Below are 115343 nucleotides of genomic sequence, written 5' to 3' on the forward strand. Positions count from 1 at the left end.
AGCTCTGGACGCCGTTTGCAACCTGATCACCCGCGAAGTTTCGGGTGGCGGCGCGGTAACCCTGCCGGGTGTTGGTAAGATCTACTGCCGTGAGCGCCCCGAGCGCATGGTGCGCAACCCCGCCACCGGCGAGCAGATCAAGAAAGAAGCCGACAAAGTGGTCAAGATGACCATCGCGAAGGCCCTGAAGGACAGCGTTAACGGCTAATTCTTCGGATATTCGAATTGGGAAAAGGGTCGTCCTGGGGCGGCCCTTTTTCTTTTCGGCAACCCGCCCTAGGCGGCGTTGTCTTCGACAAAGGCCCGCAGGACGCGCAGGTCATCAACGCTGACATGCCGTACTTCACTGCGCACACCGACCGGCTTGAGGCGTGCAAACGCCCGCGACAGGCTCTCGGGTTTCATTCCCAGTTTGCCCGCCAGAACAACCTTGCCATAGGGAAGCTCGACACGCGTCGCGCCGCCCGCCTTGTCGCACAACTCAAGGATGAATTCCGAAAGTCGCTCGATCCCGCTTTTTACCTTCAGGTTTTCGATCTGGGTCATCATAGCATCAAAGTGGCCCGAGGCCGCCGACAGAACCGCGTTGCTGATTTCGCGCTCGGCGCCGGGGCAACCGCAAGTGCAATTTACGTCGATGAGCAACATCGAGCAGTTGGTCACGGCCTCAGCCGAAACCGGGCTGCGCCCGCGTTGCAGCGCTGCGATTTCGTCAAAACTGTCGCCCGCCCCGACGGTCGCAAGAATCGCTTCATGCCCGCTTGGGGAAACTCGAAACAGTTTGACCCAACCGGATTGCACGATCTTGATGGCATCCGCCGGCTCATCCTGAAGGCTGATCGTGCTTCCTCGCGAAAAGGTTTTCACCCGCGCTTTCGACAATAGACAAGTTCGGATTGGCTCGGACAATTGTTCGAGCAACGGTAACCCCTGTCCGAAATCCGCCATGCGAATCTTCATGCTTCCCCCTAAATGCGCGTGGAGGCTTATTAGACAGGTTCGCGCTATCGGAAATTGAGGCAGATCAATGCACAAAAAACCGTCACATAGTCCTAAGTTCAGTGCGAAATGAAATCCAATAGACGCATTTTGCAGACAACGCGCCTTAAACATGTGGATTGGCACATATTTACTTTGCGCTCAGCACAATAAGAAAACGCCACGTATGGGGACGCCATGACAACAACAACGATTCGCGCCATTCTTGGAAATCGCCAAGTTTTTTCCGTCTCTCCCGAAACAAGCCTGCGGGACGCGTCCATGTTGATGGCCGACAACGCCATTGGGGCTGTCGCGGTGATGACAAACCAAACCCTAGTCGGGATCCTGACCGAGCGCGATATCGTTTTCCGTGGCGTTGCTCAGGGCCTTCGAACGGATGAGGGCACTGCTGGGAAATGTATGACAGCCGACCCCGTCACCGTTGAAATCGACGATGCCATCTCCGACGCGCTGGCAGCCAAGCTGGGCGACGCCTTCCGTCATCTTCCGGTGATGGACAACGGAAAGTTGTGCGGCATTCTTTCGTTCCGCGATATTCCTGCCGAATACATCATGATGTTCGAACGTTTCCGCGAGATGTCAGCCGCACACGCGGATGACTAGATCCGGGATTGCGAAATCGTGAGCGCGAAACCTGAACGCGGGCCATTGCGACATTACTGCGAATGAGCTTACATCGCAGCGATGGTTAACAGGTGAGGCAAAGCCATGGATCTTCGCGCAATCGGCATGGGCCTCTTGTTTGCCCTGATCTGGTCATCTGCTTTTACGTCGGCGCGCATCATCGTTGCCGATGCTCCGCCCTTCGCGATTTCTGCCATCCGGTTTACCATCGCAGGCATCATCGGTGTCGCGATCGCGCGCGCCCTTGGTCAATCCTGGCACCTGACACGCGATCAATGGCGTGCGACTCTGGTTTTTGGCCTCTGTCAGAACGCGATCTATCTCGGGCTCAATTTCCTCGCCATGACAACCGTCGAAGCCTCTCTGGCCTCGATCATCGCCTCTTCGATGCCGCTCATGGTCGCCCTGGCGGGATGGGTGGTTCTAAAGGAGAAACTCTCGCGCCTCGCGACCTTTGGGCTGGTTCTCGGCTTTGGGGGTGTGATCCTGATCATGGGCACGCGCATCGGCGCAGGTGTCGATATGTTCGGCGTGATCCTCTGCCTGATTGCCGCCGCTGCGCTCACCATCGCCACCCTTGTCATGCGCGGTGCGTCTTCTGGGGGCAACATGATGATGGTCGTCGGTTTGCAGATGTTCGTCGGCGCGGGGGTTCTATTTGTCGCCTCGCTGATTTTCGAAACCTGGGAGTTCAACTGGAACCCCCGGATGCTGACGGCCTTTACCTACACGATCTTTGCACCGGGCCTGCTGGCCACCTGGATCTGGTTTGCCCTTGTCGCCCGTATCGGAGCGGTCCGCGCCGCCACCTTTCACTTTCTGAACCCGTTCTTCGGGGTCGCGATTGCCGCCGCCCTTTTGGGCGAAGCCCTCGGTCTGATGGACATCATCGGGGTTGTGATCATCTCGGCCGGCATCCTTGCCGTGCAGCTTTCGAAACAATCCCACACGCCCAAGTGATCTCCTGTCAGCAGGGTTTGTGCTGACAGTCGGCCGCTGTGCGGCACATAAAGGGCCATGGAACTCCTGTTTGCATATGGTGCGGGTCTCTTGACCCTGATCAACCCCTGCGTCCTGCCGGTCCTCCCGATCGTGCTGGCAACGGCCCTCCAGGCCAGCCGCCTCGGCCCCCTCGTCCTGGCTGCTGGCATGAGCCTCAGTTTCGTTGCGCTTGGGCTTGGTGTCACGACATTCGGTTATGCAGTGGGCCTGAACGAACAGGACATCGCCAAGGCCGGGGCCGTGCTGATGATGGGTTTCGGCCTGATTCTTCTCGTGCCCCGGTTCTCGGCTGCCTTCTCGACCGCCACTGCCGGCGTCGCCGCGTCTGCGGATGCCGGTCTCGATCATGTCGATCGCTCAACCCTGCGCGGTCAGTTCCTTGGCGGTATGCTGCTCGGCGCTGTCTGGAGCCCCTGTGTCGGCCCGACCCTCGGCGGTGCGATTTCCCTGGCCAGCCAAGGAGAAAGCATCGGCTGGGCCGCCGCCATCATGGTCTTCTTTGCCTTGGGCGTCTCGAGCATCATCCTCGGCCTTGGCTACGGTGCGCGTTCGGCCCTGATGCGCAGACAGGCCCTCATGCGCCGTATCGCAACTTCGGCCCGCCCTGCCATGGGGGTCATCTTTGTGGCCGTCGGGGCGATGCTCTTCTTCGAAATCCACCACATCCTCGAAGCCTGGCTGGTGATGAACCTGCCGGCCTGGCTCATCGATCTTTCCGTCTCCCTCTGATCCAGAAAGGACATTTTCATGAAACGTCGTGACTTCCTCCTGATTGCCGCCGCATCCGCCACCCTGCCCCGCGTTGCCTTTGCTGCGATGGATTACACGCCCGGCGTGGTGCAAAAACACCTCGATGCAGGTGACACCGTTTTCCTCGACTTCAAGACAAGCTGGTGCACGACTTGCGCCGCGCAGGAACGGGTGATCAATGCCCTCAAGAGCGAAAATCCCGCCTACGAAAAGAACATCGTCTTCGTGAATGTCGACTGGGATCAATATGCCAAGGCCGAGCTGAGCACGCGCCTGAACATCCCCCGCCGTTCCACCCTCGTGGCCCTGAAAGGCGACAAGGAATTGGGTCGCATTGTCGCCGGAACCTCCAAGGCGCAGATCAAAGGTCTGATGGACACCGCCCTGTCAGCCGCGACCGCCTGACCACTTCGGGTCCGGCGAAAACCGGACCCAACCTAGGCCTCGGCCTGCGCAATCAGCCAGTCGCGCACCCGTTCCGCCTGCGGAATAAGGCGATTGCGCTTGGACCAGACCAGATAAAACCCCGCCCCGGTTTCCCAGGCCCATTCCTTGCGTGCTGCCAGCAGCCCCTGATCGATCAACCGTTCGGTCACATGCCGCCAGCCAAAGGCGAACCCCTCTCCGGCCATGGCTGCCTGCAAGACCAAGGCATAATCGTTCAGCCGCAGACCTGCCTTGGGGGTGCGGTCAGACAGGTCGTGATGCGCAAACCAATCCGACCACGTCGGCCTTTCGCGCACGGGTTCTTCCAGATGGATCAACCGCTCATATAACAGATTCGGAACCGTCTTGAGGTTCACGGCCGCCGCCATCACCTGCGGGCTGGCAATCGGATAGATCACCTCGCGGGCAATCAGAGCGGCATGACAATCCGCCCAATCTCCATACCCTCGCCTTATGCCAAGACTGATGTCTTCAGCATCCAGATCCGGATCACGATCACTGGTCTGAAGCCGCAGGTCGATCCCCGGATGTGCATCGTGGAAGGCCTCGAGACGCGGCACCATCCAGTAGTAGGCAAACGCGGTTGAGGCCGACATGGTCACGTGGTCGTTCTGCCCCCGCTGATGCACCGCGCGTGCAGACGCCAGAATGCGCTCCAAGGCCACGGAAACATCAGCAAACAAACGCTCTCCCGCGGGTGTGAGCGTGACCGACCGATGCGCCCGAAGGAAGAGCTTCACCCCAAGACTCTCTTCCATCTGGCGGATCGCGGCGCTGACGGCGGGTTGCTGAACATTCAGCTCGGTCGCGGCCCTGGTGAATGAACCAAGCCGCGCGGCCGCCTCGAAAAAGATGAGGTGGCGGGGGGATGTCAGAAGTTTCCACAGCTCTTGCATAACTGTGGTTTATTCATTCGATCAGATTTTTCAAGGATCACAAACGCTCTGCCCCGCCGTACCCTGCTCCAATCCAACCTTTCAGGAGCATCTACCCACATGGCACGCCGCGCCCGTTCTTCCCGTTCCCGCGATACTGCGCCCAGCGTCTCTCCGGCATCGCCGCATATCCGGCGCACCCTGCCATTCTTCGATCCGCTGGACGAGGAACAACTCGCGCGCCTCGAAGGCCAGGTCGACTGGATCATGCAGGAGGTCGGCATTGCCTTCCGGGATGATCCCGAAGCCCTGCGCATCTGGAAAGAGGCCGGCGCAAAGGTCGATGGCGATATTGTCCGCGCGCCATCCGACTGGATTCGCAACCTCTGTGCAAAGGCACCTCGTGAATTCACCCAACTCGCCCGCAATCCCGCGCGGTCGGTCAGCATTGGCGGCCAGAACCAGGTGTTCGCCCCGATTTACGGTGCCCCGTTCGTACGCGATCTGGAAGGTGGCCGCCGCTATGGCGACATGGAGAGTTTCGAGAAGCTGGTCAAGCTGACCTACATGCACCCGAACCTGCACCACGGCGGCTTTGTGATCTGCGAGCCCTGTGACGTGCCGGTGAGCAAGCGTCACTTTGACATGCTGTATGCGCATATGACCCTGTCGGACAAACCGCACCTTGGTGCCATCACCGAGATGAGCCGCGCCCAGGACAGTGTCGACATGGCCGAGATCATCTTTGGCGAAGACGTGATGGACGAAAACTGTGTCATCATGGGCAACGTCAACACCAACTCGCCGCTGCTGGTCGACAAGGTCGTGACCGAGGCCATCCGCGTCTACTCGTCCCGTGGGCAGGGCATTATCGTGGTCCCCTTCATCCTGTCCGGCGCGATGGGCCCGGTCTCAACGGCCGCTTCGGTGGCGCAGGCGATGGCCGAAGCCATGATGGTCTGTGCCTTTAGCCAAATCGTCCGCCCCGGCGCGCCCTTTGTTCTTGGCAACTTCCTGTCGTCGATGTCGCTGAAATCTGGCGCCCCCACCTTCGGGATGCCCGAGCCGGTGATGTCGAACTATGCAATTGGCCAATTGGCCCGCCGCGCCGGCCTGCCGCTTCGTTGTGGTGGATCGCTGACCGCCTCGAAGATCGAAGATGCCCAGGCCGCTTACGAAAGCGCCGACTCGATGCACTCGACCATGCTGGCGGGCGCAAACTATGTGCTGCATTCCGCCGGATGGCTTGAGGGCGGCCTGTGCACCGGTTTTGAAAAGCTGATCATGGATGCCGACCGCCTTGGCGGCTACCAGAAGGTGCTCGATCAGGGGCTGGATGTCAGCGACGAAGCCCTTGCCCGCGATGCCTATGGCGAAGTGGACCCCGGCGGTCACTTCCTTGGCTCGGCACACACCATGCGCAACTACCAGATCGCCTTTTATGAACCGAAACTCAGTGACTCCGAAAACGTGGAAAGCTGGGAAGAGGGTGGCTCCAAGGACATGCGCCGCCGCGCCTATGAGCGCTGGAACGAAATGCTTAACCACTACGAGGCCCCGGCCATCGACGAGGCCAAGAAGGAAGAGCTTGCCGCCTATGTCGCCAAGCGCAAGGAGGAGATTCCGGATGCCTGGTATTAAGATCACCGGCCTGCGCGCCACGCCGATCAATATCCCGCTGGAAAAACCCATGTGGTGGACCGGCGGGCACTATCCCGGCACCTCGAAAACCATCATCGAGGTGGAAACCGATCAGGGTCTCGTCGGACTGGGCGAGGCCCCTTCGGTGGATGTGGTCGAAACCATCCGCGCCATGGGCGAACGTCTGATCGGGGCCGATCCCCTCGATATTGCAGGATGTGAATCCCTGTGTGTCCCGCCCTGGCAGATCGTTCAGAACACGGATGACTCCAGCGTTGTGAAAGCCTTTGGGGCCATTGAGATCGCTCTGTGGGATTTGCGCGGCAAGGTCTCGAACGAGCCGCTCTATCGCCTGCTGGGCGGCGCGGTGCGCAAGGACATTCCCTTTACCGAGTATTTCGGCTTTCGCGAAGGCGGCGAGATGGACCCGCAGGCCATTGCCGATTACTGCCTGCGCATGCACGAAGAACACGGCTCGACCATGTTCGAAGGCAAGCTGATCCTCGGCGACCCGGAGCTTGAGATCGACACGGTCAAGGCCATCCGGGAAACGCTCGGACGCAAGGCGATGATCCGCCTCGACAGCAACATGCAATGGTCCCTGCCGACTGCAATCCGCGTCTTCCGCGAAATCGAACCCTACGACATTCGCAACTACGAAGACCCAGTGGCCACCTTCGAAGAGATGGCAGAACTGCGCAAACATTCGTCGATCCAGATCTCGACCCACGTGCCCGATATCCGCCGCGCCGTTGCGCTTGGCGCGCCTGACTATATCGTCACCAATTTCGCGGTTCTCGGTGGCATCGCCCGCGCCGTGCGCTTCATTGGGGCCTGCGAGGCCATGGGCGTCGGCTTTTGGTGCTACTCGGGTGATGCCGGTATCGCGACGGCCGGCTACCTGCACATGAAGGCCGCTATGCCGTGGATCACCGAACCCAGCCAATCGCTGTTCCGCTGGCAGATTGGCGACGTGATCGAGGGTGGACCGTTCCGCCAGACCAACAACACGATCCGCGTACCGGAAGGCCCCGGCCTTGGGGTCACGCTGGATCGCGATGCCCTTGCCCATTGGCACAACCATCTCGTCGAGAACGGACCTCTCGACCATTTCCATGACCCCGCAATGCCCGGCCGTTTCCGCCGGTTGCCCCTGAACTGAGGACGCACACATGTCAGACAACTTTGCGCAATCCACGCTGAACATTCACAAGGAAGAAGGCAGCACCGACAAGAAACTCCCGTCCCACGCCAAGGTCGTGGTGATCGGCGGCGGCGTCGTGGGCTGTTCGATCCTATTCCACCTTGCCAAGTTCGGCTGGAAAGATGCCGTGCTGCTTGAACGTGACGAGCTGACCTCCGGGTCCTCGTGGCACGCAGCGGGCCAGATTCACACGATCTCGTCCGACCCCAACATCTCGCGCCTGCAATCCTACACCATCGACCTCTACAAAGAGATCGAGGAAACCTCGGGCCACAGCGTTGGCCTGCATATCACCGGCGGTTTCTACCTCGCGTCGAACAAGACATGGTACGACTACCTCAAGCGCGAACGGTCGAAGGCGCGCTATATGGGTCTGAACCAAGAATTCATCAGCCCCGAGGAAGTCGCGGAACGTCACCCGCTGATCGACCCCAAACACTACTATGCCGCGCTGTGGGACGATCAGGACGGCGATCTCGATCCGTCGGGCGCAACCTATGCCTTTGCCAAGTCGGCCAAGGTGCATGGCGCACAGTATTTCACCCATTGCGGCGTCACCGCGATGAGCCAGCGCCCTGACGGCAGCTGGGACCTGACCACGCCCAAGGGTGTGATCAACGCCGAGCACGTGGTGAACTGCGGTGGCCTGTGGGCACGTGAAGTGGGCCATATGTCGGGCATCAACCTGCCGGTGCAGCCGATGGAGCACCACTACCTGATCACCGACAAGATCGACGCCGTCGTGAACCACGGCTCGCGCCTCCCGGCCGGTATCGACTACGAGGCCAACATCTACTTCCGCCAGGAACGTCAGGGCATGCTTCTGGGCACCTACGAGCCCAAGGGCACGCCATGGAAAGTAGACGGCACACCTTGGGACTTCGGCCACGAACTCCTGCAACCTGATCTCGACCGCATTGCCGACCGTCTGGAAATGTCCTTTGAACGTATCCCCGCCATTGGCGAGGCCGGGATCAAGGACATGATCAATGGCCCCTTCACCTTTGGCCCCGACGGCAACCCGATGATCGGTCCGGTTCCGGGCATGAAGAACTATTGGGTCGCCGTGGGTGTCATGGCGGGCTTCTGCCAGGGTGGCGGCGTCGGCCTGACCATGGCGGAATGGATGATCGACGGCGAACCCTCCATCGACGTCTGGGCAATGGATGTGGCCCGCTTCGGCGAGTTCGCGACACCCGACTGGGGCACCATCAAGTCGACCGAAAACTACGAACGTCGTTTCGTGATGACCTTCCCGAACGAAACCCTGCCCAAAGGCCGGATGCAAAAGACCACCGCTCTCTATGACCGACTGGTTTCCAAGGGGGCCCGCATGGGCCAGGGCTTTGGCCTCGAAAATGCCCTGTGGTTCGCTGACAGCCCCGAAGACGCCCATGAAGAGCCGACCTTCGAGCGCAACCGCTCTCACGACTATGTCGCGCGCGAAGTCAAAGCGGTGCGCGAAGCCGTTGGTGGTATCGAGATCGCCAACTTCGCCAAGCACGAGTTCAAGGGCGCCGGTGCGCGCGCCTACCTCGACCGTGTGCTGGCTGGCTATGTTCCGAAACCGGGCCGCCTGACGCTGACGCCGATGCTGACCCCCAAGGGCAAACTCTATGGCGATCTCACTGTGGCTTGCCTTGCCGAGGATCACTTCATGCTCTTCGGGTCCGGCGCAATGCAGGAGGCACACCGCCGTTGGTTCGAAAAAGACCTGCCCAACGATGTGACCTATGCCAACGTCTCTGACGACTGGCATGGTATTGCCCTGTCCGGCCCCAAGTCGCGAGAGCTTCTACAACGCATCACCCGCGATGACGTCTCGGGCGAGGCCTTCAAGTTCCGCGACCTTCGCCAGACCTTTGTCGGCGGCGTGCCGGTCATCCTCAACCGGATCAGCTTTTCCGGTGAACTTGGCTACGAGATTTACTGCAAACCGCAGTACCTTCTGCGCCTTGCCGAAGCCATTGAAGAGGCTGGCAGCGACCTTGGCTATCGCTGGTATGGTGCCCGCGCGCTGATGTCGATGCGCCTTGAAAAGGGCTGGGGTGTCTGGACCCTCGACTTCCGCCCCGACTTTGACGCCGTGGAATCCGGAATGGACGTTTTCATCAACTGGAAGAAGGATTTTGTCGGAAAAGAAGCGACTCTGGCCGCGAAAGAGGCAGGCGCCAAGCGCAAACTCGTGACAATGACCATCGACGTGGACGGCATTGACGTGTCGAACGACGAGGCGATCCTCAAGGATGGCGAAGCCGTAGGCTACATCTCGTCGGGCGGATATGCCCACCACGCGAAGAAGTCGATGGCAATGGGCTATGTCACGGCAGAACACGCTGCGGCAGGCACCAAACTACAGGTGGAGATCCTGGGTGAATTCTACGACGCGGAAGTCCTGGGCGCACCCATCTACGACGCCAACGGCGCAAACATGCGCGCCTGAGTCCAGTGCGGAGGATAGTGACATGACCAAACCCATGAACCTGTCCACTGCGGCGGCGCAACCGGTCCATACGGTTGCGCCCAAGAAATACGTGTTCCTGATCCAGGAAGAGTTTTCGCATCTCTCCTTTACCTGTGCCGTCGAAGCCCTTCGCATGGCCAACGGCTATCGCGGCAAGCACTACTACGACTGGCACATCGTCAGCGAATCCGGCGAACCGGTCCGCGCATCCAACGGCATTGCGGTCAGCGTGGACGGCGGCCTGCGAGAGTTGGATCGACGTGAGAACCTGTTGGTCGTCGGCGGTGACAACGTCGAGATTCACAGCACAACCCGCATCCTGAACTGGCTGCGCCGCGAAGCCCGTCGCGGCGTTACCGTCGGAGGAATCGGCAGTGGGGCCTATACCATGGCCCGTGCAGGATTGCTCATTGACCGCCCTGTCACGACACACTGGGAATACCACAAGACCTTTACCGAGGTTTTCCCGGCGGTAGACCTTCAGGAAACCCTCTATTCGATCGATACCGACCGCATGACATGTGCTGGCGGTGCTTCCTCGATGGACTTCATGCTCGCCCTGATCGAACGTGATTTCGATCGTGAACTGGCAAACGTCGTCTCCGAAAAGATGGTCTACACCAACCCCCGTAGCCATTTTCACACCCAACGCCTGTCGTTGCAAATCCGTGCGGGTGCGCGTCACACCAAGTTCGCGGACGCGATCGAGATCATGGCGCAAAACATCGAAGAGCCGCTTTCACCTGTCGAAGTGGCCGAACGTGTTGGGCTGTCGGGCCGCCAGCTTGAGCGCCTGTTCAAGAAACATCTGAACACCACTCCCAAGACCTACTACACCGGTCTGCGTCTCCAGAAGGCGCGGGAACTCTTGTTCCATACAAACATGAGCCTCGCTGAGATTTGCTTTGCCTGTGGCTTCAACTCACAGACGCATTTTTCCAAGAGCTACCGCGCTAAATTTGGCGTCTCTCCCAGCCGCGACAACGGGCGCCTCTAGTTCAGAAGCGCTTCCACTTCGCGGGTGATCGCACCAGAGAGAGGCTTGGTTCTCGACCCATAGGTTTTCACCACGGTCCCGTCGGGGCCAATCAGAACCTTGTTGAAATTCCAGCGGGGTACAAAGCCGACCTCGGTCCTGAGAGACCGGAAAAACGGATGCGCATCCTTGCCTTTGACATGGGTGATCCCGGTCATCGGCAAATCAAGGCCGAACTGCGTCTCGCAGAATTCCTTGACCTTACCTTCGTCCGCCAGTTCCTGCTTGAAGTCGTTTGACGGCACCGCCAGCACCACAAGCCCCTTGTCGCGATAACGATCGTACAGATCCTGAAGCTGGCTATATTGCTTGGTATAGCCACAGCGTGACGCGGTATTCACAACCAGAACCGGCTGACCTGACCATTGTGACAAGGTCAGTTCACCGCCATCTATGTTGTCAAACGGCGCATCCAGCTCAAGGGACCATGCAGGCATGGCCGAAAGGAGGATCGCGAAAACGGCGGCTGTAAAACGGGACATGTCTTTTTCTCCTGTTGAAAACTCTACGTTCAAAACGGGTCTTTGGATCAACATGCTTTGAAGCCATTGAAATATTTCTTGGACTTCCCCATTCGGACGCCATCTAATGCCCAGCGGAAACAAAAAGGGGGAGACGCGCATGACCACCTACCATCGCAATCCTGACGCCATCGCGGCGCTTACGGACGAACAGTTCTGGGTCACGCAGGAAAACGGCACCGAGCGGCCCGGCTCGGGTAAACTGCTCTACAACAAGGACCCGGGCATCTATGTCGATGTCGTCTCTGGCGAGCCTCTGTTTGCCTCGTCCGACAAGTACGAATCTGGCTGCGGCTGGCCCAGCTTCACCAAACCGATCGAGACGGCGCACGTGACCGAACATCGCGACACCACGCACGGAATGGTGCGGACCGAGGTGCGCAGCAAACACGGTGACAGCCACCTAGGCCATGTCTTTCCGGACGGTCCGATGGATCGAGGCGGCCTGCGCTATTGCATCAATTCGGCAAGCTTGCGGTTCGTGCACCGCGATGACATGGAGGCCGAAGGATATGGGGCTTATCTGGACCAGGTTGAGGAGATCTAGAATGACGGAACGTGCAGTTTTGGCCGGCGGATGTTTCTGGGGCATGCAGGATCTGATCCGCAAGATGGATGGCGTTATCTCGACCCGCGTGGGCTATACCGGTGGCGACGTGGCGAATGCCACCTACCGCGACCACGGCACCCACGCCGAAGGGATCGAGATCAACTTCGATCCCGCGCGGATCAGCTATCGCAAGATTCTTGAGTTTTTCTTCCAGATTCACGATCCGACCACCCCGAACCGTCAGGGTAATGACCTTGGGATGTCCTACCGATCAGCCATCTACTTCACCAGCGAAGACCAGAAGGCCATCGCTCTGGATACCATTGCCGACGTCGATGCCTCGGGTCTCTGGCCCGGCAAGGTGGTGACCGAGGTCGAACCGGTGGGCGATTTCTGGGAGGCCGAAGACTACCATCAGGATTATCTCGAGAAGAACCCCAACGGCTATACCTGCCACTTCGCACGCCCTGACTGGGTGCTGCCGAAGCGGGAAACCGCGTAGTTGATCCAAAGGTCATGCCCGGCCGTAATCCGGGCATGGCCTATCAAACTCTGCGCCTCATTCTGGGCGATCAGCTTACCCACACCCTCCCCATTCTTGAACAGGGCGATCCATCAACGGATATCGTTCTGATGGCAGAGGTTCATTCCGAAGCCACCTATGTGCGCCACCACAAGAAGAAGATCGCGCTGATCTTCTCTGCGATGCGCCACTTTGCAGAGGAACTCCGCGAAGCTGGCTGGACGGTTCTCTACTTTGCCTATGATGGTGCGCAAGCGGTTCCCGATCTTTTCAAGGCCGTTGAAACCGCACTATCCATTCACGATTTCGCCTCCGTATCAATCACTGAACCAGCGGAATTCAGGCTTCTAGAAGAAATCAAACAGTGGTCCGACAGGCTTGAATGCCCTGTCGACATTCTCCCCGATCCCCGCTTTCTGTGCGACCACGCGACCTTTCAAAACTGGGCCAAGGGCCGCAAACAGCTTCGGATGGAGTACTTCTACCGCGAGATGCGGCGTGCCCATGAGGTCCTGATGTCGGATGGATCACCCATTGGCGGAAAGTGGAACTATGACGCCGAGAATCGCCGCCCTCCTTCAGACGGACTAGATGTTCCGCCGCCCTTCAGGGCGTCCCCCGACCAGATCACGCAAGAAGTTTTAGCCCTCGTCGAAGATCACTTTCCCGAACACTTCGGCGATCTGCATCCGTTCCACTTTGCAGTAACCCGCACAGATGCTTTGGCCGTTCTCGACCATTTCATAACGACCCGCCTGCCCCTGTTCGGAACCTATCAGGACGCGATGGTTCAGGACGAGCCATGGATGTTTCATAGCCACCTGAGCTTTTACCTGAACTGCGGCCTTCTGGTGCCGATGGAGTGCATCCGTGCAGCCGAGGCGGCCTACCATCGCGGCACAGCGCCCTTGAACGCCGTCGAAGGGTTCATCCGTCAGATCCTCGGATGGCGGGAATACGTGCGTGGCCTCTACTGGCTCCGGATGCCCGGCTACGCGTCCGAAAATGCCCTGAACGCCCAGCGCCCATTGCCTGCAATGTACTGGGGAAAGCCAACGCAAATGAACTGTGTACAACAGAGCATCGACCAAACCTGGAAGTGGGCCTACGCCCACCATATTCAACGGCTCATGGTTCTTGGCAACTTTGCCCTGCTTGCCGGCCTCTCCCCAAAAGAGGTCAATGAATGGTACCTCATCGTCTATGCCGATGCCTTCGAATGGGTGGAATTGCCCAACGTGTCGGGCATGGTTCTGTTTGCCGATGGCGGCCTGCTGGCGTCCAAGCCATATGCTGCCAGCGGCGCATACATCAACCGCATGTCAAACTATTGCACATCCTGCCGCTATAGCCCGACGCGCAAGAACGGCCCTTCGGCCTGTCCCTTCAACTATCTCTATTGGGATTTCCTTGATCGCAACGCAGAGGGCCTGTCAGGCAACCCGCGCCTCGCGATGCCATACCGAACCCTCGCGCGCATGAGCGAAGACAAACGTCAGGCCATCCGCGATGACGCCGCACGTTTCTTCAAGTCTCTGGACAACGGCGAGGTGGTCTAGCGACCAGTACCGATCATGAGAGGCAGATGGCCGTTCTTGCGCATCCGGCGCACCAGCTGACGTTGTGCCTTGCGCGTCGGAATGGGCGCGGCAGGTACTCGCGGCTTTCCCGCGGCCAGCTCGGGGAAGATCAGCCGGATTTCCTCGCGGGCCGCTTCAGACAGGGCACCCCATGCCTGAGCCCCCGTATAAAGGCTCTCACTCGGAGCGCCTTCGGCAAAAACAATTTCATGCCCGTCAAACAGCAGATGCACATAGTCCACCTCAAGGGCCTCTTCATCCAGGGCAATCCCGGGCATCCCCACAAGGCAGATGGCAGGCACCAGAACCTCGGCCTCACCAAACATGCGGCGGGCAATCGGCGTGGACACCAGCATCCGATGCTGCCGTGACACCCGCAGGTCGCGCAGCGGAAGCCCCTGACCCAGCGCACCCGCGCGGATCAGCACGGGGCGATATCGCGGTTCCGCTGCCATCTGCGCCTCTGTCACCTCGCGCCGCCCAATCCATCGCACAGGTTTCAGGCCCTCCGACGTCTTCACCAGATCCCCAATCCGGATATCACGCGCCCGACGTATCCCCATGTCGGTTTCGATCCCGGTATCCCCGGCAAAACAAACCATCAGTTCAATATTGTCGACGATTGCCCCAAGGCTGTTGTCCGGCCCCAGCTCGGTCATGCGCAGGGTATAGTCCCCCGCCGCCGGGAAGGTGACGGGCAGTTGGTAGCCGGTAAAGCTGTTGGCAGTGGGCAAAATGGTGGTCGAGGCGATCACGGCACCGGTGTCGTCAAGGATCTCGACGGTAAACCCCTCGGAACCTGCTTGCCCTAGGGACGCGTTCCGCAAAGCGACATCAAGCGTCAGCGTCGTTGTCGTGGCATAGTCAACCGTGAAGGTCTGCTCCATGACGGTTGTCTGACCAGAGCGCCCGTCCATCTCGGCAACGCGGTTCGACGACCCGTTTCCAAGATAGGCAGATTCGCTATAGCTGGTCTCGAGATCATTTCCCGACCAGCCAGTGCTGCCACCGTCAAAAGTGCCGTTGATGATAAGGTTCTTGGGAGGCATGAAAATCCTGCGCGCGCAATTGCTCGGAACCAATCATCGCGCAGGACTGTGCAATCAGGCGGGCCGTCTCGTGGCAATTCCAAGACCACGAGACCCCCTGTTACTCGGCCGCAATCCTTGGGCGCCCCGATGCCTCAACGGTGATCGTGCCCTCGATGAACACTTCACGCCCTTCGGCCTCTGCGGTCTTCAGATCCCGCAAAACCGTCACCCGAATTCCCTCGGCTCCCGCTTGCACCGCTTCCTTCTGGGCCAGTGCCGACAGATGTGTTTCAAGCAGGCTCAGCGCCTCTTCCGCTTCGGCAAAGTCCTTTGGTCCATCTTCCAGATGCACCCGGAATCGCCCTTCGGCAGGGGCCGAAACCTCGCCACTCCGACGGATGGTGACGCGCCCGACAACCGCACCCACGGCGTTTGCAACGCCGGCATGGGTGGGCAGCTCCATCTGACACCCAAGCCTTTTTCCGACCGCCGGATAATAGCTAGGCGCAGAGGCCCCAAGTCCGATAACCGGCTGGTTCAGACCCGCATCCAGACGCACCAAGCCACGGTGCCCGTCAAGACCGCGCTGCATCAGGACATGTCGCGCCAACTGTTCGGGCGGCAATCCGAAATCGGCTTCTTCTTCTGCAAAAGCAGTCTCTAACAAGGCCAAAACCGTTTGTTCGGTCAGCTGGTCCACGATGATCCGCGCCATGTCTTTCGGATCAGGCGCCAGCATGTTGCCGCTGCCGGTACGACGACGTCCGAACAACGACAGCGCCTTTTCGGCCGCCTCCCTGTCCCATGCGTCCACATTGCCCAAAGCGTGACTTGCATCCGAGGGTGTCACCCCCGCCACCTGAACAAGACCACGCTCAACCAACCGGCGCAGGGCCTTGATCTCCATCCGGGTGCGCAGCACATCACCAAGGGGATGTACCTTGTCACCGATCCGCTCCAGCAGTGTCGCCTCTCGTGGCGCGAGCCCGTCAGCCCGAAGCCCGGGAACCGCGCGCACGAACCGCGCATCATATTCCCCCGGCGTCGCATTGCGCACTTGCTGATCCAACGCCTTGTGAACAACCTCCGGTGCATCCATCGCCACAAGAGAAACCGGCAACACGCGGCGCGGTCCAAGCGTCACACCGCCCTTGAGGCCTTCGCTGATAAAATGCACCTCGCTGTCACCCCCAAGACCCGTGGTACGCATCGCCACGGCCTCGACCATCGTACGATAGGGGCCAACCCGAGCGCCGTCCGGATCAATCGCTGGCCGGCCATCTCGCAGCACCGCGACGTCTGTCGTCGTACCGCCGATGTCCGACACCAGCGCATCCTGCGCCCCGGTCATCCAGCGCGCCCCGACGATGGACGCCGCCGGACCGCTCAGGATCGTTTCAATCGGCCGTTCGCGCGCAAATCCTGCCGAGATCAAGGCCCCATCACCCCGCACCACCATCAGCGGCGCAGTCACCCCCAACTCACCCAGCCGGGCCTCGGCACGTGAAATCAGACGATCAATCATCCCGATCAACCGCGCATTCAAAACCGCCGTCATCGCCCGCTTGGGGCCGTTCAACTTCGAAGACAGGTGATGCGAACAACTGACAGGGCGCTCCGCGATCTGCTGCACCATTTCCATCGCGCGCTGCTCATGCGCCGGGTTGCGCGTGGCAAATTGCGCGGCCACCGCATAGCCGGAAACCTCGCGCCCATGCGCCTCAAGCCACTGGCGCAACGTCTCTTCATCCAGGGCGGTTTTCTGGTCACCCGCATGATTGTGCCCGCCCGCCAAAACAATCGCCGGATCACCGGCCAACGCATCCAACAGCCCGTGCTTGGCCAGGTCGTCTTCCTTGAAACCGATCAGGATCAGCGCAACCCGCCCCCCCTGGCCTTCGACCAGAGCATTGGTTGCAAGCGTTGTCGACAGCGAGGCCAGAACAATCTCGCCCGGGTCCACCTCGGCCTGCGCCAAAACGGCTTCAACGGCCTTGCCAATCCCCTCGGCAAGATCGTGGCGCGTGGTCAGGGACTTCGCCGAGGCAATGACCTCTCGCTCGTCACGGATCAACACCGCATCCGTATAGGTTCCGCCGGTATCGACGCCCAAAGACAATGCCATCGCCTGTTTCCTTCCTGTTCGCCCCCTCCCGATGCCACGGAGGGATGCTTCATGCCTGCCTGTTTGCGACCCCTGCAAGACGTTCTTCTGCCCATGCCGCGGCCTCGGCAACGGTCTCATCAGGATCGCCCTTAAGGCTCTGCACCTGCGCCAGAAATCCGCGATCCCCACTGTTGCCAATGGCATATAGAACATTGCGCACAAAACGGTTCCGGCCGATCCGCTTGATCGGTGACCCGGAAAACTTGGCACGGAAGGTCGCATCGTCAAGCGCGGCCAGCTCGGCCAATGGGGGCGCGATCAGATCATCGCGGGCATGGTACTTCACCTCGCGCGCCTCAATCGCGAACTTGTTCCAGGGGCAGGCCGCAAGACAGTCATCACACCCGTAAATCCGGTTCCCGAGCTTCGGCCGCAATTCGGGATCAACCGGACCGTGATGCTCGATCGTCAGATAGGAAATGCACCGACGCGCATCGATCTTGCCCGGGGCCGGAAACGCCTTGGTCGGGCAGGCATCCAGACAAGAACGGCACGACCCACAATGATCGATTTCCGCTGGATCAGTCTCTAATTCCACCGTTGTGAAGACCGAGCCGATAAAGAACCACGACCCAAGATCCCGACTCACAAGATTGGTATGCTTGCCCTGCCAACCGAGACCCGCCGCCTGCCCCAGCGGTTTCTCCGGCACCGGCGCGGTATCCACGAAAACCTTCACTTGCGTCGCGTCGCCCGTCTCGGCGATCAACCAACGCGCCAGCCGCTTCAGGCGTTTCTTGACCGTGTCGTGGTAATCCTTGTTCTGCGCATAGACCGAGATCGCGCCACGATCCTTCAACCCGTGCACATGGGTCGGATCATGATCTGGGGTATAGCTTTCCCCCAACATGATGATCGACCGCGCCTCAGGCCAGAGCACCGCCGGATTGCCGCGCCAGTGCGTCCGCTCGGCAAGCCACCCCATCTGCCCGTGATAGTCTTGCGCCAGGAATCCCGCCAATCCCGCAGGCACATGCCCAACCGCGTCCGGCCGGCAGATGCGACACAGGTCAAACCCGATCGCCTGCGCCTCGCTCACAAGTTGCGCTTTTAATTCAGCCGTCACTCACCCGGTCCTTCTTCTTGGACGAAATACCACGGGGGAAAGGGTGGCCTTGCCCGGCAAGGGCAACCTTGGGGGCAGCGCCCCCTGCTCCCGGTTCAGAAATCAAGATCCGCATAATGTGCGGGCGGCGGAAACCCCGGAATCTGATCCGCCAGAATCGACCGGAACGCCGGACGCGACTTGATCTTGGCATACCAGTCCTTGACCACGGCCGAGCGATTCCAGTCCACATCCGAGATATAATCAAGCGACGACAGGTGCGCAGCGGCGGCGAAATCCGCCATCGACATACTGTCCCCTGCCAGCCAGCGTCGGTGATCCAGCAGCCAGGTCATGTAGTCGAGGTGATACTTGATCTTCTGGGCCCCCGCCTTGACGTTGCGGCTATCGGGATACCCCTGCCCCATCAGCTTCTTGTTCACCCGTTCATACAAGAGCTTCGAGGTCACCTCGTGATGGAACTTGTCATCGAACCACGCCACGAGGCGCCGCACCTCGTAACGCGCATCCACGTCCCGCGGCATCAGCGTCGGCTCGGGGTATTTTTCCTCAAGGTATTCACAGATGGCGCCGCTGTCGGCCATCATCTTGCCGTCCATCTTGAGGACAGGCACTTTCGCTGCCGGATTGCGGCGCAGGAAATCCGGGTCCTGCTCCCAGTACCGCTCTTCAACCAGCTCAACTTCGATCCGCTTTTCCGCAAGTGTCAGACGCACCTTACGGCAGAAAGGGGACAGAGGAACGTGGAACAGGCGATTCATGTGGGCATCACGGTAACTATTGGAGGTTGTTCCTCAATATCCCGTTCTCCCGCGTTTGTTCAATCCTCGAAACACCGCGAGCGGCCATCCCGGCGGATCGTCTCCGCCCCGTCCCGAATACGGGCAGCGCGCGCACGTAACGTCTTGCCGGGTCTCGAGGCGGAATACGTCTTGGGAGATGGCAGCACAGCAGCCAGTTGCGCAGCCTGTGCCGGGGTGAGTTTTTCCGGTCCAACCTTGAAATAATGCCGCGAGGCGGCTTCGACACCGAACACGCCTTCGTCAAATTCGGCAACGTTCACATAGACCTCAAGTATCCGTCGCTTGCTCCAGGCAATTTCAACCAAGGGGGTCAGCAGGGCCTCAAGCGCCTTTCGCCCCCAGCTGCGCCCCTGCCACAGGTAGACGTTCTTGACCGTTTGCTGGCTCAGGGTCGATGCCCCGCGGCCACTGCCGTCTGCCAACGCCGCGCGGATTGCCTTGATGTCAAACCCCCAATGCTCGCAGAAATTCGCATCTTCCGCAGCCACGACCGCGCGCAACATCACCGGTGCGACCTCCTCGATCGGCACCCATTCCTTGTCCAGCCGCCCAAGGCGCTGTTTCTCGGAATACATCGTCCAGGTCATTGGCGGATTGATCACGATATAGATCAGGACGGCAAAAATTGTCAGCGACACCCCCCAAACCGTGCCACGGCGCAGCGCACGTCGAACACGTCTCCAGACCTGCTGGCGCAGGGTCAACTCCGGTGCCGATTTGCCCTTTTTTTTCGCCATGAATCCCTGCTGCTCAAAATCTGCACCGGGGATAAGCTGCCGCAAGCGTCAAGGCAACAGGTTGCATTGCCTCACGGCGAACAAGCCCAGACAATGACGCGGCAGTTATAGCCATAGTCCATACAATAGCTCATCGCCGCACTCTCGGCGAGCTCGCGGGTCCTGTCCCAGGCCCAGCCCCACCCGCCGTTGTCAGCCTCTGCCATTGCCCCGCAACTATTGTAGAACGTGCGCACATTCGTGCAGTTCCAGCCGCATCCAGACTGGGCCGCATTATAAGCCGCTTCTTCGGAAACATGGCTATGTGCCCAGCCATAGGCTCCGTTGGGTCCTATTCCGACAGCGCCCCAGCAATATTCATAGCCGCATTGTCCGGCGGCAGCCCCTTGTGCCAGCCCCGAAGCCAACAGGCCCACAAGGGCCAGGCGTTTCACTTTTCGCATGACATCCTCCCCTTTTGTGTCCCAAGCATACGCGAGGTTCGCATATCCACAAAACGACAAGCTATTTCTGCTTGGCCCGACTCTGCTTTTGTTCCCACTGCACACGCCGTATCAGGCCGGAATGGAACATTGCCGGAGTTTCCGCACATTTTTCGATCAGGAGCTGCCCTGGAATCAGGCTGTAGCCGAAGAACTCCATGAGAGACTCGTGTTTCGAAAGCACGGCGTTTACCTGCTCCCACTCCGAAAAGGACAGAAACGCATGGTGGCGCGGCGACAAATCCATGATTTCGGAGAGCGGATCATTGCCTTTACCGGCAATGGTTTCCCGCGCCTTGACCTCAAGTCCGAGCGCCCGATTCACAATGGTCGGATCTTCGCAAAAGTCCTCGTAGCGCATACGTGGAAACTCGGGGTGTGCCTCGCTTCCCTCTTTCAGAGCTTGCGCTCTCAGTACCCAGGACTCTGCCGCCCTTGCCAACATGGGCGGTCGAAGCGGCGGAGTGTTGTAGTTGAAAAGAATCGACGCGATGAAGCTGTAGGGGCTGGCGATTGAAAACAGGCAACGCGCCTCTTCGCCAAAAGAGTTCAAAATCGACGTCACCCGCAAGATGTTTGGCGGCGAGCACTCGATAAACAGGTCTTTCCCGGCCTGCCGCGCCAAGTCGCTCCACGCGTCCCTGATTTCCGGCCAGGGCATGTCGTGGTCGGCCTTCCACTGATCTTTGCGCATGATCTTACGAACGCCGGGTGCCATCTGACCTTCGTTATTTCCAAAGGGAGGCAGATAGCCGTTTGTTTGGGTTTCAAGATATTGGCCAATGATAGTCGAGCCGGAATTGTTGGGACTAAACAGAAAAAGGAATTTTATCGACATGCGAACGTGCCTCGAAAATGGAAAACGGGGCCCGAAGGCCCCGCCAAAATTCCTTTATTCTGCCGGAACAGCTTCCGGCTCTTCCGAAAGCGGCGCCGGCAGGTGCGCCAGCATTTCCTTCGGACAGACCTGAAGGAAGTTGGCCTTTTCGATATCCCAGTGTTGAAGGATATCCGCACCCTTGCGGCTACCGGTTTCCGCGACATGGCGTTCGATCAGGCCCTTGAGCTGATCTTCCCAGTGCTGCACCGCGACCGGACAGGTCACCAGCGTCTCGAGGTTCATCATGTCGGTTGCCTTGCCTTCCGGATCGTAGAGATAGGCCATGCCACCGGTCATACCCGCGCCAAAGTTGGCACCGATCGAACCGAGGATCACGGCAACGCCACCGGTCATGTATTCGCAACCACACGCGCCGCAGCCTTCGATGACCACCTTGGCGCCCGAGTTCCGCACCGCGAAACGTTCGCCTGCACGGCCTGCCGCAAAGAGGAAACCATCGGTGGCACCGTAAAGCACCGTGTTGCCAATGATGGTATTGTCTGACGCGGTCAACGGGCTGGCCATCGGCGGGCGCACAACAACCGTACCACCCGACAGACCCTTGCCGACATAGTCGTTTGCATCGCCCGAAACCTCGATCTTGAGGCCCGGAGCCGCGAAGGCACCAAGAGACTGACCGGCAGACCCGGTGAGTTTCACCGTCAGGTGATCCTCTTGCAGCGCGTTGCGCATGCCGAAGTTGCGGACGATATGCGAGGACGTGCGCGTGCCCACGGTGCGGTGCGTGTTCTGCACCGCATAGGACAGCTGCATCTTTTCACCGTCTTCAAGGAAGCGGTGCGCATCACGTACGATTTCCGCGTCCAGCGTATCCGGAACCGCGTTACGGTCCTTGTTGCGATCATAAACGATGTCCTTGGCACCATCGACGGTGATCAGGAGCGGGTTGAGATCGAGATCATCAAGATGCGCCGAACCACGCGACACCTGCGCCAGAAGGTCGGCACGGCCAATCACTTCGTCCAGCGAGCGGGCACCGATCGAGGCGAGGATTTCACGAACTTCCTGAGCGTAGAAGGTGATGAGGTTCACAACCTTGTCCGCCGAACCGGTGTATTTCGCACGCAGCTCAGGGTCTTGCGTACAGACGCCAACCGGACAGGTATTCGACTGGCACTGACGCACCATGATACAGCCCATCGCGATCAGAGCGGCAGTACCAATGCCGTATTCCTCGGCACCCATCATCGCAGCCATGACAATGTCACGACCGGTCCGCAGGCCACCATCGGTCCGCAGGGTGACGCGGTCGCGCAGGTTGTTCATCGCCAGAACCTGATGCGCTTCGGTCAGACCCATCTCCCACGGCAGACCCGCGTATTTGATCGAGGTCGCCGGCGACGCACCGGTACCACCGTTGTGGCCCGAGATCAGGATGATGTCGGCTTTTGCCTTGGCCACACCGGCCGCAATCGTGCCAACGCCCGAAGACGCCACCAGCTTCACCGTCACTTTGCAACGCGGGTTGATCTGCTTCAGGTCATAGATCAGCTGCGCCAGGTCTTCGATCGAATAGATATCGTGGTGCGGAGGCGGCGAGATAAGGGTCACACCCTTGGTCGAGTGACGCAGGCGCGCAATCAGGTCGGTCACTTTCATGCCCGGCAGCTGACCACCCTCACCCGGTTTCGCACCCTGGGCGACCTTGATCTCAAGTTCTTCACACTGGTTCAGGTATTCGGCAGTCACACCGAAACGGCCCGAAGCCACCTGCTTGATCTTGGCCGACGGGTTGTCGCCGTTCGGCTCGGGAACGAAGTGTGCCGGATCTTCCCCGCCTTCACCCGAGTCAGACTTGGCACCGATCCGGTTCATCGCCACGTTCAGCGTCTTGTGTGCCTCTGGGCTAAGCGCGCCCAGCGACATGCCCGGCGTCACGAAACGCTTACGGATCGCGGTGATCGACTCGACTTCTTCGATCGGCACCGGCTTGCCCAGCGCCTTGATGTCGAGAAGATCACGCAGATGGATCGGCGGGTTGGCCTGCATCGCCTTGGAGTAGTTCTTCCAAAGCTCGTAGGATGCACGGTTACAGGCCGCCTGCATCATGTGCATGGTCTGCGCGCCCCAGGCATGGGTCTCGCCCGATTTCCGCGCCTTGTAGAAACCACCAATCGGCAGCACGCTTGTGCCTTCACCAAAGGCCTGGGCATGGATTTCCGCCACCTTGGTCTGGATACCGCTGACACCGATACCCGAGATACGCGAGGTCATGCCGGGGAAGTATTCAGCGCACATCGCACGCGACAGGCCGACGGCTTCAAAGTTCAGGCCACCGCGGTAGGAAGACACAACCGAGATACCCATCTTCGCCATGATCTTGAGAAGACCCTGGTCGATGGCATCGCGATAACGGGCAACAGCCGTCGTTAGATCAACATCCAACAGACCGCGCTCGATGCGTTCAGCCAGCGAATCCTCGGCAAGGTAGGCGTTCACGACGGTCGCACCGGCACCGATCAGCACGGCAAAATAGTGCGGGTCGATACACTCGGCGGACCGCACGTTCAGCGAACAGAACGTCCGCAGGCCCTTGCGGGTCAGGTGGCTGTGCACGGCGCTGGTAGCGAGGATCATCGGCATCGCAACGCGCTCGGCATTCTGGCCTTCGTCGCTCAGGACAATGTGTCCGGCGCCCGAACGAACGGCGTCTTCTGCTTCCGAACGGATACGGGCCAGACCGGCTTGAAGCGCACCGCTGCCTTCATCGGCGCCAAAAGTACAGTCGATACGCACAACGGTATCGTCAAAAGCTTCCAGAAGACGCTCGAACTGGGCCGTGCCCACGAACGGGCTTTCCAGCATCACGATTTCGGTCTGCGATCCGTCTTCGTCCAGCACGTTCTTGAGGTTCCCGAACCGGGTTTTCAGCGACATCACGCGATATTCACGCAGGCTGTCGATCGGCGGGTTGGTTACCTGGCTGAAGTTCTGGCGGAAGAAGTGGCTGAGCGGGCGGTATTTCTTGGACAGAACCGCGCTCGGGGTATCGTCACCCATCGAGGCAATCGCCTCTTTGCCATCCTCGGCCATCGGCGCGAGGATCTGCTCAAGCTCTTCCATGGTGTAACCGGCCGCGATCTGGCGCTGACGCAGTTCTTCACCTTCGAACATGGCCTTCTCGGTCACGCCCTTCAGCACGGTTTCAAGATCTTTAATCTTGCCGACCCAGTCACCATAGGGGCGCGATTCAGCCAGCGAATCCTTGAGTTCGGTGTCGTGGTACAGCTTGCCCTCGGCCATATCGACCGCGATCATCTGACCCGGGCCAAGCGCGCCTTTTTCGACAACAGTGGCCTCGTCGGTCGGCACCATGCCGGCTTCGGAGCCCGAAATCAGAAGGCCGTCGCCGGTCACCACATAGCGCATCGGGCGCAGGCCGTTGCGGTCAAGACCGGCACAGACCCAGCGGCCATCGGTCATCGCCAGAGCGGCCGGACCATCCCAGGGTTCCATGACCGAGTTGCAATAGGAATACATGTCACGCCAGCTTTGCGGCAGTTCCACCGCCTGCTTCGACCAGCTTTCCGGAACCAGCATGGTTTTCGCCATCGGCGCCGAACGCCCGGCACGCACCATGACTTCGAACACACCATCAAGCGCGGCCGAATCCGATGCCCCACCCGGAACAATCGGCTTGATGTCGTCTGCAAGCTCACCAAAGAACGACGAGGCCATGCGAATTTCGTGGCTCTTCATCCAGTTCAGGTTGCCCTTCAGGGTGTTGATCTCACCGTTGTGCGCCAACATGCGGAACGGTTGAGCCAGCCACCACTGCGGGAAGGTGTTGGTCGAGTAACGCTGGTGATACAGCGCGAAAGCCGATTCAAAACGCTCGTCCTGAAGATCCGGGTAGAACACGGCGACTTGTTCGGCCAGCATCATGCCCTTGTAAATGATAGAACGACAGGACAGCGACGCAATGTAGAGGCCGGCAATCGACGCGGCGATAGCGGCTTTCTCGATACGGCGACGGATCACATAGAGTTCGCGCTCGAAGGTCTCCTCATCAACACCCTTGGAGTTCGAGATCAGGATCTGCTCGATCTCGGGGCGGGTAGCGTTGGCCTTTTCACCCAGACAGGTCACATCGACCGGCACATGACGCCAGCCATAGATGCGGTAGCCCATCTTCAGAACTTCGGTTTCCACGATGGTCCGGCACGCTTCCTGCGCTCCGTGGTCGGTGCGGGGAAGGAACACCTGTCCAACTGCAATCAGCTCGTCCATCTGCGGCTCGTGGCCGGTACGACGCACCTGATCATAGAAGAACGGTACCGGAATTTGCACGTGGATACCCGCGCCATCACCGGTCTTGCCGTCGGCATCAACGGCACCGCGGTGCCAGATCGCTTTCAGCGCAGTGATGCCTGCCTCGACAACCTTGCGGCTGGGTTTGCCATCGATCGACACCACAAGGCCGACACCGCAGGAAGAATGCTCTTCCTCTTCACTGTAGAGACCATTCTCGGCCATCCAAGCGCGCTTGGCTTCTTCCTCGCGAACCCAGTTCTCGTCATATTTGGTCATTGGCGTTCTCCTGTCCCCGGTCTGGGGTATTCTCGCTGCGCTGTCCGTCGGCATTCCGGGGAGGCCCCGATCGCCTGCATCAAACTGCGCGGTATATTTCTTGCGCCCAAGGCGCGGTTATGTGTTGTCGTGGTGTCCGGATCGTAATGAATTAAGATCCGCTACACCCCGCGGGGCGTTGTGTGCTCATGAAACCCGGCGCACCGGGGCGAATGATCTGGGTGGGTGTCCAAGCCAGCTTCTGGGTCTTGCCGAACTGTTCGATCTCGACTTCGCCCTCGATGAAGAAAGACGCATCCGGAGCAGCAAAAACTTCGAATGACCACTGCGACGACACGCCGTTTTTCTTAACCGTCATCGTGCGCACTAAGGTCCCCTTGCGGAAAGTCTCGCCGCTGATCTGCACTTCCTCGTCGCCGATGGTCAGTGCCGATTCCAGCAGAACCGCATTGCCCTGAAGGACCCCCGACGAGAAGCTCATGTCGCGTGTCCCAAGGCTCTCACCAGTGGCAAGCGCCGTTGTCAAAGAGGCTTCCGGAGCGCTGCCTTCGGCCACGGTTACATCGGTGCGACCACCATCAGCCTGATACTCGACCAAGTCCCAATCGGGGCCAAAGTAGTGCGAGTCACTCAGCTTGCCGTTTTCAAAACTGTGAACTTCAACGCGATTACCGCATTGCAGATAATTCGACACCATGCAGCTCTCGCGATGCACGGTGGCAACCGCAACGCAGCCTTCAGGAACAGCTTGTTCTTGCGCGAACGCGGTGGTCCCCACACAGGCGGCAAGAACGGTGACAAACAGTGCTGTTTTCGTCATGTCCCTTTTCCTTTTCTGCTTGGTGCGGATTGCAAATCCGCCCTGGCCAAAATGGCTGTTTACCCCTGCAAACAGGATTTACTCTGCTGCAACCGACGATGCGTTTTCAAAGCGCTCGATGATGGCATCGGCGCAATCGCGGCCATCCTTGATCGCCCAAACGACAAGCGAAGCGCCGCGCACGATATCACCAACAGCATAGACGCCGTCCATCGCGGTCGCACCGGTGGTAAATGCCGCTTTCACGGTGCCCCAGCGGGTCACTTCCAGCGCCTCTTCGCCCCACAGCGTCGGCAGGTCTTCCGGCTCGAAGCCCAGCGCCTTAATCACAAGGTCTGCTTCTTCGACATAGTCGGCACCTTCGATTACTTCCGGCGATTGGCGGCCGGACGCGTCCGGTTGGCCAAGGCGCATACGCTGAACCATCACGCCATTGACCGGATCACCGGTAAAGCCCTTGGGCGCGGCGAGCCATTCAAAGACAACACCTTCTTCCTCGGCATTGTTGGTTTCACGCTGCGAGCCCGGCATGTTGGCGCGGTCACGACGATACAGGCATTTCACGCTTTCCGCGCCCTGGCGGATCGCGGTCCGGACACAGTCCATCGCGGTATCACCACCACCGATCACGACAACCTTCTTACCTTCCGCATTCAACTCGCCGCTTTCGTATTCGGCAACCGTGTCGCCAAAGTTCAGGCGGTTCGAACAGGTCAGGTAATCGATCGCGCGGACAATGCCTTTTGCACCGGCGCCCGGCCCACCCAGATCACGCGACTTGTAAACACCCGTAGCGATAATCACGGCGTCATGGGCAGCCCGCAGGTCTGCAAACGAGATATCTTCACCAACATTGCAGTTCTGCTTGAACACAACGCCACCCTGCTCGAGCAGGTCAACGCGGCGCATTACGACGTCTTTCTCGAGCTTGAAGCCTGGAATGCCATAAGTCAGCAGGCCGCCAGCGCGGTCATGACGGTCATAAACGGTTACCTTGAAACCTGCGCGACGCAGACGTTCCGCAGCCGCGAGACCGCCAGGTCCGGCACCGATGATGCCAACGCTTTCCGCACGCTCTACCGACGGCGTTATTGGCTTGACCCAGCCTTCTTCCCACGCTGTGTCGGTGATGTACTTCTCAACCGAACCGATGGTCACGGTGCCGTGGCCCGACTGTTCGATCACACAGTTGCCTTCGCACAGACGGTCCTGCGGGCAGATGCGACCACAGATTTCCGGGAAGGTGTTGGTAGCCTGCGACGTGGCATAGGCCTCTTCCAGACGGCCGGTCGCAGTCAGGCGCAGCCAGTCGGGAATGTTGTTGTGCAGCGGGCAGTGCGCCTGGCAATAAGGCACGCCACATTGCGAGCAGCGGCTCGATTGCTCGGCAGCTTTCGCATGCGCATACTCGGCATAGATTTCATGGAAATCCTTGTTCCGTTCACCCGCGTCACGCTTCTCCGGCATGTCACGATCAACGGTCACAAATTTCAGCATGGGTTGCTTGGCCACGGCAGCTGCCTCCTGATTTGTCTGGTGACGCGTGTTTAAGCAATGTTGAAACCGAGTAAAAGTCAATTGTACTGACCTATTTGAAGAAAATTTCCAATCTCAGCTGGCGAAAAGGTGCTGAAAACCACATTTTTAAATCCGATTCGGACCTAAATTCAGAGTTTCTTCTTTATTACAATATCTTATACCATGCCCCAAATACAACGCGCGGACAGGGGTCAGATGAGCTTCTTTCACATCCTTCTGGTGGCCATCATCCAGGGCATCACCGAATTCCTGCCGGTGAGCTCGTCGGGACACCTGATTCTCCTTCCGAATCTCACGGGATTCGCCGATCAGGGGCAGGCAATTGACGTGGCTGTACACATCGGTACGCTTGGCGCTGTGGTCCTGTTCTTCTGGTCGGATGTGCGCAGCGCGCTGGCAGGACTGCCCCGCCTGCTGACCGGCAAGATCGATACGCCCGGCAGCAAACTCGCCTTCCTCCTTATCATGGCAACCATCCCGGTCATCCTGTTCGGCATCACCCTGAAACTCACCGGATTGGACGACGCCATGCGCTCGATGGCCGTGATTGGATGGACCATGCTCGGCTTTGGTATTCTCCTGTGGTGGATGGACCAGCGCGGCCCCTCCGAGAAGACCGCCGCAGGATGGAACCTGCGCGATGCCCTGATCATGGGGGTCTGGCAGGCAATCGCCCTGATTCCCGGCACCTCCCGATCCGGCATCACGATCACCGGCGCACGTCATCTTGGCTATGAACGCTCCGATGCCGCCCGCCTTTCAATGCTGATGTCGATCCCGACGATCATCGCAAGCGGCGTCTTGCTGGGTGCAGAAGTCGCCGGTAACGCCGACATGCAAACCGCCCGCGATGGCGCCATCGCGGCAGTCTTCGCCTTCTTCGCCGCCCTCCTGGCGTTGAAGTTCATGATGCAACTTCTCCGCTCGGTCAGCTTCACGCCCTACGTGATCTACCGCGTCGCTCTTGGCATCATCCTTCTGGCCATCGCCTACAGCTAAAGAAAAAGGCGGGCCACATTGGACCCGCCTTGCGATTTCCAAACCCGAAAGCAATCAGGCGTTCAGGTTCTTTGCCGAATCCTTGATGGCGTCATACTGGCCCGACGGGCGGAAACGCCACAGATAGTCGGCCAGAACCGCATCGGTGCTTGTCGGCTCGATGCCCAGATCGGCAAAGCCCTTGGCGTCCTCCGAAACCACATTGTCGTTCCGCAGCAGCTTGATCTGGTCGCGGGTGATGATCTTATTTTCGATCAGCCCCATCAGAACCGCCTGCACCATGTCACAGCCCCAGGCCATGAGACGGGCCACAAAGAACGGCATATTCACGATCAGGCGGCGACGGTGCGCAACGTCAATAGACTTTTGCGCCCACTCCCGAAGCGTGCCCACATCAGGACCACCCAGTTCATAAACGCCCTGCGCCTCGCCCAGAATGCCCTTCACGGCCGCCTTGGCAACATCGTCAACGTAAACCGGCTGGAACTTGGTATCGCCGCCGATCACGGGCAGGATCGGGCCAAGGCGCGACATGGACGCAAAGCGGTTGAAGAACCCGTCATCGGGCCCGAAGATCACAGAGGGGCGCAGGATCATCGCGTTCGGCATGTGCGCGAGAACCGCTTCCTCGCCCTCTACCTTGGCCTTGGCATAGCCGCTGTCCGAGGCGGTGTCCGCGATGGCCGAGATCTGCACCATCGTGTCAATGCCTGCCTCTGCGGCCAGACGCGCAACACGTCCGGCGCCTTCCGCCATAACCGCATCAAAGGTGTTCTTGCGGTGCTCCCCCAGAACGCCAACGCAGTTCACAACCGCATCGGCACCATCCATCGCAAGTGCAACCGAGGCATCATCGCGAATATTGCAGAGAACCGGCTCAACCTGCCCGACCGCGCCATAAGGCTTAACGAACATCGCCTCGTTGGGACGGCGCACGGCCACGCGCACGCGCCAGCCTTCTTTCGCCATACGTTGCGCAATGTGGCGCCCTACAAAGCCCGAGCCGCCATAGATGGTCACAAGTTTCGGCATGGGAACCCTCCGCTTCTTGAATTCCTGTTTTCGGAATACGCCCGTTGCGCCGCGGGAACAAGGCGCAAACCCCGTACCGCGACAAGAATCCCCTTTAATTCCGGAAGAATTGGAAAGGCGCGCAACAGCCACCCCGAAAGTTCATGATAGAAAATTTAAAATTCTTTCAGAATCGCGTTGACACCCCCCGCCACGAGGCTTAAACGCCTGCCTCACCAACCCGTGCCCAGATGGCGGAATTGGTAGACGCGCTAGCTTCAGGTGCTAGTGTCCGTATGGACGTGGAGGTTCGAGTCCTCTTCTGGGCACCAAAATCCCCCGGTATGATATATTCTTCAACGCGTTGTGCGGGGATAGCTCGTGTAGTCCACCTTTCGGTACTCCTTTTGTCGTGCATTGATTTCTGCACATAGGGGAAATCGATCACTGGACTCTTTTCCTAGGCTCACACAAGGTGCGCCCGTGAAACAGAAGCGTCTCTCTCTTAGCCAGCTGCGGGCCATCGAAGCCGTTGCGTCGCGCCGAAACTTTTCGGATGCGGCAGGGCTTCTGGGAGTGTCGCAGCCGTCTATCTCGAACCATGTGACGGCGGTTGAAAGCCGGTTCGGTGTTCAGCTGTTCGAACGCCGCGGGCATCAGGCGGTCCAGTCGCAGGAGCTTGAGCGCCTGTTGCCGAAGCTGCGCACCATTCTAACCCTTGTTGACGAACTCGAAGGCGAGATGGAGGGGCGTCGTGCGCTTGAAACCGGGCATCTGCGGGTGGGGTATTCGACCTATCAGATTGCTGTCCCGATCCTGACGCGTTTCATGCGCCGGTTTCCCAACGTTCAGGTCGAAGCGCGGTCTATGGCGAGTTCCGATCTGGCAAGCAGGCTCGAGAGCGGGGATCTGGATGTGGCCTGTATCACCGCGCGTGAAATCCCGGCGCATCTGTCGGGCATCTGGCTTCGGGATATGAAAATCGTTCTGGCGGTGCCCGTTTCCCATCCGTTTGCGGAAAAGGGGCGCGTGTCGTTCAAGGATCTGGTTGGCCAGCCGCTGATCCAGCGCGAGGTGACATCGAACACACGGAAACTTCTCGAAGCGCGGGCGGCGTTGGCGCGTGCGCCCCTGACAACGATCCTTGCGGTGGGGTCCTGGGGGTCGATCGTCGAGATGATCCGCGCGGGCGTGGGGCTTGGCGTTGGTCTGGATGTCGAGGTCGAGAACGTGCCGGGGATCACGCGTGTCGAGGTGGATGACAAGGCGCTGAAGGCCTCGCAGTTTCTGGTGCATCTGCCAGAGCGGCGCGTTGTTTCGGCGGTGCAGGCCTTTCTTTCGACCGCGACGGAGCTGGCACCGAAGTAACGATTTCGTATCAGTGGGCAATTTATAACAAAAAGCTATAGATACTTGCTCGATTAAAGGGCGGCAAATAATTGCGGGTTAGTTTCCTGTTCGTGCCAAGGATGTTTCCCATGCCCGACCTGCCGCCCCCGTTTCTTGGGGAACCCTATCTTCTGACGCCTGGTCCGTTGACCACGTCCCGCACTGTCAAAGAGGCCATGCTGCGCGATTGGGGCAGCTGGGATGGTGATTTCCGTGCCATGACCTCTGAGCTTCGGGCGCGGCTTTTGGCCATGCTTGGGGAAGGGGTCGAGGCCTTTGATTGTGTTCCGATGCAGGGCTCCGGCACCTTTGCCGTGGAAGCCATGCTTGCAAGCTTTGTTCCCCGTGACGGGAAGGTTCTGGTTCTGGCCAACGGTGCTTATGGCAAGCGGGCTGCGGAAACGCTGGCCTATCTTGGGCGCGCCCACACGGTTCTGGACAAGGGGGATTACCTGCCGCCGCGCGGAAGCGAAGTGACGGCTGCGCTTGCTGCTGATCCGGCGATTACCCATGTTGTTGCGATCCACTGTGAAACCTCTTCGGGGATTCTCAACCATCTGAAGGAGATCGCCGAGGCGACGGCCGCGGCTGGCCGCAGGTTGCTGATCGACAGCATGTCAGCATTTGGTGCGGTGCGGCTTGAGGCAGGGGATTTTCCGTTCGATGCCGTGGTCTCATCCGCCAACAAGTGTATCGAGGGTGTTCCGGGGTTCGGCTTTGTGCTGGCCCGCAAAGATGTGCTGGAAGGGGCCAAGGGCAACAGCCATTCGATCAGCCTTGATCTGAATGCGCAGTGGTCGGCCATGGAGAAAACCGGACAATGGCGTTTTACGCCGCCGACTCATGTGGTTGCGGCTTTCCTGCAAGCCCTGAGGGAACATGAAATGGAAGGCGGCGTTGTTGCGCGGGGTGCGCGGTATGCGCAGAACCGTGACGTGCTGGTTGCCGGTATGAGGTCGCTTGGTTTTGAAACCCTGCTTGATGATGCGTGGCTTTCGCCGATTATCGTGACCTTCTTCTGCCCGGCCGATCCGGCGTTTGATTTTGACGCATTCTATGCGTCGATGAAGGCGAAGGGGTTTATCATCTACCCGGGCAAGCTGACCCTTGTAGACAGTTTTCGCATTGGATGTATTGGCCGGATGGATGCGGCCGTCATGAGGCGCGTTGTCGAGGCTGCGCGCGACGCTCTGGCCGAGATGGGGCTTGCTGATGCCACCCCGCCGGCCGTTGCTCTTGAAGAACGTAAACGCCTGTCCGCCCCGGAAGCGGCGGCCTGAAGTAAAGGAAAAACCATGACCAAGTTCAAAGCAGCCGTATTCGATTGGGCAGGGACCACTGTTGATTTCGGGTCGTTTGCGCCGATGGGCGTTTTCGTGAAGGCCTTTGCCGAGTTCGGCATCACCGCCACCATCGACGAAGCGCGCGGCCCGATGGGCAGTGCCAAGTGGGACCACATCCGCGCGATGATGGACATGCCGTCGATTGCCCGCCAGTGGGAAGAGACTTTCGGCAACGCGCCTTCGGATGCGGATGTCGACAAGGTCTATGAGGTCTTTGTGCCGATGAACGAGAAGGTTGCCGCCGACTATGCCGATCTGATCCCCGGGACCCTCGACACCATGGCCTATCTGCGGGGCAAGGGTATGAAGATCGGCTCGACCACCGGCTATACCCGTTCGATCATGGAAAACGTACTGCCGGTTGCCGCCGCGCAGGGCTATGAGCCTGACAACCTCGTGTGTTCCGATGACCTGCCCGAGGGGCGTCCGGGGCCGCTTGGCATGTACAAGTGCATGGTTGATCTTGTGGCCTACCCGCCCGAAGCCATCATCAAGGTGGATGACACGGCGCCGGGGATCGGCGAAGGTGTGGCGGCGGGTTGCGTGACCGTGGGTCTTGCCCTGTCGGGCAATGCGGTCGGCAAAACCCTGGAAGAGCTTGAGGCAATGACCCCTGAAGACATCGACGTGCTGCGCCAGAAGGCGGCTCAGATCCTGAAAGATGCCGGTGCAGACCACGTGATCGACACGATCGCCGACCTGCCTGCGCTGATCGAGCAACTGGACGCCCGGTAACCATGACACAGCGCCCCAACATCCTGCTGATTACAGCCGATCAATGGCGCGGCGAGTGTCTTGGGGCGCTGGGCCATATCGTGAAGACGCCGCATCTGGATGCGCTTGCCGAGGAGGCGACAATCTTCACACGGCACCATGCGGCCTGTGCGCCCTGTTCGCCGGCGCGGGCCAGCCTTTATACCGGGCAATACCAGATGAACACGCGGGTGGTGCGAAACGGCACGCCGCTGGATGTGCGGTTCGACAATATCGCCAAGGCGGCGCGACGCGGGGGATACGTGCCGACCCTGTTCGGATATACGGATACTTCTCCCGACCCCCGTGGCATGGAGCCGACCGATCCCGCGTTGCAGAGTTATGAAGGTGTTTTGCCCGGCATGGAGGTGGGGCAGATCCTGCCGGAAGATGACGGGCCATGGCTCGACTGGATTGCAGAGCAGGGGGTGGATGCACCGCATCTGATGCAGGCGGGGGCGCCGGAGGAGGGCGAGATCGTCTCGATGGCGCCAACGGCCTTTGCCGCCGAGCAGAGCCAGACGGCGTTTCTGACCGGCAAGTTTCTTGATTGGGCAGAGGGGCAGGGCGCGCCGTGGTTCGCGCATCTTTCTTTCCTGCGCCCGCATCCGCCGTTTTCGGTGCCTGCGCCTTATAACGAGATGTACGCCCCCGGCGACGGGCCGGCCTATTTGCGGGCTGAGACGCCCGCGCTTGAGCCCGACCACCACCCCGTGCCCAAGACCAAGCGCGCCCAGTCAGAGCTTGGCCATTATATCGCGGGGGGCACAGGGGGGCTCGAACAGTTGGATGCGCGCGATTTCGACCGTATCCGGGCCATCTATTTTGGCATGATGAGCGAAGTGGACGCCCAGATCGGCCGCCTGATCGCGGGGCTGCGTGCCATGGGGAGCTGGGAAGATACCCTGCTGGTCTTTACATCGGATCATGGCGAGATGATGGCGGATCACTGGATGCTGGGGAAAGGCGGATACCATGCGCAAAGCTATCATATTCCGCTGATCCTGCGGGTGCCGGGGGATGGGAAGCGGCGGATCGAGGCCTTTACCTCGGCTGTCGATATTTTTCCAACGCTTTGCGACGCGATGCAGGTGGTGCCGGAAATCGTGCCGAACGGTGCATCGCTTTTGCCCTTTGCGCGCGGCGAGATGCCAAAGTGGCGCGACGGGGTGATGTGGGAATTCGATTATCGCGAGCTGGACGAGCGCGGCCATGATCCCGACGATTGTGCCATGGCCTGCTGGCGCACCGAAGATCACCTTTATGTCCATACACCCGCGGATGGTTCGCTTCTGTTCGATCTGGCAGACGATCCCGGATGTTTCGACAATATCGCGGCGCAGGAACCGGAGGTGCGGGCGGCGATGGCAGAAGGGCTGCTTTCCACACGCATGCGTGCGGCCGAACAGACACTGGCCCGTCACATGGTTTGGGAGTGGTCCAAACCCACCTTTTAGGACCTGCCGGGACGAAACGGACCGTCCTGGCGCATACGGCCTGCTCCATCTCCCCGGGGCAGGCCGTTTTTTTTGTGCCGCAGCGAGACGGATCTTTGTGACACTTTGGTGATGATCGGGAAAGCATAATAAAAAGCTATAGTGTCGGGCATTTTACAATTTCGTCACGGAAAACAGGTTCATGGCGGGTGTCGATAATCCGTCAAACCTGCCTGGGAGCTTTTCATGACGATCAAGACCACCCTTCTGTCGGGCGTTGCCCTGCTGAGCTTTGCCGCAGCGGCAAACGCAGCCACCTGCCCTGCCGTTACCGTGGCGGACATGCAAGGCATGACCGCTGATTTTCCGCAGCAGTTCGAACTGGCCGAATTCGAAGGCAAAGCGTCCTGTGACCTTGTCTTCAACCAGAACCCTGCCATTGGCGAACTGAACGCGCGTATCTTCGGGAACGGTGATCTGGCCGGTGTTGCCGACCGACTGCCTGCCGAGCCTCTGGTTGTCGCGCCCTATGCCAAGATCGGTTCCTACGGCGGCGTCATCACCGGCCTTTCGAAAGGTACGGAATCGGGGACTTCGGACCTCCTGTCGGTGCGTCACGTGAACTTTGTGCGTTATGCCGACGATCTTCAGACCGTTGTGCCGAACGTTGCAAGGGCATGGGCCTGGAACGATGACTACACCGTTCTGACCTTCACCCTGCGCGAGGGGCACAAGTGGTCGGATGGCGCAGCCTTTACCGCAGAAGACGTGGCCTTCTGGTACAATGACCTGATCCTGAACCCCGACGTGTATGAAAGCACCCCGGGCCGCTGGCTGTTTGCTGGCGAGGCCGTCAAGGTCGAGGCCGTTGACGCCGTCACCGTGCGCATGACCTTCCCCGTGCCGACCCCCGGCATTCTGAACCGCTTTGCCGTTGACTATGGCCAGCCGTTCCAGCCCAAGCACTTCCTTTCGCAGTTCATGCCGAAGTACAACGAGAACGCCGAGGCGCTGGCCAAGGAGCATGGCTTTGAAAACGCCGCCGCTGCGGTTGATTTCTACTATGGCGGTTCGGACTGGAAAGACGTGCCTTCGCCGCTTCTGAAAGACGCTGATCGTGCGATGGCGCTTGGCCGTGCGGTTGTTCCGACCCTCGAAAGCCACATCGTTGTCGAAGAGAATGCGGAAGGCCGCAAACTTGTTGCCAACCCCTACTTCCACCAGGTGGATACCGCGGGCAACCAGCTGCCTTATATTCCGGAGATCGTTGAAACCTATGTCAGCGACAAGGAAGTCCAGAACCTCAAGATCATGAACGGTGAAGTGGTCTGGAAGCAGCAGGCGATCTTCCTCGAGGATTTCCCGCTTCTGAAAGAGAACGAAGGCCGCGGCAACTATAACATCAACTTCGCGCCGACCTTTGGCGAGAACGTCTTCTTCTCGTTCAACCGCACCCACAAAGATCCGGTTCTGGCCGAAATCTTTGGCGACGTGCGTTTCAACCGCGCCATGTCGATCGCGATGAACCGTGGCGAGATCAACGAGATTGTCTATCTTGGTCAGGGCACGCCGATGCAGGGTGTTCCGGCAGAACCCAAGACGGTATCGTTTGTTTCGGAAGAGACCCTTTCCAAAGACATCAACTATGATGTTGATGGCGCCAAGGCACTGCTGGCGGAGATGGGTCTGAAGGACATGGACGGCGACGGTGTTGTCGAGCGTCCGGACGGCAAGCCGCTGGTCATTCGTCTGGTCTACTCGTCGCAGGGTGTGCCGGTGAAAATGATGGAACTGGTGCGTGACTACTGGACCGCAGTTGGTGTGCGGGTTGACCTGAAAGAGGTGACCTCGGACGAATACCGCGCGTCGGGTAACAACAACGATCTGGACCTGACCACCTGGAAATACGACGGCAATGCCGGCCCGACCATTTCGCAGGACGTGACCGTCTTTATCCCGCCGTTTGGTGACTTTTTCAATCCGGGCACCGGTTTCGGCTGGGCGGAATGGAAAGCCACGTCTGGCGCGGCTGGCACCGAACCGCCGGCTGACATCAAGGAACTGTGGAGCCTGTCCGAGAAGTTCATCCAGCAGGAAATGGGCAGCGACGAAAGCAACCGTCTGGGCGCGGAAATCACCCGCATCCACGCCGACAACATGCTGAAGATCGGCACCGTCGGTGACATCGTTGCGCCGTTCCTGCACCGCAACGACCTGATGAACGTGAAGCCGATCAAGGCCAAGACCTACGACTTCTACTGGACCTATCCTTATCGCCCCAGCCAGTGGTTCCTGGAGCAGTAAGTCTTTGATCCAATGAAAATGTTCGGGGCGGCCTGTTTGCCGCCTCGAACCGTTACGGGGGAAACGGAATGCTTCGCTTCACGCTGGAAAGACTTGTCGGAATGGTGATCACGATGGCCCTTGTGTCGGTCATGGTGTTCATCATCATGGAAATCCCGCCCGGGGACTATGCCGACCGCTATGCCTTTCGGAAATATTCGGGCACCGGGGTGAATGTGACCCAGGCCGATATCGAGGCGATCCGTGCCGATCTGGGTTTGGACAAGCCGATGGTCCTTCGGTATCTCGACTGGATTGGTGGCATCGTTCTGCGGGGCGATTTCGGACAGGCGTTTGCCTTTGAAACCTCGGTTGTGAAGGTGATCGGGGACAAGGGGTTCCTTACCCTTGGTATCCTGTTTGCCACGCTTCTCGTGACCTACATGATCTCGATTCCGGTGGGCATTTTTGCCGCCGTGAAACGGGCATCTGCCATGGACTACGGGCTGACGATCTTTTCCTATATGGGCCTTGCGCTGCCCAACTTTCTGCTGGCGCTCTTGATGCTATATTTCGCGAGCCGCTGGTTCGGCGCAGACATCGGGGGGCTGTTCTCGGAGGCCTATGCGGATGCGCCGTGGTCTTTGGCCAAGGTCTGGGATCTTGTGAAACACCTCTGGCTGCCTGCCTTCGTGCTGGCCTGGTCGGCGGTCGCCTACCAGATCCAGACCATGCGCGCGACCATGTCGGACGAGTTGAACAAGCTTTCGGTCACGGCGGCCCGTGCGCGTGGTGTGCCCGAAATGAAGCTTTTGGTGAAATACCCTGCGCGGCTTGCCATCAACCCCGTGGTCTCGACCATCGGCTTTGACGTGAACCGCATCTTTTCGGAATTGCCGATTGTTGCTGTTGTGCTTGGCCTGACCGAACTGGGTGAACTGCTGCTCAAGGCCTACCTCGACCTCGACATGTATGTCGCGGGGGCGATCCTGCTCCTGCTGACCTTCATCATCGTTTTCATGAACTTCGTGTCCGACCTGCTGCTTGCCTGGCTGGACCCGCGTATCAAGCTGGGAGCCTGACCATGACCGATGTGAGCCCCGAACAGCTCTCGGCCGAGGAAAAGAAGCGGCTTAAGTATTACTCGGCGTCGCAGTGGACCCTGATCTGGTGGCGGTTTCGCCGTCACAAGGCGGCCATGGTAGCGGTGATGATCCTGGGGCTCATGGCCCTGTCGGGGATCTTTGCCGAATTCGTGGCCCCCTATGGCACCACGACGCGCGACACCAGCTATCTGGATGGTGCGCCGCAGATCCCCAAGTTCTGCGATCAGAACGGGTGTTCGATCCAGCCGTTCATTCACGGCGTTTCCACCAAGCGTGACCCGATCACCCTGCGCGCGATTTCGGTTCCGGACCCTGAAAAGCGCGTTTATGTGACCTTCTTCGCAAAGGGGGAGCCTGTGAAGGTTCTCGGCCTGATTGCAACGGATCGCCATCTTTTTGGTCTGTCGGACCCCAAGGCCAAGCTGCACCTCTGGGGCACGGATGATCTTGGCCGCGACGTGTTCTCGCGGACGATCTATGCGACGCGGGTGTCGCTCTCGATTGGTGTGATCGGGGTCATGATCTCATTTGTTCTGGCGCTGATCATCGGTGGGGTTGCCGGGTATGCCGGGGGCGTGATCGACAATGTGATCCAGCGCGTTACCGAGGTCATCCGCGTGGTGCCGATCATCCCGCTGTATATGGGGCTGGCCGCGGCGATGCCGAAGGAATGGTCAACCACGCAGGTGTATTTTGCGATGACCCTGATCCTCGGGCTGTTTGGCTGGCCCACGCTTGCGCGGCGCATCCGGTCACAGCTCTTGTCGATCCGCAACGAGGATTACGTGGTTGCAGCTCGCCTTGCCGGAGCGCGGCCTACACGGATCATTTCGCGGCATATGCTGCCCTCGTTCACCAGCTTTATCATCGTCGATCTGGTGATCTCGTTTCCCTACATGATCCTGTCGGAAACCGCGCTGAGCTTTGTTGGTCTGGGTCTGCGGCCGCCAACCGTGTCCTGGGGTGTTCTGTTGCAGCAGGCGCAGTCGGTGCGGGTCATCGAACAGACCCCGTGGCTTTTCATTCCCGCCGTTTTTGTAGTGGTGGCTGTGCTGGCCTTCACCGTGATCGGCGATGGGCTGCGCGATGCTGCCGACCCTTATTCCGACAGCCACTAGCAAGGAGATGGACATATGTTGAAAGTCGATAACCTGACCATTTCCTTCCGCACCGACGAGGGCCTGATCACCCCGGTTCAGGACGTGAGTTTCGAGGTCAAGGCGGGGCGAACGCTTGGCATCGTCGGGGAAAGCGGGTCGGGGAAATCCGTGTCGACCAAGGCGTTGATGCGGCTTTTGCCGGGCAATGCGCTGGTCTCGCCTGATGCGCGTATGGCCTATGTCAACAAGGCTGGCGAGACGGTGAATGTCGAAAGCCTGAAGCCCAATTCCCGCGCCCTGCGTCAACTGCGTGGCGGCGAGATCGGGATGATCTTTCAGGAGCCGATGGCCAGCTTTTCGCCGGTCTATACCATTGGCAACCAGATGATCGAGGCCATCCGCCTGCACCGGAAGGCCTCGAAGAAAGAGGCCCGCGAGATTGCCATCGACATGCTTGATCGTGTCGGCATCTCGAACGCGTCGGCACGTGTCGATCAATATCCGCACGAGTTGTCAGGCGGGATGCGGCAGCGGGCGATGATCGCGCTGGCGCTTTCGGCGGGCCCTGCTCTTCTTATTGCGGACGAGCCGACGACGGCGCTTGACGTGACCATTCAGGCGCAGGTTCTGGAACTGATGGGCGATCTGCAACGCGATCTTGGTATGGGGATGATCTTTATCACCCACGACCTTGGCGTGATTGCGCAGGTCGCCGACGATGTGGTGGTGATGTATCTCGGCAAGATCGTCGAGCGCGGCGCCACGGCGGAGGTGATCCGCAATCCGCGCCACCCCTATACGCAAGGGCTTTTGAAGGCGATCCCGAGCCTTGATACCCTGCATGACCGCCTGTCGCCCGTGCCGGGAGATATCCCAAGCCCGACCGAACGCCCCTCGGGATGCCCTTTCCACACCCGCTGTGGGCAGATGCGCGCCGGGCAGTGTGACGTGGTTGAGCCGCCGGAAGTTCAACTGGGGGAAGGGCGTGCCGTGCGGTGCTGGCTTGATGCCGAGGTGTCGCAATCCGCCAAACTGGAGATACCCGCATGAAGGATGACGTGCTGATCGAGGTGAAGGACCTTGAGGTTCGATTCCCCATCAAGAAAAAGAAGCTGTTCTCGACCGAAACCCAGGAGTTGCGGGCGGTTGATGGCGTTACCTTTGACATTCGTCGCGGCGAGACCGTGGGCCTTGTCGGGGAAAGCGGATCGGGCAAGACGACTGTGGGGCGCGCCATCCTGCGCGCGATTGATCCTTCGGATGGGGATGTGATCTTTCACACCAAGAAACGCGACGTCGATCTTGGCCATCTGGAAGGCGAAGACCTGCGCCGGTTCCGCAAGAAGATGAACATGGTGTTCTCGGAAGGATCACACAGTCTTTCGGACATGGCATCGGACCTGCTGCGCGCTTTCCGTCCGCGCATGAGCCTGGTGTTTCAAGACCCCTATAGTTCCCTGAACCCCCGCATGACCGTGCGTGACATCATCGCCGAACCGCTGGTGGCGGGCGGCCTGATGACGGATCGCGACAAGATCGACAAGCGGGTGCGCAAGATCGCCAAGCGGTGCAAGCTTAACCTTGAGCACCTGCGCCGCTTTCCGCACGCCTTTTCGGGAGGTCAGCGGCAGCGGATCTGCATCGCCCGAGCATTGGTGACCAAGCCTGATTTCGTGGTGTGTGATGAAAGCGTTTCCGCGCTGGATGTTTCGATCCAGGCGGAAATCGTGAACCTTCTGAAAGACCTTCAGGAAGAAATGGGCGTTGCCTTTCTGTTCATTGCCCATGACCTTTCTGTCGTGGCCCAGATGAGCCATCGGGTTGCGGTGATGTATGTGGGCAAGTTTGTCGAATATGCGCCGACCGAAAGCCTGTTCTTCGAGCCGCGCCATCCCTACACCAAGGCGCTGTTGTCCGCGATTCCGCAGGCTGATCCCGATGCGCGGTTTGATCCCGTGCGTCTCAAGGGCGAGATTCCGAACCCGTTGGCGGCCCCGTCGGGATGCCGGTTCCATACGCGATGTCCCATTGCGACCGAGGAATGCGCCCGATCCGAGCCTGAATGGCGCGAGGTTGCCCCCGAACACTTTGTGGCATGCCACAAGGTTTAGACGCGCGATCCGTCACAATTGGTTCATGTGAGTGCGCTAGCAGGTTCACATGAACCAAGAAGCACCACCCACCAAGCAGATATCTGCCACCGGAAGCACCGAACGTCAGGCGCAGATCGCCGAGATCGTGCGCGACCGGGGGCAGGCCAAAGTTGAAGAGCTTGCAGCGCAATTCGGCGTCGCGACGCAAACGATCCGAAAAGATGTCAATACGATGTGCCGCAAGGGGCTGCTGAGGCGCGTCCATGGCGGGGTCGAGCTGGCGACCGTGGGTGCGAGACACTATGAACTGCGCCGCATCCTGAACCTGTCGGCCAAAAAGATGGTCGGACGGGCCGCGGCCAAGATTATTCCCGATGGCGCGACGGTGGCGGTTTCGATTGGCACGACGCCCGAACTTGTCGTGGCCAATCTGGATCGACACCAGGGTCTGCAGCTTTTTTCGAACAACCTGCATGTCGCGATGACGGCCCACCAGTTCGACGGCACCCAAGTGACCATTCCCGGCGGGCGTCTGCGCCGGTCCGAGGCCGATATCGTCGGTCCGGCGGCTGTGGATTTCTTCGACGGCTACCGGTTTGACATCGGCCTGTTTGGCGTGGCGGCCATCAGCCCTGATGGCGCGTTGCTGGATCTGTCCGAAGAGGATGTTTTTGCCCGCGAGGCGATCTTTCGCAATGCCCAGACACGCATTCTGGTTCTTGACGCGACCAAATTCGCACGCACGGCCCATGCCTGTAGCGGGCACGTTACAGAGGTCGATCATGTTGTTTGCGACACCCGTCCCCCCCAAGCGATATGCGACATGCTTGCCGGGGCCGGTGTCAATCTTGTGATCTGCGACGAGGTGGACGGATGAGTGTTCAGAACGGCAAAGCGATACGATTGTCCGCCGTGCGCAAGGCCTGGGGCGAGACGGAGTCGCTCAAGGGGATTGATCTCGAGATTCCCGCGGGCAAGTTCACGGCGATCCTTGGCCCGTCGGGCTGTGGTAAATCCACCACCTTGCGGGCGATTGCCGGGCTGGAAACGGTCACTGCGGGGACGGTTCATATTGGCGAAGACGACGTGACGATGCTGCCGCCGGCGCAGCGTCAGCTGTCGATGGTGTTCCAGAACTATGCGCTTTTCCCGCATTTGTCGGTGGCGGAAAACATCGTTTTCGGCCTGCGGGTCGAGCGGCTGAACAAGGCGGAACGTGACCGGCGATTGGCCGAAGTTGCCGAGCTTCTTGAGCTGACGCCATATCTTGATCGCAAACCGGCGGCCCTGTCGGGCGGACAACAACAGCGTGTTGCGCTGGGGCGGGCGGTGATTTCTCGGCGGCCTGTCTGTCTGATGGACGAGCCCTTGTCGAACCTTGATGCGCGCCTGCGCGACGAGATGCGGCGTGAAATCCGGCAATTGCAGCGCAAGCTTGGCTTTACCATGGTTTACGTCACCCATGACCAGATCGAGGCGATCACCATGGCCGATCAGGTTGTTCTGATGAATGCGGGGCGCATCGAACAGGTTGCATCGCCACAAGAGCTTTACTCTGCGCCCGCCACGCCCTTTGCGGCACGTTTTATCGGAACACCTCCGATGAACCTTTTGCCGGCCGGGGTTTTTGGCGCAGGACAGGGCGCGGAGCACCTGCAGATCGGTATCCGGCCCGAGCAGCTCAGGATCGCAGCGGAGGGTCCGCTCAAGGCGATGGTCAGGAACGCCGAGTTTCTGGGGGCCGACACCCTTGTCGAGCTTGAAGCAGACGGCACCCGCCTTCTGGCCAAGCTTCAGGGCAACCACAGCTTTGCGCATGGTGCGCCGCTGTCTTTCAGCTTTGAGGCAGAAGACGTGCACCTTTTCGATACCTCATCCCAGACGCGCGTTGATGATGCCGCGCGTGCGGCCAGTTTTGCACGAGGGGCATCATGACCCGCGTGCTCCCCCATGCCTCCGATCTGTTTCGGGCGCTGCCTGCCGGCCTGGCCGGCCTTTTCATCCATGGAGAAATGACATGATCTCGAAGCTCAAAGCGGCCGCGGCCGCAATGGCTCTTGCTGCCTCGCCAGCAATGGCCGTGGACCTGGAGTTCTACTTCCCGGTTGCTGTTGGTGGGGCTGCTGCCAACACCATCGAAGACCTGACGGCCGAATACGTGGCGGCCAACCCCGATGTGAACATCGAGGCAATTTATGCCGGGTCCTATCAGGATACGGTTGCCAAGGCGTTGACAGCTGCGCGCGGTGGTAACGCGCCGCAGCTGTCGGTGATCCTGTCGGTAGATATGTACACCCTCTACGACGAAGATCTGATCCACGCCTTTGATGATTTCGCCACGACAGACGAAGACAAAGCATGGCTCAAGTCGTTCTATCCGGCTTTCATGGAAAACTCCATGATCGACGGTAAGACCTATGGCATTCCGTTTCAGCGTTCGACGCCTGTGCTTTACTATAACAAGGAAGCACTGGCCGAGGCCGGCCTGAACCGCGCGCCCGAAACTTGGGACGAGATGAAGGAATGGGCGGCAAAGCTGACCAAGAAGGACGACAGCGGGAACGTCACCCAATGGGGCGTGCGCATTCCCTCGTCCGGCTTCCCGTACTGGCTGTTCCAGGGCCTGACGACGTCGAACGGCGCGACGCTGGTTTCCGAAGGCGGCACCAAGACGAACTTTGACGATCCCAAGGTTGTCGAAGCTCTGGAGTATCTGGTGTCCTTGTCCAAGGACGGCGTCATGGCGCCGGGCATCATCGAATGGGGCGCCACGCCCAAGGCCTTTTTCGAAGGCCAGACCGCGATGATGTGGACCTCGACCGGTAACCTGACCAACGTGCGCAAAAACGCTCCGTTCGAGTTCGGCGTTGCCATGCTGCCCGCCAAGGTAAGCCGCGGTGCACCGACCGGTGGCGGCAACTTCTATCTGTTCAAGGGTGGCTCGGACGAAGAGACCAAGGCCGCGTTTGACTTTATCAAGTGGATTTCCCAGCCCACGCAAGCGGCCAAGTGGTCGATCGCGACCGGCTATGTTGCCCCGTCTCCGGCGACCTGGGACTCGGACGTCATGAAGGCCTATGTCGCGGACTTCCCGCCGGCATTGGTTGCGCGTGACCAGTTGGAGTTCGCAACTGCCGAGCTGTCGACCTACGAAAACCAGCGTGTGACCCGCATTTTCAACGATGCGCTGCATGCCGCGATTACCGGTGAAAAATCGGCCGCCGAGGCGCTGGCCGAGGCGCAGGCCAAAGCCGACGATGTCCTGAAAGACTATCGCTGAACCAATGCGCGAGGCGGGGATGGTCCCGCCTCGCCCCCCCATCAAGGAACGCCCGATGCAACGACACTGGATACATGCCTGGCTGCTGTTGACGCCTGCTTTCGTGTTTCTGCTGGCGTTTACGCATATTCCGGCCCTCACCACCCTGTGGCAGAGTTTCAGGACCACGCCGAGAGGCCGCCGCCCAAGTCGCTGGGCGGGTCTTGAAAACTATCAGGAGCTGATTTCAGACCCGATCTTCTGGAAGGTTCTTGGCAACAATATCTGGTTTGCCATCGGCACTATTCCGACCTCGATCCTGATTGCACTTGTGATGGCGCTTTGGGTGAGCGAACGGCTGCCCGGACGGGGCTTTGTGCGCATGGCCTATTTCACCCCGACTGTGCTGCCGATGATCGCCGTCGCCAATATCTGGCTGTTTTTCTACACACCCGGCTTTGGCCTTTTTGACCAGATCACGGGCTTTTTCGGCTTTGGCCAGTCCAACGTGCTGGGCAGCCCCAAAACCGCGCTTGTGGGTGTGATGGTGGTGACGATCTGGAAAGAGGCGGGGTTCTTCATGATCTTCTACCTGGCGGCGCTTCAGACAATCCCGCCCAGCCTGATCGAGGCGGCGCGTATCGAAGGCGCAGGCCCATGGACGATCTTTCGGCGCGTGACCTTTCCCCTGCTGATGCCGACCACGCTGTTTATCGGGGTCAATGCCGTGGTGAATGCGTTTCGCATGATCGACCATATTTTCGTTCTGACGGGCGGTGGCCCCGACAACGCGTCTTCGCTGCTGCTCTACTACATCTACGAGACAGCCTTCCGCTTTTGGGACACGTCCTATGCGGCGTCTCTGACCGTGGTGTTGCTGGCGCTTCTGGCGCTCTTGGCCCTTGGTCAATTCTTCTTTCTCGACCGCAAGGTGCATTACAAATGACGCGTGCGCTCAATATCACCGGGGCCTGGATGCTGGCCCTGATCTGGGTTCTGCCTCTGGCCTATGCAATCTGGACGGCGTTTCACCCTGCCGCCTATGAGGCGCGGTTTGACCTGTTCGCCCCGGTCACGTTCGAGAATTTTGCCAAGGCGTGGGAGGCCGCGCCATTCGCGCGCTATTTCCTGAACACGTTTGTCCTTGTGACCGTCATTCTGATCGGCCAGTTCATCCTGTGCACCCTCGCGGCCTATGCCTTTGCGCGCTACCGGTTCCCGGGGCGCGATGTCCTGTTTGCACTGGTGCTGGTGCAGCTTCTGGTGATGCCCGACATCCTAATCGTCGAAAACTACAAGTCCATTCGGTATCTCGGACTGGTTGATACGATTGCCGCAATCGCCCTGCCGTATATCGCGTCAGGTTTCGGGATTTTCCTGCTGCGCCAGACCTTTCTTTCGGTTCCGAAGGAACTCGAAGAGGCGGCGCAGATCGAGGGGATGTCGAGCCTTGGCATCATGCTCAAGGTCTATGTGCCCCTGGCGCTACCGACCTATCTGGCCTACGGGCTGGTCTCGGTGAGCCATCACTGGAACAATTTCCTCTGGCCGCTGATCATCACCAATTCCGTTGAAACACGTCCCGTGACGGTAGGATTGCAGATCTTTGCCTCAATCGATTCCGGGGTTGAATGGAGCGTGATCAACGCCGCCACCCTGATGACCTCGGGGCCGCTTCTCATCGCTTTCCTTCTGTTCCAGCGCCAGTTTGTTCAAAGCTTCATGCGCGCGGGCATCAAGTAGTGTTCTTTCCCAGGAGATAATAATGGCGGACCTTCCCATCGTCGGAGCAGCCCTAACCCTGGACGGGTTTGACGCCCTTCGTGACGAGATGTTCGATCATGATCGTGATCTGGAACTTCAGGATTTTCACAACCCTCTGGTTCTGGACAGCGATTTTGCCCCCCTGGTCGATCGCGCAAAGCGGGCGCTGGACGGGTATCGCGGACGGCATGGTATTCACGGCCCCTTCTGGGATCTGCCGCTGGCGACATGGGATCCGATGATCCGCAAGGTGATCCATGACCGAATGTTCAAGGCGCTCGAGATCTGCGAAACGCTGGGCAGCAGCCATATGGTGGTGCACAGCCCCTATCTGGAATGGGACCATCGCAACATCATGCACTATCCCAACGCCAAAGAGAGCATCTTTGAGCGGTTTCAAACAACCATGGCCCCGGTTGTGGCGCGCGCCGAAGATACGGGTGTCACGCTGGTGCTTGAAAACATCAGCGATATTGATCCGCATTTCCGGGTCGAACTGGCCGCAAGCCTTGGGTCTGATGCGCTGCAGGTCTCGGTTGATACGGGCCATGCCCATTATGCCCACGGCGCATGTGGTGCGCCCCCCGTTGATTACTATGTCAAGGCGGCCGGAAACGCGTTGCAGCATGTGCATTTGCAGGATGCCGACGGATATGCTGACCGACATTGGGCCTTGGGCGACGGCAGTATTCGTTGGCAATCCGTGTTTGACGCCCTCGCGTGTCTTCAGAGCACGCCACGCCTCATCATCGAAGTTCATGTGCCAAACGGAGTGGAACGATCCATCGCATACCTAAGAAAATCCGGGCTTGCTTGCTAGAGCAGTCTTCAGATTGGTTAGACATGCTGCAGTCCACGCCATCGGCTGCTTTCGTCAAGGCAACGTATCGGATTTAGCGGTGCTCTGAGGTTGGCTCTCGGCCGGGGGCCGCTGCTTGGTCAGCCCCCTTCCGTTCTATTTGGTTTGCTCCGTTTTCACTCTAGGCACTTTGTGGCTGTTTGCTTGCCCACCGGCAAAATGTGAACTTGGTTTCGCCGTCGGTACTTCTCGCCCGAAGTTCTGATTTCTCCCTGCCTGAAGTTCTGTTCCGGCTGGATTCCGTTGGCAATGGGGCAAATTATTGTGCTTTGGCAGGTGACGTTCGCCGCGGGTCAAGTCTTTGCCTGGATGATCGTCCAGATTCGTTCAGTCGTTGCCCAGTTTTGGCGATCCCAACTTGATGCTTCGGGATCGGAAGCTCAAATCATTCGGACAGGATACCTGCGCCGATGCCAGACGTTCCGCAATCTCGATTGGCATGGCTACCGCATGTGGCGCAGGGTGCTGATCGACGTGCAACTCCATCGTCTCGCCTATGGCGACCGCTTCGCCACCTTCCCGCATTGTCAGGTACAAGTGAAACCGCTTGTCGTCACTGTCGAGGACCACCGTTTCGACCCGAAGCTTTGCACCTTCCTTGACTTCCCTCAGGAAGTACTTGTGGTCCTCAAGCAGATAGATCGTGCAGCCTGTGCTTTTGCGATAGGTTTCGTCAAACCCGATCTCGTTCTGCAGGGCATCGACGGCATAGCTGAAGATCAGCCCATAATATGCGTCCTGCATATGCCCATTATAGTCGATCCATTCGGGAATGACGGTGGTCTCGTAGAAAAAGGTTTCGCTCATGGTTTGGTCCTGACGTCACAGGGCATAGAATCTTGCGGCCGTATCGTGAAACACCTTGCCGTACATATCGTCGGGGACGATCTCACGGTGCGCCCGCACCAGCGTGGCATAGTCGGAATAGAGACTGTCGACCGGAAAGTTCGATCCGAACATGCAGCGATCCGGGCCGAACTGCTCAAGGCATGTCTCAATGATCGGTCGGAAATCCTCCACTTCCCAGTCATGCTGGAACATCCCCAGACCGGACAGCTTGCAGGTGATCTGCGGCAAGTCTGACAAACAGTGCAACTGCGCGGCCCAACCGGCGAGGCCGCTGGCAGAGCGATCATGGGGGCTGCCGGCATGGCACAGGGCAACCTTGATGTCTGGCGCTTGCTCCAGAACCAAGGCCATCTTTTCCATCAACTCGGGGATCAGTTGCAGATCAAAGGACAGGCCCCGCTGCCCTGCTTGGCGCAGGCCTTCGACAAAGCGCGGATTATCCAGCAAATCATTGGTGCCGGTCACGGCGTCTTCGCCGGGAGCCCGCCCGACGATCTGGCGAACACCGCGCACTGTCGACAGGGCCTGAAAATCATCCAGCCGCGCCCCAAGGTCGGGCGCAGTCAGATCGCAGAACACCACCTGTGCCATGGGCCAATCCGGATTGGCGTCGGCAACCGCCTGCACCCACGATGCCTCTTGCAAACCGTCCTCGGCCCCGACTTGGATATGAACCGAAGCAGCAAAGCCCTCGGGTTCTGCATCGCTTCGGAAATCGCGCAGAAGATAGTTCTTTTGGATTGCGGTCGGATCGCCAAAGAACCGTTCCACGCCCTTGGCCATCAGCCATGGATAGGTCACCGCGGAGAGATCCCAAAGGTGGTGGTGTGCGTCGATCCAGCCGTTCATGTCTGTGGCACCTCTTGCATACGGGCCAGGATATCGACGCCCTGCTGTTTCCAGAAATGCAGCAGGTCGATGAAGATCCAATTTTCGGCAAGCTTGTCGCCCTCGCGGCGGTAGATGTCGATGACCCGAAACTCTCCCGGCTTGTCAGTTGCGGGCATACCCATGAAACCGCCGCAGGGAATGGCCGTGAAGTTGGGCCAGCCAAAAAAGCCGCCATAGTGACCTTCGGCCAAGCGGCAGATATGTCCCGTCGCCGAGCGGTCCTTGAACCCGGCGCGAAAAGGGCCTGAGTGCTGTTTGGCGTATCGTTCGATCGTGTAGGTCGAACCGATGCCGGCCGGTCCCCACCAGATCATGTCGTCGTGCCAGCTTCGGGCAAGCTCTTCTTCCAGCGGCAGGCCAAGGTTCCATTGGCCAAGATCTGAGACCATGGCATTGATGGCTGCCAGGGTCTTTTCCCCCTCCTCCAAAGGTTGGGCGTCAAACATCAGCCCGTCATGCGTCATCGGTCCGGGCTGCACGAGATGTGCGGCGGTTTGTGGCGGAAACGGTTGTAGCCCGGCCTGCATCATCAGGTGAGGGATGTCGAAGTACATCGCCGTCTCTTTGATCATGTCACCTTCTACCCGGTGGAAGGCGCAGTAGCGGAGAAAAGCCATCTTGCGCGTGGCGCGTATGCCAAGCCAGTCAGCATCGAACAGGCCCATCAGATGCCCCATCGACACCACCCAGACTCCGCCCGGATCGGCATACATATTCTGGCCAGCCATAAAAATGTCCATGCGGCGCTGCATGCGCGTCAAACTCTGCCGAAGAGGCTGCCAGAACTGAGTTGCGACGGCCTCTGGCCCGGCCATTTCGTTGAAGGGGTGAAACCCCCGCCAGATCAGGGTCGAGTCGCAATATTGCGCCACCACAGCAGGAATATCGGCCACCTCGGCACCATCCAGCGCAGCATAAAACGCGCGTACCAGAGATTTTTCTTTTTGCGTATCGCTCATAATTTTCCGCCATTTTTCAGCGACTTGAAGAAAGTTTAGCGGCATTCGACTCGCCGCTGCCAAAACAACATTGCATACGTTTGCAAAAATGTCTTGCCAGAAATGATGCGGCTAAAATAAGGTTTTTGCAAACGTATGCATTTCGATTCCGCTTGGGGGGACACATGGCCGAGATTCAACTTCGCAACGTTGGAAAACGTTGGGGATCGTTTGTGGGGGTCGACAATTTCGACCTGACCATCGCCGACAAGGAGTTCCTTGTGCTGCTCGGGCCGTCAGGTTGCGGCAAGACTACAACCATGCGGATGATCGCGGGTTTGGAAGATGCCTCTGAGGGCGACATCATGATCGACGGGCAGCGGGTGAATGACATGGAGCCCAAAGATCGCGACGTGGCGATGGTGTTCCAGTCTTACGCGCTCTATCCCAACATGAACGTCTACGAGAACATCCGCTTTCCGCTGAAAGTACGGGGTATCGACCCCAAGACCCACGACGAAAAGGTGCGGCGGGCCTCGGCGATGGTGGAGCTGGATGACTTCCTGCACCGCAAACCCGCCGAGCTGTCGGGCGGTCAACGTCAGCGTGTGGCCCTGGCCCGTGCAATCGTGCGCGAGCCCAACGTCTTCCTGATGGACGAGCCACTGTCGAACCTTGATGCCAAGCTGCGTGTTTCGACACGCGCCCAGATCAAGAACCTCAGCCACGAACTTGCGGTCACCACGATCTACGTGACACACGACCAGATCGAAGCCATGACCCTGGCCGACCGTGTCGTGATCATGAAACAGGGTGTTGTTCAGCAGGTCGGCACCCCGGTCGACATCTACGACACCCCCGCCAATACCTTTGTCGCCAGCTTTATCGGCAACCCGGCGATGAACCTTCTGGACGGCGAAGTGAAAGACGGCATCTTCCGCGCTCAGAATACCGAAGTAACCGGCCTTAACGCGCCGGACGGCAAAATCACCCTGGGCTTCCGCGCCGAAGATGCCAACGTGGTGGACGCCGGCGGCGAGATCAACGCACCGATCTATACCCAGGAGCTCTTGGGCGACAGCACTATGGTTTCGGTGCGTATCGGCGGCGCGCTTGTGTCCGTAAAGGCGGACAAGGCCTATCGCGCCGAGATCGACGACATGGTTTCGATCCACATCCACACAGATCACTGCCACCTGTTCGACGCAGAAACAGGAGCACGACTCGAGGTTTAACCCTCGCTCTACGACCCCGGTCACGGGGCATCACCCCGGGTGCAGTCTTCGAAGGTGCACCCAAGTCTTCATAGGGAGGAACACTGATGTTCTTGAAGAAAATTGCCTTGGCGGGGTCCATTGCCGCCTTCGCCGCGACAGCAGGGCAGGCTTGCGAAATCAACGCGCGGGTCAGCATCGTTGGCAACGAATTTGCCGCGATCCAAGCCGTTGGCGCAGCGGCACAGGAATGCACCGGCGCGCCGGTAACGTCGAACCTGACCTCTGAGCACCAGACCATCAACGTTGCGGGCATGTCGGGCAACCCGGCGGAATACACCACCGCGATCATCGCCAACAGCTCGTTGGTTGCGTTGATGAACGAAGATGTGGTGCGCCCTCTGAATGACCTTGTTGAAAAACACGGTGACGGGCTTCAGAAAAGCCAGCTTATCAAGATCGGCGACGACATCATGGCCGTCGCCTTCATGGCAAACGCACAGCATCTGATGTTCCGCAAGGACATCCTCGAACAAGCTGGTGTTGAGGTTCCGACAACCTACGAAGAAATGCTGGAAGTGGCTCAGGCCATTCGCGAGCAGGGTATTCTTCAGAACCCGGTTGGCGGCGCCTACAAGGCTGGCTGGAACCTGGCACAGGAATTCAACAACATGTTCCTCGGCTATGGCGGCACCCACTTCAAGCCCGGCACCGCTGAGCCCAACATCAACACCGAAGCGGGTGTCAACGCGCTAAAGATGATGAAGGCCCTGTCGGAATACATGAACCCCGACTTCCTGACCCACGATTCTAACGCCACCAACGCCGAATACCGCGCCGGCAACGTTGCGATCATGAATATGTGGGGGTCACGCGCCTCGCAACAGACCTCAACCGAAGGCGTTCTGGACGAAGTCAAAAACGGTCATGCGATTGCAGCGCCTCTGACCGTTGGCGGTGGTTCCATTCCGGCCTCGACGCTGTGGTGGGACGGCTGGACCGTTGGCAAAAATGTTTCGGATGAAGAAGCCGAAGCAACCTTCCTCGCCATGAAACACGGCATCCGCTCGGACATGCTGAACGACGAAACCAGCCCGCTGGCCGTCTGGCTGATTGATGGCTACAAGCCGACCGCCGACGCGCAGGGCGTGTTTGCAGCCGCCCAAATGGGCACGCTGCCCTATCCGATGCTGCCTTACATGGGCCTGATGCACAGCGCCCTCGGCAACGAACTGGCGGACTTCATGCAAGGCAAGGAAAGCGCCGAACAGGCCCTGGCCGACGTTGAGGCCGCCTACCGCGCCGCTGCCATCGAAAAAGGCTTCCTCCAGTAAGAAGCCCCTGCGCGGGCGGCTGATACGCTTGGCCGTCCGCACGCACACTTTCACACCGGGAAAACGCCATGCGCCACAAGACATTCCTCTGGTTCTTCCTGCCCACAGGGCTTGCGATGCTGCTGTTCATTGCATTGCCAATCGTCTCGGTAGTGACACAGTCAATTTTTGCGCCGCACCCTGCGGTTCTGATCGAAGTAGAAAGCTGCACACCTCTGGTAGGCTGCACCACGGAAACGACGGTTGACCAAGAGGCCACCGCTGCGCTGCGTGCGGAAAAACCGCTCGGCCGTTTTGTGGGGCTCGACATCTATTTCGACCGCGGGCACCTTGCGATCTCTGAGATGAAAGAGAGCTGGGCCAAGGCGGACAGCCTTGGGGAATTTGTCTCTGAACTGGGCAATCTGCCGTTCTATCGCGCGATGGCCTTCACGTTGACCTTTGTTGCCGTTGTCACACCGCTGACCATTGTCCTTGGATTGATCATCGCGCTGGCAATCAACTCGCTGCATCACCACCTCAAGGGGTTGATGATCTTCTTCTCGCTTTTGCCGATGATCGTGACACCTCTGATTGGCTCACTCATCCTGTTCTGGATGGTCGATAGCCGCGGGGTGATTGGTTCGGCCCTGGTCGCCATGGCCGGAGACCCCGACTTCAGCCTCAAGGCTTCGACCGGGCTGATGTGGGTGGCCCTGATGGTCTATGGAGTCTGGCACGCTGCGCCCTTTGCCTTTGTGGTGTTCTATGCCGGCCTGCAAACCCTGCCGGGCGACCAGCTGGAAGCCGCCCAGATTGACGGCGCCACCCGCTGGCAGCAGGTCAAATACGTGGTTGTCCCGCATCTCATGCCGCTGGTGACCTTCGTGGCGCTGATCCAGCTGATGGACAACTTCAAGGTCTTTGAACCGATCATCGGTTTCAATGCCACAGCCCATGCCCAATCACTCAGCTCGTTCATCTACAACGACCTCAGCGGTGAAACGCGTCAGCTGTCCTCAGCCGCCGCAACCTCCGTGATCACGATTATCGGGGTCGCCATTCTTCTGTCGCCTGTGCTTGTCCGCACATGGCGCGACTTCAAAGGAGCACGCTAACATGGCCAGCCGCGCACAAAGAATGCCCGCGAGCCTTCGGGTCGCTTCCTCCCTCTTCGTCCTTTTTTGGTTCATCCTCGCCGCCTTTCCATTCGTCTGGACGCTCTGGGGATCGTTCAAGGTCGAGCTTGATTTCTTCTCGATCGCCGACTGGACCAACGCCCTGACCGGCGAACGAACCGAGGCGGTCTATGGCTCGCCCTTTACCACCACGGGCTATGAGGGGGCCTGGATCAAAGAGGAGTTCTGGCGCAACGTACTGAACACGGGCATCGTCTGCTTCTTCGTGGTCACCATCTCACTGACCATCGGCACGCTTGGCGGCTATGCCCTGTCGCGCTCGACCTACAACTACACGTTCTGGCTCTTGATCACTGCGCTGATCTTCCGCGCCATGCCGCCGATTACCCTTGTGTCGGGTTACCTGTTGCCGTTCTTTGAATGGAACGTCTGGGGCATTCTGCCGACCACCATCATCGTGCTCGTGGCGATCAACCAGCCCTTTACCCTGTGGATGCTGCATTCCTTCTTCAAGAACATCCCTTCCGAGCTGGACGAAAGCGCCAAGGTCGACGGCTGCAACCAGTTCCAGGCCTTCCGCCGCGTGATTATCCCGGTCATGTGGCCAGGCGTGATCACCACGGGTCTGTTCTCGTTCCTGCTAGCCTACAATGACTTTGCGGTAGGGGCGATGCTGCTCTCGGAAAGCAACCGGACCATGGTTCCAGCCATCAACGCTTTCCTCGGCACGACCCAGACCGAAGGCAACGTGATGTTCGCCGTTGCGGCTGTGGTCTCAGCCACCGCGCCGCTGTTCATCCTAGTGATGTTCTTCCAGCGCCAGATCGTCGGTGGTCTGACCGCCGGTGCCGTCAAAGGATAAAATTCGCGCGGCTTCGCGCGATGCCCCAAAACTCCCTCCGAGGGTCATTTGCCGACGCAAATCTCCTCTGCACGTCACAGGTGACTCTCGGGCCAAGACACAAAAGGAAAGACAAAAAATGAAAGGCTCTCGCCCCGAACAGGCCGTGCTGACGCGCGACACGGACATGAGCAAGACCGATGAGACCCGTCGCGTAATCGAAACAATGGTCGACGGTCTCAACGATCACCGTATCGACGACATTGGCGAGTTCTTCAGCCAGGGATTCCGCTGGCTAGGCAATCAGGGCTGCGGCACGAAAACCGGCCTGAAAGAGTTCCAGGACAACTGGCAACGCCCCTTCCAGGCAGCCTTTTCGGACAAAACCTGCATCGACGAAGCCCGCCTTTACATGGGCGAATGGGCAGCCGCCTTTGGCCGCCAGGAAGCCACCCACTCGGGTGAGTTCCTCGGTATCGCCCCCACCGGCAAGCGCGTCGAAATCCGCTACATGGATTTCTGGAAAGTTGTCGACGGCAAGATCGTGGACAACTGGGTGAATGTCGATTTTCCCCATGTCGCCGCACAGCTTGGCGTAGATCTCTTCAACGGCGAAGGCTGGGAAGCCTATGACCGTGGCGAAAAACAAGCCCCCCGTCCCGACAACCAAGGATCAGCACAATGACGATTGAGTATCTGAAACGCGGCAAACCCGAAGCGGATCGTGCCGAGGACGACGCCAAGACCCGTGCGGTTGTCGAAGCGACGCTGAAAGACATCGAAACCCGCGGCGACACCGCAGTGCGCGAATTGTCGGAAAAGTTCGACAACTACAGCCCCGAGAGCTTTCGCCTGTCGCAAGCACAGATTGACGAACTGATCGGCCAGCTGACCGACCGCGAGCTGGAAGACATAAAGTTCGCTCAAGCCCAGGTGCGCAACTTTGCCCAAGCGCAGCGCGACTCGATGCTGGACATCGAAGTTGAAACCCTGCCCGGTGTGATCCTTGGCCACAAGAACATCCCCGTGCAATCCGTGGGCTGCTACATTCCCGGCGGTAAATTCCCCATGGTCGCCTCGGCGCATATGTCGGTTGCCACCGCCTCGGTCGCCGGGGTGCCGCGCATCATCGCCTGCACCCCGCCGTTCGAAGGCAAGCCCAACGCGGCCGTGATCGCCGCGATGCACCTGGGCGGCGCGCATGAAATCTATGTCATGGGTGGCATTCAGGCCATCGGCGCCATGGCATTGGGGACCGAGACCATCGAACCCGTTCACATGCTGGTCGGCCCGGGCAACGCATTCGTGGCCGAAGCCAAGCGTCAGCTTTTTGGCCGGGTTGGTATCGACCTCTTTGCAGGTCCGACCGAGACCATGGTCATCGCGGATGACACCGTGGACGCCGAAATGTGCGCCACTGATCTTCTGGGTCAGGCAGAGCATGGCTACAACAGCCCCTGCGTTCTGCTCACCAACTCGCGCAAACTGGCAGAAGAAACCCTTTCCGAAGTGGACCGCATCCTCGACATCCTGCCAACCGCTGGCACCGCCCGCGTCAGCTGGGAGGAATATGGCGAGGTGATCCTGTGTGACACATATGACGAGATGCTTCAGGTCGCCGACGACATCGCCTCCGAGCACGTGCAGGTGATGACCGACCGTGACGACTGGTTCCTTGAGAACATGACCTGCTACGGCGCGCTGTTCCTTGGCCCTCGTACCAACGTCTCGAACGGTGACAAGGTAATCGGCACCAACCACACCCTGCCCACCAAAAAGGCTGGCCGCTACACCGGTGGTCTCTGGGTTGGCAAGTACCTGAAAACCCACAGCTACCAGAAGGTTCTGACCGATGAAGCGGCGACGCTGATCGGTGAATACGGTTCGCGTCTGTGTATGCTCGAGGGCTTTGTCGGCCACGCTGAACAGTGCAACGTACGGGTGCGTCGGTACGGTGGTATCAACGTACCTTATGGCGAGGCCGCGCCTTATCGCGACGCTGCCGAGTAAGGCAAGATCATGCCGTGGGGGTCTCCCCCACGGAACTCCCCGAAGTACCTCTGAAAAGATGAAACATGGACAGACCTTCCGCACATAAAGCCCTGATCGCACCCTTGCGGAGTGCCATGTATGACTTTGAAGAAACGACCGTACGCGCGGCCTTGGCTTCGGCTGCCGCGCCCGATGCTGTGTTTCGGCTGTCCGCGCCGATTGGCGACAGCATTGGCGCGGATACCTACTATGACGCGGCCTATGTCGACCTTCTGACCGCATGGCCGGACCTTGAGCGTCGGGACTACATCGTTGTCGCGGGGCAGGACGAACATGGGCTCGATTGGGTGGGATGTGGTGGTTACTACACCGGCACCTTCCTGGCCCCTTGGCTGGATATTCCCCCGACAGGCCATCAGGTCACCATGCGGTTTCACGAGTTTTATCGCATCGAAAATGACAAGATCGTCGAAATGCAGGCGATCTGGGACATCTCCGAGGTCATGGTTCAGGCCAACGCCTGGCCGCTGGCACCGTCGCTTGGGCGTGAAGGCCTGGTGCCCGGCCCTGCAACACAGGATGGGCTTGTGCCCGGACCTTATGATGTCGAGACCTCCGAGGCCTCCTGCAAGCTGGTGATCGACATGCTGACCCATCTGGTCAAACACCCCACCAAGGGCGGCCCAGAGGTAATGGAGCCGCACCGGTTCTGGCACCCGCGAATGAACTGGTATGGCCCGTCCGGTATCGGTACCGCGCGCGGATTTGCAGGCTTCCGACACTGGCACCAGATCCCATTTCTTGCCGCCATGCCTGACCGCGGACAGCACGACGAAGACCTGACCTTCCACTTCTTCGGAGACGGTGCCTATGTCTCTGTGACCGGCTGGCCCAACATGGCCCAATCGGTAAGCCAAGGCGGCTGGATGGGCATTGCGCCTACTGGCAAGAAAATCACCCTCAAGTCGCTGGATTTCTGGCGCGTTGAAAACGGGTTTATCCGTGAAAACTGGGTTTTGGTCGACCTAATCGATGTCTATTCTCAGCTGGGCGTAGACGTCTTTGCCCGTCTGCGTGAATTCAACAAGGCCCGCAATATGGGGCCGATCCCCCTGCCCGATGGAATGAGCTGATGACAGACCTGCCCCGCACCCCTTCCCTTTCTCTGACCGGCAAGACCGCGCTGGTGACCGGCGCCTCTTCGGGCATCGGTCAGGGCTGTGCCGTCGCGCTGGCCGAGGCTGGCGCCCATGTGGTCTGCGCCGCACGCGGGGTGGAACGGTTGCAGGACACCGTCACGACCATGACGGCAGCGGGTTGGTCGGCAGAAGCCGTGCAACTCGATCAGGGCGATCTTGGTGCGCTGAAAATGCTAGTCGATGCCCGCGCCTTTGACATCGTGGTGAACTCTGCAGGCCTCGCCCGCCACGGCCCCGCGATGGACACCACACCTGAAGATTTCGACGCGGTCACAGACGTCAACCTGCGGTCAGCCTATTTTCTGTCGGCCTATGCGGCCAAGGCGATGATAGCGGCGGGCAAGCCCGGCTCGATCATCCATATCTCCTCGCAGATGGGGCACGTTGGCGGCGTTGATCGCGCGCTTTATTGCGCCACCAAACACGGGCTCGAAGGCATGGTCAAAGCCATGGCAATCGAATGGGGCAAATCGCGCATCCGCATCAACACGGTCTGCCCGACCTTCATCCGCACCCCCCTCACCCAATCCACCTTCGACAACCCCGAACGTGCCGCTTGGATCATGGAAAAGATCAAGCTCGATCGTGTGGGAGAAGTCGAGGACATCATGGGCGCCGTCCTTTACCTTGCCTCGGACGCCTCGGGCCTTGTGACCGGCACCTCAATGCTGATTGACGGTGGATGGACGGCAGACTGATGGCGGACAAGATCACATCCCTGCAAGTGGCCGAACTGGCCGGCGTCTCGCAATCAGCGGTCAGCCGCGTCTTCACCCCCGGCGCTTCCGTGTCGGCCAAAACACGCGAAAAGGTCCGCAAGGCAGCAGAGGAACTGGGCTATCGCCCCAACGTCCTGGCCCGCGCAATGGTCTCTGGAAAAAGCCGTATCATCGGTCTCGTGGTCGCCTACCTCGAAAACCAGTTCTATCCGGTGGCAATCGAAAAACTATCCAACAGCTTGCAGGAACACGGCTATCACGTGCTGATCTTCATGGCAGCGCAAACTTCGGGTAACATAGACGACGTGCTCGAGGAAATCCTCGACTACCAGGTCGACGGTATCGTCATGGCCTCGGTCGCCATGTCCTCGAACGTTGCTTCGCGCTGCCAGCAGGCGGGCATTCCCATCGTGCTGTTCAACCGCTCTCAGGACATGGACGGCATCACCTCGGTCGCCACCGACAACTACGCCGGAGGCCGCAAGGTCGCCGAGTTCCTAATCGCGGGCGGACACAAGAAAATCAGTTATGTTGCCGGGTGGGAGGGCGCCTCGACCCAGCGCGACCGCGAGGCCGGCTTCCGCGCGGCCCTGCAGGACGCCGGACATGACCTCCACTCCCGCGCCGTTGGCGATTTCCACACCGAAACCGCTCGTGAAGCCGCACGAGAACTGTTCGACAAACCCGCTGCAGACCGTCCCGACGCCGTCTTCGTGGCAAACGACCACATGGCCCTTGCCGTGATGGACGTCCTCCGCTTCGACCTGAACCTGAAAATCCCCGAGGACGTCTCGGTCGTGGGCTTCGACGATGTGCCGCCTGCAGGCTGGCCCGCCTATGACCTGACAACCCTTCGCCAAAGGTCCAACATGATGGTTCAGGAAACAGTGTCCGCCCTGCTTGACCACATCAACCAACCGGCCGCCGTGGTGCCCCGCAAAATCGCTATCGACGGGCCGCTTGTTGTGCGCGGCTCTGCCAAAACCCCTGAAGGATACGACCAATGAACGGCTTTGACCCCAAATTCCGTGATTTTCCCGACTACATCATCGGCATCACCAAGGAAATCTGGGAAGACCGCGGCATTGCCACGCTGCATGAGTACTATAGCAAAGATATCGTCGTACGCTCGCCCGGTTCGGTGGTTCTGGGCAACCAGAACGTCATCGGTGCCACCATGGCAACGCTTGCCGAATTTCCTGATCGCGAACTACTGGGCGAAGACGTGATCTGGTCCGGCACCCCGGAAGAGGGCATGTTGTCGAGCCACCGTATCATCTCGACCGCGACCCATTCGGGTGACGGCGTCTACGGCAAGGCAACCGGCACCAAGCTTCAGTACCGTATTCTCGCCGACTGCCATGCGAGGAACAACGCCATCGACGACGAATGGCTTATCCGCGATCAGGGTGCCATCGTGCGCCAGATGGGCTGGGATCCGGCTGACTATGCGCGCGACCTGATCACCCGCGAAGGCGGGCCGGAAGCCTGCATCAAACCGCTGACACCGAGCACTGATCAACCCGGACCCTACACGGGTACCGGCAATGACAATGAATGGGGCCAGCGTCACGCCGACATTCTGACCCGCATCATGAATGCAGACATGGGTGTGATCGAGGCAGAGTACGACCGCGCAGCACAGACCGAGTACCCCGGCGGCGTCACGGGGCACGGCTGGGCGCCTGTGGATCGCTTTTGGATGGGCCTGCGCGCCTCTTTCCCCAATGCAAAGTTCACCATTCATCACCAGATCGGTCGCGAAGACCCGCAGATGCCGCCTCGCTCGGCCATTCGCTGGAGCCTTTGGGGCAAGCATGACGGCTGGGGCGCTTTCGGCGCACCTACCGGTGCCGAGGTCTATGTGCTCGGCATCAGCCACGCCGAATTTGGTCAGTTGATCGGTGGCGAAACCAAGCTGCGCCGCGAATGGACCCTGTTTGATGAAACATCGGTTCAAAAACAGGTCCTGCTGCAAACCGGCAATCTCTAAGTGTTCGCTGGTCCTTCATATCTTGACGCCAGCCAGGCAGCACGACGCTTCCATGCGCACCGCGCCTCCTTGCGCGCGCGCCGTTTGAACAACCGGCCTCCCGGGCTCGGGGTTTGATCCCACCAAACCCCAATCCCAAAGGAGAAAAGTCATGAGCACTATTCAATCCCGCATCGTCCGCTACGGCGAACTCAAACCCTGCAAAACAGCCTTTATCGACGCGCACACCCCGGGTTCGGACCAAAAGGAAAACTTTACCATCATCGGTGGCGGCGTGTCCGAAAGCCCCGACCAGCACGTCCATATCACCGACAAGATCGGCTTCAACATCGGCGCGGCAGGCCAGCCGCCCAAATGCCGCAACAGCCTGCACAGCCACACCACCGCCGAAGTCTTCTTCGTCGCCAAGGGCCGCTGGCGTTTCTTCTGGGGTCTGCACGGCACCGCTGGTGAATTCGTTGCCGAGGAGGGAGACATATTCAACATCCCCACCGGCATCTTCCGCGGCTTTGAAAATATAGGCACCGACTATGGTATGATCATGTCGATGCTGGGGGGTGACGACGCAGGTGGCGGCGTGACCTGGGCGCCCCACGTGATCGAAGACGCTCAGGCCCACGGTCTGATGCTGGGCGACAACGGCGTGCTCTACGACAGCAAGAAGGGCGAAGAGCTGCCCCACAACGTGCGCCCCATGCCTCTCCTGACCGAAGAAGAGCTGAAAGCCTATCCCGAGGTGCCCGTGGACGCGGTGATCGGCACCTATGTGGCCCGCTATTGGGATCTGATGGCGCTGGGTGCCAACAAGCCCGCCAAGGTGATCGGCGAGAATGGCATCATCAAGGACAAGCCGGGTTTTGAGGTTGATTTCCTCACCCGTGGCTCGGCCGTGACCGAGGCTGTGGTGGTCGACAAGCCCGTCGTTCTGATGCCGATGCGCGGCTATTGGACAATCCGCATCAACGATGTCGAGGTCACGCTCTCAAACGGCGACACCGCACTGGTGTTGCCGGGCGAAAGCTACAGCGCGCAGCCCTCGATGACGGGTGAGGCCAGCCTCTACCGCATCACCACCACCGATGACCCCGCCGGGGCTACTTGGATCGGTGCATGACAGATGAGTTCGGGACCGGGCCGCGCAAGAGTGGCCCGGTCAACCAAGTCGGCGAGCGGGCTGCTAAAAACGCACCGACGCGATGCCGACGTAATACCGACGCGATACAGACAGGGAGAAATGCCACCATGACCAAGATCACAACAAGCCATGTGGGTTCACTGCCACGCACGCAAGAGGTGGTGGATTTCATCTTCGCACGCGAAAATGAAAAGCCCTACGACCCTGCCGCCTTCGACGCTTGCATGACAGCTGCTGTCTCGGAAACCGTTAAAAAACAAGTGGATGCAGGCGTCGACATTGTCAGCGACGGGGAAACCTCGAAGATCTCCTACGCCACCTACGTCAAGGACCGCTACACCGGTTTTTCCGGCGACAGCCCCCGCAACGCGCCCGCCGACCTCAAGATGTTCCCCGGCTTCCTGCAACGCCTCGCCGACGACGGCGGCACCCCCCAATACGCCCGCCCCATGTGCACCGGTGAAGTCCGCTCCAAGGGGCAGGATGAATTGCTCAAGGATATCAACAACCTGAAAACAGCGATGGCACAGCACGGCGCCGAGCGCGGGTTCATGAACGCGGCGTCTCCCGGCGTGATTTCGCTCTTTCTTCAGAACGAATACTACCCCAATCGCGAGACCTATCTCGCCGCGCTGGCGGATGCTATGAAGGAAGAATACGAAACCATCATCGCCAACGGTCTGGATCTGCAACTTGATTGTCCCGATCTCGCGCTGTCGCGTCATATGTTGTTTACCGATCTGAGTGATGATGAGTTCCTGAACATCGCGAACATGCACGTCGAAGCGTTGAACCACGCACTGCGCGATGTCCCGCAAGACCGTGTTCGCGTCCATATTTGCTGGGGTAACTACGAAGGCCCCCATTGCTGCGACATACCCATGGACAAGGTGTTTTCTACACTGATGTCGACCAAGGCGCGTTACGTACTGTTTGAGACCTCGAACCCACGCCATGCCCATGAGTGGACCGTTTTTCGCGATCGGAAGTCGGAGATCCCAGACGACAAGATCCTTGTGCCAGGTGTTGTCGACACAACCACCAACTTTGTTGAACACCCCGAGCTGGTCGCTCAGCGCATCGAGCGTTTCACCGGGATTGTTGGCGCGGATCGCGTTATCGCAGGCAGTGACTGCGGCTTTGGCACCTTTGCCGGCTTCGGCGCGGTCGACCCTGACATCGCCTACGCCAAACTCGCCGCCCTCTCCGAAGGTGCAGCCCTCGCGAGCAGTCGCCAGTGACCCCGCTTCTCCTCCTCCCGGGCATGATGTGCGACGCCCGCCTCTTTGGCCCCCAGATCGACGCCCTCTCTGGCTCCAGACCTCTGATGACCGTACCTATGAATCGTCACGAGACGATGCAGGAACTGGCTGCCGATGTCCTCGCCTACGCCCCGGCAAGGTTTGCCATGGCGGGCCTCTCGATGGGCGGTATTCTCGCAATGGAGGTTCTGCGTCAGGCACCGGACCGCGTTTCCGGCCTCGCCTTGCTCGACACCAACCCCAAGGCTGAAACGGATGCCGTCAAAACCCGCCGGACACCCCAGATTGCGGCCGCGCTTTCGGGTGATCTGCGGCGCGTGATGCGCGACGAGATGAAGCCCAACTACCTCGCGGACGGTGACAACACCGGGGCTATTCTCGACCTGTGCATGGCTATGGCGATGGATCTGGGGCCAGAGGTTTTTGTGCGCCAATCCAAAGCGTTGCGTGATCGCCCAGATCAACAGGACACGCTGCGTACCTTCAAGGGACCTGCGCTGGTGCTTTGCGGTCAGGAAGACTCGCTCTGCCCTCTGGAGCGTCATGAATTGATGCACGCCCTCATGCCGCAGAGCCGCTTCGCAGTTATTTCTGGCGCTGGCCACCTGCCGACCCTTGAACAACCCGACCTGACAACCACGGCCCTCATGGGCTGGCTGGAGACCCTATGACACCTTCCCTGCTGAAACTCCTGCAATCCGTCGATACGCCCACCGTCTGCAATGCCATCGAAGTGGCCCAAGGCAAACGCGGCTTCAACGATTTCACCCGCGGCACAATGCTGTGTTCGGCACCAGAAGAGCCTGCCATTGTCGGTTATGCCCGCACCGCCAAAATCGCCGCCGTAAACCCGCCGACTGAAGCCCCCGATGTGATCCGCGCCCGCCGTATGGCCTACTACAAGTACATGTCCGAGGGTGCCTCGCCGTCTGTCGCCGTAGTCGAAGACCTCGACTACCCAGACGCCATCGGGGCCTATTGGGGCGAGATCAACACCACTGTTCACAAGGGGTTTGGCATGTCAGGTGCGCTGACCAATGGTGTAATGCGTGATCTTGGCGACCTGCCCGAAGGTTTCCCGGTCGTCGCAGGTTCGATCGGTCCCAGCCACGGTTTTGTCCATGTCCGGGAAATCGATACGCAAGTCGACATATTTGGAATGTCCGTAGCCCCAGGCGACCTGATCCACGCCGACAGGCATGGCGCATTGGTCATTCCCCCCGAAGTCATCGACACTCTCGAAGCGGCAATTAAAAAACTGCTCGAAACCGAAAAGCTGGTCCTGGAACCCGCTCGCTCGGAGGGTTTTGATTTCGAAGCTTTTGAGAAGGCATGGACCGTATTCGAGGCCTCACGAACCTAGCTCGAACCACTTACGCGCATACAGGTAGCATGCGACGTCCATAGTCACACGCCTGATATACCTCAGTTTCTTGCGATGGATCGCCAGAGCTTACCGGTGCTTTTTAGTTAGGCGCAGAAACGAAGGCTCCCCAACCTACTTTGGCGAAGCAGAACAGAGAGCTGCTCCGCTTCGCCGTTTTGCATTGCAGACTAGAAAGCCAAGCAAACGTCTTCGGGCAGGTTCTGATAGCAGACAGGTCGCAAGAACCTGCGAATGGACAGGGTACCTACGCTGGTCGCGCCAAAGTTTGTCGAGGCGGGGTACGGGCCGCCATGGACCATGCTGTCCGCAACCTCAACTCCTGTAGGGAAACCGTTAAAGAGCACCCGCCCAGCCTTACGCTCCAGCACTGGAAGCAGGGTGGTTGCAAGGGCTGCATCACCAGCGTCCATTTGCACGGTTGCCGTCAACTGTCCCTCAAAACTCTTGGCGAGATCAACAAAGTCAACCGGGTCATTGACCAGAACCGCGATCCCCATCGGGCCAAAAACCTCGTGGGCGAGATTGGGATTGGCGCGGAAGGTCTCGGCCGAAACAACATGGAACGCGGCGCGCGATTGACGTCCTTCAGCCGTTTCCGCAACCTTGGTTGTGACGCCCTCGGTCGCGGCGATCTGGCTTTGGCCGCTGTGATAGGCCAGCGCGATCCCATCGGTCAGCATGGTCTGTTCGCCAGCCGCGTTCAGCGCGTCGGTTGCCGCGTCAATAAATGCGTCAGCGCCTTCACCTGCAGGTAGCAGAACCAGCCCTGGATTGGTACAGAACTGACCAGCTCCCATCATCAGTGACCCAGCCCAGCCCGCACCGATCTCGGCACCACGCGCGGCCAGCGCGTCGGGAAGGACGAACATCGGATTGACCGAGCCGAGCTCGCCGAAGAAGGGAATGGGTTCGGGGCGCGCAGCGCAGAGATCGAACAGCGCACGGCCACCACCCAGAGAGCCGGTAAAGCCAACGGCCTTGATGAATGGGTGCTGGACCAGCGTAGTGCCGACCACGCGTCCACCGCCCTGCACGAACGAGAAGACGCCCGGATGCAGGTTACAGGCCTGACGTGCGGCGTCCACGGCTTCTGCCACGATTTCGCCGGTTCCGGGATGGGCGGTATGGCCCTTGACCACAACCGGACAACCAGCGGCCAGCGCCGCTGCAGTGTCGCCACCCGCGGTCGAGAACGCCAACGGGAAGTTCGACGCGCCGAAAACCGCAACGGGGCCGATCGGGCGTTGCGCCATCTTCAGATCTGGGCGCGGCAGAGGCTGACGGTCTGGCAGAGCCGGATCGTGGCGTAGGTCAAGATAGTCGCCTTTGCGGATATGGTCTGCAAACAAGCGCAGCTGACCAGTGGTTCGACCACGCTCGCCTTCAAGCCGGGCCGCAGGCAGACCCGTTTCGGCGCTGCCTATTTCGGTAATCTGTGTGCCACGGGCCTCGATTTCGTCGGCAATGCGATCAAGGAACGCAGCGCGTTCCTCACGCGTGGTATAGCCGTAGGACCAGAAAGCCTCTTCTGCGGCGACACAGGCCTGATCGACCAGATCGGCAGTGCCCGTCGAATAGGTTCGGGGCGTTCCCGTAGCAGGGGCGGACAGGAATTCTCCTTCGCCGGCGAGCCATTCACCGGCAATCAAACTGTTTCCGTTCATCGTGTTTCCTTAAATCAAATCGCGCGAGGCGAGGTTTTTCATCAATGCACTCGTACCAAACACCCAAGGCGGGCATTCCGTGGACAGGCGCACTGTGTTCTGGAGGCGTCCCAGAGAGGGATTCGAGATCGAGACCACATCGCCCATCTTGTGCGTAAAGCCGCCGCCAGGGGTGTCGCGGTCCTGCGTCGGGGCAAACAGCGTGCCCAGCATCAGAAAGAAGCCATCGGGGTACTGGTGGTGCGGGCCACGGGCCTGTTTCACCAAGTCGGCCGGATCGCGGCTGATTTCGGACATCGAGCTGGCCCCATCGAGAACAAAGCCGTCCTCGCCCTGGACCCGCAGGGTCAGTTCAGCCTCGCGCACATCATCAAGGCCAAAGCTCTCGTCAAACAGACGCAACATCGGACCAATTGCGCAGGATGCGTTGTTGTCCTTGGCCTTGCCCAGCAGGAGCGCAGAGCGTCCTTCGACATCACGCAGGTTTACGTCATTTCCCAGCGTCGCGCCCTTGATTGTTCCTTTGCTGTCCACCGCAAGGACGATTTCCGGCTCGGGATTGTTCCAGGTCGAAATTGGATGCAAGCCAATGCTGGCTCCGCCACCCACAGGAGACATCGCCTGGGCCTTTGTGAAGACCTCGGCGTCCGGACCGATCCCAACTTCAAGGTATTGCGACCAAACGTCTTCGGCAATCAGCGCGTCTTTCAACTCCATCGCCTTTTGCGAGCCCGGAACCACGGCACGGAGGCTATCACCAAGGATAGCGGTACAGCGTTCGCGGATAGTGTCGGCCTTGGCAGGATCACCCTTGGCTTTTTCTTCGATCACCCTTTCCAGCATAGAAGACACAAAGGTCACGCCGCACGCTTTGACCGGTTGCAGGTCGCTAGGGGCCAGGAAGTGGGGCTTTTCCGGGTCCGGGGTTTCGGTGGAGTTGGCAGCGATGTCTGCGAGCGCACCAATGTCTTCGCCTTCAACGGTCTGCACAACCACGGCTGGATTGGCGACCTCAAGCAGGGCTTGCATGGTCGGAAAACGGGTCGATGTGACGTCAATCAGCCGGTCGCCGCGACGTAAAACCAAAGCGGGGCCGTTCACATCGGGCCGCCAAACGCGGCCGACAAAGGTTCCGTGTTCGGGAAGGTCAGGTGTCATTCTTCTGGTTCCAGTTCGAAAAGGGACGACATTAGCGCATCACTTTGCGCACAGGCCGCCCAGGTCAGGGACATATGGTTTTCGTTGTCGATCACATGCCAAGCGGCGTTTTCCGGCAGGGACATCAAGGCACCGCCGCGCAGATATTCATGCGTTTCTCCGCCGCCATTCACATAAAGAACCGGCGGACGCTTCTCGTCCGGGCCAAGGCTGAAGGTGGCAATCTCGCCCTGTGTCAGTTGCAGTTCCTCTTGCAAAAAGGACAGCGCGACCGGAGCAAGATCATAGACCCCGCTGAGCGCGATAGTACCCTTTGTGCGTTTGGCGATTTCAGGGTCCCGCAAAGCGGAGAGTGCCAGATGGGCACCAGCAGAATGCCCGATCAGAACAAGCTGTGAGGCCGGAAAGCGCCCGATCAGAAGGCTTAGCGCAGCAACGGTATCAGCAACCACATCTCCCAAACGCACGTCAGGCATGAGCCGGTATTCGATATTGGCGACGAACGCGCCATGATGCTGGAAAGCAGGGATCATGAAGCGATGGCTTTCCGCCTCGAGCGCGCGCCAATATCCGCCATGCAGGATCACCGGGAGGATGGCATCAGAGCCACTGCCCTCGGTCCACTCTACCCATTGACGTGGATGGGCTCCATAGGTCTCACGGTGAAACTTATGCTGCTCAGAAACGACCCCGCTGTCCGAAGCCATACGCGTGACGAACGCTGCAAATTCCGGTAAAATCTCGGAAAACTTGAACTGACTGTTCCAGAATTTTTGCATTGTTACCGGCCTTCAAGTGCTTCGGTGATTTGCTGAGAGGCGCTTTCAAGAGATTGGATCAGTTGGTCTGTCGCACCCCAGCCGGGTTGCAAGATCAGTCCAAGCACGACCAAGGATTCGCGGGTTGAACTTACCGGTGCCAAAAGCGTGCCTGTGCGTCGTACCACCTGTTCGTTCTGAGATCTCAAAACGGTTTCCTCTGGGCGGCCGATGCTCAGATTCGGAATGCTCTCAAACCCATAGAACGGTTGCAGATTGGTGCCGCGCGTTTCCCGACCAACGGAATACGGCCCCATGTGAAGATCGAGGTCCCGCACAATGGCGAGAAAGGCCGTATGTTGCGTCGCCTGTCTTAGGCGCAAAAGAATTGGCTGGCTGAGAGGCGCGACATTTCCTAGCCCGAACCCGCTGAACCCCGTCCGAATGGCGCTGTTGCCAGCGAGGTAGGTGCCTGCAGGGTTACGGCGCAGAAAACCTTCCGCTTCAAGGGCGGCCACGTGACGATAGCCCGAAGACGATGGGATTCCGGCAGCCTGAATCAATCCAGCGGGAGTTGCGTGGGGTGCCTTGTCCGGTGCGTGGATCAGGGCATCAAAAAGTTCGACAGCGCGTGAATATGCTGAATGTGTCATGAAGCGTTCCTTTTTGATGAAGGTTTGGGGGCGCGAAGAGCTGGGCCTTGGGAAAGAACTGTCTCATTGCCAAGATCCCAAGCGACATGCCGTTCTGCCCAGATGTCGGCCTTGACCGATGCGGTTTCACATCCGCGCGGCAATACAATCCGGACAGGTTCCTCAACGCGCTGCGGCAACGTGCTTCCGCCCAGTACGTCCAGCGCAATTTCGAGTGCCCGAGCGCCCATGCTTGCGGGATAGTCCAGTGCAGCCATGGGCACCTTGTGGTGCAGGCACAGCTTGTACATCTCGTTGAGATCACCACCAGTGTGGGCCGGAATGCTACCCCCACCGTCGATGAAACGACGCAGCGAACCCACGCCCTGCAAACCGCTATCGCACCAAACTCCGTCAGGCGTTCTACGCGCTTCGTCCAGCAGCTTGTCCATCACCCTGTAACCACTGCCTTCGGTCCAATCCGTGTAGCTTACATTCTCGACCCGGATTCCTGGAAACTCGGAAAACACGGCGAGCGCGGCCTGTTGGCGGCGTAGAGCGGGGCTTGCCCCTTCCAGCCCGCTAAGCATCCAGACCCGCCCTCTGCCCTTTAGCTGTTCCGCCAACCATAACGCGCTGATACGGCCGATACGGTGATCCGATGCGGTGACGAAGGATACAAGCGAGGAGCGATCGTTTGGCCGTCTGTCGACTGCTACGATGGGCAGGCCTTCGTCGGCCAGATAGTTCAGTCGTTCGCCAAGCGCAGTGTCGTTCACTGACGTGATCGAAATCAGCAGGAGATCAATGCCTTCCCGCACCAGTTCGTCAATCTGGTGGAGCTGCAACTCCGGATCATCCTGCGCATCGCGTACAAGGAACTCGCCGATCTGCGCCTGAGAGATTTTCTCGGCGTAGTACATGCTTTGCAGCATGGCGCGACGCCAAGCATTGGTAGTGGACGCGTTGGAAAAGCCAATGCGATAGGGTGCCCTCCTTCGGAACCTACTGGCATCAACTGTCCGGACCAGCCGGGGATCCCATTCGAGGTCAGGCATGGCCAACTCCAGTTTGCTGCGGCTAATCGGGGTTGCGGCCAACGTTCTGGCATCCTGATACTCCGGCACTTCCAACGCGGCAAAAACAAGGCCACATGCCTTTGGGCCAAGGCGCAGAGATCCGTGATCAAACCTTTCTAGCCACCCCGCCGAAACCATTGCCCGCAGCAGTCCGAACCCTGTGGATCGGGTCACCCCGAGGTCTTCTAGAATATCATGTGTCCGGCGCGGCGTATTGTTCGCGTCAAACCCTTTCAGGATTGTCGCGATGCGCTGAACGTTTGATTTTTGATCCTTGGACATCGGGGAGTTCCTGCTCAGTTTTGCGACCGTTTCATGTAAACGGCTGCGGCGAGGATAATCAGCGTCCCCTTGATCACCAACTGCAACTCGATCGAGAGGCCGATGATCACCACGATGTTGAACAGGGAAACGAGGATCAGGGCTGCCAGCAAAACCCCCGGCACCGAGCCTTTGCCACCAGACAGGGCAGCGCCGCCAATGACTGCTGCTGCGATACTGTCAAGTTCGTAGCCACGGCCCGTCCAATTGTCGACGATGCCAACATAACCCACCAGGAACAGGCCGGCGATGGCTGCCATCACGCCCGAGATCACAAAGGCCATGACCACAAGAAGCCGTGTCGGTGCGCCGGTCATATAGGCCGCAGCCGGGCTGTCTCCGTAAAGCTTCAGGCGACGACCAAAGATGGTGCGCTCCAGCACCCAGTGCATCGCGAAAGCCACGACGGTCAATGCAATCAAAGCAACCGGAATACCCAGGATGTCTCCTGTGGCCAGCCACCGAAATGTCTCGGGCAGAGTACCCCCCGGTGCCCCTTTGGTATAGGCAAAGCGGATGCCTTGCAAAACGATCATCGTCGCCAATGTCGCCAGGAAGGGAGTCACCCTGCGATAGGCCACCAGATAGCCATTAATCGCCCCGATGCCCGCGCCCAGCATCAGGCCGACGGCAAAGATGACAGGTGTGCTGTCGATGGTCGTTGTCGAGATCACCGCCACCGTCGCCATGATAGATGCGACGGACAGGTCCAGACCCCGAACGATGATAACGATCATTTGGCCGATGACGACAAACCCTAGTGGAGCAGCCTGGATGAGAATGTCCTTGAGATTTGCCGGGGTCAGGAACCGCGGGCTGAGCGCCGTCGTGACCGCCCAGATCACCAGTAGGAAACCAAGCAACAAAAGCAGTTCGCGTTTCTGAGTGGCACGCACTGTATTGCGGTTGGGTTTTGTGGGAGCATTGGTTGCGGTCGCGGTCATGACTTGCCCTTTCCTGCAAAGAACGAAACGGCGGCAATGATGATCACCCCTTCGGCAATCCATTGGTAAAAGCTTGAGACGTTCATAAAGTTCAGAACGTTTGCCAGAAGCGCCAGAAGGACAACCGCAAGCGCGGTTCCAAGAACGCCCCCTTTGCCACCCGCAAGCAAGGTGCCGCCCACAATCACCGGAGTGATCGAACGCAGATCAAAGCCAACACCGGCGCGGGGATCACCGACGCTGAAACGGCCGGTCATGTACATCGCAGCCACGGCGCAAAGCAGGCCGGACAGCGCATAGATGGCGATCTTGGTCTGTTTCACTGGTAGGCCTGACACTGCGGCGGCAGCTTCATTGTCGCCGACCGCAAATATCCGGGTGCCAAACGTGGTGCGCCACAACATGAAACCGATCAATAGGTAAAGCGCGATCACGAAGATCATGCCGTATGGCAAAACTCCAAGACGTCCGTAGGTGAAGTCTTCGAAAAACAGCGGCACCGATCCGGTGGGCTGGCGCGTGAGAAGCAATGCCACACCCGCCAGAATCGTAGAGGTACCCAGCGTGGTGATCAGCGGGTGAATGCCGACATAGGCGGTGATGCCACCATTGATCACACCGATCAGAATGCCGGCACCAGCTACAACGGCCATCGCCAAAAGCAACGTCCCCGTGGTGTCGCCCGCAAGCGAAGCAAAGACGACGCACAGAAAGCTCAGCGCACCTGCAAAACTAAGGTCGATCCCACCGGACAGGATCACCACGGTCTGCGCCAGAGCAACAATGGCCAGGGCGACCATCTGGTCCTGCACATTGGCCAGGTTCAGCGGTGTTGCAAAACGGTCGGATACAGTCATTCCGAACACGAAAACCGCGGCGATCAAGGCAACGACAACAAGGTGAACGGGTTGGGCGCGCGTGGCGCGGACGAGCATGCTCATGCTGCTACTCCGTGATGGGTTGAGGTTTCAGCAGCCGCGACGGTTATGATCCCCTCTTCCGAGATTTCACTGCCGCGCAGTTCCGATGCGATTTCGCCGTCACGCATCACGTAGACGCGGTCGCAAAGGCCAACGATTTCGATCAGTTCCGAAGAGATCACCAGAAGCGCCATACCCTCGTCGGCGAGTTCCCTAAGTGTTTTGTAAATCTCGGCCTTTGCGCCCACATCAACCCCGCGTGTGGGTTCGTCCAGGATCAAGAGCTTGGGCCGGTTCTCAAGAAGTCGTGCAATCAGTACCTTTTGCTGGTTTCCGCCAGAAAGCGCTGAAATCGGCAGACCGACATGATCGACAACTACGCCGCGGCGCTCTTTCAGGATTGCAGCGCGGCGGTCTTCATGCCCGGGTGGGATGGCGCTATGGTGCACTCCGTGACCGGGTGTTGTGGCGGCAAAGTTGCGCGCCACCGAAGTGTTCAGGAACAGCCCGTCATCTTTGCGGGACTCCGTTAGCATCAGTATTCCGGCCTCGATACAGCCCGCCGGATCACGATAAGGCATCGGTTCCCCCATTAGGGCAACTTCGCCCGTCGCCGAGGCCGCGCCGTATAGCGCCAAAGCAAGTTCCGTTCTTCCAGAACCAACAAGGCCCGCAAGGCCAACAATTTCTCCTGCGTGGACATCCAGATTGGCGGGCGGAAGGTCGGGAGTGACAAAAAGGTTGCGTACCTTCAATACCTTCTCGCCCGCCGTTGGGTCTGCGGACTTGTGGGGGAAAAGATCTCCAAGTTCGCGACCAACCATGGCAGCGATCACGCTGTCATGGGTATATTCAGATGTTGGCCCCTTTGACGTCACCACGCCGTCTTTGATCACGGTTATGTCCGTGCAAATTTCGAAAATCTCGTCGAGGCGGTGCGAAACATAGACCAGCCCCATACCGCGTTCCCGCAGGTCATTGATGATGCGGAACAAATGGCGGGTTTCATTCTGGCTCAGAACCGCTGTTGGCTCGTCCAGAATGAGAACCTTTGCCTCAGACCTCAGCGCCTTGGCGATCTCCACCATCTGCTTGTCAGCCACCGAGAGGTTCTCAACCAGATCATCCGGGTTCAGCGTGATGCCCAGATCTTGAAGCAAAACCTGCGCATTGCGGTTAAGCGCCTTACGATCGATCAACCCAAGACGGGTGCGCGGTTCGGCACCGAGATAGATGTTTTCGGCAATCGAGAGCGCACCAAGAACGGAAAACTCTTGATGCACCACAGCGATGCCGGCGGCCAGGCTTTGGCGGGGATCGGTCCAGCCAGCAGGCTGCCCCTGAAACTCAACGTGCCCGCCAGTGGGGGTATAAAGTCCGGTCAGGAGCTTGATCAGCGTCGATTTTCCAGCACCGTTTTCACCGCAAAGGGCCACAGCATGTCCGCCATGCACCTCGAATTCTATACCCTTGAGCACTTCATTTGGGCCAAACGATTTGCTGAGGCTGCGCGCGGCCAGAAATGGCTGTGTCATGATTTTTCCTCCCTTGGGATGAGCCAGGGCAGCACAGGGCCGCCCTGGCCCGCGCCGCTTATTTCGGGTAAGTGGCCGAGAAGGTGGCGGGATCGTAATCCGCGCCGACACCAGACGACATGATGACCGACCCGGGCTTGTCCATGAGGGCATAGTCCTTGACGAAAACATCAGCCTGAACCGATGCGGTTTCATGCCCTTCAGAGACAACAACCTGTTGGTTCACCTCAATGCGCTGCGGGATACCTTTGCCGTCCAGAACGTCGAACAGAACCTCAAAGGCGCGTGCGCCCATCGCAGGGGGGTAATCGACGCCGACCATCGGAACATTGTGCTGCACAGACAGCTGATACATGGCGTTGAAATCACCACCGGTATGCGGCGGGATCGCCCCATCTTCATAGCCTGCGGCGAGGAAGGCCTCGATCGAGCCTGAGCCCTGCAGGCCCGAGTCCGCCCAAACGCCAGAGATGTCTTGGCCGTATTTCTGGATCAGCGCTGACATGATGGTTTTGCCGTTAGCAGGCGACCAGCTGGTGTACTGGGTTTCCAGAACCTCGATGCCGGGATACTGGTCAAAGACCTCCATCGCGGCCACGATGCGAGCTTCTGCAGGGGACGCCCCGGCTAGGCCGCCCAGCATGACAACCTTGCCTTCAAAGTTCAGCTTCTCCGCCAGCCACTGGGCCGAGATGCGGCCAAGCGCCTGGTCCGATGCAGTTACGAAGCTGATGAAGTTTTCTTGCGTCGGAACCGAACGGTCAACCAGTACCACAGGGATACCCTGACGTTTGGCGCGGCGGATCACCGGATCCATCGCTTCGGCGGTTGCAGGCGAGACCAGCAGGATGTCGACGCCCTGCGCGATCAGGTCCTGCACATCTGCGGCCTGTTTGGACGGGTCATCATTGGCATCGGTGATTATGAAGCGCTCAAGCTTGTCGGCATTGCGTTCCGCGGCAGCTTCAATCCCGTGCAGCATCGCAACCCGCCACGGGTTCGAGATCGAAGCGTTCGAGAATCCAATCACGTAGGGGCCGTCTTTTTTGTATTCCGCGGCATCAAAGATGCTCGACGTTCCCGGGTTCCAAAGGAACGTCCGAGGTACCCCCTCATAGGTATCTGCCGCAGCTTGGTTTGCGAAAAGCCCGATTGCTGCGGCCAAGGCCGTTTTCTTGAAAATACGCATGCGTTTCCTCCCTTGCGTATGGATTTTGAGTTTGAAAATTATTCAGCCGCGCTGATCAGACCGTGGGCGTTAATCCCGCTACGGGGATCTTTGAACATCACCCCATCCTTCATGATCATCGACAGATTGTCCTGATGTTGAACCAGGCTGACGTCCTTGGTGACGTCGCCCTTGACCAGCAAGAGGTCGGCCAGGAAACCCTCCTTGACCTGGCCGATCTGGTCTTCCATCTGCATCAGCTGCGCCCCGACGTGGGTGGCACATCTCAGCGCCTCGACCGGCGAATAGCCGAAGTAGCGGACGAAATGTTCGATGTCGCGCGCGTTCTGCCCCATAGGCGTGATCGAGAAGCCATAGTCCCCCCCCACCGCCACACGCAGGCCGCGTTTACGGACCTCGTGATAGACTGCGCAAGTGGCCTCGAATTTGCGATAGAGATTCAGCTCGGCCGCCAGTTCGGGGTTGCCTTCCTTAGTGGCATTGTGAACCAGACCAAAGGCAGGCCCAAGGATGACGCGATCCTTGGCTTCTTCCAGCATGTCGAGCGCTTCCTCGTCGGCAAAGTCGCAGTGATAGATGCAATCGACGCCATGCCTGACCGCCATCTTCACGGATTCAGAGGACCGTGCATGAGCCGCGACGGTCTTTCCATATTTCTTGGCCACGGCGACAAAGGCTGCCAGCTCGTCGTCTTCCAGAGGCGTGATCTCGGCCTTGGCAAAGGAAACGAACTCGTCGCCCGAGATGTTGATCTTCATGTTATCGACACCATCGCGGACGCATTCTCGCGCGGTACGGCGCATCTCAAGGGCGCCATCTGCCACAAGGCCAAAGCTTTCCTGATAAATGTGACGTTTTCGCTCATCACCCAGTCCGGCCGTGGTGGTGATTTCCGGGCTCGAGGCGCGCATCCGCGGACCGTCCAGGAGGCCGCTGTTGATCGCATCACGGGCAACAACCCCCAACAGAGGCTTGGCAGAGGCGGCTTCAAACACAGAGGTGAATCCGTGGCTGAGCAACAAACGCAGGTTCGCCGCCGTCTTCAGCATGTGGTCCTCAGGACTCAACTGACCAAGCTCCCAAGGGTCGTTCACGCCGGTAAAGCTGGGATGGCAATGACCTTCGACCAGACCGGGCATCAGCGTGTGCCCTGACCCGTCAATCACGTCACCCTGTGCCTGATCCTGAGCGGCTTCGCCCTTGATGACCTTGGTGATTTTATTGCCTTCAACCGTTACTGTTGCAGGATACGCCGTATCCGAGAGGCCATCCCAAACGGAAGCGCCGGTGATCGTTGTCTGTGTCATGAGTTCCTCCCTGAAGCCGCCCCGAGCTTTGGCGCGGTCGACATCTATGATTGGGGAACTGCGGCAGTTTGGAACCAGCTACTCCGACCCTTTCCGCCAAGTATTGGAATAGTCCAATATATGGTTGCTTCGAGATCGGAAATTTGATCCACATCAAGAACAATTGCCACCCTAGAGACTGACACATCCGATTTAGGCCTCCGAGTGACCAAAAGGGAAAGCTCTGATCGCAACTGAATCGTCACTTCCCAAACCTAAGGCATATGCAAACTGACGTGATTGAATTCGCGCGGACAAGGCCATAACGTCACCCGGCCAAGTCAGTATAGAGGCAAGCCATTGTTTCCACCCACCCCTCCGATCCCGGAAGAGTTGACGCTTGTCGTTGACGGGCTGACCTATGCCGGTCTTGCATTTGGGCCGGTTGATGCCCCGCCTGTCCTCGCGTTGCATGGCTGGCAGGACAACGCCAACAGCTTCCTGCAACTGGCACGCGCCCTTCCAGATGTCCGGCTGGTCGCGCTGGACCTGTCCGGCCACGGGCAAAGCAGCCACCGCTCTGCCGATGCAACCTACCAGATTTGGGACGACCTGCCCCAACTTGTCGGCGTTCTGGATGCGCTGGGTTGGGCGCAATGCGCGGTGCTGGGACACTCCCGGGGGGCAATCATCGCAACTTTGCTGGCCGCGACCCAACCGGAAAGGGTTCATACGCTCATAACCCTCGATAGCATGCTGCCCAGACCCGCCAAAGACGAGGACTTTGCCAAGACACTGCGCGCCTTTCTCAAGGACCGCACGGCGCTTTTGAACCGATCCCCCCGCCAATTCGCCTCGGAGCAGGCTTTTGTCGAAAGACGTGCCCGGATGGGTGAACCACCCCTTGTCTCAACGGTTCTGGCAGACCGCGCGCTCAAGCCCTGCGACGACGGTTTTGCGCATCGCAATGACCCAAGACACAACGGCGCCTCGGCGGTCAGGATGAACGAGGGGCAATGCATTTCCGTACTTCAGGCGCTCGCCATGCCTGTCCTGAACATCTGGGCCACCCCGAGGCAAGGCCTCGAGGACGACATCGCACGGCAACGCGCCCTGATTGCCGAGAACGTGCCGAATGTCACCTCGGTTGACATACCCGGACACCACCACTGGCACATGGAACCGGAGCCCGCGGAACAGATCGCTGCGGCCATCAGGCATTTTCTGGTCTAGTCCCCTCGGTGCAAGCCTGCCCCACCCGATCAATGCGCGGCTTTCCGCATGAGTCATTGAAACGGCCCCGCGAAAACCGTAAGTCCTTTCTATCCGGAATTTCCGAGGCTTGAGATGGCAAACTACCTCTATCAGAACGACCTTCCCGACGGGCTTGATCTTGGCCCCATCGTTGCAATCGACTGCGAGACCATGGGTCTCAACCCGCATCGCGATCGCCTCTGCGTGATCCAGATGTCGGGGGGCGACGGGAATGCGCACCTCGTGCAGGTCGCCATCGGCCAGACCGAGGCCCCCAACCTCTGCAAGATGCTCGAAGACCCCAACGTCCTCAAGCTGTTCCACTTCGGCCGCTTCGACATTGCAGCGATGTATAACGCTTTTGGCGCTGTAACTGCCCCGGTCTACTGCACCAAGATTGCCTCGAAACTGGTGCGCACCTACACCGACCGCCACGGCCTCAAGAACCTGCTTCAGGAATTGATCGGCGTCGACATCTCCAAACAGCAACAGATGAGCGACTGGGGCGCCCCCACCCTCACCGACGCACAGCTCGACTATGCCGCCTCTGATGTTCTTTACCTGCACCGCCTGCGCGAAGAGCTGAACAAGCGCCTCGAACGCGAAGGGCGCACCGAAATGGCACAGGCCTGTTTTGACTTCCTGCCAATGCGTGCGCGGCTCGATCTCGCGGGTTGGCCCGAACAAGATATCTTCGCCCACTGATGACCCAGACCTCGACTTTCTCTGACACCGCCCGCCGCGTCATCGCCACCGAGGCCGATGCTCTGCGCCAGTTGGGTGAAGGCCTGAACGGCGACTTTGACAAGGCCGTCGAAATCCTTCTTTCGGCAACCGGGCGCGTGATCGTCTCCGGCATGGGCAAGTCCGGCCATATCGCCCGCAAGATTGCCGCCACGCTTGCGTCAACCGGCACCCCCGCGCATTTCGTGCACCCCGCCGAAGCAAGCCATGGCGACCTTGGCATGATGGCGCAGGGCGATGTTGCCCTCGTACTGTCCAATTCCGGTGAAACACCCGAACTGGCAGACGTTATCGCCTACACCCGTCGGTTCAACATCCCGATGATCGGTGTGGCAAGCCGCGCCGAGTCGACACTGATCAAACAGTCCGATGTCGGCCTGATCCTGCCCCGGGCAGAAGAAGCCTGCGGTAGCGGCATCGTTCCGACATCTTCGACAACCATGACCCTGGCACTCGGCGATGCACTCGCCATCGCTCTCATGGAACACCGCAGCTTCACGCCTGAACACTTCCGTGAATTCCACCCCGGTGGCAAACTCGGTGCCCAACTCAGCCGCGTCAGCGACCTGATGCACGATGGCAAGGCACTGCCGCTGGTCTCCCGTGAAACCCCGATGGCAGATGTCCTCATCGAGATCAGCCAGAAGGGCTTTGGCGTTGTTGGCGTAGTGGACGGTACAGGCGCATTGCAGGGCATCATCACGGATGGTGACTTGCGGCGCCACATGCAGGGCCTTCTGGATCTGTCTGCCGCCGAAGTCATGACAGCCAACCCGACCACCATCGCGCCCGACGCACTTGCCGAGGAAGCGGTTGCCGTGATGAATGGGCGCAAGATTACCTGCCTGTTTGTGCTGTCTGCAAACAAGGACATGACTCCGCTTGGTCTCCTGCACATCCATGACTGCCTGCGGGTAGGTCTGGGCTAAGACTGGACGGTATCGGGATGTCATACTCTCGCTTCATCTCTCTGTTGAAGGTCATCCTGCCCCTGACGGCGCTTGCGCTTCTGTCAACGCTGTTCCTCGTCTCAAACCGCATCAGCGACAGCACCGCCTCGATTCCGTTTGCCAAGGTCGATCTTGAGCAGCGCGCCAAGGAACAGCGGATCACCGCGCCCTTCTTTTCGGGCAAAACCCAGAAGGGACATCTCGTGATGTTCATGGCAGAAGATGCTAAACCTGACGCGGACCAACCTTCGACGTCGCTCGCATATAAAATGCAGGCGCGCGTCGATCTGAAAGACGGCTCCAGCCTGTCAATCAAGGCCGATACAGCATTGATCGACAACAGCACGCAGGAAGCCCAACTCGAAGGCGCGGTGAACATCAGCAGCTCGAACGGCTTTGATATTCACAGCGACCTGCTGACATCCGCCATGCGTCGCCTTCATGTCGTCTCACCCGGCACTGTGACCGGAGAAGGCCCTGCCGGGGCCTTCCGGGCCGGTGCGCTCGAAATCGTGACGGACGAAGTATCTGGCAAAACAACTTTGTTTTTCACAAATGGTGTGAAACTGATATACACACCAACGAATTGATCGAGGTTTCCCCAGTGTCACTGCCCAAGTCTATTTTCCTGGCTATCGCACTATTGTTTTCAACGGCGGCCTTGGCCCAGAGCTTTGAAGTAGCATTTGGCAGCCTGCAACAGGATACGGATCAGCCCGTTGAAGTAAACGCAGACAGCCTTTCCGTGAACCAGGCCGACGGCACCGCGACCTTCTCCGGCAATGTACTCATTAGCCAGGGCGGTATGCGTATGTCTGCGCCTGAAGTGCAGGTTTTTTACAACGAAGAATCCTCCGGCATCTCGCGCCTTGTGGCCACAGGCGGAGTGCTTCTGGTCAAGGATCAGGATGCCGCCGAATCCCGCGAAGCCGACTATAGCGTTGAAGGCGGAACCGTCGTGATGGTCGGAGATGTGCTGCTGACGCAGGGCAACAACACCCTGCATTCGCAGAAAATGACCGTGAACCTGGAAACTGGCACCGCGCAGATGGAAGGCCGTGTCAAAACCATCCTGCGCACCGGGGACAACTGATGGCTGCTCCTGAACTGACGGTCGCCGAAGGAAGCTCGGGACTCCGCGTCGACAACCTACGCAAAAGCTATCGCAAGCGGGTGGTGATCCGGGAATTCAGCATGGAGCTGAACCGGGGCGAAGTTGTCGCTCTTCTCGGGCCAAACGGCTCGGGCAAGACCACAACCTTCTACGCCATCGCGGGTCTCATCATGCCCGAAGGCGGCCGCGTCACGATCGATGGCCGCGATGTCACGCATATGCCGATGTACCGCCGTGCCAAGCTGGGTATCGGCTATCTGCCGCAGGAGATGTCGATCTTCCGCGGCTTGAGCGTGGAAGAGAACATCACCGCCATTCTCGACATCACTCAGAAGGATCGCCACAAGCGCCGTGAGCGCCTTGAAGAGCTGCTGTCGGAGTTCTCCATCGAACACCTCCGCCGCGCCCCCGCACTGGCCCTTTCTGGTGGTGAGCGCCGCCGCGTGGAAATTGCCCGCTGCCTGGCAGCTGACCCGAAATACCTGCTGCTTGATGAACCTTTTGCCGGCGTCGATCCCATCTCGGTTGGCGACATTCGCCATCTTGTTGCCGATCTCAAGAAACGCGGTATCGGTGTTCTGATTACCGATCACAACGTGCGTGAGACCCTCGAAATCGTCGATCGCGCCTATATTCTCCACGATGGCAAGGTTCTCATGTCAGGCACACCTGACGACGTTGTCGAGAATGAAAACGTGCGCCGCGTCTATCTGGGAGACAACTTCCGGATTTCGTAATTCACCAAAAATTTTTGCGTGATTCTTATCCGGAATTTGATCTGACCACATTGACAATTCCCTCGCCTGGGTTCTCAATGAAGGCATGACGTTTTTGGTACCCGAACCGCAGACTCACGCGGCCTTCTCGAAAAGGCCCGGTCTCGGACAAGGTACGAAGACGTCCAATTCCAGCATTCGAACCTGATCCGATCCGGGGCACTCAACGCCCTCGGACCGTGGTTCGACATGTCATCGCAAAGGAGACAGGATGCGCTACCAAATTACCGGAAAACATATCGATGTCGGTGATGCCCTTCAGACTCACGTCAAGGACGAGCTAGGATCAGTGGTCGGCAAGTATGCTGAACGCCCCACCGACGCCAACATTATCTTTTCCAAAAGCGCACACGAGTATGTATGTGAAGCCACGGTTCACCTATCGACCGGGCTGACCGCGCAGGCCAAGGCGCACGCGACCGAAATCTACGCCGCTTTTGACGACTGCAACGAAAAAATGGAGAAACAGCTGCGCCGCTACAAGCGCCGCCTCAAGGATCACCACCGCGAACGTGCAGAACCGGTTGAACTCTTCGGCGCGTCCTCGTATATCCTCGCCTCTGAAGGGGAGACCGAGACGGCTGAGCCGGAAACGCTACAGCCGATGATCATCGCCGAGATGGAAACCAAGATCCCGTCTCTGAGCGTCGGTGAAGCCGTGATGCAAATGGAGCTAGCGGGCGCACCGGTCTTGGTATTCCAGAACGAAGGTAAAGACGGATTGAATGTCGTGTACCGCCGTGAAGACGGCAATATCGGCTGGATCGATCCACAAGGATAAGTCGGCAGAGCCAAGGTCTCTGCTCGGAGATACAGGCATATGGACCTTTCTACCATCCTGAAGCCAGAGGCGGTCAAAGTTGTTTCGGCCGCCTCTAGCAAGAAGCGCTTGCTGCATGCAATCGGCGAGCTGGCTGAGTCCGCCTATGGTCTGGATACAACCCGTGTTGTCGAAGCGCTTCTTGAACGTGAAAACCTCGGCCCTACCGGGGTTGGCCACGGCGTTGCCCTTCCGCACGCCCGCCTGGACGGCATCGAAACCGTCGTCGGCGCCTTTATCCTCTTGGAAAAGCCCGTAGATTTTAACTCGGTTGACCGTCAGCCAGTTGATATCGCCTTTGCGCTTTTTGCACCAAACGAAGCGGGCGTTGAACACCTCAAGGCACTGGCACTGGTGTCACGCACGCTGCGAGAGACTTCGGTCTGCGCCAAATTGCGCGCCAACCAGGACGCCCAGACTCTCTACTCGATCCTGACCGAAGCCCAGAACGTTCAGGCCGCCTAAAAACCGGGCCTCAGGCCCAGCTATCAAAGCCGAAATTCAAATAGTCGCGCTGGTATATGTCATGCACCAGCGCCTCTATCTCTTCATCGTAAATCTCGCCCAGCGCAAAGGGCACGTCATCCGGCGCGCGTTCGGGTTCCGGCGCGTCCAGCCGACCAACCTGCATCGCAAGCAGCGGCAGGAGGCTCTCCAGCTCGTCTTCCCGCACGATCATGTCCGGCAGGCAAAGATCGCCGAATCCCTTCAACGTTGCAGCCTGCGTCGCCCAGTGGCCATCGATTCGAAAACTGGTCTGCCCCGCCAAATTCGCCTTCACAAACGCCAGATATGCCACAAACGCCTCTCGGTGTGCCGCGACGTCATATGACGCGTCAGGCCCGTTCTTGGGCAACGGCACCTTGTAGACCTTCATCAGTGTATTGCGGATTTGCGCGTAGCGTCCTTCATTCACGGGCAGGATCATCTCGCAGAACGTGGCATGCGCCCGCGCAACCGGATGGCGTACAACCGTGAAACTGCGATGGCCCTTGTTCTTGCGCTTCCACTGGCGCAGGGCCTTTTGGTTCAACTTGGTTGGCAACGCATCGACATCGACGCCATCAAGGTCAGCCAGCCACTTCAACACCTGGGCTTCCGGCCCGGATCTAACCGGCAGGTACATCAGGGGCGTCTCGGCAGCCAGCGCGTAGGACGGCACGGCCGCCCCGCGCCGTGGCTCAAAGTTGGGTGTCCTGCTCAAGTTAAACCGATCAAGATCAGCCAACGCATTGATGATTTCGTCGAAGTTGGCAACCTTTTCGGAAACAGGTTTGGGGTTCTGACGCTTCAGCGTTTTGTCCAGCTCCTCCAGCGTGCCATCGTGCCCAAGAAAGCTGGCGAGGCCATTCATGACCTCGACGTTCTGCAAGTCTTCATAGGCGACATAAAACGCCGTCTGGCCGGTTTCCTGAAGCGCATTCTGGATCAGCACCTGAAAATCCTGCAAGTCCTCGACATGCGCTTTGAACTCCTGCGGATCAATGCGCACTTTGCCGGTCTCCTTGCGGCGCCGCACATCCGTCAGTTTCCACTGCCCCGTCGCCTGCGCGATTTTGAGCGACACGTAACTGTCCATCGGGTTTCGAGTGAGCACGATCTTGGCGCAGCGCGGATCGTTCAGGCAGACCTGCAACACCCGCGGGTCATGATCGTGGAAATAACGGAAGCCGCCCAGAACACCATCCTGCGCCTTGATCACCTTGATCAGGGCGATTGGGTCCTGCGTGCGGTCCTCATAGGTCACACCAAGGATTTCCGACTTGTTGGGATAGCCGATGAAATGCGGATTAAACGCCTCACCGTGGCAGGTCAGCCCGTCGAAAGCGTTGATATTGGTCTCAAGAAAATTCGACCCCGTCCGCATCTCGGCGAAAACGACAAAGTAATCAAAGGTTTTGTTCATGCGATTTTACTGCACCAAATAGGGTTTGCGCGGGGGTTTTGGCTGGTTCAGTCCCGGTTGTGCGACCGGGAAGTCCCCCATCAGGTAGGGGTGCATCCCCTGGTTCTTGAGGTTCTGGAGGAACTGGCCGAACCCCGTCAAATCCGCCATCTTCGGCGCCTCTGACAAGCGGCGCAGGGAATGGCCGCCCATCTCGTCAATGATGGTCTGCAAGGGCTCCATCGGAGCTTCGATAAACTCGGCCATTGTCCAGATGCGTATGCGCGCCTTGGCCCAGATCGACCGCAACACCTTGAGCTGCTCTGCCTCGAGCTTCTGAAGATGCGCTGCCTCCTGTCGAAGGTCGGCAAAATTGCGGTTCGACTTAAACAACGGCACGGCCCAGGCGCCGCTGATCACCGAGATCTGCGCATTGGGATCTTTGGCCACGAACCACATCGGCGCGGTTTCGTCCATTGGCCCCATCTGGAAACACTGGCGCTCCCCGCGGGTGTTCCAGATCAGGTTGGTGAGAAACGCCGTCGGGTTATAATCCCGCAACATCGGAGCATCCGACAGCGCCCCGTTGATCACCTTTTGCCCATTGGCAAACTCGGCGCGCTCCGGACCGTAGATATGTCCGTGCACCTGTGCACCCGTTGCCTTGGCCAACCAGGGTTCAAAGTCTTCGAACAGTTCTGAAAACCCCTGAAAGATCGAGTAGCGCCCGCTGGTGATGCTGTGTTCATACCCCTCGTGCGGAAACCGGCTCTGCATATACAGGCCCTGCCGTCCGCGTGTCCGTCGCTCCACCGCCTTGGCGAATATCCGGTCAATCTTGGCCGGGTTCGGTTCGGTCATCTTGATCGCGCCTTCGGGGTCGGTCAGGAACGCGTCATAGAGCTTGTTCGCATGCGGCCAGATCTTGCGCGCGACAAAACAATCCGAACGCCGCAGCAATTGCAGGTGATCATCATAGAAAATATGCGGTTTGCCCTGGAAATCGAACTTCGACAGGGTCAGAGACCGGCTTTCCACATTGGTCGAATACAGCCGTGACAGGGTCTGGAAATAGCTCTCGTCGGGAATCCAGACCTTCTTGAAATAGGTATCATAGGTTTCCCGCTCCGGATCTTCGAGGATCGCAGAAAGCGTCTGGCGCGTCAGGCACCACCATTGCGACCCCATATGCGGCACGATCCCGTTCGGTATCTTGCGCCGAAATCCCACACGTCTCTGCAACTCGACGTATTTGTCGAAAAGATAGCGACGCTTCTTCCAGGAAAAGGGAAAGCGCAGAACGAAACGTTCGTGGCTCAGCCCCCCCACTGTCCAGGGCACATCCGAGGTGGTCGCGGATTCAATAAAGTCCGTCCGTGGCCGCGCAGCAAGATAGTCTTTCAACTCCTGCACCGGGCGCAGCGGCAGGCACGACCCGGACGACAGGTAGACGTGCCGCACATCGGCAAATTCCGCCAGCATCATCTCGGCAGCGCTCTGTGTCCCGGCCACAAGCCCCCAAGTGCCCCACTCACAGGTGTGCCGTTTGCAGAACCGCACCTGCGCAACATCCGACAACGCCGCCTGAAATTCCTTGAACGTCTTGCGCGGCACATTGGCGTCGACGTGGATCACCACCGGGCATCCGGATGCCGTCCAGTGACGGGCAACCTTCTCGGCCCTGTCCAGGGCCGTATGCACCAGCATGATGATGCCAACGCTCACCGCAACACCTCCTGTGTCATGCCCAGTTCCCCTTGGACATCAGCCCGAGAATTTCCAGCTGTCTCCAGTTAATATACTTCTCCGACCATTTGCACCAAAGTTCGGGATCATTCTCCATCGCCTTGGCATAGGCGATATACTCCACACTCGCCGCGTAGTGCTGCTTGCGGTGCAACTCCTCGGCCGCCTTTGCCGAGAAGGTATCCAAAAACTTGGTATGCAAAAGAATGCCCGATGCCTTTTCCCCACCCCACTCGTCGAACACGAGGTTAAGACCCCGCGGCAGGATCATGTGGGTCGAATCCACATAGGCGTATTTCTTGCTCCACTTAACCAGCGGCACCTTGTTGAGGGCGGGCGCCTCTTCGGGGTTGTCCTGAAAGAACATCCGCGCGCGTGGCCCCCCTTGAATCCAAAGGTTCCAGTACCGCCAGTTCCGCGAAATCGTGTAGTTCCCCGCATCGAACCAACTCGCGATTTCAAGCGGGTCCTGGCCGGCACGATAAGGCTGAGCGTTTAACCGCCCCTTGGGGTACATATCCAGCAACATGGTGCTGAATGACCGGATCGAACTGGCGTCAAGCCAGTCGGTCAAAGCCCGCAGCGGTCGGGTATCACAGAACGGATAGACCAAGAGTTCATCCGGATCGACCACAAGACACCAGTGGCCATCCCCGTATTTACGTTGCAGCCAGTTCAACCAATCAACGCCAAAGCGGCTTTTCTTGTAGCTCGCCTTGGTCGTCCAAAGTGACACATCCGGTTGCTCTGCCAGATACTCGCGCGACCCGTCATTGCTGTCGTTGTCCACAATAACGAAATGGTTCACACCCATCTCGCGATAATAGTCGAGAAAATACGGAAGCCGGGTGTATTCGTTGCGCAGCGTCGAGAACACGATGATGTCGTTGCCGCGAATGTGTTCTGTCCGATCGGCAACCACACGTAACTCTCGGCTCTTGCGAAAGGCCCTTGCCAGCAGATGCTTACGCTTCCAACGCAGCTTGTATGATTGGAACAAGCTCATTCCGGCCCGTTGCTCCTGCCTGATCCGCCGGAATCTACGCCTTGAATCAGATACTTGACCTGATCACTGGCACAATTCCCTGCGGTTCCTAACCCTACCCGAAGTCGCCGGAAGTTTCCGGTTCTTACAATTGCGTTGAGAATACGCCTTTGTTCACATTTCGTAAACAGTGAGCCACAGTATGCGCCCGCCCTCGTTAACATAATTTAAAGCCAAGTGCCGCGCGACATCAGCCCCATCGCTTCAAGCTGCCGCCAGCCGCGATATCGGCTCGATGCGTCGCACCACAAATCCGGATCGCCGATCAATCCCTTGTAGTAGTCGTCGTATAGATCGCTGTTGGCAAAATGCTCACGCCGATCCAACTCCTCTCGCGACTTGTCGACGATGGTATCAAGAAACTTGGTGTGCAGCAGGATACCCGAAGCAAATTCGCCCCCGTCCCTGTCATACACCCGATTGAGCCGTGCTGGCAGCATCCCGTGGGTGGAGTTTACGTAAACGAACCGCCGGTTCCACTTTACCAGGGGCGTCTTGTTCATCGTCGGTGCCTTGCGGGGTTCCTTTTCAAAGAACACACGCGCCCGCACCCCCCCCTGTATCCAGAGGTTCTCTTTCGGCATCTGCCGCTGAATGGTGTAGTTGCCGGCGTCGAACCACGACAGGATTTCGGTTGGATCTTGCCCCGGCTCATATCGCTGTTCGCTCAATCTCCCCTTGGGATACATGTCCAGCATCATCGCCGGAAACATCTCGACCCCCTCACCATCCAGCCAGTCCGTCAGCGCCTTGAGCGGGCGGGTTTCCCAGTAGGGGTAGATCAGCAATTCGTCGGCATCGAGCGTCAGGCACCAGTGGCCGTGCGCATGGCGGATCAATAGCCAGGTCAGCCAATCCAGCCCAAACCGGCTCTGCTTGTACCCATGCGCCGTGGTCCAAAGCGACACATCGGGCTGCTCGGCAAGAAACTCACGAGTCCCGTCGTCGCTGTTGTTGTCGACAAACAGAAAGTGGCGAACACCAAGCCGCCGGTAGTGCTCAAGAAAATAAGGGAGCCGCACGATCTCGTTTCGAACCGTTGCCGCTCCCAGAATATCGTCAGGGGCAATCTGCCCAGTCCGGTCGACCACCGCTTGCATCTGACGCCGCTTGCGCAGCGCCCGAAACAGCAATCGCCTGCGCGTCCACCGCAGCTTGTAGGCAGCCCTCAGCCCGCGAAGTTTTTCGCGATCAAGAGCTCCGATATGCCCCAAGCCAAGTGGAATGGACGCGACCTCATTTTTCGTAGTGCCCGGACTGGTGCCAGCGCCAGGCGTCGGAAATCATCGTGTTCAGGTTCGAACGGGATGGTTGCCAGCCTAGCTCTTTCTCTGCCCGTGTCGAGCCGGAAACGAGCCGTGTGCAATCTCCGGGACGGCGATCGCCCTCGACATAGGGCACATCGCGGTTGGTCACGGCGCGAGAGTGATCGATCACTTCCCGAACCGAAAACCCGCTGCCGGTGCCAAGGTTGAACACCCGGCTACCCTTGCCATCCAGAAGCCACTTAAGACCCAGAACATGGGCATCCACAAGATCGCAGACATGCACATAGTCACGAATGCAGGTGCCATCAGGCGTGTCATAGTCGGTGCCAAAGATCGTCAGCGCATCCCGCTTACCGTCAATTGCATCAAGCATCAGCGGAATCAGGTGCGTCTCGGGCTGGTGGAATTCACCCACTTCCGCCTCGGGATCGGCGCCAGCCACGTTGAAATAGCGGTAGATCACGTGGTTCAGACCGGTCGCCCCTTCGAAATCCTTGAGCATGTCTTCAATGGCACGCTTGGAAGACCCATAAGCATTGATCGGAAACTGCGAGCTGTTTTCATCCAGAACCACGTTGTCCTGATCGCCATAGGTCGCACAGGTCGACGAGAACACAAAGTTCATGCACCCTGCCTCGGTCGCAGCCTCGATCAGGTTCAGCGACCCCTGAACGTTGTTCAGCCAGTATTTGCCCGGGATCTGCATGCTTTCGCCAACCTGGCTCAGCGCCGCAAAGTGCATCACGGCAACCGGCTCATGCTTGGCAAAGACTTCGTCCAGACGCGCCCGATCAAGAAGGTCGCCCTTCTCAAGCGGGCCAAACTTGACCGCATCTTCCCAGCCGGTGCTGATATTGTCGAAGGTGACCGGATTGAACCCGGCCGCCTTAAGGGCCTTGCACGCATGCGAGCCGATATAGCCGGCACCGCCGGTTACCAGAACATTCTGCACTGAAATTCTCCCGCCGCTTATTGAGCTGCTTTTTGCGATGCGACCAGCTCGTGCAGGTACTCGCTCAGCTCGTCACGAAGTTCTTCGCGCGCCATTGCAAAGGCCACGGTTGCCTGCAGGAAGCCGGCTTTCGAACCACAATCAAAGCGCTGACCGCGGAAACGATATCCAAACACGTTATTCTCGTGTTCGATTTCCTTGGCGATCGCATCGGTCAGCTGGATTTCCCCACCTGCACCAGCCTCTTGCTTGTTGAGGTTACGCAGAACATGTGGAGACAGGATGTAACGGCCAATCACCGCGAGATTCGACGGCGCTTCTTCCTGTTTCGGCTTCTCAACCATGCCCTTGACGGACACCAGCGAACCCATGTCTTCCTTCACGTCCAGAACACCATAGGCCGATGCCTTTTCTGGCGGCACTTCCATGGCCGCAACCATGCTGCCACCGGTTTCCTCGTAGGCTTCCACCATCTGCTTGAGGCAGGACTCTTCACCTGCAATCACGTCGTCCGGCAGAACCACGGCAAAGGGCTCGTTCGCAATAAGGCGACGGGCACACCACACCGCGTGGCCAAGGCCCAGCGCGCGGTGCTGGCGGATATAGGCGATGCCACCGCTTTCCATATTGGTCTGCTTGAGCGTTTCCAGCAGGTCTTTCTTGCCTTTGCGACGCAGTTCCTGCTCGAGGATCGGGTTGTTGTCGAAATAGTCCTCAAGCGCGCTCTTGCCGCGCGAGGTGACAAAGATGAACTCCTTGATTCCGGCTTCGCGCGCCTCATCGATCGCGTATTGAATCAACGGGCGGTCAACAAGGGTCATGATTTCCTTCGGAACCGATTTGGTGGCCGGCAGAAATCGGGTGCCAAGACCTGCGACGGGAAAGATTGCTTTCGTTACCTTTTTGCGCATGGGGAGCTCGCTTTAATAATTTCAAGTTGGGTATTCTGACCCAAAACCTACAAAACCCTACTCGGATTGAGCACGTCTTTCAACATGACGGAATACCGCGTAAATGTGACAAATCACTAATGATATTAGGCATGCTTACTTTTCAGGCGGCTCTGACGCAAGGAAAACCCTGCGCCAGTGCATGGAAATTCTGCACTGCAGAATTAGTCGAATGCATTCGTGATCGCAAAGGCCGATCCGAACAGTGCAATCAGGGCCTGGGCAGGTTTCACAACCGATTCGGTCGCAAGCACTGTATCGCCCGGCTGGATGTAAAAGTTCTTGGCACCGAACAGGCCATCCGCCGACGTCAGGTCCATCGCGAAGATCACGTATTCCCGTGCCGGGCCTTTGTCGTCGGCACGAACGTGGCCCGCCTCGTACTGGCGCAGGACAAGAAGGCCCGCAGGGTTGGCGCGCGCATCAATGAGACCACCCAGGATCGAAACCGCTTCAAGCCCGGAAATCGCTTCCTTGTTGAAGTTGACGATCTCTTCTTTCTCCGTGGTCCCAAGCGCAACGAAGAACCGAGGGTCTTCCGTGATCACAACCTGATCACCCCCGCGAAGAATGGCATTCTTCTTGGAATCCTTCAGAAGCTCCGAGGCCGGAATCTCATAGGTATGCCCGCCACGGATCAGACGCACGAGCGGATTGCGGATCGACTCGCTGATACCGCCGCCCCTCGAAATGAGCGACAGGATCGAGAAATTGCGGTTCGGCAGAGGATATGTTCCCGGCGTTTTCACACCAGCCACGAGGTCCACCGAGTTTCCAACACCTTCCTCGAGATCCAGCTGAACCTGTGCGGACGGTGCAAGTTGGGTCATTTTCTCCTGGATCAGGCGGCGTGCTTCCGGGGCTGTCAAACCAGAAACGTTTACCTGGTCAACATAAGGGACAAAGGCTGTTCCGTTCGGCTCGACCTCAACCCGCGCCACCTGCGCACTGCGTTCGTCACGACCAGTGATAAGAGAGTTCTCGGCATTGTCCCAAATGGTCAGGTTCAGCATGTCGCCGGGGCGCAGGATATTGCTCCCACCACCGCGCTGTACGGCAAGCCAACGGTAGTGACCCTGCCAACCAGTAACCGGCCAGCCCTTGATCATGTCGGCACTGTCCCGCGTAACGGGGACAATTTGAACATTCTGTTCCGCGGCTTTTTCAGGGTCCGTCTTTACAACTTCCGAATACACAGGAGCGCCGCGCGGCAAAGCACAGGCAGCCAAAACACACAAGGCGGCCATCAGGCCCAGATTTCTGACCATGGAATGCATTGAACTGTTCTGCCCCTATAAACTTTTACCGGCTTTCTACTCTTAATGGCTCACAAACTCAAAACTCTTTGTTGAAAGGGGTGATTCTTATGACAACAGGTTGCCTTTACACAACATTGGCGAATTTGAACCGACAGCAGAACACAACCTTTGATTGAAAGCCTAGGCAAGCTGCTCAAAATGCTGTAGGAATTGGCAGGTGGTCATGCCGCACTGCATTTGCCACCAAGGACAAGAAATTCCCCTTATCGGGTGTGTAGGTGATATTTTAACTGTTTGGTAACCTTCGAGCGAATTTAAGTCCTCTAGGCTGCACTATCATAGGCCCGGCAAAAGACCATGCTGTACCAACTTCTCAAATCCCTGAACCGCACGCAAAAAAGTTCCGTGCTGGTTCTGCTTGATCTCATCTGGATCGTTGTTGCATTTGAAATCGCTCTCGCCATCGAAGCAAACGGTGCCCAAACGCTCGCAGCATTCGTCGGAATGTCCTGGTACCTCGCCGTACTATTGCCCGCAGCCATATTGGCGATCAAACTCTTCGGCCTCGAGCAAATCAAGCTTCACGCCTTCAGCCTTGGGGATGCGGTCGATACGGCCTCTCTGGCTGTTTTCCTCGGTGGATTGGGCTTCCTTTGCAATTACCTGCCCGTGGCACAAAGCATGGCACCACTCTCCACGTTCTTTGTATTTGCCCTGCTATTTCTCGTCCTCTCCGTTGGCGCCCGAATTGCGCTCCGCAACATCGTCATGGAGATTTTCCGCCGTGGTCAGAACCGCAAGCGCGTGATGATCTACGGCGCAGGCCAGACCGGCCAACAGCTTGCCGCCGCGCTCGTCACAGACGATGAATTCGAAGCCGTCTGCTTTGTTGACGACAAGGTCGCCCTGCAAAAGCTCACCATCAGCAGCATGCGCGTCCATGCGCCCCGCGAAATCGCCGATATCGTCGCCAAGGAACAGATCGACAGGATCGTCCTCGCTATGCCCTCGGCCAGCCTCGCGGTACGCACACGCATCGCCCACGGCCTGCGAAACGTTGGCTGCGAAGTGCTGGCCCTGCCATCTTTCGCCGAAATCGTCCTGCGTGGCGAAGAGGCCCAAAAGGTCGCTCCCGTCGAAACCTCGAAATTGCTGGGGCGCTCCGCTCTCGAAGGCGAACTGCCCGCCGCGTCGGAAACCTACCTGGATCGCTCCATCCTCGTCACCGGCGCTGGTGGCTCGATCGGGTCTGAACTCTGCCGCCAGATTCTGACCTGCAAACCCAAGCGCTTGGTGCTGCTCGATCACTCGGAGCTGGCACTCTACAATGTCGAACGTGAACTTCAGGAAACCCAGACCGACTGCGATGTCGTCGTTGCCCTCGGGTCGATCAACGAACCTGAACTTCTGGATCAGGTGCTCCAACAACACGATATCGACATCGTCTTCCACGCCGCCGCCTACAAGCACCTGCCGATGGTCGAGGAAAACTGCCTCGAAGGGCTGCGCAACAACGTGATCGGCACCCGCGCCGTCGCCGAAGCCGCCCGCCGTCACGATGTCGAACGCTTCATCCTCGTCTCCTCGGACAAGGCCGTGCGCCCCACGTCGGTCATGGGGTCGTCCAAGCGTATGGCGGAACTGGTGGTGCAGGATCTCGCCACCCGTAGTGAAGGCACGCGTTTCTCGATGGTCCGGTTCGGCAACGTCATGGGATCATCCGGTTCGGTCATTCCCCTGTTCGAAGACCAGATCCGCCACGGCGGGCCGCTCACCGTGACCCACCCGAATGTCACCCGCTTCTTCATGACGGTGTCCGAAGCCGTCCGCCTCGTCCTTCTGGCCGGCAGCTTTTCGCGTGGCGGTGACGTTTTCGTGCTCGATATGGGCGAACCGGTCTCGATCCTGGATGTCGCCCGCAAGATGATCGAAGGTTCGGGCTATAGTGTCCGCGACGACAAGAACCCGGCCGGAGACATTGCCATCACCTTCACCGGCCTGCGCCCGGGCGAAAAGATGCACGAGGAACTGCTGATCGGTTCTGACATGCTGACAACCCCGCACCCCAAGATTCTCAGGGCCCAAGAAAAACGCCTGTCTGAAATCGAAATCGCAGGGGCCCTGCAAGACCTTCGCCGCGCCATTCAAACACGCGATGAATCGCTTGCACTGGCCACGCTGCACACTTGCGTGGAAGAGTTCACGCCAAAAGACGACCGCGACACCGCCAGCTGATCAAACGCCGTAGTAGTCTCTGTACCACGCAACAAACGCCTTCACCCCGGCGTCTACGGAGGTTTCAGGGCGCGATCCGGTCAATGATTGCAACAGTTGCGCCTCGGCCCAAGTTGCGGGCACGTCACCGGGTTGCATCGGCATGAAATTCTTCTGCGCCTCGATGCCGATGGCTTTTTCGATCGCCTCGACAAAGGCCATCAACTGAACTGGCTGGCCATTGCCGATGTTCACGACACGCCACGGCGCGACAGGGCTGAGCGAGTCAAACGCCTCCGGCGCATCTGTCCGCCCGTCCGCCTGTGGCGGAACCGCCTCGACAAGCGCCACGATCCCCGACACCAGATCGTCGATATAGGTAAAGTCGCGGCGCATATCCCCGTGGTTGTAGATATCAATCGCCGACCCTTCGAGAATGGCCTTGGTAAACTTGAACAACGCCATATCCGGACGCCCCCACGGCCCATAAACCGTAAAGAAGCGGAACATCGTGACCGGCAGGTGATAGAGATGCGCATAGGAATGCGCCATCGCCTCGTTGGCCTTCTTGGTCGCCGCATAGAACGACATCTGGCTGTCCGCCTTGTCGGTCTCGGCATAGGGCATGTCTTCGTTCGCGCCGTAAACCGACGAGGTCGACGCCAAAAGCATATGCTGCGGCGGATAGGCCCGCGCCGCTTCCAAAAGGTCAAATGTCCCGATCAGGTTGGCCTCGACATAGGACCGCGGCGCATCAATCGAATACCGAACCCCCGCCTGGGCCGCGAGGTGGATCACAACGTCCGGGCGGTGCGTCTCGAACAGGTCCATCAGCAGGCCCGGCTCTTCCAGACGCCCAACAACTGCCGTGAACTTCTCGTTCTGCTGAAGCATCGCGTGGCGGCGTTCCTTCAGGGCCACCTCGTAATAATCGGTCATTGCATCAAGGCCGATCACCGTCCAGCCTTCAGCAAGCAACCGCGCCGCGGTGTGATACCCGATAAAGCCGGCAGACCCGGTCACCAACGCGGTACGATTGAATGCAGTCATGATAAAAAGCCTCCCGGCAAATGGATCTGTTCGATCCCCTCAAGACACAAAGAAACCGCCCGCAATGGGAAGAGGGCAAGGAAAAATCTGGGCAGGCACCGCAAGCCTCAGGGCGTGCCCATCTCCGCCATCATCGCTTCGATGCGCGGAACATCTTCGGGATTGTTCAATTCCCAGAACTGCCGCCCGCGCGCTTCGACCTCAACACACAAGACCTTGTGGCCGTTTTCCATGAAACGCAGCTGTTCAAGGCCTTCCAGTGTCTCCAGAGGGCCGGCCTGCCAGCGCGGATAAGCGCCCAGCGCCGAAGGCCGGTAGGCATAGACCCCCACATGGTGGAACACCGGGGTCTCAGCATCGTCGGCATAAATTTCCGACGTGAATGGCACCACTTCCTTCGAGAAATACATCGCGTGACGGTCCTTGGTGAACACTGCCGTTGTCCCACCAACACGGCCCGCCTTGCGATCTTCAAGGAACCCGTTCAAAGCACGGCCATCACAGCGCAATACCGGTGTCGCAACCTCGGCCACCGGATCGTTGCGCAACCCTTCGATCAGGTCTTCAACAAACCAGGCGGGGGTCAGCGGCGCATCGCCCTGAAGGTTCACGACGATATCGAACCCGCCACCCAGATTGTCAAAGGCCTCGGCACAGCGTTCGGTGCCATTGGCACAGTCTTCCGAGGTCATCACAACTTCGGCGCCAAAGGCCTCGGCCGCTTCACGAATACGGTCATCATCTGTCGCCACCACGACACGGTCCACGCCCTTGACCTCGCAGGCCGCCTCCCAGGATCTCTGGATCAGGCTCTTGGTTTCGCCCGTCGCGCCTTTCAGCGTGGCCAGCGGTTTACCGGGATAGCGGGTCGACGCGTAACGCGCCGGGATGGCGATCAGAACAGACATCAGGCCTCTTTCAGTTCCACGTTCGGGGCGTAGGCAATGAAGTACGGGTTGGCAAAGTCTTCCTTGCCATAGGTCAGCGGGCTGTGGTCATCGAAACGCACAACATCACCACCAGCACCCAGCAGAACCGCATGGCCAGCGGCCGTATCCCACTCCATGGTGCGTCCAACGCGCGGGTACAGGTCTGCTTCGCCAGTCGCGACGAGGCAGAATTTCAGCGACGAACCCGCGCTCTTGAAATCCGCCACTTCGTACTTGGCGATATAATCCTTGGTCTCGTCGGTCAGGTGCGATTTCGAGGCCACCACGAGAAGCGCGGCATTGTCGCTTGCAGCAACCTTCATCGGCGTAACTTCGCCCACGGTGTCCTTGGCGAAATCACCGGTTTCTTCAACAGACTGGCCGTCTGCTTGGGTAAAGAACATGCGGTTCTTGGCCGGCGCATACACCACACCACGCTGCGGCACACCGTTTTCAACATAGGCAATGTTCACGGTGAAATCGCCACGACGGTGGATGAATTCCTTGGTGCCATCCAACGGATCAACGATCAGAAACGTATCGCCCTTGGCGGCATGGCTCTCGGCCTGCTCTTCGGTCACCAGCATCACGTCGGGGAACAACTCGACCAGACCCGCGGAAATGATCGCGTCTGCCGCTTCATCCGCAGCCGTCACCGGGCTGTCGTCCGACTTAACTTTCACGTCAAAATCGTCTGCGTTGTAAATTTCCATAATCTTGTCGCCGGCCTCGATGGCCAGTTTACGAATGGCGGGAATAAGTACGTTATAGTCCAAAGGGGTATCTCCCAAGCAGGATTGTTGAAATGACGAGTCGCGCCCCTTATGATGCGACAATAACGGAACGGCAAGATTTCCCTGTCAAAACCGGTTCAATCCGGGGAACCTGAGGCGATGTTTCAACAAGCGGCCCCTAAAACGACGCTTTCTAGCGCACTGAACATATCCGAGCTGATTTATCACTCGGTCGTGAGAAACGTACGCAAGTCTCACGGCAATGCCCTGATGTCCCTGATAATGAACATGATGCAGGCGATCATCTTCGTGATGGCCTTCTACGTCATGTTCTCGGTCCTCGGTATGCGCGGCGCGGCCCTGCGCGGTGATTTCCTGCTCTACATCATGTCGGGCATCTTCCTGTTCATGACCCACACCAAGACCCTTGGTGCCGTGGTCGGGGCCGAAGGTCCGTCTTCGCCGATGATGAAACACGCACCGATGAACACCATCATCGCGATTGTCTCTGCCGCACTCAGCACCCTCTACATTCAGGTGCTGTCGCTCTTCACGATCCTGTTCATCTACCACGTCGGCTTTACCCCGTTCGAGATTGACCGCCCCCTGCCCGCGATGGGCATGGTGCTCCTGGCATGGTTCACCGGCCTCGCGCTTGGCGTGGTTTTCCTGGCGCTAAAGCCCTGGTTCCCGACCTTTGTCAGCATCACCAGCACCATCTACCAGCGCGCCAACATGATCGCCTCGGGCAAGATGTTCGTCGCCAACACCCTGCCAAGCTTCATGGTCTCGATGTTCGACTGGAACCCGCTGTTTCATTGCATCGACCAGTCACGCGGCTATGTCTTCATCAACTACGCCCCGCGCAACTCCAGCCTCGAATATCCGATCTGGTTCGGCATCATCTTCCTGATGATCGGCCTCATGGGCGAGTTCTACACCCGCCGCCACGCCTCCCTCAGCTGGAGCGCCCGCCGGTGATGCGGCTTCTGGCTGCCCTGCTTTTGCTCCCGACCTTTCTCAGTGCCGGAGAATTTCCGGCCCTGTTTTCCGTGACCGGTGTCGCCGCGAACGATGTCCTGAACATCCGCGAAACCGCAAACGCCTCGGCCGGCAAATTGGGGGCCTTGCCGCATAACGCGGAAAACGTCGAAGTGGTGGCCGTTGATGACGCCCGAAAGTGGGCGCTGGTCAACACCGGCGAAACCGCGGGCTGGGTCGCCTTCCGCTACCTCGCCCGACAATCCGAAACCGGCTGGGCGTGGGACAGGATCGGACTAGAGTGTTTCGGCACCGAACCCTTCTGGTCCGCCGCAACCGATGCCGACCGATCCCTTCTTGCGTTCCAGTTCTTTGATGACCCGGTGGAACACTTCGCAGTCCAGTGGACCTCGCGACCGGAAAACTACACCGTCGGCACCCTGGGCCTTGGCGCTACCTCGCCTTCGGGCTCTGCCTTTGCCACCGTCCGAAGCGCGCTGTGTTCCGACGGGATGAGCGATCGCACCTATGGCCTCGCGACGGAACTGTTCATTCTGCGCGACGACACGCCCATCGGCTATCGGGGCTGCTGCACGCTGCGTCCCTGATCACTCGGCCACCACCCGCATTGTCAGGTTGATCCGCCCGCCCTTGGGCAACAGCCTTGAAGACCCAAAGCGGATGCGATCCACGCCATGATGCGCCAGCCGCGCTTCACCCCCCATGACCACCACATCGCCAGACTCGAGCCACAGCGACTCGGTCTTGCCGCCCCGCGCGACATTGCCCATCCGAAACAATCCCGCATCCCCCAGTGAGATCGACACCACGGGCCAGTCGAAACTGCCTTCGTCCTTGTCCTGATGCATGCCCATCCTGGCCTCTTCGCCATAGAAGTTGACCAGACAGCAATCCGGCCCCCGCGAAACACCCGATACGGCCTCCCAGACGTCCAGTATCCCCTTGGGAATTTCCGGCCACGCCATCCCGTCCGGGTGATGCGCCTGGTACCGGTATCCGCCACGATCCGTGACCCATCCCAGGCGCCCGGCCGACGTCATGCGCACCGACATCTTTTTCCCCGACGGGGTCACGGGATCAAAGAACGGCGCAACGCGGGCAACCTCGCGCAAATCCGCGACCATCTGGTCCTGTGCCCGGGCCTCCAGAAACCCTTTGTAAACCTGGAATCCCCTGATCATCAGCGGCGCGTTCATGGCATCCTTTCCACACTGCCCGAAAAAGCTTGGATTCTTCGCATATGTGCCAATTCTCATGCTTGCAGGCTCTTTTTCCCCTCCCTATATACCCTGCGAAGCGCGTTGGTCGAATGACCGTCGCATTCGGAATCGGGGCAAGGATGCCAAAACGGGTCCGAACCTCGGAATATCGCCTTAAGTAAGAAGGGATCGAAAATGAGCAAAGTGATTGGTATCGACCTCGGTACGACCAACTCCTGTGTTGCCCTGATGGAAGGGTCGCAGCCGAAAGTAATCGAAAACGCGGAAGGTGCACGCACCACCCCCTCGATCGTTGCTTTCACTGATGACGAGCGCCTCGTAGGCCAGCCGGCGAAACGCCAGGCCGTCACCAACCCCGAAAACACCGTCTTTGGCGTCAAGCGCCTGATCGGCCGTCGTGTTGACGATGCAGCCGTCGAAAAAGACAAGAAAATGGTACCCTATGCCATCGTCAACGGCGGCAACGGCGACGCATGGGTCGAAGCACGCGGCGAAAAATACTCGCCTTCGCAAATCTCGGCCTTCACCCTGGGCAAGATGAAAGAAACCGCCGAATCCTACCTCGGTGAAGAAGTAACCCAGGCCGTCATCACCGTGCCTGCATACTTCAACGATGCTCAGCGTCAGGCCACCAAAGACGCCGGTAAGATCGCGGGCCTCGAAGTTCTGCGTATCATCAACGAACCGACTGCCGCCGCTCTGGCATACGGTCTCGACAAGGAAGATACCCAAACCATCGCGGTCTACGACCTTGGTGGCGGTACCTTCGACGTGACCATCCTCGAAATCGACGATGGCCTGTTCGAAGTGAAATCGACCAACGGCGACACCTTCCTGGGTGGTGAAGACTTTGACATGCGCATCGTCAACTACCTCGCGGACGAGTTCAAAAAAGAACACGGCGTCGACCTGTCCAAAGACAAGATGGCCCTGCAGCGTCTGAAAGAAGCTGCCGAGAAAGCCAAGATCGAACTGTCGTCGACCTCGCAAACCGAGATCAACCAGCCGTTCATTTCGATGGGCAAAGACGGCCAGCCGCTGCACATGGTCATGAAACTGACTCGTGCCAAGCTGGAATCGCTGGTTGCCGACCTGATCAAGCGTTCGATCAAACCCTGTCAGGACGCCCTGAAAGACGCGGGCCTCGCAGCCAACGAAATCGACGAAGTCGTTCTCGTCGGTGGTATGACCCGTATGCCCAAGGTCATTGACGAAGTGACCAAGTTCTTCGGCAAAGAGCCCCACAAGGGTGTGAACCCCGATGAAGTGGTTGCCATGGGTGCCGCCATTCAGGCTGGCGTTCTGCAAGGCGACGTCAAAGACGTTGTTCTGCTCGACGTGACCCCGCTGTCGCTCGGCATCGAAACCCTCGGCGGTGTTTTCACCCGCCTGATCGACCGCAACACCACCATCCCGACCAAGAAGTCGCAGGTGTTCTCGACCGCGGAAGACAACCAGAACGCCGTGACCCTGCGTGTGTTCCAGGGTGAGCGCGAGATGGCCGCCGACAACAAGATCCTCGGCCAGTTCAACCTCGAGGAAATCCCGCCGGCACCGCGCGGCATGCCGCAGATCGAAGTGACCTTCGACATCGACGCCAACGGCATCGTGTCGGTTGGTGCCAAGGACAAAGGCACCGGCAAGGAACAGTCGATCACCATCCAGGCATCGGGTGGTCTCTCGGACGAGGACATCGAAAAGATGGTCAAGGAAGCCGAGGACAACGCCGAGGCCGACAAGGAACGCCGCGAGCTGATCGAAGCCAAGAACCAGGCCGAGAGCCTCATCCACTCGACCGAAAAGTCGATGGAAGAGCACAGCGACAAGGTCGACCCGACCACCATCGAAGCCATCGAACTGGCCATCGCCGCGCTCAAGGACGACCTTGAGAAAGACGACGCCTCCGCCGACAAGATCAAGTCGGGCATCCAGAACGTGACCGAAGCGGCCATGAAACTGGGTGAGGCGATCTACAAGGCCAGCCAGGAAGAAGGCGCAGGCGAACCCGAGGCCGCCGACATGGGCCCGGGTGACGACGACATCGTCGACGCCGACTTCGAGGACCTGGACGGCGACAAGCGTTAATGGCGCATCATCGGAACTGAAATTGGGGCCGGTCCGCTTGCCGGATCGGCCCTTTTCATTCCGTGCCAAAGGAGACACCCATGGCAAAACGTGACTTCTACGAGGTGCTTGACGTCGGCAAAGGGGCTTCCGCGGACGAAATCAAGAAGGCCTATCGCAAGAAGGCCAAGGAACTGCACCCCGACCGCAACGCAGACAATCCGGATGCCGAATCCCAGTTCAAAGAAGTGAACGAGGCTTATGACGTCCTGAAGGATGCCGACAAAAAGGCAGCCTACGACCGCTTTGGCCACCAGGCCTTCGAAGGCGGTATGGGCGGCGGTCCGCGTGGTGGGCATCCCGGCCAGGGCGACTTCGCCAGCGCCTTTTCGGATGTCTTTGATGACCTCTTCGGCGACTTCATGGGCGGACGCGGCGGCGGTGGCCGTCAGCGCGCGTCTCGCGGCGCCGATCTGCGCTACAACCTGCGTGTCACCCTGGAAGAGGCGTTCTCGGGCCTTCAGAAGACGATCAATGTGCCAACATCGGTACAATGCGGCTCCTGCGAAGGCACCGGCGCCGAAGGCGGTGCCGAGCCCGTCACCTGCCCGACTTGCTCGGGCATGGGCAAGGTCCGCGCGCAACAGGGCTTCTTCACGGTGGAACGCACCTGCCCCACCTGTTCGGGCCTTGGCCAGATCATCAAGAACCCCTGCAAAACATGTAGCGGTCAGGGCCGCGTGGAAAAAGACCGTGCGCTTTCGGTCAACATCCCCGCAGGCGTTGAAACCGGCACCCGCATCCGTCTTGCTGGCGAAGGCGAAGCCGGCATGCGCGGCGGCCCCAACGGTGATCTCTACATCTTCATCGAAGTGGCCAAGCACAAGATCTTCGAACGCGATGGCACCAACCTGTTCTGCCGCGTCCCGGTCAGCATGACCAACGCTGCGCTGGGTGGTGACATCGAAGTGCCGACGATCGATGGCGGCCGCAGCCGCGTAAAAGTACCCGCCGGTTCGCAATCAGGCCGCCAGATGCGCCTGCGTGGCAAGGGCATGCCCGCCCTGCGTGGCGCTGGCAGCGGCGACATGTTCATCGAGATGGCCGTCGAAACCCCGGTCAACCTGACCAGCCGCCAAAAGGAACTGCTGCGTGAATTCGAGGACCTCTCCGAGGACAACAACCCCGAAAGCAACAGCTTCTTCAAATCGGTCAAAAGCTTCTGGGACAGCATGAAAGGCTGATCCAGGGCCATCAGGTTCAAAATGCAAAGGCGTGCCTCGCGGTGCGCCTTTTCTTTTGGGGCGTCAAAATTTTCCTGCCGCAGGTCGCTTCCTGCACAGCCAGCCCCCGCCCTTCGGATCGAACCTGAGCCAAAGGGAGAACAGACCATGCAGGATCTCAAAGGCAAACGCGCCCTCGTCACCGGTGCCGCAGGTGGAATCGGGCAGGCCATCATCAAGAAACTGCGCAAAGCGGGCGCGATCACCGCAGGTGCCGACCGCGTCACAAGCGCGGCAGATCACGATTTCACCGGTGATCTGACAGACGCCGCCTTCTGTGACGGCCTGCCCGCCTTGGCCCACAAAGCCATGGGCGGCCTCGACATCCTGATCAACAACGCCGGCATCATAACACGTGGCCCGATCACCGAAGCCACTGACGACGACTACGCGCGCTCGATGGCCGTCAACGTCGAGGCACCCTTCCGCCTCTGCCGCGCCGCCATTCCCCTCATGGCCGAAGCTGGCGGCGGGGCCATCGTCAACACCTCCTCGTGCTGGGGCGTACACCCCGGCCCCAACCACCCGATCTATGTGATGTCCAAGGCGGCCATTGCCTCGCTCACCCAATGCCTCGGGATGGACCACGCGCATCAGAACATCCGCGTCAACGCTGTCTGCCCAAACGAAGTGAACACGCCAATGCTCCGCACCGGCTTTGCCGCGCGCGGGCTTGATCCTGACAGCGCAATCGCAGACCTCAACGCCTCGGTACCTCTGGGTCGCATCGCCGAGCCCGAAGACATCGCCGATGTCATTCTTTTCCTCGCCTCGGACCAAGCCCGCTACATTTGCGGCGCCCTGCTGGAAGTTAACGGAGGCAAGTCGGTCCAATGACACGTTTCGCAAACAAGGTTGTTCTCGTCACCGGCGGTCGCAGCGGCATCGGCGCGGCGACCGCGGCCCGCTTCGCTGCGGACGGTGCCACCGTTGTCACCGCCCAGCGCGGAGCCGATCCAGAAAACGAATGGATCGAGGCCGACTTCCTCGACCCCGCCACCCCGGAAAGGCTTGTTGCCGAGGTCATCCGGCGTTTTGGCCGCCTTGATGTTCTTGTCAACAACGCGGGCCTCATGCGCGAAGGCACTGCGTTGGAAACAACAGAAGACGATTGGGCCGCTACTCTTCAGGTCAACCTCACCGCGCCCTTCATGCTTTGCAAACATGCCCTGCCTCACCTCATCACGGCCAAGGGCGCGATCGTGAATGTCGGCTCTATCGAGGGGCTGGGATCGAATCCGCGCCACCCCGCTTACTGCGCCTCCAAGGCGGGCCTGCACGGTCTCACACGGGCGCTGGCTGTCGATCACGGACAACAGGGCGTGCGCTGCAATGCGGTGGCGCCCGGGTGGATCGATACCGAACTGAACGTCGCCTTCATCGAAAGCCTTGGCGATCCCGAAACCTTCCGCGCGGGGATCGGAGACATCCACCCGGTCGGACGCACCGGAACGCCCCAAGAGGTCGCCGCGCTGATCACCTGGCTGGCCTCGGAGGAAGCTGCTTTCGTCACCGGACAAGTCTGGACAATCGACGGCGGCCGCATGGCCCAACTCAGCCTGCCCAAAAGTTAACAACCGACGCACCTCCGCAATACCTCCATAATACCGACGTAATACCGACGTTGGTTTTTCAGGTTTCCGCAAAAAATTAACGCGCGTTAAGATTTGGCTAACCAATTGTTCGCCACTCTTCGGCTATGACGGAAAGGCATGCCCTACTCGCGAATTCCTTGCCGCTGTTCGACAGCGAGGAAGCTCCGGTTGCGCCAATTCCATCTGGCAAACTGCCTTCGTATATCGCGAACCACCGGCAACGCCTTCGGGAGCGTTTCTTTGAGGGCGGGGCCTCTGCCATGCCTGATTATGAAATCCTCGAACTGGTTCTTTTTCGCGCTATTCCGCGCCAAGATGTAAAACCATTGGCGCACAAGCTCCTGGAAACATTCGGAGATTTCAACGGCGTTCTCTCTGCGCCCATCCCCCGCCTGAAAGAGGTCAAAGGGGTCGGAGACGCCGTTGTCCTCGAGTTGAAGATCATTGAAGCCGCCGCCCACAGGCTGGCCCGCTCGCGGGTTTTGCAGAGACCGATCCTGTCAAGTTGGGACGCGCTGATCGACTATTGCCACACCGCGATGGCACATCGCGAAACCGAACAGTTCCGGGTGCTGTATCTGGACACCAAGAACACCCTGATTGCCGACGAGGAACAGGCCAAGGGCACCGTCAACCACGTGCCCGTCTACCCCCGCGAAGTCGTCAAACGCGCCCTTGAAACCAATGCCAGTGCCTTGATTCTAGTGCATAATCACCCGTCAGGTGATCCAACACCGTCCCAGTCCGACATTGAGATGACGGCCAAGGTCAAGGCCGCTGCCGAAGCCCTGGGCCTGATACTTCACGACCATATCATTATCGGAAAATCCACCGAACTCAGCTTCCGGTCCGAAGGATACCTCTAGCGCACCCAGACCTCGACACGGCGATTGACCTGCCGTCCCCAGGCACTGTCATCACAGGCCATCGGCATCGCCTCTCCGAAGGCGTCGACATCCAGCGTGAGCTGTTCAAAATTCGCAGTCTCCGCCGCCGCCACGACCGCGGCCTTAACGGTTTCTGCACGCTTCAGGGCGATCTTGCGATTGCCTTCCGCGGCCCCTTCCCCGTCGCTGAAACCGACAAACAAAAGCCGGCGCGCATCATAAAGACCCGCTTCCAGCGCACGCGCCAATTGTTGAACGTTGGAACGCGACTGCGCATCAAGCTGGGTCTTTCCGGTTTGAAACCGAAACGATGTCGTCAACCGCTTCATCGGGGACAGGGTGTTGGTCATTCGCTGTAACTCCGACAGCGGAATGTCATCTCCAGCAACCGAGATGGCACTGACAAAACGGTCCCCCTGCAAATTCACGGGGATTTCTTCGGCTGCCTGATCCACAAATCCCGCCCGCCGGATCACGATCTGCGCCGAAGGGCTCCGCGTATAGGCCAGAAACTCGCGCGCGATCTTCGGCAAACGCCGCGCCGGGAAGTAAAGGAACATGGGGGCGGTCAGCGGATAATCCTCGGTCTTGATCGTCCGCCGCGACGCCGCCAGCGAGAACCCGCAGGTTCCCGTCAGGTTCAATCTCTGAGTGTTGCCCGTCTCCGAGAACTGCGCGATTCCGATCGCAAAGGGATCCCGCATCACCGCCGAAACCAGAGCGAGGTTCTTGTCGTGACGCACAGTTTCAGCCGAAAACTCGCGATCCACCGGCTTCATAAGCTGATCTTCCAGAGCCTGCGACGACCCCGAATTCGCCGCTGGCAGGTGCAGAGCAATCGGTGCATCCGGCCCCCCGAATTCAATCCAGTTGTCGATCTGACCTGCAAACACCTGGGCCAGCTGCAAGGGCGACAAGGACCGTACCGGATTGCCGGGGGACACAACCGGAACCAGCCCATCCAGCGCCAGAACGCGGCTGCGATTGGTGTCTGTCATGTCGCCAAGACCCGCTTCAAACCCACGCTTGGCTTCATCCGGGCGTATTTCCCGAAGAGACATGGCGATGTCCGCTTCATCGGCCAGAAGGTCGGCAAACCCTTCATCCGAGTTGCTCGCATAAAAGGAGAATCGCGCAAGAACGGTTTGACCAGTTTCATCGCTCAGATGGTATTCGAATTCAGTCAGGCTGATTGAGACACGCGAGACCTTGTAGCCATTGCGCAGCGCAAAAGCTTCTAGGAGCGCTGGCATCAGCACTTCACCCATTGAGGCCGATCCCGAGACTGACACCTCGGCCACATAGTTGATCAGGCTGGGACAGGCAGGCCCAGTGCAGAGGACTCCTGTACCGTCCACGGTCAACTCGCCATAGACAGTTTCGACACGATAAAACTCACCATCAAAACCAAGAAGCGTCCCGGTGATCTCAACGGCACCATCGCGCGACGTCAAAGTGACGTCCTGCGCGTAGGATGCGTTCGCCCCGATCAAAAGGAAAAGTGCGGCGAAAACCGCCGCACGCAAATTGTTCATAAGACTACCTTTACGATCCCGCCTAGTTGCGCGCGATTTTCAGGTCTTCCAATAGGTTTTTCAACACCAGAAATTCACCTGCGGCATCGCAATTCGGCATTTCCACTTGCAGGTCTTGAATACGTGCCTCTTCACCACGATGCACCTCGATTGACTGCGCACTGATCGGACGCCCACAGTTTGTTTCTCCGACCTCTGCCTCGACACTCAGCGTAACGGCACCCTGCTGTTTCGCGGTAAGTGACGGGAAAGTATAGACCTCAGCGAACTTGCCTTCTTTGAGAGCCTCATTCCCAAGGCGGGTCATGAACCCACCATCGCCACTGGCAACCGAAGACACATCCCGCGCACTTTCGCGCCAGACATGTCCCGCGTCACCATAGGACGCGCCAAATTCAAGAGCATGTAGCTCGACGCCAGTATCACCTTGCCACTGAACCACTATGCGGTCGTAAAAAGCCAAGGAGGAGACCTCTGTGCGCACAACAGCTCCATCACCATTGGCAAAGGCCACGACGAACAAGGACTGCTCAGCAAGGGCCGGAACATCCACGGACAATGAGCCGTCCTCTGGCAAGATATCGGTAAACAGCATATCCGAATGACGGATGGTCAGGCGTTCACCTGCCAAACAAGGCGCTTGAACCGTCAGATTGACCAAAGCTCCCGCGACCGGCTCTGCAACCAGAGAAATTTCACAACCCAGGTTTGGCGCGCTTTCCTCGTTGGGTAATAGACCAATCGGCACGTCCCGCGAAACCACCAGGAAGACAGCCTCGGACGGCAATGACACCTCTTTGTCCAACTCCTTTGGGAGCACAGGCAAGGACGATTTTGAAATTTGGGGCGGGTTCGACGTCGGTTCTATACCGGGGTCAACCGCGTTTGCAGGGCTGTGACCCGCATATCCAGGCTCACTGAATTGCATCAGGAAACCGATCGAAACTGCGCAAGAAAATGTTGCCCCTGCAAGGGCATAGCGACGATAAGTATTTACTGGTTTGCTCATACCAAACTCCAAATCCGCGCTGCCCCAAAGCCTTTGTGCAACAAAAAAAGGGCGCCGATGTGGCACCCTTTTGATTTGAATCTGTTCAGAAGGTTAAGCGAGACGTCCGTGGCAGTGTTTGAATTTCTTGCCCGAACCACATGGGCAAGAATCGTTGCGCCCCGGATTACCCCAGGTGCTGGGATCATTCTCGTCAAATCCATCAATTGCATCTTCGGTCGGCGCTGGCATCTCGGAGGCCCTGGCGGCTGCCTCCATCATCTGGCGCTGTTGAGCCATTTCCAGGGCGAGCTGCTGCTGCTCTTCTTCCGTCATCGGGCGGATCTGGGCGAGCGTCTTGGTCACGTCAGCGCGCAGACCATCCAGCATGGACTCGAATAGTTGGAAGGATTCGTTCTTGTATTCGTTCAGCGGATCACGCTGCGCATAACCACGGAAACCGACAACCGAACGCAAATGTTCGAGCGTCAAAAGGTGCTCACGCCACTTGGTGTCGATGGTTTGTAGAAGAACCTGCTTTTCGATCATCCGCATGGATTCAGGCCCGAAATGCGCAGCCTTTTGAGCCATCATTTCATCGGCGGCGTTTTCAAGGCGCTCCATGACATCTTCGTCATCAACACCTTCTTCGTTGGCCCAATCTGCTACCGGCGCATCAATTCCAAGCGCTTCGATGCAAGCTTCGTGCAGCCCATCAACGTCCCACTGATCTGCGTAGGTCTTGGGGGGCATATGCGTTTCAACAAGATCTGCAATCACTTCGTGGCGCATATCCTGTGCAATCTCGGACAGGTCAGCAGCTTCCATGATTTCACGACGCTGTCCGAAGATCACCTTACGCTGATCATTCATGACGTCGTCGAACTTGAGAAGCTGCTTACGGATGTCAAAGTTGCGACCCTCAACCTTGGCCTGGGCGCGTTCCAGCGATTTGTTGACCCAAGGGTGAACGATCGCCTCGCCCTCTTTCATGCCAAGTGATGACAGAACCTTGTCCAGACGGTCGGACCCGAAGATGCGCATCAGGTCGTCTTCCAAGGAGAGAAAGAACGAAGAGCGACCAGGGTCACCCTGACGGCCGGAACGGCCGCGCAGCTGGTTGTCAATGCGGCGCGATTCATGGCGTTCGGTTGCCAGAACGAAAAGACCGCCGGCATCCTTGACCGCCTGCTCGTCAGCCGTGTGAGCTTCTTCAATGCGCGCGCGGATCTCATCAGGATGCTCTTCAGGATTTGCCGCAATCGCCTCCATGATCTTGAACTCGACGTTTCCGCCAAGTTTGATGTCAGTACCACGGCCCGCCATGTTCGTTGCGATGGTCACCGCGCCAAGCTTACCGGCATCTGCAACGATCTGCGCTTCCTGCTCGTGCTGGCGGGCGTTCAGAACGTTGTGCTTGACGCCTGCTTTCGAGAGCATATCCGAGAGGAACTCCGACTTTTCAATCGAGGTCGTACCCACAAGGATCGGCTGGCCCTTTTCGTGACCTGCCTTGATCTCTTCAACGATTGCTTCGTATTTCTCTCGGGCTGTACGATAAACAGCATCGTCCTCGTCAATACGTGCAATTGGACGGTTCGTGGGAACCTCCACAACACCGAGACCATAAATCTCGGCGAATTCTTCCGCTTCGGTAGCGGCAGTACCGGTCATCCCGGCCAACTTGTTGTAGAGGCGGAAGTAGTTTTGGAAGGTCACCTGAGCCAAGGTCACGTTTTCTGGGCGGATGTCACAGCCTTCCTTGGCTTCAATTGCCTGATGCAAGCCCTCGGAAAGACGGCGCCCAGCCATCATCCGGCCGGTGAATTCGTCGATCAGGACAACATCACCGTCACGAACGATATAGTCCTTGTCACGGGTGAACAGCTTGTGAGCACGGAGGCCCTGGTTCACATGGTGTACGATTGTGGTGCTCTCGGGGTCATAGAGAGACTGGTCTTCGGGCAGAATACCATGCTTCTGGAGCAACCCTTCGAGATAGTCGTTGCCTTCTTCCGAAAAGCTGACCTGACGGTTCTTTTCCTCGATGGTGTAGTGTTCGTCGCTCAGTTCCGGGATCAGCGCATCAATCGCTTTGTAGAGCTCGGTACGATCCTGTGCGGGGCCAGAGATGATCAGCGGTGTTCGTGCTTCGTCGATCAAGATCGAGTCGACTTCATCGACTACCGCAAAGTTGTGACCGCGTTGGAACATTTCCGACAACTCGGATTTCATGTTGTCGCGAAGATAATCGAAGCCCAGTTCGTTGTTCGTTGAATAGGTGATGTCACAGGCATACGCCGCCCGCTTTTCTTCATCCGGCTGCTGGGGATAGACAACGCCGGTGGTCATTCCCAGTGCGCTGTAGACTTTGCTCATCCACTCTGCGTCACGCTTGGCGAGATAGTCGTTCACGGTGACGATGTGCACACCTTCGCCAGTCAGCGCGTTCAGATAGGACGGGAAGGTTGCAACAAGCGTCTTACCTTCACCGGTTTTCATTTCGGAAATGTTCCCCTGATGCAGAAAAACACCACCCATGAGCTGTGTATCAAAGGCGCGCAATCCGAGGGCCCGGTGCGCGGCTTCCCGACAGTTTGCGAAAGCTTCGGGCAGCAGGTCGTCGAGGCTTTCGCCACCTTTCGCACGTTCGGAGAGTTCAGCGGTCTTTGCCTTGATCTCGTCATCCGAGAGTTTCTGGAATTCGGACTCGAGCGCGTTGATCTTGTCGATGAGAGGGCGGGTTGCCTTGATCTTGCGGTCGTTCGGCGTTCCGAACATTTTCTTGGCAAGTTTTCCGATACCCAGCATGTGTCTTTGTCCTTCATTGACAGATTCGTGCGAGGCATTCGCTTGCTCGTCCCGCGCCCTGCTCATACAAACGGGAAACAGGCAATTTGCCCCAGCCTCAAAGCGATGTAAGGGGCGTCTGTAACAGTGTCAACGCCGCCAACCCGCGCGGCATCAGCCGAGGACGAATGGATGTCAAAACACCTCAATTTTATGCGATCTGCGGCTCTGGCGCTGTTGGTAGCTCAACCTGTATCGGCATCGGAAGAAATCCGGGCAGACACTGTCGTTGCCACGGTCAACGGCGAAGAGATCACGATTGGTCAGATGCAGATTGTCCGCGAGCGGCTCCCTGAGCAGTATCAATCACTGGAGGACAGTGTTCTCTTCGACGGAATTCTGGATCAACTGATCCAACAAACGTTGCTTGCGCAGTCTTTTGAGGGAAATGAACCCCAACGCATCAAGCAGGCCCTGACAAACGAACGCCGTTTCCTGCTGGCCGACGCTGCCCTCAATTCCGAAATTGCCAAGGGTGTCGACGAAGACGCAATCAAGGCCGCCTACCAAGAGACGTACGTCACCAACTTTGTTGGTCCCAAGCAATACGACGCATCACATATTCTTGTAGAGACTGAAGAAGAGGCCAGCGCCATCCGCGAAGAAATCCTCGCAGGCGCAGACTTCGCCGAAAAGGCAAAAGAAAAATCTACCGGCCCCTCCGGGCCTTCTGGCGGTGCCTTGGGATGGTTCGGCCCCGGCCAGATGGTAGCGCCTTTCGAAGAGGCCGTGGTTCAAATGGAGGTCGGGGAAGTCTCGCAACCCGTTCAAACACGCTTTGGCTGGCACCTCATCCTGTTGAATGACACGCGCACAGACGACGCACCGGCATACGAAGCCGTTCGGGACCAACTGGCTTCGGACATTCAAACCGCCCGGATTGACGAATTGCTTTCCTCGCTCAGCAGCCAGGCCGACGTCTCGCGACCGGAAGCAGGAGCTTTTGACCCCTCGGTCCTGAGCAAAACCGAACTCCTAGATGCGCAAACTGAAGGAAACTGATCATGGGTGAAATCACACATGTATCCCCGCTCGCGCCTTCCGAATTCCCGGAACTTCCGGAAATCGGAGGGGTAGAGTTCGCTGCTGTTGAAGCGGCCGTAAAATACCAGAACCGCAAGGACGTGACCCTGATCCGTCTGAGCGCGGGCAGCTCCATGGCGGGCGTTTTCACCAAATCCGCCACCAGATCAGCGGCTGTTCTGGATTGTCAGGAAAAGATTGGCGCACCAAGTTCGGATGGCGCCGCAATTATCGTGAACTCGGGCAATGCCAATGCATTCACCGGGAAGAACGGCATGGATTCCGTGGCCGCGGTGACAAGTGCCGTTGGTGAATGTCTTGGGCTGCCAGCATCGCGCGTCTTCTCTTCGTCGACAGGTGTTATCGGTGAAGCCCTGCCGCATGACAGGATCATTTCAAAATTAAGTGAAGCGCGCGAAGCACTGTCAGCCTCGGCCATTCGTGACGCCGCCGAAGGCATCCGCACCACGGATACTTTCCCGAAGGGCGCTGGCGCGACGATGGAAATTGGCGGCAAGCCCGTCAAAATCGCGGGTATTGCCAAAGGTTCCGGCATGATTGCGCCCGATATGGCGACGATGCTGGTGTATATCTTCACTGACGCGCAGGTTGAGCAATCCTTGCTGCAAAAAATGCTTTCGGAACTGACGGACCTGACCTTCAACAACATCACCGTGGACAGCGACACCTCGACGTCTGACACTTTGTTGCTGGGGGCCACAGGTGCGTCAGGCGTTGAAATCACGGAAGACAACGGTGCCTTCCGCGATGCCCTGCACAAGGTGATGCTCGATCTCGCGCATCAAGTTGTCAAAGACGGCGAAGGCGCGACCAAATTCGTGGAGGTGGCTGTTACCGGCGCCGCCAGCAATGAAGACGCGCGCGTTCACGCACTGGCGATTGCCAATTCACCACTCGTTAAGACCGCGGTTGCAGGTGAAGATCCCAATTGGGGCCGGGTTGTCATGGCGATTGGGAAATCCGGCGCAGCCGCGGACCGTGATCTTCTATCCATTCGGTTTGGGGATATTCTTGTCGCTGAAAATGGTTGGGTATCGCCAACCTATAGCGAAGAGGCAGGTGCAACCTATATGAAAGCCCAAGAACTCGCGATCAATGTCGATCTTGGGTTGGGAGACGGCGCTTCGACCGTTTGGACCTGTGACCTGACGCATGGCTATATCACTATCAACGCGGACTACCGATCCTGATGAAAACTGTTCTTGTTTCTGCTGTTGCGCTCATTGACGTCGATGGGCGCATCCTTCTCGCACAACGTCCGGAAGGCAAATCCATGGCCGGCCTATGGGAGTTTCCCGGGGGCAAGATCGAAACTGGCGAAACGCCAGAAGCCGCGCTGGTCCGTGAACTTCAGGAAGAGCTGGGAATCGATACTTGGGAGAGCTGCCTGGCGCCGCTTACCTTTGCGTCTCATAGTTACGAGGATTTCCATCTCCTGATGCCGCTTTTTGCCTGCCGGAAATGGGAAGGCACGCCGATGTCAAAGGAAGGGCAAACCCTAAAATGGGTGCGTCCAGAGAATCTTCGTGATTTCAAGATGCCGCCTGCAGATATCCCCCTGATTCCTATTCTGAGAGACTGGTTGTAGAAGTTTTGGGCAAAAAAAGTTGTACTCTCCTACATGTTGTGCGTTTGTGGATAACTTTCCACTTAACACATTCTCGAAGTCGCGCTAACGTAACATCACTGTGACAGCCCGTAGGGTTAAACGAAAATAAACTTAAACTATATCCAATCAGGTCAATATCACTGGGGAGATTTGACATGCTTAGGACTATCACAGTGGGCAGTTGTGTTTCCGTCCAAGGAACCTTCGTGCGCACTTTGCCTGGCGGCAAAATTGCCGTCCGTGTAGGGAATACGATCTATTCTGGAGTGCCTATCCAGGCGTCCAGCTGACGAAAAGTAGTCTCACGGAAAAAGAAGGGGAGCCTCAGGGCTCCCCTTTGTCATTCTATCAGTCGAGGGTTCTCGTGACTTCTTCGCGCTCGAAAATCTCGATCACATCGCCTGCGCGAATGTCATCGTAGTTTTCAAATGCCATACCACATTCCTGACCCGATTGAACTTCGGCCACTTCATCCTTGAAGCGCTTGAGGGTTTTCAGAGTGCCTTCGTGGATCACCACGTTGTCGCGTAGTAGGCGAACGCCAGCGGAACGACGCGCGACGCCCTCGGTGACCAGACAGCCCGCAACCTTGCCGACGTTGGATACCTTGAAGACATCCTTGATTTGAGCGTAGCCGATGAAGTTCTCTTTGATCTCGGCGCTCAGCAGGCCCGAAGCCGCAGCTTTGACGTCATCAACAAGATCGTAGATCACCGAATAATAACGGATCTCGACGCCCTTCTGGTTTGCCGAATTCCGTGCCGGGGTGTTCGCACGAACGTTGAAGCCCATGATCGGTGCGCCGGAGGCTTCTGCAAGACCAACGTCGGTTTCGGTAATGGCACCGACACCGGAGTGGAGAACGCGCACGCGAACTTCGTCGTTGCCGATCTTCTCCATCGCCTGAACGATGGCTTCGGCCGAACCCTGTACGTCTGCTTTAACAAGAATCGGCAGTTCTGCCACGTTCTCGTCTTCCTTGGCCTTCTGCATAAGCTGCTCAAGCGTAGTCGCAGCACCTGCTGCTGCGCGTTTGTCCTTGGCAGCCTGCTCTCGGTACGCGGCAATTTCGCGCGCCTGGGCTTCGGTCTCAGTGACGTTCAGCACGTCGCCTGCTTCCGGGGTGCCGTTCAGACCGAGTACCTCAACAGGAACCGACGGACCAGCTTCCTGAACGCGATCGCCCTTGTCATTGATCAGTGCACGAACCTTACCGTACTGCTCGCCAACAACGAAGATATCACCCTGTTTGAGCGTACCTTTCTGGACGAGGACGGTAGCGACGGGACCGCGACCGACATCAAGCTGGGCTTCGATCACTGCACCCTGTGCTGCACGATCGGGGTTGGCCTTCAGCTCGAGAATCTCAGCTTGCAGCGCAATCGCCTCCAGAAGTTCATCAAGACCTTGACCGGTCACAGCCGAAACCTCGACGTCCTGCACTTCACCGGACATGGCTTCAACAATCACTTCGTGTTGCAGAAGTTCTGCGCGAACCTTGTTGGGGTCAGCTGCCGGTTTGTCGATCTTGTTGATCGCAACGATCATCGGCACTTCGGCTGCCTTAGCGTGGTTAATCGCTTCGATGGTTTGCGGCATCACCGAGTCGTCGGCGGCAACAACAAGAACAACGATGTCAGTCACCTGAGCACCGCGAGAACGCATCGAAGTAAACGCTGCGTGGCCGGGTGTATCGAGGAACGACAGGGTTACACCATCGTTGGTTTGAACCTGATAAGCGCCAATGTGCTGAGTGATACCGCCAGCTTCACCCGCCACAACCTTGGCATCGCGAATTGCATCAAGCAGCGAGGTTTTGCCGTGGTCAACGTGACCCATGATGGTGATGACGGGCGGACGCGGCTGAAGTTCTTCATCCTTGTCTTCCACGTCGGCAATGACGTCTTCCACATCAGCGTCGGATACGCGCACAACCTTGTGGCCAAACTCTTCAATGATGAGTTCCGCAGTATCGGCATCAATCGATTGGTTTTGGGTAACCATCATGCCCATTTTCATGAGCTCTTTGACAACGTCGGCAACACGCTCTGCCATACGATTGGCCAGTTCGGAAACCACGATGGTCTCCGGCAATTGCACTTCGCGGATCACCTTTTCACGCTCAACCGAACCGCCCATCGCCTTTTGACGAGCACGTTCTTGTTTACGCTTCATTGCAGCGAGCGATTTTTGGCGACCGCCTTCACCCGACAGCGCCTGGTTCAGGGTCAGCTTGCCCGAACGACGGTTGTCGTCACGGCCTTTACCGCGTTGATTTCGCTGCTGTTGTTCGCGTTCGCGATCTTGCTTGCGCGACGGCGATGCCGCCGGAGCAGGCTTGTTCGCGGCAGGGCGTGCGGTCGCTTCCTGCTTAGGCTGAGCCGCGGCAGCAGCAGCCTCGGCAGCAGCACGTTTTGCTGCTTCTTCGGCTTCACGCTTCTTGCGTTCTTCCTCTTCAGCCTTCTGGCGCGCGCGCTCTTCGGCTTCGCGCTGTTCGCGCTCTTTGGCTTCGGCTTCAGCACGGCGGCGCTGGCGCTCTTCCTCGCGGGCTTTTTCTTCCGCTTCACGCTTAGCAGCCTCTTCGGCTTCGCGCGCTTTCGCAGCCTGCAACGCCTTCAGACGACGCTCCATTTCAGCATCGGAAATGCCGGCAGGACGGCGCGAAGGATCACCGCCAGCCTTGGCAGAGCCAAGACCCGACTTGGCAGCACCGGGTTTCGGAACCACAACGCGCTTGCGTTTGGTTTCCACCACGACGTTTTTGGTCCGCCCGTGGCTAAAGCTTTGCTTTACGTTGCCAGGACGCGATCCTGATCCACGCAGGCCCAGAGTCTTTTTACCGTCGTTATCGCTCATCTAGCTGTCTTACCCTTCTGTGCGGCCCCTGCCGCACCATTTTCACGAATGCCTTTTAACCGTTGGGCTTCCTCTACTACACGATGCGTGAGTCCGCCAGACGCAAGCGCACCATGTATCACAGTTTGTCGCCCAAAAGCCAAACCTAATTCATCGGCCGTAAGCCAGCCGATGTAGTGGCCACCGTAAGGCGTGCTGAGCTTGGATTTTCCCCGTCCCGATCCATCAGAAGCCTGGATCAAAACCTCGGCGTAATCCTTCGCAAGCCAGTCCTTGACCTTTTCATATCCGGTAACGGCCTCACCCGATTTGCGCGCCATGCTGATAAGATCAACAACACGGCGAGCCACTTGTTTCTCGACCTCGCTCACGAGGTCTTCGGGCACCGAAACCTTTTGTTTCGCGGCGCGAGAGAACAAACCCTTGCTTGCCGCCTTCTTCAACGCAACGCGATCTGCGGAGACCCACATCCCGCGCCCGGGCAGTTTACCCAGCACATCCGGCACGACTTGAGCATCGGGCCCGACAACAAAACGGATCAACCCGAATTTGGGTTGGGTTTCGCCAGTGGCGATGCACTTGCGTTCAGAACCGTCAGCGCGGTCTTTGGTGCGTCCACCACGTGTCATGTTTGTGCCACTGAGGCCCTGAATCAGGCCTCAGCCTCCTCTT

The 115343-nt window shown here is 58.7% G+C and carries 105 protein-coding genes and 1 tRNA gene (2 of these 106 cut by a window edge); 62 read left to right on the top strand and 44 right to left on the bottom strand.

Going from position 1 to position 115343, the window contains the following annotated elements; all coding sequences use genetic code 11:
- A protein-coding gene (locus tag NNA36_RS10905; RefSeq protein ID WP_255107052.1) for an HU family DNA-binding protein crosses the window boundary here: on the top strand, positions 1-208 show its 3' portion. It extends 80 nt beyond the left edge of the window; the window shows 208 of its 288 coding nt (coding positions 81-288); its start codon lies beyond the left edge, outside the window; it ends in the stop codon at positions 206-208.
- 68 nt (positions 209-276) lie between these two features.
- On the opposite strand, the gene NNA36_RS10910 is transcribed toward NNA36_RS10905, so the two are convergent.
- Positions 277-867, bottom strand: a complete 591-nt coding sequence (locus NNA36_RS10910) for a cyclic nucleotide-binding domain-containing protein (protein ID WP_255107053.1) — start codon at positions 865-867, stop codon at positions 277-279.
- A gap of 309 nt (positions 868-1176) precedes the next feature.
- On the opposite strand from NNA36_RS10910, the gene NNA36_RS10915 reads away from it, so the two are divergent.
- The 4 genes from NNA36_RS10915 (at position 1177) to NNA36_RS10930 (ending at position 3783) form a co-directional block, all read left to right on the top strand.
- Positions 1177-1605 carry a CBS domain-containing protein gene (locus NNA36_RS10915; RefSeq protein WP_255107054.1) on the top strand — a complete coding sequence of 143 codons (429 nt, stop codon included), beginning with the start codon at positions 1177-1179 and terminating at the stop codon, positions 1603-1605.
- Between the two features lie 105 nt (positions 1606-1710).
- On the top strand, positions 1711-2586 hold the full coding sequence (locus NNA36_RS10920; RefSeq protein WP_255107055.1) for a DMT family transporter: 876 nt from the start codon (positions 1711-1713) through the stop codon (positions 2584-2586).
- A 57-nt stretch (positions 2587-2643) separates the two neighbouring features.
- Entirely contained in the window at positions 2644-3357 is a 714-nt protein-coding gene (locus tag NNA36_RS10925; RefSeq protein WP_255107056.1) for a cytochrome c biogenesis CcdA family protein, read from the top strand.
- Between the two features lie 18 nt (positions 3358-3375).
- Positions 3376-3783, top strand: a complete 408-nt coding sequence (locus NNA36_RS10930; protein ID WP_255107057.1) for a thioredoxin family protein — start codon at positions 3376-3378, stop codon at positions 3781-3783.
- 32 nt (positions 3784-3815) lie between these two features.
- Here the strand turns inward: NNA36_RS10930 and NNA36_RS10935 are convergent, their stop codons facing one another.
- A complete protein-coding gene (locus tag NNA36_RS10935) occupies positions 3816-4721 on the bottom strand; it encodes a LysR substrate-binding domain-containing protein (RefSeq protein ID WP_255107058.1) in 906 nt (301 codons plus the stop codon).
- Between the two features lie 99 nt (positions 4722-4820).
- Here NNA36_RS10935 and NNA36_RS10940 point away from each other — a divergent pair, with 99 nt between their 5' ends.
- From NNA36_RS10940 to NNA36_RS10955, 4 genes are read left to right on the top strand one after another with little or no spacing between them, the layout of a single operon-like run.
- On the top strand, positions 4821-6341 hold the full coding sequence (locus NNA36_RS10940) for a trimethylamine methyltransferase family protein (protein WP_255107059.1): 1521 nt from the start codon (positions 4821-4823) through the stop codon (positions 6339-6341).
- Entirely contained in the window at positions 6328-7503 is a 1176-nt protein-coding gene (locus NNA36_RS10945; RefSeq protein WP_255107060.1) for a mandelate racemase/muconate lactonizing enzyme family protein, read from the top strand. The genes NNA36_RS10940 and NNA36_RS10945 overlap by 14 nt, the downstream gene beginning before the upstream one ends.
- Positions 7504-7513: 10 nt before the next feature.
- Positions 7514-9988: an FAD-dependent oxidoreductase gene (locus NNA36_RS10950; RefSeq protein WP_255107061.1), complete on the top strand. Its 2475-nt coding sequence runs from the start codon at positions 7514-7516 to the stop codon at positions 9986-9988.
- Between the two features lie 22 nt (positions 9989-10010).
- Entirely contained in the window at positions 10011-11006 is a 996-nt protein-coding gene (locus tag NNA36_RS10955; protein ID WP_255107062.1) for a GlxA family transcriptional regulator, read from the top strand.
- On the opposite strand, the gene NNA36_RS10960 is transcribed toward NNA36_RS10955, so the two are convergent.
- Positions 11003-11527: a glutathione peroxidase gene (locus tag NNA36_RS10960; protein ID WP_255107063.1), complete on the bottom strand. Its 525-nt coding sequence runs from the start codon at positions 11525-11527 to the stop codon at positions 11003-11005. The genes NNA36_RS10955 and NNA36_RS10960 overlap by 4 nt on opposite strands.
- Before the next feature lie 139 nt (positions 11528-11666).
- Between NNA36_RS10960 and msrB the strand changes: the two genes are divergently transcribed.
- Genes msrB through NNA36_RS10975 form a run of 3 tightly spaced genes read left to right on the top strand, consistent with a single transcriptional unit; the run spans position 11667 to position 14198 of the window.
- Positions 11667-12113 (top strand): peptide-methionine (R)-S-oxide reductase MsrB, encoded by a 447-nt coding sequence (msrB, locus tag NNA36_RS10965; protein ID WP_255107064.1) that lies wholly within the window; start codon positions 11667-11669, stop codon positions 12111-12113.
- 1 nt (position 12114) lies between these two features.
- On the top strand, positions 12115-12618 hold the full coding sequence (gene msrA / locus NNA36_RS10970) for a peptide-methionine (S)-S-oxide reductase MsrA (protein ID WP_255107065.1): 504 nt from the start codon (positions 12115-12117) through the stop codon (positions 12616-12618).
- Positions 12619-12653: 35 nt separating this feature from the next.
- On the top strand, positions 12654-14198 hold the full coding sequence (locus tag NNA36_RS10975; RefSeq protein WP_255107066.1) for a cryptochrome/photolyase family protein: 1545 nt from the start codon (positions 12654-12656) through the stop codon (positions 14196-14198).
- Here the strand turns inward: NNA36_RS10975 and NNA36_RS10980 are convergent.
- From NNA36_RS10980 to NNA36_RS11025, 10 genes are all read right to left on the bottom strand, one after another.
- Positions 14195-15268, bottom strand: coding sequence for a Hint domain-containing protein (locus tag NNA36_RS10980; protein ID WP_255107067.1), 1074 nt, complete (start codon positions 15266-15268; stop codon positions 14195-14197). The genes NNA36_RS10975 and NNA36_RS10980 overlap by 4 nt on opposite strands.
- A 100-nt stretch (positions 15269-15368) precedes the next feature.
- Positions 15369-17375, bottom strand: a complete 2007-nt coding sequence (locus NNA36_RS10985; RefSeq protein WP_255107068.1) for a hydantoinase/oxoprolinase family protein — start codon at positions 17373-17375, stop codon at positions 15369-15371.
- Between the two features lie 49 nt (positions 17376-17424).
- Complete coding sequence (gene queG / locus NNA36_RS10990) at positions 17425-18483, bottom strand: tRNA epoxyqueuosine(34) reductase QueG (RefSeq protein WP_255107069.1); 1059 nt, start codon at positions 18481-18483, stop codon at positions 17425-17427.
- A gap of 95 nt (positions 18484-18578) precedes the next feature.
- Positions 18579-19244, bottom strand: coding sequence for a glutathione S-transferase family protein (locus tag NNA36_RS10995; RefSeq protein WP_255107070.1), 666 nt, complete (start codon positions 19242-19244; stop codon positions 18579-18581).
- Positions 19245-19303: 59 nt separating this feature from the next.
- The gene (gene mtgA / locus NNA36_RS11000; RefSeq protein ID WP_255107071.1) at positions 19304-20023 is read right to left on the bottom strand and encodes a monofunctional biosynthetic peptidoglycan transglycosylase; all 720 of its coding nucleotides are present in this window, start codon (positions 20021-20023) and stop codon (positions 19304-19306) included.
- Positions 20024-20094: 71 nt separating this feature from the next.
- Positions 20095-20466, bottom strand: a complete 372-nt coding sequence (locus tag NNA36_RS11005; protein WP_255107072.1) for a DUF4189 domain-containing protein — start codon at positions 20464-20466, stop codon at positions 20095-20097.
- Between the two features lie 61 nt (positions 20467-20527).
- Positions 20528-21343, bottom strand: coding sequence for a hypothetical protein (locus tag NNA36_RS11010; protein WP_255107073.1), 816 nt, complete (start codon positions 21341-21343; stop codon positions 20528-20530).
- A gap of 54 nt (positions 21344-21397) precedes the next feature.
- Complete coding sequence (gltB, locus tag NNA36_RS11015; RefSeq protein ID WP_255107074.1) at positions 21398-25936, bottom strand: glutamate synthase large subunit; 4539 nt, start codon at positions 25934-25936, stop codon at positions 21398-21400.
- A gap of 151 nt (positions 25937-26087) precedes the next feature.
- A complete protein-coding gene (locus tag NNA36_RS11020; protein WP_255107075.1) occupies positions 26088-26756 on the bottom strand; it encodes a hypothetical protein in 669 nt (222 codons plus the stop codon).
- A 78-nt stretch (positions 26757-26834) separates the two neighbouring features.
- Positions 26835-28268 carry an NAD(P)-dependent oxidoreductase gene (locus tag NNA36_RS11025; protein ID WP_255107076.1) on the bottom strand — a complete coding sequence of 478 codons (1434 nt, stop codon included), beginning with the start codon at positions 28266-28268 and terminating at the stop codon, positions 26835-26837.
- A 222-nt stretch (positions 28269-28490) separates the two neighbouring features.
- Here NNA36_RS11025 and NNA36_RS11030 point away from each other — a divergent pair, with 222 nt between their 5' ends.
- A complete protein-coding gene (locus NNA36_RS11030) occupies positions 28491-29294 on the top strand; it encodes an undecaprenyl-diphosphate phosphatase (RefSeq protein WP_255107077.1) in 804 nt (267 codons plus the stop codon).
- Between the two features lie 54 nt (positions 29295-29348).
- Here NNA36_RS11030 and NNA36_RS11035 read toward each other — a convergent pair whose 3' ends face one another.
- Positions 29349-30326, bottom strand: coding sequence for a complex I NDUFA9 subunit family protein (locus NNA36_RS11035; RefSeq protein ID WP_255107078.1), 978 nt, complete (start codon positions 30324-30326; stop codon positions 29349-29351).
- 224 nt (positions 30327-30550) lie between these two features.
- Here NNA36_RS11035 and NNA36_RS11040 point away from each other — a divergent pair.
- The 16 genes from NNA36_RS11040 to NNA36_RS11115 all read left to right on the top strand — a co-directional run bounded on the left by NNA36_RS11040 (position 30551) and on the right by NNA36_RS11115 (position 47651).
- A tRNA-Leu gene (locus tag NNA36_RS11040) sits at positions 30551-30637 on the top strand.
- A 151-nt stretch (positions 30638-30788) separates the two neighbouring features.
- Positions 30789-31673 (top strand): LysR family transcriptional regulator, encoded by an 885-nt coding sequence (locus tag NNA36_RS11045; RefSeq protein WP_255107079.1) that lies wholly within the window; start codon positions 30789-30791, stop codon positions 31671-31673.
- A gap of 110 nt (positions 31674-31783) precedes the next feature.
- Positions 31784-32974, top strand: coding sequence for a 2-aminoethylphosphonate--pyruvate transaminase (locus tag NNA36_RS11050; RefSeq protein WP_255107080.1), 1191 nt, complete (start codon positions 31784-31786; stop codon positions 32972-32974).
- Positions 32975-32989: 15 nt separating this feature from the next.
- Positions 32990-33772 (top strand): phosphonoacetaldehyde hydrolase, encoded by a 783-nt coding sequence (gene phnX / locus NNA36_RS11055; protein WP_255107081.1) that lies wholly within the window; start codon positions 32990-32992, stop codon positions 33770-33772.
- A 2-nt stretch (positions 33773-33774) separates the two neighbouring features.
- The gene (locus tag NNA36_RS11060) at positions 33775-35247 is read left to right on the top strand and encodes a sulfatase-like hydrolase/transferase (protein ID WP_255107082.1); all 1473 of its coding nucleotides are present in this window, start codon (positions 33775-33777) and stop codon (positions 35245-35247) included.
- Between the two features lie 225 nt (positions 35248-35472).
- Positions 35473-37530: an ABC transporter substrate-binding protein gene (locus NNA36_RS11065; RefSeq protein WP_255107083.1), complete on the top strand. Its 2058-nt coding sequence runs from the start codon at positions 35473-35475 to the stop codon at positions 37528-37530.
- A 68-nt stretch (positions 37531-37598) separates the two neighbouring features.
- On the top strand, positions 37599-38591 hold the full coding sequence (locus tag NNA36_RS11070; protein ID WP_255107084.1) for an ABC transporter permease: 993 nt from the start codon (positions 37599-37601) through the stop codon (positions 38589-38591).
- 2 nt (positions 38592-38593) lie between these two features.
- Entirely contained in the window at positions 38594-39733 is a 1140-nt protein-coding gene (locus tag NNA36_RS11075) for an ABC transporter permease (protein WP_255107085.1), read from the top strand.
- 15 nt (positions 39734-39748) lie between these two features.
- Positions 39749-40765, top strand: coding sequence for an ABC transporter ATP-binding protein (locus NNA36_RS11080; protein WP_255107086.1), 1017 nt, complete (start codon positions 39749-39751; stop codon positions 40763-40765).
- Complete coding sequence (locus NNA36_RS11085; protein ID WP_255107087.1) at positions 40762-41826, top strand: ABC transporter ATP-binding protein; 1065 nt, start codon at positions 40762-40764, stop codon at positions 41824-41826. Before NNA36_RS11080 ends, NNA36_RS11085 begins: the two co-directional genes overlap by 4 nt.
- 49 nt (positions 41827-41875) lie before the next feature.
- Positions 41876-42685 carry a DeoR/GlpR family DNA-binding transcription regulator gene (locus NNA36_RS11090; protein WP_255107088.1) on the top strand — a complete coding sequence of 270 codons (810 nt, stop codon included), beginning with the start codon at positions 41876-41878 and terminating at the stop codon, positions 42683-42685.
- Positions 42682-43743, top strand: a complete 1062-nt coding sequence (locus NNA36_RS11095; protein WP_255107089.1) for an ABC transporter ATP-binding protein — start codon at positions 42682-42684, stop codon at positions 43741-43743. Before NNA36_RS11090 ends, NNA36_RS11095 begins: the two co-directional genes overlap by 4 nt.
- A gap of 82 nt (positions 43744-43825) precedes the next feature.
- A complete protein-coding gene (locus tag NNA36_RS11100; RefSeq protein WP_255107090.1) occupies positions 43826-45088 on the top strand; it encodes an ABC transporter substrate-binding protein in 1263 nt (420 codons plus the stop codon).
- A gap of 55 nt (positions 45089-45143) precedes the next feature.
- Complete coding sequence (locus NNA36_RS11105) at positions 45144-46013, top strand: carbohydrate ABC transporter permease (RefSeq protein ID WP_255107091.1); 870 nt, start codon at positions 45144-45146, stop codon at positions 46011-46013.
- On the top strand, positions 46010-46810 hold the full coding sequence (locus NNA36_RS11110; protein ID WP_255107092.1) for a carbohydrate ABC transporter permease: 801 nt from the start codon (positions 46010-46012) through the stop codon (positions 46808-46810). Before NNA36_RS11105 ends, NNA36_RS11110 begins: the two co-directional genes overlap by 4 nt.
- Positions 46811-46832: 22 nt before the next feature.
- Positions 46833-47651: a sugar phosphate isomerase/epimerase gene (locus NNA36_RS11115; RefSeq protein WP_255107093.1), complete on the top strand. Its 819-nt coding sequence runs from the start codon at positions 46833-46835 to the stop codon at positions 47649-47651.
- 366 nt (positions 47652-48017) lie between these two features.
- Here the strand turns inward: NNA36_RS11115 and NNA36_RS11120 are convergent, their stop codons facing one another.
- The 3 genes from NNA36_RS11120 to NNA36_RS11130 are packed head-to-tail and all read right to left on the bottom strand — an operon-like array spanning position 48018 to position 50389.
- Positions 48018-48497: a thioesterase family protein gene (locus tag NNA36_RS11120; protein ID WP_255107094.1), complete on the bottom strand. Its 480-nt coding sequence runs from the start codon at positions 48495-48497 to the stop codon at positions 48018-48020.
- Between the two features lie 15 nt (positions 48498-48512).
- Positions 48513-49388: an amidohydrolase gene (locus NNA36_RS11125; protein ID WP_255107095.1), complete on the bottom strand. Its 876-nt coding sequence runs from the start codon at positions 49386-49388 to the stop codon at positions 48513-48515.
- Positions 49385-50389, bottom strand: coding sequence for a nuclear transport factor 2 family protein (locus tag NNA36_RS11130; RefSeq protein WP_255107242.1), 1005 nt, complete (start codon positions 50387-50389; stop codon positions 49385-49387). Before NNA36_RS11130 ends, NNA36_RS11125 begins: the two co-directional genes overlap by 4 nt.
- A 164-nt stretch (positions 50390-50553) precedes the next feature.
- Between NNA36_RS11130 and NNA36_RS11135 the strand changes: the two genes are divergently transcribed.
- The 14 genes from NNA36_RS11135 to NNA36_RS11200 all read left to right on the top strand — a co-directional run bounded on the left by NNA36_RS11135 (position 50554) and on the right by NNA36_RS11200 (position 64538).
- A complete protein-coding gene (locus NNA36_RS11135; RefSeq protein ID WP_255107096.1) occupies positions 50554-51603 on the top strand; it encodes an ABC transporter ATP-binding protein in 1050 nt (349 codons plus the stop codon).
- 86 nt (positions 51604-51689) lie between these two features.
- Entirely contained in the window at positions 51690-52916 is a 1227-nt protein-coding gene (locus tag NNA36_RS11140) for an ABC transporter substrate-binding protein (RefSeq protein ID WP_255107097.1), read from the top strand.
- Between the two features lie 68 nt (positions 52917-52984).
- Positions 52985-54013 (top strand): carbohydrate ABC transporter permease, encoded by a 1029-nt coding sequence (locus NNA36_RS11145; RefSeq protein WP_255107098.1) that lies wholly within the window; start codon positions 52985-52987, stop codon positions 54011-54013.
- 1 nt (position 54014) lies between these two features.
- On the top strand, positions 54015-54896 hold the full coding sequence (locus tag NNA36_RS11150; RefSeq protein ID WP_255107099.1) for a carbohydrate ABC transporter permease: 882 nt from the start codon (positions 54015-54017) through the stop codon (positions 54894-54896).
- Positions 54897-55014: 118 nt separating this feature from the next.
- The gene (locus tag NNA36_RS11155; RefSeq protein ID WP_255107100.1) at positions 55015-55560 is read left to right on the top strand and encodes an ester cyclase; all 546 of its coding nucleotides are present in this window, start codon (positions 55015-55017) and stop codon (positions 55558-55560) included.
- Entirely contained in the window at positions 55557-56885 is a 1329-nt protein-coding gene (gene hisD / locus NNA36_RS11160) for a histidinol dehydrogenase (protein ID WP_255107101.1), read from the top strand. The genes NNA36_RS11155 and hisD overlap by 4 nt, the downstream gene beginning before the upstream one ends.
- 65 nt (positions 56886-56950) lie before the next feature.
- Positions 56951-58000 (top strand): ester cyclase, encoded by a 1050-nt coding sequence (locus tag NNA36_RS11165; RefSeq protein WP_255107102.1) that lies wholly within the window; start codon positions 56951-56953, stop codon positions 57998-58000.
- Positions 58000-58764 carry an SDR family NAD(P)-dependent oxidoreductase gene (locus NNA36_RS11170; protein WP_255107103.1) on the top strand — a complete coding sequence of 255 codons (765 nt, stop codon included), beginning with the start codon at positions 58000-58002 and terminating at the stop codon, positions 58762-58764. Before NNA36_RS11165 ends, NNA36_RS11170 begins: the two co-directional genes overlap by 1 nt.
- Positions 58761-59792 (top strand): LacI family DNA-binding transcriptional regulator, encoded by a 1032-nt coding sequence (locus tag NNA36_RS11175; RefSeq protein WP_255107243.1) that lies wholly within the window; start codon positions 58761-58763, stop codon positions 59790-59792. The genes NNA36_RS11170 and NNA36_RS11175 overlap by 4 nt, the downstream gene beginning before the upstream one ends.
- Entirely contained in the window at positions 59789-60778 is a 990-nt protein-coding gene (locus NNA36_RS11180; RefSeq protein WP_255107104.1) for an ester cyclase, read from the top strand. Before NNA36_RS11175 ends, NNA36_RS11180 begins: the two co-directional genes overlap by 4 nt.
- Positions 60779-60929: 151 nt before the next feature.
- Entirely contained in the window at positions 60930-61892 is a 963-nt protein-coding gene (locus tag NNA36_RS11185; RefSeq protein ID WP_255107105.1) for a cupin, read from the top strand.
- Between the two features lie 128 nt (positions 61893-62020).
- Positions 62021-63154: a cobalamin-independent methionine synthase II family protein gene (locus NNA36_RS11190; RefSeq protein ID WP_255107244.1), complete on the top strand. Its 1134-nt coding sequence runs from the start codon at positions 62021-62023 to the stop codon at positions 63152-63154.
- A complete protein-coding gene (locus NNA36_RS11195) occupies positions 63151-63846 on the top strand; it encodes an alpha/beta fold hydrolase (protein WP_255107106.1) in 696 nt (231 codons plus the stop codon). The genes NNA36_RS11190 and NNA36_RS11195 overlap by 4 nt, the downstream gene beginning before the upstream one ends.
- Positions 63843-64538 (top strand): RraA family protein, encoded by a 696-nt coding sequence (locus tag NNA36_RS11200; RefSeq protein ID WP_255107107.1) that lies wholly within the window; start codon positions 63843-63845, stop codon positions 64536-64538. Before NNA36_RS11195 ends, NNA36_RS11200 begins: the two co-directional genes overlap by 4 nt.
- Before the next feature lie 191 nt (positions 64539-64729).
- Here the strand turns inward: NNA36_RS11200 and NNA36_RS11205 are convergent, their stop codons facing one another.
- The 10 genes from NNA36_RS11205 to NNA36_RS11250 are packed head-to-tail and all read right to left on the bottom strand — an operon-like array spanning position 64730 to position 76069.
- A complete protein-coding gene (locus NNA36_RS11205) occupies positions 64730-66226 on the bottom strand; it encodes an aldehyde dehydrogenase (NADP(+)) (protein ID WP_255107108.1) in 1497 nt (498 codons plus the stop codon).
- Between the two features lie 9 nt (positions 66227-66235).
- Positions 66236-67384, bottom strand: coding sequence for a fumarylacetoacetate hydrolase family protein (locus NNA36_RS11210; RefSeq protein WP_255107109.1), 1149 nt, complete (start codon positions 67382-67384; stop codon positions 66236-66238).
- On the bottom strand, positions 67381-68163 hold the full coding sequence (locus NNA36_RS11215) for an alpha/beta hydrolase (protein WP_255107110.1): 783 nt from the start codon (positions 68161-68163) through the stop codon (positions 67381-67383). The genes NNA36_RS11210 and NNA36_RS11215 overlap by 4 nt, the downstream gene beginning before the upstream one ends.
- Positions 68164-68165: 2 nt before the next feature.
- Positions 68166-68795, bottom strand: a complete 630-nt coding sequence (locus NNA36_RS11220) for a helix-turn-helix domain-containing protein (protein ID WP_255107111.1) — start codon at positions 68793-68795, stop codon at positions 68166-68168.
- Entirely contained in the window at positions 68792-70135 is a 1344-nt protein-coding gene (locus NNA36_RS11225) for a substrate-binding domain-containing protein (RefSeq protein WP_255107112.1), read from the bottom strand. The genes NNA36_RS11220 and NNA36_RS11225 overlap by 4 nt, the downstream gene beginning before the upstream one ends.
- A 14-nt stretch (positions 70136-70149) precedes the next feature.
- The gene (locus NNA36_RS11230; protein ID WP_255107113.1) at positions 70150-71118 is read right to left on the bottom strand and encodes an ABC transporter permease; all 969 of its coding nucleotides are present in this window, start codon (positions 71116-71118) and stop codon (positions 70150-70152) included.
- Positions 71115-72059 (bottom strand): ABC transporter permease, encoded by a 945-nt coding sequence (locus NNA36_RS11235; protein ID WP_255107114.1) that lies wholly within the window; start codon positions 72057-72059, stop codon positions 71115-71117. The genes NNA36_RS11230 and NNA36_RS11235 overlap by 4 nt, the downstream gene beginning before the upstream one ends.
- On the bottom strand, positions 72056-73573 hold the full coding sequence (locus NNA36_RS11240) for a sugar ABC transporter ATP-binding protein (RefSeq protein WP_255107115.1): 1518 nt from the start codon (positions 73571-73573) through the stop codon (positions 72056-72058). Before NNA36_RS11240 ends, NNA36_RS11235 begins: the two co-directional genes overlap by 4 nt.
- A gap of 58 nt (positions 73574-73631) precedes the next feature.
- Entirely contained in the window at positions 73632-74762 is a 1131-nt protein-coding gene (locus NNA36_RS11245) for a substrate-binding domain-containing protein (RefSeq protein ID WP_255107116.1), read from the bottom strand.
- A gap of 38 nt (positions 74763-74800) precedes the next feature.
- Positions 74801-76069 carry an amidohydrolase family protein gene (locus NNA36_RS11250; protein WP_255107117.1) on the bottom strand — a complete coding sequence of 423 codons (1269 nt, stop codon included), beginning with the start codon at positions 76067-76069 and terminating at the stop codon, positions 74801-74803.
- Positions 76070-76408: 339 nt separating this feature from the next.
- On the opposite strand from NNA36_RS11250, the gene NNA36_RS11255 reads away from it, so the two are divergent.
- From NNA36_RS11255 to NNA36_RS11290, 8 genes are all read left to right on the top strand, one after another.
- A complete protein-coding gene (locus NNA36_RS11255) occupies positions 76409-77281 on the top strand; it encodes an alpha/beta fold hydrolase (protein ID WP_255107118.1) in 873 nt (290 codons plus the stop codon).
- Between the two features lie 114 nt (positions 77282-77395).
- Entirely contained in the window at positions 77396-78007 is a 612-nt protein-coding gene (locus NNA36_RS11260; protein WP_255107119.1) for a ribonuclease D, read from the top strand.
- Complete coding sequence (locus tag NNA36_RS11265; protein ID WP_255107120.1) at positions 78007-78975, top strand: SIS domain-containing protein; 969 nt, start codon at positions 78007-78009, stop codon at positions 78973-78975. The genes NNA36_RS11260 and NNA36_RS11265 overlap by 1 nt, the downstream gene beginning before the upstream one ends.
- 17 nt (positions 78976-78992) lie before the next feature.
- Positions 78993-79586 carry a hypothetical protein gene (locus NNA36_RS11270; protein WP_255107121.1) on the top strand — a complete coding sequence of 198 codons (594 nt, stop codon included), beginning with the start codon at positions 78993-78995 and terminating at the stop codon, positions 79584-79586.
- 14 nt (positions 79587-79600) lie between these two features.
- Entirely contained in the window at positions 79601-80089 is a 489-nt protein-coding gene (lptA, locus tag NNA36_RS11275; RefSeq protein WP_255107122.1) for a lipopolysaccharide transport periplasmic protein LptA, read from the top strand.
- Positions 80089-80847, top strand: coding sequence for an LPS export ABC transporter ATP-binding protein (lptB, locus tag NNA36_RS11280; RefSeq protein WP_255107123.1), 759 nt, complete (start codon positions 80089-80091; stop codon positions 80845-80847). The genes lptA and lptB overlap by 1 nt, the downstream gene beginning before the upstream one ends.
- A 250-nt stretch (positions 80848-81097) precedes the next feature.
- On the top strand, positions 81098-81667 hold the full coding sequence (raiA, locus tag NNA36_RS11285) for a ribosome-associated translation inhibitor RaiA (RefSeq protein ID WP_255107124.1): 570 nt from the start codon (positions 81098-81100) through the stop codon (positions 81665-81667).
- Positions 81668-81706: 39 nt separating this feature from the next.
- Entirely contained in the window at positions 81707-82171 is a 465-nt protein-coding gene (locus NNA36_RS11290; protein WP_255107125.1) for a PTS sugar transporter subunit IIA, read from the top strand.
- Positions 82172-82181: 10 nt separating this feature from the next.
- Here NNA36_RS11290 and NNA36_RS11295 read toward each other — a convergent pair whose 3' ends face one another.
- From NNA36_RS11295 to NNA36_RS11325, 7 genes are all read right to left on the bottom strand, one after another.
- Entirely contained in the window at positions 82182-83612 is a 1431-nt protein-coding gene (locus NNA36_RS11295; RefSeq protein WP_255107126.1) for a sulfotransferase family protein, read from the bottom strand.
- A 6-nt stretch (positions 83613-83618) separates the two neighbouring features.
- On the bottom strand, positions 83619-85316 hold the full coding sequence (locus NNA36_RS11300; RefSeq protein ID WP_255107127.1) for a beta-1,6-N-acetylglucosaminyltransferase: 1698 nt from the start codon (positions 85314-85316) through the stop codon (positions 83619-83621).
- Positions 85317-85332: 16 nt separating this feature from the next.
- A complete protein-coding gene (locus NNA36_RS11305; protein WP_255107128.1) occupies positions 85333-86343 on the bottom strand; it encodes a glycosyltransferase family 2 protein in 1011 nt (336 codons plus the stop codon).
- Positions 86344-86549: 206 nt separating this feature from the next.
- A complete protein-coding gene (locus NNA36_RS11310; RefSeq protein WP_255107129.1) occupies positions 86550-87482 on the bottom strand; it encodes a glycosyltransferase family 2 protein in 933 nt (310 codons plus the stop codon).
- A 136-nt stretch (positions 87483-87618) separates the two neighbouring features.
- Entirely contained in the window at positions 87619-88602 is a 984-nt protein-coding gene (galE, locus tag NNA36_RS11315; RefSeq protein WP_255107130.1) for a UDP-glucose 4-epimerase GalE, read from the bottom strand.
- A gap of 17 nt (positions 88603-88619) precedes the next feature.
- A complete protein-coding gene (gene galU / locus NNA36_RS11320) occupies positions 88620-89513 on the bottom strand; it encodes a UTP--glucose-1-phosphate uridylyltransferase GalU (RefSeq protein ID WP_255107131.1) in 894 nt (297 codons plus the stop codon).
- A 203-nt stretch (positions 89514-89716) separates the two neighbouring features.
- Entirely contained in the window at positions 89717-90661 is a 945-nt protein-coding gene (locus NNA36_RS11325; RefSeq protein ID WP_255107132.1) for a polysaccharide biosynthesis/export family protein, read from the bottom strand.
- A 507-nt stretch (positions 90662-91168) separates the two neighbouring features.
- Between NNA36_RS11325 and NNA36_RS11330 the strand changes: the two genes are divergently transcribed.
- Complete coding sequence (locus tag NNA36_RS11330; RefSeq protein ID WP_255107133.1) at positions 91169-93046, top strand: nucleoside-diphosphate sugar epimerase/dehydratase; 1878 nt, start codon at positions 91169-91171, stop codon at positions 93044-93046.
- Here the strand turns inward: NNA36_RS11330 and NNA36_RS11335 are convergent, their stop codons facing one another.
- The 3 genes from NNA36_RS11335 to cysQ all read right to left on the bottom strand — a co-directional run bounded on the left by NNA36_RS11335 (position 93047) and on the right by cysQ (position 95780).
- Entirely contained in the window at positions 93047-94075 is a 1029-nt protein-coding gene (locus tag NNA36_RS11335; protein WP_255107134.1) for an NAD-dependent epimerase/dehydratase family protein, read from the bottom strand. It lies immediately after the preceding gene.
- A 107-nt stretch (positions 94076-94182) separates the two neighbouring features.
- Entirely contained in the window at positions 94183-94983 is an 801-nt protein-coding gene (locus tag NNA36_RS11340) for a 3-deoxy-manno-octulosonate cytidylyltransferase (protein WP_255107135.1), read from the bottom strand.
- Positions 94983-95780 carry a 3'(2'),5'-bisphosphate nucleotidase CysQ gene (gene cysQ / locus NNA36_RS11345; protein WP_255107136.1) on the bottom strand — a complete coding sequence of 266 codons (798 nt, stop codon included), beginning with the start codon at positions 95778-95780 and terminating at the stop codon, positions 94983-94985. The genes NNA36_RS11340 and cysQ overlap by 1 nt, the downstream gene beginning before the upstream one ends.
- Before the next feature lie 117 nt (positions 95781-95897).
- Here cysQ and NNA36_RS11350 point away from each other — a divergent pair, with 117 nt between their 5' ends.
- Complete coding sequence (locus tag NNA36_RS11350) at positions 95898-96719, top strand: ABC transporter permease (protein ID WP_255107137.1); 822 nt, start codon at positions 95898-95900, stop codon at positions 96717-96719.
- Positions 96719-97327, top strand: coding sequence for a peptide-binding protein (locus NNA36_RS11355; RefSeq protein ID WP_255107138.1), 609 nt, complete (start codon positions 96719-96721; stop codon positions 97325-97327). The genes NNA36_RS11350 and NNA36_RS11355 overlap by 1 nt, the downstream gene beginning before the upstream one ends.
- Here the strand turns inward: NNA36_RS11355 and NNA36_RS11360 are convergent, their stop codons facing one another.
- A complete protein-coding gene (locus NNA36_RS11360; protein ID WP_255107139.1) occupies positions 97328-97936 on the bottom strand; it encodes an alpha-ketoglutarate-dependent dioxygenase AlkB in 609 nt (202 codons plus the stop codon).
- Positions 97937-98134: 198 nt separating this feature from the next.
- Here NNA36_RS11360 and dnaK point away from each other — a divergent pair, with 198 nt between their 5' ends.
- From dnaK to radC, 5 genes are all read left to right on the top strand, one after another.
- Positions 98135-100045: a molecular chaperone DnaK gene (dnaK, locus tag NNA36_RS11365; protein ID WP_255107140.1), complete on the top strand. Its 1911-nt coding sequence runs from the start codon at positions 98135-98137 to the stop codon at positions 100043-100045.
- A gap of 80 nt (positions 100046-100125) precedes the next feature.
- On the top strand, positions 100126-101268 hold the full coding sequence (gene dnaJ, locus NNA36_RS11370; RefSeq protein ID WP_255107141.1) for a molecular chaperone DnaJ: 1143 nt from the start codon (positions 100126-100128) through the stop codon (positions 101266-101268).
- 147 nt (positions 101269-101415) lie between these two features.
- A complete protein-coding gene (locus tag NNA36_RS11375; protein WP_255107142.1) occupies positions 101416-102144 on the top strand; it encodes an SDR family NAD(P)-dependent oxidoreductase in 729 nt (242 codons plus the stop codon).
- Entirely contained in the window at positions 102141-102881 is a 741-nt protein-coding gene (locus NNA36_RS11380) for an SDR family NAD(P)-dependent oxidoreductase (RefSeq protein ID WP_255107143.1), read from the top strand. Before NNA36_RS11375 ends, NNA36_RS11380 begins: the two co-directional genes overlap by 4 nt.
- Positions 102882-103006: 125 nt before the next feature.
- Positions 103007-103768: a DNA repair protein RadC gene (gene radC / locus NNA36_RS11385; protein WP_255107144.1), complete on the top strand. Its 762-nt coding sequence runs from the start codon at positions 103007-103009 to the stop codon at positions 103766-103768.
- On the opposite strand, the gene NNA36_RS11390 is transcribed toward radC, so the two are convergent.
- From NNA36_RS11390 to secA, 3 genes are all read right to left on the bottom strand, one after another.
- Entirely contained in the window at positions 103765-105324 is a 1560-nt protein-coding gene (locus NNA36_RS11390) for a substrate-binding domain-containing protein (protein ID WP_255107145.1), read from the bottom strand. The two genes, radC and NNA36_RS11390, sit on opposite strands and share 4 nt — an antisense overlap.
- A 22-nt stretch (positions 105325-105346) precedes the next feature.
- Positions 105347-106333, bottom strand: a complete 987-nt coding sequence (locus NNA36_RS11395; protein WP_255107146.1) for a translocase — start codon at positions 106331-106333, stop codon at positions 105347-105349.
- 93 nt (positions 106334-106426) lie between these two features.
- On the bottom strand, positions 106427-109123 hold the full coding sequence (gene secA, locus NNA36_RS11400) for a preprotein translocase subunit SecA (RefSeq protein ID WP_255107147.1): 2697 nt from the start codon (positions 109121-109123) through the stop codon (positions 106427-106429).
- A gap of 171 nt (positions 109124-109294) precedes the next feature.
- Here secA and NNA36_RS11405 point away from each other — a divergent pair, with 171 nt between their 5' ends.
- Genes NNA36_RS11405 through mutT form a run of 3 tightly spaced genes read left to right on the top strand, consistent with a single transcriptional unit; the run spans position 109295 to position 111794 of the window.
- The gene (locus tag NNA36_RS11405; protein ID WP_255107148.1) at positions 109295-110164 is read left to right on the top strand and encodes a peptidylprolyl isomerase; all 870 of its coding nucleotides are present in this window, start codon (positions 109295-109297) and stop codon (positions 110162-110164) included.
- Positions 110165-110166: 2 nt separating this feature from the next.
- Positions 110167-111396: a bifunctional glutamate N-acetyltransferase/amino-acid acetyltransferase ArgJ gene (gene argJ / locus NNA36_RS11410; protein WP_255107149.1), complete on the top strand. Its 1230-nt coding sequence runs from the start codon at positions 110167-110169 to the stop codon at positions 111394-111396.
- Positions 111396-111794 carry an 8-oxo-dGTP diphosphatase MutT gene (mutT, locus tag NNA36_RS11415; RefSeq protein WP_255107150.1) on the top strand — a complete coding sequence of 133 codons (399 nt, stop codon included), beginning with the start codon at positions 111396-111398 and terminating at the stop codon, positions 111792-111794. The genes argJ and mutT overlap by 1 nt, the downstream gene beginning before the upstream one ends.
- 369 nt (positions 111795-112163) lie before the next feature.
- Here mutT and infB read toward each other — a convergent pair whose 3' ends face one another.
- The 3 genes in view from infB to nusA are tightly spaced (at most 23 nt apart) and all read right to left on the bottom strand, a layout consistent with a single transcriptional unit that may run on beyond the window.
- Positions 112164-114671 (bottom strand): translation initiation factor IF-2, encoded by a 2508-nt coding sequence (infB, locus tag NNA36_RS11420; protein WP_255107151.1) that lies wholly within the window; start codon positions 114669-114671, stop codon positions 112164-112166.
- On the bottom strand, positions 114668-115300 hold the full coding sequence (locus NNA36_RS11425) for an RNA-binding protein (RefSeq protein ID WP_255107152.1): 633 nt from the start codon (positions 115298-115300) through the stop codon (positions 114668-114670). Before NNA36_RS11425 ends, infB begins: the two co-directional genes overlap by 4 nt.
- Positions 115301-115323: 23 nt before the next feature.
- On the bottom strand, positions 115324-115343 hold the 3' portion of the coding sequence (gene nusA / locus NNA36_RS11430) for a transcription termination factor NusA (RefSeq protein WP_255107153.1). Its footprint extends 1594 nt past the window's final position; the window shows 20 of its 1614 coding nt (coding positions 1595-1614); its start codon lies beyond the right edge, outside the window — the gene reads right to left on this strand; it ends in the stop codon at positions 115324-115326.

Origin of the sequence: Shimia sp. CNT1-13L.2, assembly GCF_024331145.1 — a bacterium.
Classification (GTDB): domain Bacteria; phylum Pseudomonadota; class Alphaproteobacteria; order Rhodobacterales; family Rhodobacteraceae; genus Shimia.

What these genes read in the sequence shown, in the direction of transcription:
- NNA36_RS11330 (WP_255107133.1), top strand. Translation starts at nt 91,169, where the DNA reads ATGCTGTACCAACTTCTCAAATCCCTGAACCGCACGCAAAAAAGTTCC.
- NNA36_RS10985 (WP_255107068.1), bottom strand. Translation starts at nt 17,375, where the DNA reads ATGGCATTGTCTTTGGGCGTCGATACCGGCGGAACCTATACGGATGCG.
- raiA (WP_255107124.1), top strand. Translation starts at nt 81,098, where the DNA reads ATGCGCTACCAAATTACCGGAAAACATATCGATGTCGGTGATGCCCTT.
- NNA36_RS11115 (WP_255107093.1), top strand. Translation starts at nt 46,833, where the DNA reads ATGGCGGACCTTCCCATCGTCGGAGCAGCCCTAACCCTGGACGGGTTT.
- radC (WP_255107144.1), top strand. Translation starts at nt 103,007, where the DNA reads ATGACGGAAAGGCATGCCCTACTCGCGAATTCCTTGCCGCTGTTCGAC.
- NNA36_RS11145 (WP_255107098.1), top strand. Translation starts at nt 52,985, where the DNA reads ATGCGCCACAAGACATTCCTCTGGTTCTTCCTGCCCACAGGGCTTGCG.
- NNA36_RS10960 (WP_255107063.1), bottom strand. Translation starts at nt 11,527, where the DNA reads ATGTCCCGTTTTACAGCCGCCGTTTTCGCGATCCTCCTTTCGGCCATG.
- NNA36_RS11335 (WP_255107134.1), bottom strand. Translation starts at nt 94,075, where the DNA reads ATGACTGCATTCAATCGTACCGCGTTGGTGACCGGGTCTGCCGGCTTT.
- mtgA (WP_255107071.1), bottom strand. Translation starts at nt 20,023, where the DNA reads ATGGCGAAAAAAAAGGGCAAATCGGCACCGGAGTTGACCCTGCGCCAG.
- NNA36_RS11405 (WP_255107148.1), top strand. Translation starts at nt 109,295, where the DNA reads ATGTCAAAACACCTCAATTTTATGCGATCTGCGGCTCTGGCGCTGTTG.
- lptB (WP_255107123.1), top strand. Translation starts at nt 80,089, where the DNA reads ATGGCTGCTCCTGAACTGACGGTCGCCGAAGGAAGCTCGGGACTCCGC.
- NNA36_RS11250 (WP_255107117.1), bottom strand. Translation starts at nt 76,069, where the DNA reads ATGACACAGACAACGATCACCGGCGCTTCCGTTTGGGATGGCCTCTCG.
- NNA36_RS11120 (WP_255107094.1), bottom strand. Translation starts at nt 48,497, where the DNA reads ATGAGCGAAACCTTTTTCTACGAGACCACCGTCATTCCCGAATGGATC.
- NNA36_RS11295 (WP_255107126.1), bottom strand. Translation starts at nt 83,612, where the DNA reads ATGAACAAAACCTTTGATTACTTTGTCGTTTTCGCCGAGATGCGGACG.
- NNA36_RS11290 (WP_255107125.1), top strand. Translation starts at nt 81,707, where the DNA reads ATGGACCTTTCTACCATCCTGAAGCCAGAGGCGGTCAAAGTTGTTTCG.
- NNA36_RS11060 (WP_255107082.1), top strand. Translation starts at nt 33,775, where the DNA reads ATGACACAGCGCCCCAACATCCTGCTGATTACAGCCGATCAATGGCGC.
- NNA36_RS11020 (WP_255107075.1), bottom strand. Translation starts at nt 26,756, where the DNA reads ATGACGAAAACAGCACTGTTTGTCACCGTTCTTGCCGCCTGTGTGGGG.
- NNA36_RS11105 (WP_255107091.1), top strand. Translation starts at nt 45,144, where the DNA reads ATGCAACGACACTGGATACATGCCTGGCTGCTGTTGACGCCTGCTTTC.
- NNA36_RS11150 (WP_255107099.1), top strand. Translation starts at nt 54,015, where the DNA reads ATGGCCAGCCGCGCACAAAGAATGCCCGCGAGCCTTCGGGTCGCTTCC.
- NNA36_RS11075 (WP_255107085.1), top strand. Translation starts at nt 38,594, where the DNA reads ATGACCGATGTGAGCCCCGAACAGCTCTCGGCCGAGGAAAAGAAGCGG.
- phnX (WP_255107081.1), top strand. Translation starts at nt 32,990, where the DNA reads ATGACCAAGTTCAAAGCAGCCGTATTCGATTGGGCAGGGACCACTGTT.
- NNA36_RS11050 (WP_255107080.1), top strand. Translation starts at nt 31,784, where the DNA reads ATGCCCGACCTGCCGCCCCCGTTTCTTGGGGAACCCTATCTTCTGACG.
- NNA36_RS11130 (WP_255107242.1), bottom strand. Translation starts at nt 50,389, where the DNA reads ATGAGCGATACGCAAAAAGAAAAATCTCTGGTACGCGCGTTTTATGCT.
- NNA36_RS11185 (WP_255107105.1), top strand. Translation starts at nt 60,930, where the DNA reads ATGAGCACTATTCAATCCCGCATCGTCCGCTACGGCGAACTCAAACCC.
- NNA36_RS11375 (WP_255107142.1), top strand. Translation starts at nt 101,416, where the DNA reads ATGCAGGATCTCAAAGGCAAACGCGCCCTCGTCACCGGTGCCGCAGGT.
- NNA36_RS11110 (WP_255107092.1), top strand. Translation starts at nt 46,010, where the DNA reads ATGACGCGTGCGCTCAATATCACCGGGGCCTGGATGCTGGCCCTGATC.
- NNA36_RS10915 (WP_255107054.1), top strand. Translation starts at nt 1,177, where the DNA reads ATGACAACAACAACGATTCGCGCCATTCTTGGAAATCGCCAAGTTTTT.
- NNA36_RS10955 (WP_255107062.1), top strand. Translation starts at nt 10,011, where the DNA reads ATGACCAAACCCATGAACCTGTCCACTGCGGCGGCGCAACCGGTCCAT.
- NNA36_RS11305 (WP_255107128.1), bottom strand. Translation starts at nt 86,343, where the DNA reads ATGAGCTTGTTCCAATCATACAAGCTGCGTTGGAAGCGTAAGCATCTG.
- NNA36_RS11240 (WP_255107115.1), bottom strand. Translation starts at nt 73,573, where the DNA reads ATGACACAGCCATTTCTGGCCGCGCGCAGCCTCAGCAAATCGTTTGGC.
- infB (WP_255107151.1), bottom strand. Translation starts at nt 114,671, where the DNA reads ATGAGCGATAACGACGGTAAAAAGACTCTGGGCCTGCGTGGATCAGGA.
- NNA36_RS11065 (WP_255107083.1), top strand. Translation starts at nt 35,473, where the DNA reads ATGACGATCAAGACCACCCTTCTGTCGGGCGTTGCCCTGCTGAGCTTT.
- NNA36_RS11035 (WP_255107078.1), bottom strand. Translation starts at nt 30,326, where the DNA reads ATGCCGAAACTTGTGACCATCTATGGCGGCTCGGGCTTTGTAGGGCGC.
- mutT (WP_255107150.1), top strand. Translation starts at nt 111,396, where the DNA reads ATGAAAACTGTTCTTGTTTCTGCTGTTGCGCTCATTGACGTCGATGGG.
- NNA36_RS11070 (WP_255107084.1), top strand. Translation starts at nt 37,599, where the DNA reads ATGCTTCGCTTCACGCTGGAAAGACTTGTCGGAATGGTGATCACGATG.
- NNA36_RS10940 (WP_255107059.1), top strand. Translation starts at nt 4,821, where the DNA reads ATGGCACGCCGCGCCCGTTCTTCCCGTTCCCGCGATACTGCGCCCAGC.
- dnaK (WP_255107140.1), top strand. Translation starts at nt 98,135, where the DNA reads ATGAGCAAAGTGATTGGTATCGACCTCGGTACGACCAACTCCTGTGTT.
- NNA36_RS11090 (WP_255107088.1), top strand. Translation starts at nt 41,876, where the DNA reads ATGAACCAAGAAGCACCACCCACCAAGCAGATATCTGCCACCGGAAGC.
- NNA36_RS11200 (WP_255107107.1), top strand. Translation starts at nt 63,843, where the DNA reads ATGACACCTTCCCTGCTGAAACTCCTGCAATCCGTCGATACGCCCACC.
- hisD (WP_255107101.1), top strand. Translation starts at nt 55,557, where the DNA reads ATGACGATTGAGTATCTGAAACGCGGCAAACCCGAAGCGGATCGTGCC.
- NNA36_RS11030 (WP_255107077.1), top strand. Translation starts at nt 28,491, where the DNA reads ATGAGCTTCTTTCACATCCTTCTGGTGGCCATCATCCAGGGCATCACC.
- NNA36_RS11220 (WP_255107111.1), bottom strand. Translation starts at nt 68,795, where the DNA reads ATGACACATTCAGCATATTCACGCGCTGTCGAACTTTTTGATGCCCTG.
- NNA36_RS11270 (WP_255107121.1), top strand. Translation starts at nt 78,993, where the DNA reads ATGTCATACTCTCGCTTCATCTCTCTGTTGAAGGTCATCCTGCCCCTG.
- NNA36_RS10925 (WP_255107056.1), top strand. Translation starts at nt 2,644, where the DNA reads ATGGAACTCCTGTTTGCATATGGTGCGGGTCTCTTGACCCTGATCAAC.
- NNA36_RS11085 (WP_255107087.1), top strand. Translation starts at nt 40,762, where the DNA reads ATGAAGGATGACGTGCTGATCGAGGTGAAGGACCTTGAGGTTCGATTC.
- secA (WP_255107147.1), bottom strand. Translation starts at nt 109,123, where the DNA reads ATGCTGGGTATCGGAAAACTTGCCAAGAAAATGTTCGGAACGCCGAAC.
- NNA36_RS11395 (WP_255107146.1), bottom strand. Translation starts at nt 106,333, where the DNA reads ATGAGCAAACCAGTAAATACTTATCGTCGCTATGCCCTTGCAGGGGCA.
- NNA36_RS11310 (WP_255107129.1), bottom strand. Translation starts at nt 87,482, where the DNA reads ATGCAAGCGGTGGTCGACCGGACTGGGCAGATTGCCCCTGACGATATT.
- NNA36_RS10995 (WP_255107070.1), bottom strand. Translation starts at nt 19,244, where the DNA reads ATGAATCGCCTGTTCCACGTTCCTCTGTCCCCTTTCTGCCGTAAGGTG.
- NNA36_RS11340 (WP_255107135.1), bottom strand. Translation starts at nt 94,983, where the DNA reads ATGTCTGTTCTGATCGCCATCCCGGCGCGTTACGCGTCGACCCGCTAT.
- msrA (WP_255107065.1), top strand. Translation starts at nt 12,115, where the DNA reads ATGACGGAACGTGCAGTTTTGGCCGGCGGATGTTTCTGGGGCATGCAG.
- argJ (WP_255107149.1), top strand. Translation starts at nt 110,167, where the DNA reads ATGGGTGAAATCACACATGTATCCCCGCTCGCGCCTTCCGAATTCCCG.
- NNA36_RS11230 (WP_255107113.1), bottom strand. Translation starts at nt 71,118, where the DNA reads ATGACCGCGACCGCAACCAATGCTCCCACAAAACCCAACCGCAATACA.
- NNA36_RS11235 (WP_255107114.1), bottom strand. Translation starts at nt 72,059, where the DNA reads ATGAGCATGCTCGTCCGCGCCACGCGCGCCCAACCCGTTCACCTTGTT.
- NNA36_RS11080 (WP_255107086.1), top strand. Translation starts at nt 39,749, where the DNA reads ATGTTGAAAGTCGATAACCTGACCATTTCCTTCCGCACCGACGAGGGC.
- NNA36_RS11350 (WP_255107137.1), top strand. Translation starts at nt 95,898, where the DNA reads ATGTTTCAACAAGCGGCCCCTAAAACGACGCTTTCTAGCGCACTGAAC.
- NNA36_RS10935 (WP_255107058.1), bottom strand. Translation starts at nt 4,721, where the DNA reads ATGCAAGAGCTGTGGAAACTTCTGACATCCCCCCGCCACCTCATCTTT.
- NNA36_RS10980 (WP_255107067.1), bottom strand. Translation starts at nt 15,268, where the DNA reads ATGCCTCCCAAGAACCTTATCATCAACGGCACTTTTGACGGTGGCAGC.
- NNA36_RS11205 (WP_255107108.1), bottom strand. Translation starts at nt 66,226, where the DNA reads ATGAACGGAAACAGTTTGATTGCCGGTGAATGGCTCGCCGGCGAAGGA.
- dnaJ (WP_255107141.1), top strand. Translation starts at nt 100,126, where the DNA reads ATGGCAAAACGTGACTTCTACGAGGTGCTTGACGTCGGCAAAGGGGCT.
- gltB (WP_255107074.1), bottom strand. Translation starts at nt 25,936, where the DNA reads ATGACCAAATATGACGAGAACTGGGTTCGCGAGGAAGAAGCCAAGCGC.
- NNA36_RS10950 (WP_255107061.1), top strand. Translation starts at nt 7,514, where the DNA reads ATGTCAGACAACTTTGCGCAATCCACGCTGAACATTCACAAGGAAGAA.
- NNA36_RS11155 (WP_255107100.1), top strand. Translation starts at nt 55,015, where the DNA reads ATGAAAGGCTCTCGCCCCGAACAGGCCGTGCTGACGCGCGACACGGAC.
- NNA36_RS11095 (WP_255107089.1), top strand. Translation starts at nt 42,682, where the DNA reads ATGAGTGTTCAGAACGGCAAAGCGATACGATTGTCCGCCGTGCGCAAG.
- galU (WP_255107131.1), bottom strand. Translation starts at nt 89,513, where the DNA reads ATGCGCAAAAAGGTAACGAAAGCAATCTTTCCCGTCGCAGGTCTTGGC.
- NNA36_RS11215 (WP_255107110.1), bottom strand. Translation starts at nt 68,163, where the DNA reads ATGCAAAAATTCTGGAACAGTCAGTTCAAGTTTTCCGAGATTTTACCG.
- NNA36_RS11140 (WP_255107097.1), top strand. Translation starts at nt 51,690, where the DNA reads ATGTTCTTGAAGAAAATTGCCTTGGCGGGGTCCATTGCCGCCTTCGCC.
- NNA36_RS11165 (WP_255107102.1), top strand. Translation starts at nt 56,951, where the DNA reads ATGGACAGACCTTCCGCACATAAAGCCCTGATCGCACCCTTGCGGAGT.
- NNA36_RS10975 (WP_255107066.1), top strand. Translation starts at nt 12,654, where the DNA reads ATGGCCTATCAAACTCTGCGCCTCATTCTGGGCGATCAGCTTACCCAC.
- NNA36_RS11425 (WP_255107152.1), bottom strand. Translation starts at nt 115,300, where the DNA reads ATGACACGTGGTGGACGCACCAAAGACCGCGCTGACGGTTCTGAACGC.
- NNA36_RS11245 (WP_255107116.1), bottom strand. Translation starts at nt 74,762, where the DNA reads ATGCGTATTTTCAAGAAAACGGCCTTGGCCGCAGCAATCGGGCTTTTC.
- NNA36_RS11180 (WP_255107104.1), top strand. Translation starts at nt 59,789, where the DNA reads ATGAACGGCTTTGACCCCAAATTCCGTGATTTTCCCGACTACATCATC.
- NNA36_RS11360 (WP_255107139.1), bottom strand. Translation starts at nt 97,936, where the DNA reads ATGAACGCGCCGCTGATGATCAGGGGATTCCAGGTTTACAAAGGGTTT.
- NNA36_RS11390 (WP_255107145.1), bottom strand. Translation starts at nt 105,324, where the DNA reads ATGAACAATTTGCGTGCGGCGGTTTTCGCCGCACTTTTCCTTTTGATC.
- msrB (WP_255107064.1), top strand. Translation starts at nt 11,667, where the DNA reads ATGACCACCTACCATCGCAATCCTGACGCCATCGCGGCGCTTACGGAC.
- NNA36_RS11170 (WP_255107103.1), top strand. Translation starts at nt 58,000, where the DNA reads ATGACAGACCTGCCCCGCACCCCTTCCCTTTCTCTGACCGGCAAGACC.
- NNA36_RS10920 (WP_255107055.1), top strand. Translation starts at nt 1,711, where the DNA reads ATGGATCTTCGCGCAATCGGCATGGGCCTCTTGTTTGCCCTGATCTGG.
- NNA36_RS11005 (WP_255107072.1), bottom strand. Translation starts at nt 20,466, where the DNA reads ATGCGAAAAGTGAAACGCCTGGCCCTTGTGGGCCTGTTGGCTTCGGGG.
- NNA36_RS11135 (WP_255107096.1), top strand. Translation starts at nt 50,554, where the DNA reads ATGGCCGAGATTCAACTTCGCAACGTTGGAAAACGTTGGGGATCGTTT.
- NNA36_RS11100 (WP_255107090.1), top strand. Translation starts at nt 43,826, where the DNA reads ATGATCTCGAAGCTCAAAGCGGCCGCGGCCGCAATGGCTCTTGCTGCC.
- NNA36_RS10930 (WP_255107057.1), top strand. Translation starts at nt 3,376, where the DNA reads ATGAAACGTCGTGACTTCCTCCTGATTGCCGCCGCATCCGCCACCCTG.
- NNA36_RS11225 (WP_255107112.1), bottom strand. Translation starts at nt 70,135, where the DNA reads ATGTCCAAGGATCAAAAATCAAACGTTCAGCGCATCGCGACAATCCTG.
- NNA36_RS11380 (WP_255107143.1), top strand. Translation starts at nt 102,141, where the DNA reads ATGACACGTTTCGCAAACAAGGTTGTTCTCGTCACCGGCGGTCGCAGC.
- NNA36_RS11355 (WP_255107138.1), top strand. Translation starts at nt 96,719, where the DNA reads ATGCGGCTTCTGGCTGCCCTGCTTTTGCTCCCGACCTTTCTCAGTGCC.
- NNA36_RS11325 (WP_255107132.1), bottom strand. Translation starts at nt 90,661, where the DNA reads ATGATCAAGGGCTGGCCGGTTACTGGTTGGCAGGGTCACTACCGTTGG.
- NNA36_RS11210 (WP_255107109.1), bottom strand. Translation starts at nt 67,384, where the DNA reads ATGACACCTGACCTTCCCGAACACGGAACCTTTGTCGGCCGCGTTTGG.
- NNA36_RS10945 (WP_255107060.1), top strand. Translation starts at nt 6,328, where the DNA reads ATGCCTGGTATTAAGATCACCGGCCTGCGCGCCACGCCGATCAATATC.
- NNA36_RS11190 (WP_255107244.1), top strand. Translation starts at nt 62,021, where the DNA reads ATGACCAAGATCACAACAAGCCATGTGGGTTCACTGCCACGCACGCAA.
- NNA36_RS11260 (WP_255107119.1), top strand. Translation starts at nt 77,396, where the DNA reads ATGGCAAACTACCTCTATCAGAACGACCTTCCCGACGGGCTTGATCTT.
- NNA36_RS11265 (WP_255107120.1), top strand. Translation starts at nt 78,007, where the DNA reads ATGACCCAGACCTCGACTTTCTCTGACACCGCCCGCCGCGTCATCGCC.
- NNA36_RS11125 (WP_255107095.1), bottom strand. Translation starts at nt 49,388, where the DNA reads ATGAACGGCTGGATCGACGCACACCACCACCTTTGGGATCTCTCCGCG.
- NNA36_RS11010 (WP_255107073.1), bottom strand. Translation starts at nt 21,343, where the DNA reads ATGTCGATAAAATTCCTTTTTCTGTTTAGTCCCAACAATTCCGGCTCG.